Origin of the sequence: Cupriavidus pauculus (assembly GCF_002858765.1) — a bacterium.
GTDB lineage: Bacteria > Pseudomonadota > Gammaproteobacteria > Burkholderiales > Burkholderiaceae > Cupriavidus > Cupriavidus pauculus_B.
In genome coordinates, this window is sequence record NZ_PJRP01000009.1 from 114,091 (window position 1) to 227,326 (window position 113,236).

Genomic DNA, 113,236 nt, shown 5'->3' on the forward strand with positions numbered 1-113,236 from the left:
ATGACGTCGCAAACCGTTCGACCAGAGCGATCAGCGATACGCGGTAAGGCGACCGCTCCATACTGACCGGGTGGCGCCCGGTCACCGGCGGCAGCACCCGCTCATCGTTCCACGCGGGTATCGGCACGACATTCATGAATTGACCCCCAGTTTCTGCGGCGCCTGCCCTCAGGATGAGACCCAGGCGGCGCCGTGTTATCGATCGGGCGATCTTCACACGTAACCGGGTAAACTTCTGTGCCCAAACGGAACATTCCTGATGCAGTTGGGCATGGCCGCCTGCATTGCGCAAGGGCCTTGCGTCAGCGCAATGCGAACTGGCTCAGGCCACCTCAAAGAAATGCGTGCCGTCGCGATCGAGTTGCGCGATCAGGCCGAATTCCCAGTCCAGGTAGGCCTGCATGGCAGCCGCCGCGTTGTCGGTGCCCTCGTACGGACGGCGATAGCGGTCCATACGCGGCACGGCCAGGCGGGTTTCGCCCTGCTCGGCCGGCAGACCGGCGTCGAACCACCCCGCGTTGCCACCTTCCAGCACAAACACCTCCGCCTTCGTCAGCGCCTGCAGGTCCACTGCCGCGAACCGCGCCAGCAGGCTGGACCCGCACGTCAGCACGTAGCGGCGGGCCGGTGGAATCTCTCGCAGCGCCTGGGCCAGTTGCGCACGGATCGCGTACCACGCGCCCGGGATGTGGCGCTTGACGTAGTTGGCGCTGGCCGTCACGTCGATGACCGCGACGTCCCCCGCTTCCAGCCAGTCGGCCAGCGTTGTCGGCGTCACCGTGGGCGCCTCCGGCGTGGCGGGACGATTCGCCGCCGGGTTGCCCCGCTCGCTGCGCAGGGCATCGCCGACCGGCCCCACCACGTAGACGTCCCATCCCATCTGGGCCAGCCAAGACGCACTCATGTTCGCGCGTACATCGTCATCGTCCGTCAGCACGATGCGCGCGCCACGCACAGGCGCGTTGTGATCGGTTTCCTGCACCAGCTGGCCGCCCGGCGCACTGGCAAAGCCCGGCAGATGGCCGTCGGCGTATTCCTCGGGCGTGCGCACGTCGAAGCGGTACACGGTGCGGCCCGGGGCCTCCAGCGACGCCAGCGCGTCGAAGGCGATGCGCTTCACGCCGGCCCTGTCCGCGATGGCACGAGCGCCCGCGCGGGCCTGTTCCAGATTGGCCGCATCTACCTGCGGCGGTGCGCGGCGGCTGGCGCCGTGCGACAGGGTCTGCCCGGCCAGCGTCCAGCCAATCGTGCCATTGCGCAGCGCCGCCACGCGGTTCGGAATGCCGGCGTTGATCAACGACTGCGTGCCGATGATGCTGCGCGTACGGCCCGCGCAGTTGACGATGACCTGCGTGGCGGGATCGGGCGCCAGCTCACGCACACGCAGCACCAGTTCCGCGCCGGGCACGCTGGTCGACGTGGGAATGTTCATGGTCTGGTACTCGTCGAAGCGGCGTGCGTCGACGATCACCACATCGGCCTGGCGATCGATCAGCGCCTGCACCTCCGTGGCGCTCAGCGAGGGCGTGTGCCGCTTCGCCTCCACCACTTCGCCGAACGACTTGCTCGGCACGTTGACATCCCGGAACACTTCGCCGCCGGCCGCGATCCATGCGTCCAGGCCACCGTCGAGCAGCGACACATCGGTATAGCCCAGCGTACGCAGCACGGTTGCGGCGCGCGGCGCCAGGTCTTCGCCGTCATGCTGGCCATAGACCACGATGCGGATATCGCGCCGCGGCATGCGCGTCCACGCTTCCAGCTCGAGCTTCGACAACGGGAAGTTGGCCGCCCACAGCGGATGCTGCTGCGCGAACGGGTCTTCCTCGCGCACATCCACCAGCGCAATCTCGGCGCGGTCCAGCAACGCCTGGCGCACTGCCTGGCTGGTCGTGACGGGAAACGGTTGGCTGGCTGCAGTCATGGTGCGACGGATTCCTTCGAGCGGTCCCAGGGATTGGGCAGGGTGTGATTGGAGTAGCCGGAGATGAACGTCTTGCTGCCGCCGGCCTCCGGATAGACATGGCGGCTTACCGCGCCGATATTGGCGCCGTAGACATGGATGCTGATCGATACGCGGTCGTCGAAGGCATTGTGTACGCGGTGGATATCGCCAACCGTGGGCGACACCGCCTCCACCTGGCCCGGCTCCAGTCGCACCGCCTTGCCTTCCGGCCGGGGCACGCCGTCGGCGGCAATCGCGTACGGCTGCGCATACTCGGCGCCGCGCAGCATGCCGATCAGGCCCCACACCGTGTGGTCGTGGATTGGCGTGCGTTGTCCCGGCCCCCAGACGAAGCTGACGATCGAGAACCGCTCGGCGGAATCGCAGTGCAGCAGCATCTGCTGGTAGTACTCGGGATGGGGCTGCGCATAGGTGTCGGGCAGCCAGTCGTCACGCGCCACCAGCTTCGCAAGCAGCCTGCCGCCCTCTTCCAGGATGCGCGGCTCGGCCGGCTGCTGGTCCAGCAAGGCGGAAAAGGCGGTGATGAAGTCGCGTAGCGGCGCCAGCGCGCCAGATGGCGTCTCGGCCATGGCTTGTCTCCGGATGACGTGTGCCGTCCAGGCTGCGGCACATCGCGCACAACCATAGCACGGCGGAAAGTTGTCGGCACGCCGGCTCAGACACCAAGCGCCACGCGTCCGGCGGCGGTCAGGATGGCGTCGTTCTGCGGCGTGTGGATGCGGCTGCAGAGCACGTCGCGATAGTGGCGTTGCAGCGGGTTGTGCCGGCTCAGCCCGTGGTTGCCCGACAGTTGCAGCGCCAGTTCCACGGCACGAATTGCGTTCGATGTGACGGTGTACTTGAGCAGCCCGCTGTCGGCCGGCAACGGCGGCGCGCCGGCGTCGGAGCGCGCGGCGATGTCGTCCAGCAACACCTGGTTCACGCGCAGCAGCGCGGCGATCTCGCCGATCGACTCCTGCACGCGCGGCAGGGTGGCCAGCGGCTTGCCGAGGCTGCCCGGCGCGCGCTCGCGCACGAACTCGCGGATCCAGTCGAAGCCGGCACGCGCCACAGCGTCGTAAAGACTGCCCAGCAGGGCCACCATCCACGCCTGCTGGTCGGCATTGGCGTCGATGTCCGCCTGGCTGCCGCCCGCCGGCGCCCAGGCCGCGGGCGGGCGGATGTCCACCGCGTTTTCCAGCGGGATCCAGACATCCTCGAAGACGGTCTCGTGGCTGCCCGATGCGCGCAGCCCCAGATGGTCCCAGCTTTCGATCACGCGGATGCCGGGCGTTTCGGCGTCGGGCTTCGGCACCAGGAAGATGCCGACGCGCGGCTCGGGCTCATGCGTGCGCGCCCATACGGCCAGCCATCGCAGGGCCGGGATGCCCGTGGTGTAGAGCTTGTGGCCGCACAGCCGCCAGCGGTCTCCCACGCGCGTGGCCACCGTGCCCGGCAGGCCCCCGCGCGCCGGCGAGCCAAGGTCCGGCTCCACGCGCAGCGAGTTGATCAGGCCGCCCTGCTCCACGGCGCTGCGGAATACCTGCTGACGCACCGCGTCGGGCCAGCGCGAATCGGCGCGGCCGATTGCCCGATGCTGCAGGTAGGTCATCGTCAGCACCAGCGCGGTGGCGGCGTCGCTCCCTGCCACAGCCGCAATGATGCGCCGCGCTTCGGCCAGCCCCACGCCCGCGCCACCATGAGCGGCCGGCACCACCTGCGCGATCAGTCCGTAGCGATGCAGCAGCGCGAAATTGTCGTGCGGGAACGTGCCGTCGGCGTCGTGGGCGACAGCAGTGGAGGCAAAGCGCGCGGCCAGTTCGGACAGCACGTCGTCCAGCCGTGCCGCCGGGGTCGGCAGGCGATGCAGGGATGACGGAGACATGGATTTCCTTCGGGGGATGGGATCAGGCATCACATAGCGTACCGCCGCCTGCCGGGCGTTGATAACGACGCATATCGCATATCAAGCGGCGGTTTTTGCTGCATATGGACCGGCGTTTTTATTCGTTGGGTCTGCCGGCGCGCGGGCGTACGGTTCTCGTCCATACCCGTACCCTATTCAGGCAAACCAGGAGCGCCACGCATGAGCGTCAATTTCATCGGCATGATCCAGAGCCAGAAGCAATCGGAAATCCATCCGCCCGTCGGTCCCGTGATCGATCGCGACTACGTGCGCGCGTTTGCGCAGGCCCACGAGCAGGCCGGCTTCGACCGCATCCTGGTGCCGCACCACTCCACCGGCCCGTCCGCCACACTGACCATCTCGTACGCGGCCGCCGTCACCGAGCGCATTCACTTCATGCTGGCCCATCGCCCGGGCTTCACCTCGCCCACGCTGGCCGCGCGCCAGATTGCCACGCTGGACCAGTTCAGCGGCGGCCGGCTCGGCGTGCACTTCATCTCGGGCGGGTCGGACGACGAACAGCAGCGCGATGGCGACTATCTAGACCACGACCAGCGCTACGCCCGCACCGACGAATACCTGGGCATCCTGCGGCGCATCTGGACGGAGCCACAGCCGTTTGACCACGCGGGCGAGTTCTATCGCTTCCAGCGCGGCTTCTCAGAGGTCAAGCCGGTGCAGCAGCCGCATGTGCCGATCTACTTCGGCGGCGCGTCCGAGGCAGCCATTGCCGTCGCCGGCAAGCACGCCGACGTCTACGCGCTGTGGGGCGAGTCGCTCGACCAGGTGCGCGAACTCACCACGCGCGTGCGTGCCGAAGCGGCCAAGCATGGCCGCGAGGTCAACTTCTCGGTGTCGTTCCGGCCGGTGCTGGCCGATACCGAAGCAAAGGCCTGGCAGCGTGCCGACGACATCCTCGAACGCACCCGCGCGCTGCGCGTGCAGGCCGGCTACAGCCGAGGGGGGCCGCAACAGAGCGAAGGCGCGCGCCGGCTGCTGGCGGCGGCCGGGCAAGGCGATCGCGTCGACCAGCGCCTGTGGACGGCCATCGCGCGAGAAACGGGCGGCCGCTCGAATTCCACCGGGCTGGTCGGCACGCCGGAACAGGTGGCCGATGCCCTGCTGACCTACTACGACCTGGGCGTCACCACCTTCCTGATCCGCGGCTTCGATCCGCTCGAAGACGCCGTCGACTATGGCCGCGAGCTGATTCCGCGCGTGCGCGAACAGGTGGCGCAGCGCGATGCCGAACAGCGCCGCCGCGCCGCCTGACCCACCCACACCCACACCAACAACAACGGGGAGCCGGGAAAAACATGAGCCAGAACACCTTCCAACCTGATGCACGCCGCCGCAGCGTCCTGCGGCTGGCCGGCACGGCAGCCATTGCCGCGCCGGCCCTGATCCTGGGCCGGCAGGCCTGGTCGGCACCGCGCAAGCTGACGTTTGCGTGGAACCAGAACTCGTTCTGCCTGACGCCGATCGTGGTGGCTCAGGAAAAGGGCTTCTTCGAGAAAAACGGGTTGCAGGTGGACCTGATCAACTACAGCGGGTCCACCGACCAGCTGCTGGAATCGATCGCCACCGGCAAGGCCGATGCGGCCGTGGGCATGATCCACCGCTGGCTCAAGCCGCTCGAAGCCGGGTTCGACGTCAAGATCATCGGCAGCTCGCATGGCGGCTGCGTACGGCTGGTGGGCGCCAAGGCCGCCGGCGTGACGAACCTGCAGGCGCTCAAGGGCAAGACCGTGGGCGTCAGTGACCTGGCCGCGCCGGGCAAGCACTTCTTCACGATCCTGCTGGCCAAGAACGGCATCGATCCGGACCGCGACATCACGTGGCGCCAGTACCCGGCCGATCTGCTCGGCGTGGCCGTGGACAAGGGCGAGATCCAGGCGATTGCCGACGGCGATCCCAACCTCTACCTGCTGGAGAAACGCACCAACGGCGCCTATGTGGAACTGGCCACCAACCTGACCGGCGAGTACGCGCGCAAGGTCTGCTGCGTGATCGGCGCCCGTGGTGAACTCGTCCGCAACGACCGCCCCGCCGCGTCCGCGCTGGCGCGCGCGATCGTGCAGGCCACCGACTACGTCAACGAGAACCCGAACGAGGCGGCCAAGGTCTTTGCCAAGTATTCGCCCAAGATCAGCACCGAAGACCTGCGCAAGCTCTATGCGTCGCTGACCTACAACCATCACCCGACTGGCGTGGATCTGCAGGAGGAAATCGCGTTCTATGCCGGCGATTTCCAGCGCATCGGCGTGCTCAAGAAATCCACCGATACGAAGAAGCTGGCGCAGCACGTCTACGCCAACGTACTCGGCTAACCCGGGAGAGCCGACATGGCAACGTCGCATCAAACGCTTGACGCCCCGCTACCGCTGGATGGGTCAGTCGCATCGGCTACATCGGCGACATCGCCCAAACCCGCCGGCGCGCCGGCCACCGCCTGGCCCACGGGCTTCGTCGCCGCGCTGGCATGGGGCGCCTTCGGCGCGCTCACCTGGCGCTGGCCGAACAAGGTGGCGGGCTTTTCGGACTGGGCCTATACCGAGGAACTGGGCATCGCGGTGCTCGTGGCGGCCGCCGCGCTGCTGGTGGTGGCGCTGACGGGTGGCTATGCGGGCCCGCTGCGCGGCGTGCGCCAGTCGCTGCGCCATGCCGGCCCGTGGCTGGTGGCCCTGCCGCTGGTCTTCGCGGCCTGGGAAATCCTGACCGCGAAGACCGCGCTGCTGCCCACGCCCTTTTTTGCGCCACCGCAGGCGCTGATCGAGGTCTACGTCGACGACTGGCGCCGCCTGGGCGACAGCGCGCTGAACACGCTGAAGCTGCTGGGCTTCGGCGTGGCCTATGGCGGCGTGGCGGGCTTCCTGATCGGCGTGTCGATCGGATGGTCGCGCCGCATCGGCTACTGGGTGCATCCGGTGCTGCGCGTGCTGGGGCCGCTGCCCTCCACCGCGCTGCTGCCGCTGACGTTCTACTTCTTCCCGTCGAGCTATTCGGCAGCCGTATTCCTGATCGCGCTGGCCACCGCCTTTCCGGTGGCGGTGCTGACATGGTCGGGCGTGGCCAGCGTCAACAAGAGCTACTACGACGTGGCGCGCACGATGGGCGCATCCGAGGCATTCCTGGTGTTGCGCGTGGCCATTCCGGCAGCGCTGCCCCAGGTGTTCGTGGGGCTCTTCATGGGGCTCGGGGCGTCGTTCTCGGTGCTGGTCACGGCCGAGATGATGGGCGTGAAGTCCGGGCTGGGCTGGTATCTGACCTGGGCGCAGGGCTGGGCCTCGTACGTGAACATGTACGCGGCGCTGATCGTCATGGCCCTGCTGTTCTCGGGCGTCATCACATTGCTGTTTGCCGTGCGCGACCGCGCGCTGTCGTGGCAGAAAGGAACCGTCAAATGGTAGTGGCCGCATCGGAACAGACACGAGGCGCCCGGATCGATATCCGTGCCGTCAGCCATGCCTTTGGCGATGGCGACAAGCAGCTGCCGGTGCTCGACAGCGTCAACCTGAAGGTGGCACCGGGCGAATTCGTCGCGCTGCTGGGCCCCAGCGGCTGCGGCAAGTCCACGCTGCTGCGGCTGGTGGCCGGGCTCGACAGCCCGTCGCAGGGGCAGATCCTGCAGGACGACGCATTGATCGACCGCCCCGACCCATCGCGTATCGTCGTTTTCCAGGACCCTACGCTCTACCCCTGGCGCCGCGTACGCGACAACGTGGCGCTGGGCCTGCAGGCACGGGGGCTACTGCGCCGAGAAGGCCATCGCGTGGATGCGGCGCTCAAGCGCGTGGGGCTGGAAGCGTTCGCACGCGCATTTCCGCACCAGTTGTCGGGCGGCATGGCCCAGCGCGTGGCGCTGGCCCGCGCGCTGGTCAACGATCCCCGGCTGCTAGTGCTCGACGAACCGCTCGGCAAGCTCGATTCGCTGACGCGCCTGGCCATGCAGAGCGATCTGGTGGAACTGTGGCAACGCGCCGGCTTCTCGGCGCTGCTGGTCACGCACGACGTGGAAGAGGCGCTGTTCCTGGCCCAGCGCGTGATCGTCTTCAGCCAGCGGCCGGCGCGCATCACGGCCGAGATTCAGGTCGACCTGCCCTACCCTCGCCATCGCGGCGATCCGCGGCTGACCGAACTGCGACACGAAGCACTGCGGCACCTGGGTCTCGATGCCAGCTGGTAAGACCCTCCGCCGGCGCGCCGCATGAGCGCGCCGCCGCCGCAGGCATGGCTCAATGCGTTGCTGCGCCTGGTGCAGGAGGCCCAGCTTGCGCTGCTGCAGCTCTGGCATACGCTGGGCTGGTCCGGCGACCTGCACGGTCAGCCTGCATGGCCGTGGTCGCAACGCATTGCCGGAGAGACGCTGCTGATCGACCTGGGACTGGCGCGCCAGTTGGGCTTGACCTTGCTGGCCGTCGCGCTGGCGCTGGCCTGCGTGGCCGTGGCGCTGTGCTGGCGCAAGCGCCGCATGGCGTGGCTGGGCATCGGCGCCCTGGCGCTAGTGGTGGCGCCCTGGCCATCGCCAGCGCTGCTGGTCACCCCGGCAGCCCCGACCAGCTTTCACCAGAGCCCGACGCGATTCGCCGTCGACGCCATCGCCACTGGCGCGCAGGTCTACGCGCGGCACTGCGTGGCCTGCCATGGCGACGACGGCCGCGGCGAAGGCCCGCGGGCGGCCACGCTGTCACGCTGGCCGCCAACGTTCCTGAGCCCGCTGCTGGGCCGCCGTGCCGAAGGCGAACTGTTCTGGCTCATCATGGCCGGCATGCGCGACCGCGACGGGCATCCGACAATGCCGGCCTTTGGCACGCAGCTTGACGATGCGCAGGCCTGGGCCGTGATCGATTACCTGAAGGCGCTGTCCGCCGGCACCGGCGGTGCCACGCAGGGCAACTGGCCGGTGCCGCTGCGTCTGCCCGATGTCACGGTGCGCTGCGGCGGGGCTGCGCCGCGCACTCTGGACGACTGGCGCGGACATCAGCGCGTACGCGTCGTGGCCTTCGATGGTGCGCCGGCCGCGTTGCCGTTCGAGGATCCACGCTTTCTCACGCTGCTGGTCACGCCCGACGGCCGCCCGCCCGCCACGGTTCCGGATTTTCGCGCTGGATGCGTGGCCGCATCCTTACAAGCCTGGCCGGTGTTTGCGCGGATCGCGGGTACTGACCCTGCACGGCTGCCCGGCACAACATGGCTGGCCGATCGGGACGGCTGGCTGCGTGCGCAGGCAGCCCCGGGGGACAACGGCTGGAGCGACGCCAGTCTGGTTTGCACGGCAGGACAGCCGACGCTGGCCCGCCCAGATGCCCGCCTGCCGCTCGATGGCCTGACCGCCCTGCTGCTTCGCATCGACGCGGAGCCCGTGCGGTTTGTGCAAGGCGGATTCATCCACTGATTGACCGATACCGGGGCGGGGGAACGCGATGGACTTGCGTTGCGTCAACCTCGCCACCAAGACGAGAAATTTCCGCACCAACAATTAGAAATGTCCTAACGACGTCGAATAGCACGGCGCGTAGCGTTGGAGGCTCTCCCCCAACGCTAGGCCCTGAATACGATGTCGCTGGAACTGTCACCCGCAAGTGCCGATGGCTTCGCGGAAACCCACGCTGCCGCGCTGAAAACCTGGACGGGACACTATGCCGTGTCGGCCGGTCTGTTCGAGATCAGGCCGCCCTACCTGCCGCGCGATGCGCGCCCCGTCCTGGACGAGGACCTCGATTGCATCATCGGCTACCACCGCCGTTTTGGCCTCCGAAGCCATCTCTACGATCTCAACGGCGACATGTTTTCCGTTTCGGAAGACCTGTCGAGCCTGCCACCACCGGAGAAGCGCGACCCGCTGATGGTGGTGGGCGGGCTCTGGCGTGCCAACGTGCGTGGCCTGACGGGCGTGGGCCTGACCGGAACCGGCGCAACAATGCCGGCGGCCACGCTGGCCCAACTACGCACCCGTTTTGCCCACCTGGCGCAGTCGTCGCTGCTCTACCGGGATGCGGCCCTGACGCGCATGGACGATCCGCAGCGCTTCGTGCCCGTGCATATCCTGCGGCTGGCGATGCGCCACGGGGAAACCGTGTCCCCGCCGCCGGGACTACCCCGTGCGTCACGCTGACGTCCATGCTGATCCGGCGTCAGCCGTTCATGCTCGACCTGGTGACCCTGAACGGCAATACGACGATCGTCGATTTCGAGTACTGGCGTTACGTGGACAGACTGCCCGCCGACGCTGCCGTGCCGGCTGCCGGACGCGCCGTCAACGCATCCACGGCCTGAACGACGTCCGCCACTTCGGGAATCACGCCCTTGTCCCCCACCGAGATCGAGACGCCGGGGGTCATCACGCCAATATGGCTCGGGTCTACATCGATGAACACCATGACGGTCGGCCGGCGCAGGCTGTCGGCCAGATGCACGAAGCCGGTGTTGGCACCGACGACCAGGTCTGATTCATTCACGCGCTGGGCCAGTTCGGTGATCGACATGGCCGGCAGGATATCGGCGTTGGGAATTTCAGCCGCCAGCGACTTCGCCGTGGCCAGCTCCACCTCGGAGCCCCATGCCAGCTGTACGCGGAAGCCGCGTGCGGACAGGGCCTGACCGACACCGAGCCAACGGTCCATCGGCCATTTCATCTCGTTCTGCCGACGCGCCTTCGTGTCACGCGAGGTAGCGGGGAACAGAAACGCCCGACGCACGCCATCGGTGTGGAACGGTGCCGGCGGCTTGGGCAGATTCAGTTCGTACTTTTCTTCGCCCTCGACCTTGTAGCCAAGCGCATCGGCCACGACGAGGCGCATCTTGTGACGGCCCGTTGCGTCGCCGTGCGGCCCAAAAATCTCGTTGTACGCGAAGACCGCACCCGGCTCGCCCAGAAATTCGGCGGCATAGCCAAGCTTGCGCGGCGAACGTGCCAGATATGCCGTAATGGCGCTCTTGTACACGCCGTGCACGTCGATCACCACGTCGTACTTGCGCCTGCGAATCGCCCAGATGGCCTTGGCGATCTGTTTGAAGTCGCCCCAGCTGCGGCTGCGCTTGAAGCGCCGCAAAGGCGCATCGATCACGCGATCGACGCCAATCGTCCAGCGGGGGATGTCTGCGCAGTACGAGTCCACGACCCAGTCGATCTTGGCGTCTGGGTACTGGCGGCGAAGATCGGCAACCAACGGCAGGGTCTGGGCCATATCGCCAAGCGACGTCAACTTGAGCAGAAGGATATGTTTCATTCCGGGAGCGCGATTTGTGGCAATCAAGGTGGACAATCCGCGCAGACTTGCACGAACTGACGAGCGAACCAGCATTTCCGACGAACGCAGCTGGTGGAGTCGGGGCTGGGATAGCCCGCTAGTATAGCGGCATCCCTTTCCCGCTCTGTAACTGTTTGTCGCCTTGGCGGCTCACCAGCCACCGGCCCCGGATGCCGCCTCAGGACCAGGCGGAAGTGTCCGCCACCACCGTCGCAAAGCGGTCGTTCAGCGCGGCCAGCGTGACCCGGTGCAGTTCGGCGGCGCTGAGCGGGTCGCCGCCCAGTGGGTCCGGCAAATCACGTGTGGCGCAGGCCGCGGCGACCAGCGTCACCCGATACCCATGATCCAGCGCCGACCGCACGGTGGCGCTGATGCACATGTGGGTCTGGAAGCCGGCCACGATCAGTTCCTTGCGGCCCAGCGCGCCAAGCCGCTCCGCCAGATCGGTGCCCGCAAAGCTGTTGGGCAGGTTCTTGATGACCGTCTGCTCACCATCGACCGGGGTCACGCCTTCGATAATCGCCGCAAACGGCCCGGACGGGTCAAACGCGCCACCGGGCTTGCCGTGGTGTACCACGTGAATCACGGGCGTGCCGTGCTGGCGCGCCAGCGACAGCAGCGCGGCGCACTCGGCCACGGCCTCCGGCATGCCAGTCAAGGGCAGCTTGCCATCCACGTACTCGCGCTGGTGATCCACCAGCACCAGTACGGCATCTGACCAGGCCGACGGCTGGCGGCTGGCGCCAGCGGCGTCGAGCAGGGTGAAAGGCTTGGCGGCAGGCGTTGCGGGCATAGGGATCTCCGTACGATGAAAAGTGGCTATGCAGGCATCGTAGAGGTCGGTAAGCTGTACGCCAATTAGCCACCAGATCACAATTACTGTGCAAAAAAGCACAATCACCTGGGACGACCTGCTGACACTGTCCACGCTGATGCGGGTCGGCAGCTACTCGGCCTGCGCCCGCGAACTCGATATCACCCACGCCACCGCCATCCGGCGCATCCGACGGCTGGAAACCGCGCTGGGCAAACCCGTGGCCACGCGCACGGACGGAACCTTTGTGCTGACCGCCGCCGGGCGCAATGCATTGGCCGCCGCGCGCGAGATGGAACAATCCGCCGACCGGCTGCTGCGAGAGATAGAAGGCGCCAGCCCGGGCGTGTCTGGCGTGGTACGGGTCGCCGCAACGGCCTCGCTGGGCAGCCATTTCCTGACACCACGACTGCCCGCCTTCTACGCGCGCAATCCCGATGTGGAAGTGCGGCTCGAAGTGGATAACCGCGTCACCAGCCTGGCGCGCCGCCGGGCGCATATCGCCGTACGTCTGGCTCGGCCGCAGGAAGATTCACTGGTCGCGCAGCGCGCCGGCACGATCCGCTTCGGGCTCTATGCCCCCACCGCCATGTCCGCCGCCATGGCGGAGTCACGCGACACGCCGCTGTGCGGACTGCTCGACGAAGGCTTCTCCCTGCCGGAAGTCGAGTGGCCACAGGCCCTGGGGCGGCGCTTCTCGTTCCAGTCCAACAGCTTCGTGGCCGTACGCGAAGGCGTGCGCGCCGGGCTTGGCGTGGCGCTGCTGCCCCACTACCTGGCTGCCGCCGAACCCGGCGTGACGCTGGTCCGCAATGTTCCCGAGGTCATGCGCGAAATCTGGCTTGCCTACCCGCCCGAGTTTCGCGGCGCCTCGCGTTTCAGGCCGGTCATCGAATGGCTGGCGCAAGCACTGACAGACTGCCCCTGAGCCGCACAAGGCACTCACGGTGTCGCGTCGCCACCACGACGCGCCGCATACGCCACCCCATGTGGGAAGCCGCACGTGTTTCCGCCGCTACTCTCGACGAAAGAAATAGCAGTTCTGCTACGCTTTGAACCGGCTGCCGACGTTGCATCGTCAAGGTGTCTCCAGGAAATGGGCAGGGTCGTTGCATTGAAGCCCAGGCAACCGGAAAACGGGTCAGTGCGCAGAACAAAAAGAGATTCATGCGGCACTCATTGAAGTATCGAATGGCAATCGCGGCCGCGACGGTGGTCACGCTGGTATTCGTGGTGCGGGTCGGGTTCTCCCAGGTCTACGCATACACACGCCTGAAGGAAGTCGTTCAGGCCCAGCAGGACACTCTCGTCAAGCTGGTTGCCGATCAACTCGACGAAAAGCTCGAGTCGCGCGCCGTCGTATTGCGCCGGCTCGCGCGCACGCTCGCGCCTGTGCTCGACCATCCGCCTGGGCAACTGCGCCAGGTGGCCATCGACACGGTGGACATGCCCGAACACTTCAATGCCACCTTCCTGGCCTCGACCGATGGCACCGTTGTCTTCAGCACCGCGGTGCCCGACGGCGTGAAGATGAACGTAGGTGATCGCGACTACTTCAGGGCCATCGTCAACGGCGCGGACTTTGCCGTCTCCGATCTGCTCCAGGGCAAGCACTCGAGCGCCCCCGGCGTGATCCTGGCCGTGCCGCTGCATGACAGCCATGGGCAACTGCGCGGTGTGGTGGGAGGCGTGCTGAACCTGTCGGCTGAGAATTTCCTGCGCGAACTGGCGCAACACCGCGTGGGCGTCACCGGCTTCTACTGCCTGGTGTCGGCGGGCCCGAATCCACGCTACGCGATGCACCCCGACGCGGCAAAGGTGCTCACCCCCGCCCAGGCCGTCGGAGAATCCTGCGGCGCCGAAGCCCCCGAGTCGGAACTGGAATCGTTGTGGCCACAACAGCCTGTGGTGGCGCGCTTCCTGCTGGAGTCCAATGGATGGGAAGTGATTACCGTCCTGCCGGCCGCCGAAGCCTACTCGCCGCTGGTCGAAGTCCGGCACCGGGCCGTTATCCTGGGCTTCGTGACGCTGCTGGCCGCCGCGATACTGATGTGGGCCGTCATCCGGCACCTCCTGGCGCCGCTGGAACACCTGCACCGCACTGTGCGTCGCCTTTGCGAGCAGCCAGCCGCCATGGCGGACCTGCCGGTACGCCGCGATGACGAAATCGGCGAACTGGCCGGCGCATTCTCGGAAGTCATGACCCAGCTGATCGAGCGGGAAGCCGCGCTGAAGGCCGCCAACGGCAACGCAGCCGCCAGCGAGAAGCGCCTGGAAGCGATCGCCAACCACGTCCCCGACCTGGTGGCCTTTGTCGATGCCAGCGAGCGCTTCGTGTTCGTCAACCACGCCTACGCACGCCATTTCGGCTTGCCGGCCGACCAGATCACCGGGCTCTCGCTGCGAGAACTGTGGGGCACCCCCGAGTACGTGGCCAACAAGCCATACCTGGAACAGGCATGCGCCGGAGAATCCGTCACCTTCAGCCGCGAAAACGCCGAGGGCCGGGCCTGGGAGATGACCTTCCAGCCCGCCTGGAACGATGCGAAGGACGCCGTCACCGGGCTGCACATGTTCGCGCGTGACATTACTGGCGAACGCCAGAAGCTGCGCTCGCTGGAAGCCCAGACCCTGTCCGATCACCTGACCGGCCTGCTCAACCGCAAGGGCTTCGACCGCCGCCTGCAGGAAACCATGGCCCGCGCCGATGCCGGTGGCTATCGCACCGCGCTGCTGCTGGTGGATCTCGACGACTTCAAGGCCGTCAACGACACCTACGGGCACCCGATCGGCGACCAGCTGCTGATCGCCTTCGCAGAGCGCCTGCGCGCCTGCGTGCGAACCGGCGACGCCGTGGCACGGATCGGCGGCGACGAATTCGCCATCGTGCTCGACAACGTCGGCAACCCCAATACGGTCGAACGCATCGCCCATACGGTCGTCCATGCCGCCATGCGGCCATTCGACATCGACGGACACCGGCTGGTATCCACGGCCAGCGTGGGCAGCGCCATGCATCGGCCGGACCAGCACACGTCGGTCAGCGAGATATTCATGCGCGCCGACATGGCGCTCTACGATGCCAAGCGGAACGGCAAGGCCTGCTATGCGTCGACGGGGGCCCATCGAGCCGTCGACACTGAGACGAACGCCTGACGGCATGTACCGACCCAGAGCGGAAACGTTTCGTCATCGCCGAAATCGACCGAATCCTCTTCGTATGGGCTGATTCCCGGAATAGGCGGCACGATGTCCAGTAGGCCGGCCCATCGCATGGCCGCTGCCACAACGGGGTCTTCGAGCATGTAGACGCCCACTGTCGATTTCCACACCAGGCGCTTGTCCGCAAGCACCGTTAGCGCCTGCTCCACGCGATCGACATCGATCTGGCCGTCCCATCCAGGATCAATGCGGCGAACCACGTCCGAGTAGGCGGACATGGTCGCAGGATCGAAGCCGGCCCGGGTCTTGTCGATGGTCGCCATAACCCGAGCCACGGCAGACTCCACTACGGGCAAACGCCCGATGACTTCAAGCAGGTCCATATGCATCTCATTGGACTGCCGGTCGATCGCCCGACGGAGAGTCCTCGTCGCATCGCCATACTGAAAGCTGCCGCCCGCAATGGCCTCGAGGGTAGCGTCCGCCAATACTTCAGGACGATATCCGGCTCTCCGGAAGAGCAACGCGCAAGCATCCGGGCCGAGCGACGCCGGCAGTCCGTGATGCTGGTGGAACCAGTCCAGAAATTCACCATCGAGGGGTGGCAGCGAGATCCGCTTGGAACAGAAAAACACCTTGCTCCTGCCCAGCAGTGTCATCAGCTTGGCCCGATGCGAGCCGGTTGCCATGATCCGCATTCCATCGTGGGAAATATTCAGGGAATCGCGAGCTGCCTTGAGGACCGTCAGCAAACTGGTGCCACGCTGGGTCGTCAAACATTGCTGGGCTTCGTCCAGAATCAGCACGATGGCCCGCCGCGTCCTGTCGGACAGGGCCTCGAGTGCCTCCGATAGCCACATCCCATCGGACGTTGGGTGCGACACCAGGAACGACACGCCACCAAAGCCGATGCGTTCGAGACCGACTCGCCTTGCCAGTTGGGCGATCGCCCCTTCATGCGCCTTGAGCGTTTCGAGCACTGCCTTGGCAATCAGGTCTGCCGGATCGGCATCGGCATTCTTGGCCAGGTCGGCAACGATGACCACGGCACCCCGCCGCCTCAACGCAGACGCCAGATCATTGTTGAGAAACACCGACTTGCCTGTGCCCCGCGGCGCCGTCCGCACCACGCCAGAGCGCGCCGTTCTTTTGCCTTCGCTGTCGACAAGCAGCGCCGCAAGCTCGCAAGCCAACGCATGGCGTCTGAAAAAGGGTGGATTCATGATGTGCACCGGTTACCGACGAATTGCCCTCCGCCGATTCTATGGACCCCACCCCCACAGTCCACCCCTCACCCCCGACTGCAACAGCAATGTTCCAATCCTTAACAGATCCACAAAAAAATGAAGCGGTGACGCAACACGCGCCACCGCTTCACACTGCAGGCTGAACACCCCGTTCAGGGAGGGATCAGCGAACTCGCCCTTCCTTCCACGCCTGCAGCAGCTTGTCGTAGGCGATGGTCTCGCCCTTCGGCTTTTCGTTGTCGAGCTTCTTCCACGGCGCGTGTTCCGACGACAGCCACTTCGACGGATCGCTCTTCGGATTCAGCTTCGGTGCGCACTGGGCCATGCCCGCGCGCTGCAGCCGGCCCATCACCTGGTCCATTTCCTCGGCCAGGTTGTCCATCGCGGCCTGCGGCGTCTTCTCGCCCGTCACCGCCGTGGCCACGTTTTTCCACCAGAGCTGCGCCAGCTTCGGATAGTCGGGCACGTTGTTGCCGGTCGGCGTCCAGGCCACGCGGGCCGGGCTGCGATAGAACTCGATCAGGCCACCGTACTTGGCCGCGTTCTTGGTCAGGTACTCGTGATGGATGTCGCTGTCGCGGATAAAGGTCAGGCCGGTCAGCGACTTCTTCAGCGACACCGTCTTCGACGTCACGAACTGCGCGTAGAGCCACGCGGCGGCCAGGCGGTTCGGGTCGGTGTTCTTGAAGAACGTCCACGAACCCACGTCCTGGTAGCCGTTCTGCATGCCCTGCTTCCAGTACGGGCCGTACGGCGACGGCGCCATGCGCCACTTCGGCGATCCGTCGGCATTGACCACCGGCAGGCCCTTCTTGGTCATGTCGGCCGTGAAGGCCGTGTACCAGAAGATCTGCTGGGCAACCTGGCCTTGCGCGGGCACCGGACCGGCCTCGGAGAACGTCATGCCCATGGCCTGCGGCGGGGCGTACTTCTTCATCCAATCGATGTACTTGGTCAGTGCGTAGACGGCAGCCGGGCTGTTGGTGGCGCCGCCGCGCGACACCGAGGCACCCACCGGCGTGCACTTGTCCTCGGCCACGCGGATGCCCCACTCGTCCACGGGCATGCCGTTGGGCAGGCCCTTGTCGGCCGAGCCGGCCATCGACAGCCAGGCATCGGTAAAACGCCAGCCCAGCGACGGGTCCTTCTTGCCGTAGTCCATGTGGCCGAAGACCTTCTTGCCGTCCAGTTCCTTCACGTCGTTGGTGAAGAAGTTGGCGATGTCCTCGTAGGCCGACCAGTTGGTCGGCACGCCCAGGTCATAGCCATACTTGGCCTTGAACTTGTCCTGCAGGTCCTTGCGCGCGAACCAGTCGGCGCGGAACCAGTACAGGTTGGCAAACTGCTGGTCGGGCAGCTGGTACAGCTTGCCATCCGGCGCCGTGGTGAACTTGGTGCCGATGAAGTCCTTGACGTCGATGCCGGGGTTGGTGAACTCCTTGCCCGCGCCGTTCATATAGTCGGACAACGGCAGGATGGCGCCGTAGCGGTAGTGCGTGCCGATCAGGTCGGAGTCCGAAATCCAGCCGTCGTAGATCGACTTGCCGGACTGCATCGACGTCTGCAGCTTCTCGACCACGTCCCCTTCCTGGATCAGGTCATGATTGACCTTGATGCCGGTGATTTCCTCGAAGGCCTTGGCCAGTGTCTTCGATTCGTACTCGTGCGTGGTGATGGTTTCCGACACCACATTGATCTGGGTCACGCCCTTGGACTTGAGCTTGGCGGCGGCGTCGATGAACCACTTCATCTCGGCCTGCTGCTTGTCCTTGGCCAGCGACGACGGCTGGAATTCGCTGTCGATCCACTTTTTTGCCGCGGCCTCGTCGGCCCACGCGGCATGTCCGCATGTCAGTGCGGCCGCAAAGGCCAGGGCCGACATCCCCAACTTCATGCGCTCTTTCATTCGTTGTCTCCTCAGGTACCCTTCCCCGGTTCTGTCACAGGGTTGCGGCCCCGGGGAAGGGACAAGATCTCGCAGCCCATGCACAGCAACACCAGTTGAAACCCCTGCGGCCTGCTTGCCGGCGCCTTCCAGGCGCCTCAGCCCCGGCGCATGACGACCAGCAGCACCACGGCAGAAATGGCCGCGCTGATCCATACCGACGGCGCCTCCGCCAGCTGGAACCAGCCTTGCATCTTTTCGCCCAGGCCCACCCAGGCCAGGTTGATCCACGCCGCACACATCAGCCCGATGAACAGGCGGTCGCCCCGCGTGGTGGCGATCGGCAGGAAGCCCTTGCGCTCCACGGTGGGCGCGCGCACTTCCCAGATCGTCATGCCAATCAGCATCACCACCACCAGGGTAAAAAATACCGCCACCGGGGTGGTCCATACCATCCAGTTCAGCATCGCGACTCCTTACACGCGGCCCATCGCGAAACCCTTCGCGATGTAGTGCCGGACGAACCAGATCACGATCGCGCCTGGCACGATGGTCAGCACGCCGGCCGCGGCCAGCACACCCCAGTCCATGCCCGACGCCGATACCGTGCGCGTCATCGTCGCCACGATCGGCTTGGCGTTGACCGATGTCAGCGTGCGCGCCAGCAGCAGCTCTACCCAGCTGAACATGAAGCAGAAGAACGCGGCCACGCCCACGCCGGCCTTGATCAGCGGCAGGAAGATCGTCAGGAAGAAGCGCGGGAACGAATAGCCATCCACGTAGGCGGTCTCGTCGATCTCGCGCGGCACGCCGGACATGAAGCCTTCCAGGATCCACACGGCCAGCGGCACGTTGAACACCAGGTGGGCCAGCGCCACGCCAAGGTGGGTATCCATCAGCCCCAACGTCGTATAAAGCTGAAAAAAAGGCAGCAGGAACACGGCCGGCGGGGTCATGCGGTTGGTCAGCAGCCAGAAGAACACGTGCTTGTCGCCAATGAACTGGTAGCGCGAGAACGCGTAGGCTGCCGGCAGCGCCACGGAGATGGAAATCACCGTGTTGAGCACGACGTAGATCAGCGAATTGATATAGCCGGAGTACCACGACGCATCGGTGAAGATCGTCACATAGTGTTCCAGCGTGACCGTCGCGGGCCACAGCGACAGCGAGGACACGATCTCCTCGTTGGTCTTGAACGACATGTTCACCATCCAGTAGATCGGGACGATGGCGAACAGCAGGTACAACGTCAGGAAGACCGGACGCCACCGGCCTGGACGGTGGCCTGGGAGCTTTCGATCAGCCATTGGGCACCTCCTCGGTGCCGGCGGTGCCGGCGCGCTGCATCCAGTTATAGAGCACGAAACAGGTCAGCAGGATGATCAGGAAGTAGACGATCGAGAACGCCGCCGCGGGCCCCAGGTCGAACTGCCCCACGGCCTTCTGCGTCAGGTACTGCGACAGGAACGTGGTGGCGTTGCCGGGCCCGCCGCCGGTCAGCACGAACGGTTCGGTGTAGATCATGAAGCTGTCCATGAAGCGCAGCAGCACCGCAATCATCAGCACGCCGCGCAGCTTGGGCAACTGGATGAAGCGGAACACCGCGAAACGCGACGCGCCGTCGATCTGCGCCGCCTGGTAGTAGGCATCGGGAATCGCACGCAGGCCCGCGTAGCACAGCAGCGCCACCAGCGGCGTCCAGTGCCAGACATCCATCACCAGCACGGTCACCCAGGCATCCACGGCGCTGCCGGTGTAGTTATAGTCGAATCCCATGCCATCGAGCGCCGCCCCGAGCAGGCCGATGTCGGTCCGGCCGAAGATCTGCCAGATCGTGCCCACCACGTTCCACGGAATCAGCAGCGACAGCGCGATGATGACCAGCACGGCCGACGCCTGCCAGCCCTTGGCCGGCATGGCCAGCGCCAGCAGGATGCCCAGCGGAATCTCCACGCACAGCACCGCCAGCGAAAAACCAAGCTGGCGCAGCAGCGCATCGTGCAGTTCCGCGTCGCGCAGCACGGTGGCAAACCATTCGGTGCCCACGAACACGCGACGTTCGGGCGAGATGATGTCCTGTACCGAGTAGTTGACGATGGTCATCAGCGGCAGGATGGCCGAGAACGCCACGCAGATCACCACGGGCAACACCAGCAGCCAGGCTTTCTGGTTGACGGGCTTCATGGAACCAGTTCCTCGTTGATGTAGAAGCAGGTGTGACGGTTGAAGACCGACAGCCACGCGGTATCGCCGGGCCGCAATGCGGCGGCCTCGGTGCCCAGCCGGGCCCGGATCGTGGCGTCTTCGCCATGATTGACCGTCGACGTCATCAGCCAGTAGGTGCCGATGTCCTGCGCGCGCGCCACGCGCACCGGCATGGCTTGCGGGTCGCCTTCCGACGCCAGTTGCAGGTACTCGGGCCGCACGCCGATCTTGAAGCTGCCGGCGCCCTGCAGCGCCGACAGCGTCTGCGGCGGCAGTTCGGGCAGGTAGCGGCGCCCCGCCACTTCCACCGCGCCGTCGCGCCACTGACCCGGCAGGAAGTTCATGCCCGGCGAGCCGATGAAGTGCCCCACGAACGTGTGCGCGGGCCGCTCGAACAGCGCATCGGCCGACCCCACCTGCACGGCCTTGCCACGCGACATCACCACCACCTGGTCGGCAAAGGTCAGCGCCTCGGTCTGGTCGTGCGTCACGTAGATCAGCGTCAGCCGGAATTCGTGATGGATTTCCTTGAGCTTGCGCCGCAACTGCCATTTCAGGTGCGGATCGATCACGGTCAGCGGCTCGTCGAACAGGATGGCCGACACGTCCTGGCGCACCAGCCCGCGCCCCAGCGAGATCTTCTGCTTGGCATCGGCGGCCAGCCCGCTGGCGCGGCGGTCAAGCGAGGCCGACAGGTCTAGCATTTCGGCCACTTTGCCGACCCGCTCCTTGACCTGCGCGGCACTGACACCCCGGTTGCGCAACGGGAAGGCCAGGTTCTCGCCGACCGTCATCGTGTCGTAGATCACCGGGAACTGGAACACCTGCGCGATATTCCGGGCCTGCGGCGACGCGTCGGTCACGTCGTCGCCGTCGAAGCGGATGGTGCCCTGCGACGGTCGCAGCAGCCCCGAAATGCAGTTCAGCAGCGTGGTCTTGCCGCAACCGGACGGGCCCAGCAGCGCATAGGCGCCGCCGTCCTCGAACGTGAAGTTCAGCGGCAGCAGCGCGTAGTCTTCGTCCTTCTGCGGATCGGCCACATAGGAATGGGCGAGGTCGAGATCGATGCGCGCCATGTCAGGCTCCCGACTCGGTGACGGGCGTGCTGACCACATCGGCCAGGGCGCCCGGGCGGCGCGGCGCATGGATGCGGTCGCCGGCGGCGTTGAACAGATAAAGCTGACCCAGCTCGATATGGAGCGACAACGGCGCCCCCAGCTGCAGGTCGAGCACCCCGGCGAACTGCGCCACGAGGTTGCCGGCCGCCGTGTCGATGTGCACGAACGTATCGGACCCCGACAGTTCCGCCAGGGCTACCTTGCCCGGCACTTCCACCGCCCCCGGCACGGCTTTCAAACGCAGCGCGGCGGCGCGTACGCCCACCGTCACCGGACCGGCGGGCGCATTCACATCGGGTAGCGGAATGACGATCCCGCCCGGCAGCGTCACGCGGCCGCCCTCCAGCATGCCTTCCAGCAGGTTCATCGGCGGGTCGCTGAAGGCGCGTGCCACCCGCAGCGAGGCCGGATAGTGGAAGACTTCGGGGGTCGGGCCGTATTGCAGCAGTTCGCCGGCGTCCAGCACGGCAGTGTGGCCGCCCAGCAACAGAGCCTCGGCGGGCTCCGTGGTGGCGTAGATCACCGTGGCGTCGCCCTGCGCGAACAGGTGGGTCAGCTCTTCGCGCAATTCCTCGCGGAGCTTGTAGTCCAGGTTGACCAGCGGCTCGTCCAGCAGCATCAACGGCGCATTTTTGGCCAGGGCACGCGCCAGGGCCACGCGCTGCTGCTGGCCGCCGGACAGTTCCGACGGGTAGCGTTCCAGCAGATGTTCGATATGCAGGCGGCCCGCCAGGCTGCGCACGCGGGCGTCGATATCCGCGCGGCTGTCGCGCCGCAGCCGCAGCGGCGATGCGATGTTGTCGAAGACGGTCAGCGACGGGTAGTTGATGAACTGCTGGTACACCATCGACACGTTGCGGTCGCGCACCGGCACGCCGGTCACGTCCACGCCGTCGACCCGCACGCGGCCGGCCGTGGGCTTGTCGAGCCCGGCCATGACCCGCATCAGCGATGTCTTGCCGGCCTGGGTGGTCCCCAGCAGGATGGTGACGGCGCCTGGCACGGGCGCCAGCGTCATCGGGTAAAGATAGGCTTGCGACCCCACTTGCTGCGCAATGCCTTCCAGGCTCAGCTGCATCCAGTCTCCAATGTTCCTGTGCTTGCTCAGCCACTCCGAAAACCGCGGCCAAGGCGCACTTTTCAAGTCAACCCGCTCGTTTTAGCTCAAAAACGAACATAAAACAATACTGCAGCGCGTCATTTGTTTTCGTTTCTGTTTGAACTAGAATGCCGGACATGACGCTTAATCCCCGCCAGACCGCCCTGCTCGAGGAAGTCCGCACCCAGGGCTTTGCCTCCATCGACGAACTCGCGCGCAAGTTCGGCGTGACGTTGCAGACCGTGCGGCGCGACGTGAACCTGCTGGCCGAGAACGGCATGCTGGCCCGGTTTCATGGCGGGGTACGCATGGAGGGGTCGACCACCGAGAACATTGCCTACCGGCAGCGGCAGGCGCTCAACGCCGACGGCAAGGTGCGCATCGCGCGCGCCGTAGCGGCGGCGGTACCCGAAGGCTGTTCACTGATCCTGAACATCGGCACGACGGTGGAAGAAGTGGCCCGCGCGCTGATCCATCATCGCGGCCTGCGCGTCATCACCAACAACCTGCACGTGGCCAATATCCTGGCCGACAACCCGGACTGCGAGGTCATCGTGGCGGGTGGGGTGCTGCGCTCGCGCGACCGCGGCATCATCGGCGAGGCCACGGTGGAATTCATCCGCCAGTTCAAGGTGGATATCGGCCTGATCGGCATCTCGGGCATCGAGACCGACGGCACGCTGCGCGACTACGATTTTCGGGAAGTGAAGGTGGCGCGCACGATCATGGAACATTCGCGCGAGATATGGCTGGCGGCGGATGCCAGCAAATTCAACCGCCGTGCCATGGTGGAGCTGGCGCCCCTGACCAGTATCGACCGGCTGTTTACGGACGAACCGCTACACGCGCCGTTCGACACGATGCTGGCGGAAAGCGGAGTGAAATGTGTGGTCGCGGATGGGGAGTGAGCGACGCTCGCGCGTCACGCGCCCCTCTCCCGCTTGCGGGAGAGGGGCGCGTGACGCGCGCTTACTTGAAGACGACCGTCTTGTGGCCGTTAAGCAAAATACGATGCTCGGCGTGCCACTTGACCGCACGGGCCAGTGCCACGCATTCGACGTCGCGGCCCACGGCGGTCAGCTGCTCGGGGTCCATGCTGTGATCCACGCGCTCGATTTCCTGCTCGATGATCGGGCCTTCGTCCAGGTCGGCCGTCACGTAGTGAGCGGTCGCGCCGATCAGCTTCACGCCGCGATCGTGCGCCTGGTAGTAAGGCTTGGCGCCCTTGAAGCTGGGCAGGAACGAGTGGTGGATGTTGATCGCCCGGCCTTGCAGCTTGCGGCACAGGTCGTCGGACAACACCTGCATGTAGCGCGCCAGCACCACGAGGTCGATGTTCTGGTCGCGCACCACTTCAAAGACGCGCGCTTCCTGCGCGGCCTTCTGCTCGCCCGACGCGTTCATCAGCGGCAGGTGGAAGAACGGCACGTCGTACGACGCAGCCAGCTGGTAGAAATCGCGATGGTTCGACACGATCGCGGCAATCTCGACCGGCAGGCCGCCGATCTTGGCGCGGAACAGCAGGTCGTTCAGGCAGTGGCCGATCTTCGACACCATGATCATCACGCGCGGCTTCACGGTGGCGTCGAACACTTCCCACTGCATGCCGAACTGGTCGCCCACGGGCGCGAACGCAGCGCGCAGTTCGGCCAGTTCCGGGCCGCCGGCGGCCGTGCTGAAATGCACGCGCATGAAGAAGCGGCCGGTGAACGCATCGCCGTACTGGTCAGAATCGACAATATTGCAGCCGTGCTGGAACAGCAGGCCGGAAACGGCGTGCACGATGCCCGGCTGGTCCGGGCAGGAAAGCGTCAGGATAAATCCGGTGGTGCTCATCTTGGGCAAATCGGGGTTAGGCAAGCCTGTGCCGCGATGCGTGGTGTTCAGGTCTGGACGGCAGCCCAGCCGCGTCTGCGGAGGGCATCCAGCGTCACCAGCGTGGCATCGACGGTCATGGCACGGCCCGCCATGATAGCAAGCAATGCCTCCGGGTCGATATGGCGATGCTCGGCCACTTCGCCATCGCGGTTATGCGGCACGAAGTCCGGCGGCAGCGCCAGGTCATATACATACACGCGTTCCCACTGCACGCCTTCGGGGATTTCGCGCAGCACATCGATCACACCATGGGCCTCGGCCTGGCCGGCCAGCGCGGGCGGAATGCCCGATTCCTCATCGCATTCGCGCACCAGCGTTTCCAGCGGATCGCTGCCCGCAGGCATGCCGCCGGCCACCAGGTTGTCCCACATGCCGGGGTCCACCGCCTTGGCCGGGCTGCGCCGCGAGATCCACAGCGTCCGCTGCCCGGCCACGATGCCGTTCATGTGCGACGCAAAGGTCAACAGCCCCAGAAAGCGGGCCGCGGCCCGCTCGATCACCGCGAACGGCGCCGCATCCAGCGCCGGCGTGACGGCAAACAGCTCGTTGCGCCAGCCACGCACATGGCCCGCATCGGCCAGTTGCCGGGCCAGCGCGGCCAGTGCCGCGCTGCGCGCCGCCACCGTGGCGCAGCCGGGCAGCAGCGTCACGGCGCCCTGCCCGGACGCCTGCCCTGATTGCTCCCAACGCTCCGGCCCCAGCACGTCGCCCATGGCACGCAGGATGTCGGCATGGCGCCGCGGCAACCAGCCCACCTGCACGCCATCCACCTGCAGCCGCAGGTGCGCGGCGGGATCGAAGGGGCTGCGCGCGGCAACGCCGGCAATGACTACGCTAACGATATCGGACATGGGCAGACACATTCACCGTTACGGATGGACCGCATGACACCCACGCATTCCACGCAAACGCCGCAGTACGTCCTGGCCCTGGACCAGGGCACCAGCAGTTCGCGCGCCATCCTGTTCGATCACGCCGGCAATGTGGTTCGGATCGCCCAGCGCGAATTCCGGCAATATTATCCGCATCCCGCGCACGTCGAACATGACCCCTACGAAATCTGGCAGTCGCAGTTGGCCGTGGCCCACGAGGTGCTGGGCGATGCCAATGTCAGCGGCTCGCAGCTGCGCGCCATCGGCATCACCAACCAGCGCGAAACCACGGTGCTGTGGGACCGCAAGACCGGCGAGCCTGTGGGACGCGCGCTGGTCTGGCAGGACCGCCGTACCGCGCCGATGTGCGAAGACCTGCAGGCGGCCGGCCATGGCGACACCTTCCAGCAGAAGACCGGCCTGATCATCGACGCCTACTTCTCGGGCACCAAGCTGCGCTGGATGCTGGACAACTACGACGGTGCACGCGAACGCGCCGAGCGTGGCGAACTGGCGTTCGGCACCGTGGACAGCTGGCTGATCTGGCAACTGACCGACGGCAAGCGGCATGTGACCGATGTGTCCAACGCGTCGCGCACGCTGCTGTTCAACATCCACGATTTCCGCTGGGACGACGAGCTGCTGGGCATCCTGAACATCCCGCGCAGCCTGCTGCCGGAAGTGGCGCCGTCCAGCGGCGAGGTGGCGCGCACGTCGGCGCGCCTGTTCGGCGTGGAAGTCCCCATTGCCGGCATCGCCGGCGACCAGCAGGCGGCCACGTTCGGCCAGGCCTGCCTGCGCCCCGGCATGGCCAAGAACACCTACGGCACCGGCTGCTTCATCCTGATGAATACCGGCGACAAGCCCGTGACGTCGCGCAACCGCCTGATTACCACCATCGGCTGGCAGATCGGCCAGAACACCCAATACTGCCTGGAAGGCGGCGTGTTCATGGGTGGCGCCACGATCCAGTGGCTGCGCGACGGGCTCAAGCTGATCCACAGCGCCCCCGAAGTGGACCCGCTCGCGCGCCAGTGCGAACACACCGGCGGCGTGGTGCTGGTGCCGGCGTTCGCCGGCCTGGGCGCGCCGCACTGGGACCCCTTCGCGCGCGGCACGATGGTGGGCATCACGCGCGGCACCGGCGGCCCGCATATCGCCCGCGCGGCACTGGAATCGATTGCCCTGCAGAGCGTGGACGTACTCGATGCCATGCAGAAGGACGCCGGCATCTCGCTGGCCGAACTGCGCGTCGACGGTGGCGCATCGCGCAGCGACCTGCTGATGCAGATGCAGGCCGACCTGCTGGGCACGCCGGTCGTGCGGCCCCGCGTGACCGAGACCACCGCGCTGGGCGCCGCCTACCTGGCCGGGCTGGCCACCGGCTACTGGACCGATCCCGAGGAAATCACCCGCCAGTGGCAGGTGGAGCAGCGTTTCGAGCCGAAGCTGTCGGCCGACGAGCGCGCCCACCGTATCGCCCGCTGGCACCGCGCCGTGGACCGCGCCCGCGACTGGGCCCGTGACGACACTGCCGCCGCACACTGAATCCGACTGTTCAAGAAGCCATGCCAATTTCCGTACCTGCGGTCCAGCCGCCCACCCGCCCCGAACTGCTTGATAGGCTGTCGCGCACGGCCCGCTGGGACGTCATCGTCATCGGCGGCGGCGCCACGGGCCTGGGCACCGCGCTCGACGCCGCCGCCCGGGGCTACCGCACGCTGCTGCTCGAAGCCGCCGACTTTGCCAAGGGCACGTCGAGCAAGGCCACCAAGCTCGTACACGGCGGCGTGCGCTATCTGGCCCAGGGCAATATCAGCCTGGTGCGCGAGGCGCTGCACGAACGCGGCCTGCTGGCCCGCAATGCGCCGCACGTGGTGTGGCCGCTCGGCTTCGTGGTGCCGGCCTACCAGATGTTCGACCAGCCGTTCTACGGCATCGGCCTGAAGGTTTACGACATGCTGGCCGGCGGGCTGAACCTGTCGGGCAGCCGCTGGCTCAGCCATCGTGAAACGCTGGAAGCCGCGCCCACCCTGGCCGAACACGTGGGCGGCCGCCCATTGCGCGGCGGCAACCTGTATTTCGATGGCCAGTTCGACGATGCGCGCCTGGCCATGGCGCTGATGCGCACGCTGTTCGACGTGGGCGGCACGGCGGTGAACTACATGCGCGTCACGGGCCTGACGCAGCGCAACGGCGTGATCACCGGCCTTACCGCCGAAGACGCGCTTGGCACCGGCACCTTCCACCTGTGCGCGGACTGCGTGATCAACGCCACCGGCGTGTGGGTCGACGCGGTCCGGCAGATGGAAGACGGCCAGGCCCGCACGATGGTGGCGCCCAGCCAGGGGGTCCACCTGACCCTCCCGCGCAGCTTCCTGCCCGGCGACCGTGCCATCCTGATTCCGAAGACCGACGATGGTCGCGTGCTGTTCCTGGTGCCCTGGAACGGGCACGTGATCGTCGGCACCACCGACACCCCGCGCAAGGACCTGCCGCTGGAGCCGCGCGCCACCGGCGACGATATCGACTTCATCCTGGAAACCGCCGCGCGCTACCTGGCGCGCGATCCGTCGCGGGCCGATGTCACCAGCGTCTGGGCCGGGCTGCGGCCGCTGGTCAAGGCCACCGGGGAATCGTCCACGGCGTCGCTGTCGCGCGAGCATACGATCGTGGTGTCGAAGGCCGGCCTGATCACGGTCACCGGCGGCAAGTGGACCACCTATCGCAAGATGGCCGAGGACGTGATCGAGACCGCGATCCAGCGCCAGATGCTGCGCGCCGCGCCCTGCCGCACCGCCGACCTGCCGCTGCATGGCGCGGTGGGCATGCCGGACGACCTGCCCCCCGCCAACACCGGCGCGCCCGACCGCTACTACGGCGCGGACCTGTCGCTGGTGCGGGCGCTGCCGGGCGCTGACACCATGGTCGTGGCCGCATCGGGCCTGACCGAGGCCCACGTCCGCTTCGCGGCCCGCCACGAACTGGCGCGCCGGGTGGAAGACGTGCTGGGCCGGCGCAATCGCGCGCTGTTCCTGGATGCCAAGGCCGCGCTGGCCGGGGCGCCGCGCGTGGCGCAGATTCTGGCCGAGGAACTGGGCCACGACGCCGCCTGGCAGGCCAGGGAACTGGAGGACTTCGCCGTGCTGGCCCGCGGCTACATGCTCGACTGAATCGCCGTGAATGCCCCGGGGCGGCAGCAATTGCGCTGCCTTGGCGCGAGACTTGGGCGATAATGCCGGCTATTGCATCAGGGAGAACACCATGGACGACATGGATGAGATGGACGAGATTGATGATCTGTCCGATCTGCCGATGCCCCGGTTCATCTGGGGCTTCGCCATCACCGCCAGCAAGGGCGGTGAAGTCACGCACGACGAATTCGAGTACCTGACCCACACCCACAACCCGCGCTTCTCGTGCCGCGTCGTGGAGCTGGAGGACGTGCCTGCCCAAGACAACGAGGCAGACATCGACGGACGCCTGGTTCACTACGACGAACCGGAGCGCCTGTTCTATATCACCGATCTGGGCATGGCGCTGGTCAACTTCCAGATGTTCGACAAGCTGCCCGACAAGAGCCGGCTCAAGAAGGTCTGCGACGAAGCCATCAAGAACTGGATGCTGCGGCGCGAATTCCTCGACGACGAGGAAGACGAAGACTGAAGCAAAAAAGCACCCCTCGGGGTGCTTTTTTCTTGCCTGGCCTGCCTAGATGCCCTTTGCCTCGTCGGTGACCTCGATCAGGCCCGACGCCACGCGCTCGATCTCGCAATACACGGGCAACGCCTCCAGCGGGCCCGTGCACCCCACGCCGGACGCCTGGTTGGCATGGGCGCCCGGGGGCAGGAACACGAATGCCATGCCGGGCTGGAAACCCGGATGCCGGCGCAGACTGTCATTCAGGATGTCGAGGTACTGCGAACGCGAAAAGACCTGCTTGGCCATGTCGAGTCTCCGGGTGGTCGGCTGAGCCCGGAAATCCTAGCATGGCCTGGCCACGGCCCGGCACCGCATCGTGAGATTGACGGTATCGGACGCGGCCCTCGGCGCCTTAGCACTCGCCCTTCTTGGCGTGGCCCGGCGGACAGTGGTAGCCGCGCGGGCCGCCACGATGACGGTCGCCGTCGTAGTCACCGCGATCGTGGTCGTGACCGTGATAGCGGTCGTAATCGGGGCCACGGTTCCAGCGCTCGGGCTGCATCACCCAGCCGTTGCTGGCGCGCACCCAGCGCGGTTGCTCATAGACATAGCCCCGACGCTCGGTCACCCAATGGCCCTGCTTCCACGCATGCTTGCGATAGTGGTCGTCCCAGACCCAGTAGCCGGGCGCCCAGACATAGCCAGGGCGTGCCACCGGCACGGCCTCGTAGATCGGCGCAGGCGGCGGCGTGCCAATGCCGATATTGATATTGACCTGGGCCAGCGCGGCGGGCGCGAAGGCCGTGGCGGACCAGAGCAGCGCGGCGCCAGCGGCGGCGCGCAGGAAAGCATGGCGATTCAAGGTGACCCCCTCTTCTTTTAGGAAAACTACCGTAGACGGATGGGCAGCAGTGTACCCACCGTCCGCACGGTGTGATGTAAGAAAGCGTGTCTGGGCGTTACCGCCCGGGGGGATCGGGGTTGCCGCCGGACTCAGTGGTCGGCGGCCATGGCTTTCAGTTCGGCCTCGCCGGCCACCCGGGCGGCGTCGGACGTGGTGAAGGTGTCGTCAGACACCATGGTGCGCCGGATCTGCTGCGCGCCGAAGTCCACCAGCGCGATGACCCACACGTAGCGCCCGGCCTGGGGCGCGGTTTGCACAAAAGCCTTCAGCTGCGGTCTGGATTCACTCGTCATGATGTATCTCCGTTCAAACACGACAGGACAAGACGCTGGCAAGGGCGCGTTGCCAAAAACTCTAGCACATCCATTCCGCCGGCCGGCCTAGGGCATCTGGCCCGGATGCAGACGCAGGCATTTGTGGCTACAGTTTTTGCAGATCCTGCCGAAACCTCAATGGAGTCTCTCACCCGCCAGTTTTGCCGGTCCGACCGTGCCTTCGCCCGCCGCCCAATTGCCGCGCTCCGCGTTACGCCCATCTCCCCGTTCCCGCGCCGTGCGCCGCCGTGTACGCCTGGTCCTGCCGGCGTTCCTGGCGCTGCTGGCGTTGCTGGGTGTATTGCACCCGGCGTCCGCCCAGGCGTCGGCGCCCGCAAGCGCCGCATCCGCCCCCATGACCGCCCTGGCGCCGCCCGCGCCATCGAGCCCGACCGCGCCGGCAGCGCCCATTTCGCGCCCCGATGCCGTCGCCCGCGTGGTCATGAGCCTGCTCAGCTACGCGCGCTGGCCGGGCGAGCGCGAAACGGTACGGCTGTGCGTCGACGGTTCGGCACGCTATGCGGGCAAGCTGATGGAAGGCGGCACGCTGTCCACCGGGCGGCTCGTGGAAGCGCGGCGGGTCGACGCATTGCCTGAATCGCTGGCATCCGAATGCGACGCCCTGTACCTGGGCGCGATGAACGACACCCGCCGCCGGGCGCTGACCGCCTTCTTTGTCGGCAAACCCGTGCTGGTGATGACCGAAGAAGACTTCGAGTGTGAGGGTGGGAGCATGTTCTGCCTGAGCATCCGCGAGCACCAGGTGTCGTTCCGCATCAATCTCGATGCCATCGCGCGTAGCGGCATCCATGTTCACCCGGGCGTCCTGCAACTGGGACGCCGCAAGGCGCCGGCATCATGAACCTGCCCGGCCGCCGCTCCGCCGTTCGACCCGCCCAGCCGGGCCAGACCGCCCGGCCAGCCCCGGACGCCCCCGCGCGGCCGACGCTCTATGGCGCGCTGCGCCGCATCCACATGGGCGTGGCGCTGATCGCCGTGCTCACGGCCGGTATTTCGCTGACGTTCCTGGGCCTGACGGCGCTGCGCGCCTACGCCGACCACAACCTGCGGCTGGTGGCGCGGTCCATCGCCTACACGGTCGAGGCCCCGGTGGTGTTCCGCGACGAAGCGGCCGCCGCCGACACGCTGTCGGCCATCGCCGGCGCCGAGGACCTGGCCGCCGTGGCGGTCTTCGATCGCGACGATCAGCCGCTGGCGTCGTGGCAGCGCCCCGGCCAGGACCGCTTTCCGGCGCTGCGCGCGCTGGCGGGCGACCTGCTGACATCGGGGCCGGTGGACCAGCCGGTCATCCACGAATCGCAGCAGGTAGGCAGCGTGCGCGTGACCGGCGACCCGATCGCCCTGCTCCACTTCCTGCTGCAGGGGGCGCTGGGGCTGGTGGCCTGCCTGCTGCTGACGGCCGTGGGCGCGCACTACATGTCCAGCCGGATGCTGGCCAATATCGTCGACCCGCTGCGCAACCTGATGCGCGTGGCCCACGCGGTGCGGTCCGAGCGCGTGTTCGGCCAGCGCATGCCGCCGGCCCGCATCGAGGAACTCAACGCGCTGTCCGAGGACTTCAATGTGCTGCTGGACGAACTGGAAGCGTGGCAGAAGCAGCTGCAGCACGAGAACCGTTCGCTGGCGCACCGCGCGACACATGACAGCCTGACAGGATTGCTCAACCGCGCCGCATTTACCGAGGCGCTTGACCTGGCCGTGCGCGCAGCGGCGGCCCGCAACCAATACGCCGCCGTGCTCTATCTGGACAGTGACGACTTCAAGGGCATCAACGACCGCCATGGCCACGCCGCCGGGGACGCCGTGCTGATCGGCATCGCCCAGCGCATCCGCGCCTGCCTGCGCGACAGCGACTGCGTGGCCCGCCTGGGCGGCGACGAATTCGCGGTGCTGGTTGACGGGCTGCGCCAGCCCGACGATGCCGTGCATATCGCCGAAGGCATCCTGCACGCCATGACCAGCCCGATGGGGCTGCCAGACGGCGATTCGATCGTCGCGCCGCTCAGTATCGGCGTGGCCGTGTATCCGCTCCATGCGCGCAACGGCACGGCCCTGCTGCACGCCGCCGACGCCGCGATGTACGGCGCCAAGCGGCAGTCGGGCGCCACCTGGCGCAGCGCCGAGGTTGCCCCACCGGAATCCCGCGTCTAGCTGCCCCGGTATGCCGGACTTCGACGCCGCCCGCCGCCTGCACCTGCGCCACGCCGCAGCGGCGACGCTGGCGGCGGCCATGGCGTGTCTGGTCCTTGCCGGCTGCGCCAGCGCGCCCGCAGCCAGCAAGCTCTCCCCCGCCCAGGTGGCCGTCCTGAAAAGCCAGGGATTCGCGCTGACCGACAGCGGGTGGGAACTGGGGCTGCCGCACAAGGTGCTGTTCGGCTTCGACGAAGACGTGATCGCGCCGGATCGCCAGACCGACCTGATGCGCATGGGCCACATGCTGCATGAAGCCGGCATCGAATCGCTGCGCATCGACGGACACACCGACGACGCCGGCACCGTCGAATACAACCTGCTGCTGTCCAGGCGCCGCGCGGAAGCCGTGGCCCGCGTGCTGTCGGCCTGCGGCTTTCCGCGCGAACACTTGGAAGTGCGCGGCATGGGCAAGGGGCATCCGGTCGCCGACAATCGCACCGCCGCCGGGCGCGCCGAAAACCGGCGGGTCGCCATCATCGTGTCGGTGGACTAGCGCGGCTGCGGATACCGAAGAAATCCTCTAATTCGAATTTCCGCGCCCGCCGGCCAAGGCGCCGGCCATCGCGCCCATCACCGCCCCCATCAACGCACCGACCCTCCCGCCAGCCACAGGGCGCCACACAAGCGGGGCCGATGCCGTTGCAATATCTACAAAAAGCCGGGCAAACCCTGCCCTTCGGCAGTAGGGATTCGGCCTTACACTCCCGGGGTGCGCGCGGACGGACGGCAATCGAGGGAGCTTGCCGGTAGCGCGCCACGAATTCCCAAAGATAACGAGAAAGTCAGACAGCATGCGTACCCAGGCGCTGGAACAGGCGATCGATGCCGTGGTCGCGGTCAACGCACGCAACCAGGTCACCCTGTTCAATGCCGCCGCCGAAGCGTTGTGGGGCATCCCGCGATCGGCCGTGCTCGGACAGTGCGCCAGCACCTTGTCGCTCGGCACGCTGAGCGCGCCGGGCCATGGCAGGACGGAGGCCGCGCGCCAGATCGCCATCGTCCGGCCCGACGACACCAGGCGTCATGTGTGGATCCATACAGCGGCCTTCGCCCCGCTGGACGGCGATGCCGGGTCGGCCGTGCAGTTTGCCGCCTTCCTGTGCGATCACCAGGACGAACGCGGCGAAACGCTGAGCCCGGCCGGGCTGCGCATGTTGTCGCTGTGCCTGGATCACGCCGAAAACCCGGTCATGATCACCGATGGGCGCGGCATCATCTGCCACGTCAATGGCGGCTTCGCGCGGCTGCTGGGCTATGCCCGGCATCAGGCGGTGGGCCGGCTCTGGCATGAACTGCTGAAACCGCTCAACGCGCGTGCCGACGTGATCGACGCCCTGCTTGCCCCGCTGGCACAGGGCAAGCCGCTCCAGCATGAATCGCTGGTGGCCGACAAGGCCGGCCAGCCGCGCTGGCTGTCGGTGGCCGTCAGCCCGATCATGGCCCCGGCGCCGTCCGGCGGCATGACGAATACCGTCAGCGTGCTGACCGACATCACCGCCACCAAGGTTCGCGAATCGATCCAGCACCGCACGCTGGAGGCGCTGGCGCGCGACCTGCCCACCGCCGACATCATGGCCGACCTGTGCCGCCGCGTGGAACGCATGGCGCCGGGCGCCATCGCCGCCGTGATGCGCGTGGCAGACGGACGCCTGCGGCACGTGGCGATGCCTTCCGCCGACGCCGCCGCCGTGGCCGCCTTCGACAACATGCCGATCGGCCTGCAATCGGGCTCCTGCGGCGCGGCCGCGTTCCTGGGCCGACCCGTGGCCGTGGGCGATATCTCGCAGGATCCGCGCTGGGAAACGTTGCGCGACGCGGCGCAGGCCGCCGGCCTGGCCGCAAGCTGGTCAACGCCGGTACGTGCCGCCGATGGCCGGGTGCTGGGCACCTTCGGCCTGTGCTTCACGGCGCCGCGGCTGCCCGACGCCTTCCACGAGAACCTGGTCGCCGTGGCCGCCGACCTGTGCGCGCTGGCGCTGTCGCGCGACCTGGCGCAGGAGCGCATCCACCGGCTGGCCTACTACGACGCCCTGACCGGCCTGCCCAACCGCCAGTTGCTGCTGTCGCGCACCGACGACGCCGTGGCCCGCGCCAATGCCGACGGCACGCCGCTGGCGCTGCTGTTCGTCGATCTCAACGATTTCAAGCGCGTCAACGACATCCAGGGCCATGTGGCCGGAGACCGCTTCCTGATCGAAGTGGCCACGCGGCTACAGCATGTGGCGCAGGATCAACATCCTGACGCGATGGTGGGCCGGCTCTCCGGCGACGAATTCGCCGTGCTGCTGCCGGGCCACGCGCGCGACGCCGCCCTGGCCGCCGCGCAGGATCTGCTGCTGGCGCTGGGCGCCCCGGTGGGCATCGGCCACGGGCTCAGCCTGTCGCCATCGGCCAGCATCGGCATCAGCCTGCTGGCCGAGCAGGCCCATGACCGCGAAACCTTGCTGCACCACGCCGATCTGGCCGTCTACCAGGCCAAGCGCCAGCGGCTGCGCGACCCCGGCAACCAGGTTTGCCTGTACGACGCCGCACTGGCCCGCCGCTTGGGCGACCGGCGCACGCTGGAAGTGGAGTTGCGCGAAGCCATCGCCGATGGCCGGCTGCGCATGCATTACCAGCCGCAGGTTCACCTGGGCACCGGCAATCTCTGGGCCGTGGAGGCGCTGGCCCGCTGGCCGCATCCGCGCCGCGGCGATGTGTCGCCGTCGGTCTTCATCCCGCTGGCGGAGGAATCAGGGCTGATCGTGGCGCTCGGCTACTGGGCCGTGCGCGAGGCCTGCGCCCAGCTGGCGCTGTGGCGCAACGCCGGCGCAGCCGTGCCGGCGGTGTCGGTCAACCTGTCGCCGATCTGCATCCGGGACCCCGGCCTGACTGACGTGGTGGCCCAGGCGCTGGACGCAAACGGGCTGGCGCCCGGCTCGCTGACCATCGAAATTACGGAAGGGGTCTTTCTGGAACAGACGCCCGAGGCGGAAACCACCATCGGCGCCCTGCGCAAGTTGGGCGTGCGGCTGTCGATCGACGATTTTGGAACGGGGTTTTCGAGCCTGAGCCAGCTCACACGCCTGCCGGTGGAGGAAATCAAGCTGGATCGCAGCTTCCTGCTGGATCTGGAAACCAGCGAGGCCACGCGCACGCTGGTGGAGGCCGTGATCCGCATCGGCCGTGCGCGGCAGCTGAATGTGGTGGCCGAAGGGGTGACCAGCGCGTATCAGCGCCAGTTCCTGCTGGACCAGGGCTGCCACGTCGGGCAGGGATTCCTGTTTGCCCAGCCCTTGCCCGCCAAGGCCATCGAGGGGTGGCAGCCCCAGCCGGCGACAACGGGGCTGCCGTCCTGAAAAAGGTTGGCCGGGGCTTCAGTCGCCGAACGGGTTCGGCACGGAACTGGCCGGATCGTCGACGAGATCGAATTCCTCGCGCACGTCGTCAACCACCGCGCGGATCGACGCCTCGTAGCCACGCGCATTGCCAAAGCGGGCCATGTCCCAGTTGCGCCCACGGGCATCGCGCTCGTGCGGCACGGGGTCCGGCACCCGAACCGTTGCGCCGTCGTCCGCGATCTCGTCGATGTCCTGAATCCGCCGGCTCACCTCTTCCTTGATGACACGCCGGCTGCGCTCGAGCTTGGCCATGAGCAGCCTCCTTTTCGGGGGTCTCCCGCAGCGGCCATCCTAGCACGCACCCATCGCACCGGCGCGGATGTGATTACAGCGCCGCCTTGGCTGCCTGATACGCCGCGTACAGGCGCTGGAAGACCGGGCCCGGCTTGCCGTTGCCAATGGTCTTGCCGTCGATCGTCACCACCGGCAGCAGTTCCTTGCTGGCCGACGAGATCATCACTTCATCGGCGCCGAACACCTCGTCGCGCGTGATGCGCCGGGCTTCAAACGCGATGTCCATCGCGGCGCACAATTCCTCCATCAGGCCGTAACGGATGCCTTCCAGGATCAGGTTGTCCTTGGGCGGCGCGGCCATGCGGCCCTGCTTCACCACCCAGACGTTGGACGCCGACGCCTCGGTCAGCATGTCGTCGCGGAACTGGATGGCCTCGGTCACGCCGGCTTCGGCGGCCACCTGGGCGGCCAGCACATTGCCCAGCAGCGACGTGGACTTGATCTGGCAGTTCAGCCAGCGGCGGTCGTCCATCGTCACGCACGCCACGCCCTGCTCCACCGACGCCGCCGGCGGCAGCGCCATCGGGTTGGTCATGATGAGCACGGTCGGGGTGACGTCCTTCGGGAAGGCATGCGCCCGCTTGGCCACGCCGCGCGAGACCTGGATGTAGATCATCTGGTCGGACATGCCATTGGCCTGCACCACGCGATCGATCTGCGCCAGCCATTCCGATTCGGCATAGGGATTCGGAATGCCGATGGCGGCCAGGCTGCGCGCCAGGCGCGCCAGATGCTGCGCCCCCCGGAACGACTTTCCGTTGTACATCGGAATCACTTCGTAGATGCCGTCGCCAAAGATGAACCCCCGGTCCAGTACGGGAATGCGGGCTTCGGACAGCGGGAGCAGATCCCCGTTCAGCAAGACGACGGCTTCGGACATGATGATTCTCTTTAAAGAAAAGGAGGAGTGACGCCATTTTTTCACATGGCCGACGCTGCCTTTATGCAATTTCGGCATGTCCTACAAGCGCTTCACAAGGCGCTCGCCAGAAGCAATTGAAAGTTTTTGGATACTGTCAGGCGTATGAATTGAATCTTTCTTAATTCACCGGCCACTTCCCGCAAACCCTTGCTGCAGGCCGAAAGTGGCGTGCTATATTCGCCACGCAGTATTCCCCGAAAGCAGTGTTTTGCTGAACGACATTCACAGGGCGCCCCGATATGACGGAACTCGTGTCAGGCCTGCTACGTGGCTGCATGCGGAAGGCCGTGGTGCCAATGGCCTTCGTGCTGGCCTTCCTCACGGCCGCGCTTCCCCAGGAAGCCGCCGCCCAGGCCGCCGCCCCGGCGGCTTCCGCGGCATCGGATGCCGCAGCGGCGCCGCCCGGGAAAACGCAAACCCTGACCTTCGCCCAGATGGGCGCCAACTACACGATCCCGCTACGCGGTGTCGATCCCGACCGCACGGTCAACGTCGGCGTCAGGCTGGACGAGGTGGTGACGGCAGCCAAACTGAAGCTCGTCTTCACGTATTCGCCGTCGCTGGTCTATCCGCTCTCGCACCTGAAGATCCGGCTCAATGACGAAGTAGTAGCCACGCTGCCGCTCGACCAGCAGCATGCCGGCCAGCAGGTTTCGCGCGAAATCGATCTCGATCCGCGCTTCTTCACCGACTTCAACCGCATCAACGTGCAGATGATCGCGCACTACACGCTCGATCATTGCGAAGACCCGTACCACTCCAGCCTGTGGACCGACATCAGCCCCACCAGCTCGCTGACGCTGACCAAGTCCACCGTCACCCTGCCCGACAACCTGGCGCTGCTGCCCGCGCCATTCTTCGACCGCCGCGACAACCGTCGCGTGACCGTGCCGTTCGTGCTGCCGGCCAATGCCGACCCGGTGACGCTGCGCGCGGCCGGGGTGGTCGCATCGTGGCTGGGCGCGCTGGCGAGCTATCGCGAGTTGCGCTTTCCGGTGACGCGCGCCGTGCCGGCCGATGCCCACGCCATCGCGCTGGTGCTGCCCAACGCGCAGCCTGACGGCATCCGCATCGACAAGATCGAAGGCCCCACCGTCAGCGTGCTGCCCAACCCCGCCAACCCGGCGCGCAAGCTGCTGGTGCTGGCCGGCCGCACGCCGCAGGAACTGGAGGTGGCCGCCAACGCGGTGGTGCTGGGCAAGGCGGGCATGGCCGGCGCCAGCGCCATGGTGAAGACCGTGGACCTGGGCAAGCCGCGCCGACCCTATGACGCTCCGGCCTGGGCACCGGTCGATCGTCCGGTCATGTTCCGGGAACTCGTGACCGACCCGCAGCAGCTGCAGGTGTCGGGCGCCAGCCCCGATGCGATCCGCGTGAACCTGAAGGTGCCCGCCGACCTGTTTGGCTGGAACGATCGCGCCGTGCCGATGAACATGAAGTACCGCTACACGGCGCCCTCCACCTACAACGACTCGGTACTCAGCATCGACGTGAACGACCAGCTCGTGCGGTCGTACCGGCTCAAGCCGCTGACCGTGCAGACCGACGAGAACCTGGTCAGCGTGCCGCTGCTGTCGGGCGGCAGCGCCAGCGTCAGCAACGAGATCCTGATCCCGGCGTTCCGCGTGGGCAGCAACAACCAGATGCAGTTCCGATTCCACATCGATTCGCAGAAGACCGGGCTGTGCTCGTCCAGCGCCGTCAACGTGGCGCGCGCCGCAGTAGACCCCGATTCATCGATCGACTTCAGCGGTTTCCTGCACTACGCGCAGCTGCCGAACCTGGCGTTCTTCGCCAACAGCGGCTACCCGTTCACGCGCATGGCCGACCTGGCCGATACCGCCGTGGTGATTCCCGACGCGCCTAGCGCCATCGACCAGGAAGCCCTGCTGACCGTGCTGGGCCATATGGGCAAATGGACAGGGCTGCCGTCGCTGCGCGTGACCGTGACACCAGCCAAGGCCATCGATTCGGTCAAGCATCGCGACCTGGTCATCATCGGCACTGGCAGCGCCGCGCAGGTGCTGCAGCAGTGGGGCAAGTCGCTGCCGCTGCTGATCGAGCGCGGCAAGACCGAGATTGCGTTGCGCGACCAGCGCGCGCACGCGTGGTCCAACTGGCTGAGCGGCGTGGACACCGACAGCATCTCGCCGGCCGGGCGCGCAATCCTGACCGCCGACGGGCCACTGGCGGCGCTGATCGGCTTTGAGTCGCCCTATGCCGAACGCCGCAGCGTGGTGGCGCTGACCGCCTCCGCCGACGATCGCGTGCGCGATGTGCTCGATGTGCTGGAAGACCCGGGCAAGGTGGCGCAGATCCGTGGCGACCTGACCGTGATCCGCCAGCGCGACCTGGAAGGCCTGCGGCTGGGCGATACCTACTACGTCGGCAACCTGCCCTGGTACGCGCGCCTGTGGATGCAGATGTCGGCGCACCCCGCCCTGCTGGCGATTGCCGGCATCCTGGCCGGTTTGCTCGTGGCGCTGACCCTGTTCTGGGCGCTGAGCCGTCTGGCGGCACGCCGCAACGGAGGCTGACATGCGGCGGGCACGGGCCTGGCTGCGGCGCGCATCCCTACGCTGCGCCATCGCGTTCGCGATGGGCGGCGTGGCCCTGTCCGCCATGGCGGCCCAATGCCAGTGGACCGATTGGGACGCCTTCCGCCGCGACACGATCAGTCAGGACGGCCGCGTGATCGATGCCAGCACCAACGAGCAGGCCACGGTGTCCGAAGGGCAATCCTATGCGCTGTTCTTCGCGCTGGTGGCCAACGACCGCGCCACCTTCGACAAGCTGCTGGCCTGGACCGAGAACAACCTCGCCCAGGGCGATCTGACGGCCCATCTGCCCGCGTGGATCTGGGGCAAGCGCACCAAGGGCGAGCAGGCCGGCACGTGGGGCGTGATCGACCCGAACCCCGCATCCGATGCCGACCTGTGGATCGCGTACGCGCTGCTGGAAGCCGGCCGGCTCTGGAACGAGCGGCGCTACACGGCGCTGGGCACACTGGTGGCGCGGCGCGTATTGCGCGAGGAGACGGCCGTGCTGCCAGGCCTGGGCCGCACGCTGCTGCCCGGCCCGGCTGGCTTTCATCCCGCCCCCGACACCTGGCGGCTCAACCCCAGCTATGTGCCGCTGCCCGTGATGCGCCGGCTGGCGGCCGTGCTGGGCGCCGAAGACGGCGGCTGGAAGACACTGGTCGATACCTCGGCGCGGCTGATCGTCGATACGGCGCCGAAGGGCTTTTCGCCGGACTGGGTCCTCTATCGCAAGGGCCACGGCTTCCAGCCCGATACGGAGACCAAGGCCGACGGCGCGTACAACGCGATCCGCGTCTACCTGTGGGCCGGCATGACCGCGCCACGCGATCCGTCGCGGACGTCGGTCCTGCACGCCTTCCGCCCGATGGCTGACTATGTGGTGGCCCACGGTTATCCGCCCGAGCACGTTGACACGCAGGCCGGCACCTTCGGCCCGAACGCCGGCAACGCGGGCTTCTCGGCCGCCGTGGCGCCCTACCTGGCCGCGCTGGGCTTGGGCGATGCCGCCCGCGCCCAGGCCGGCCGTGCCCGCACGCTGGCCACGCAGCCCTCATTCGGCTACTACAGCCAGGTACTGGCGCTGTTCGGCCTGGGCCATCTCGACGGACACTTCCGCTTCGACGCGGACGGCACGCTGGTGCCGGCCTGGAAAACCACATGCCCCGCAACGCGCTAGCCTCCACGCTGGCGCTGTTGCTGGCCAGTTCCGCCATGCCTGCCTTTGCCGCAGATCCCGCCCCCGCCACGCGCGCCGCGCCCTCGCCCCAGATGGCGCAACTGCTGGCGTCCGCGCGGATGTGGGAAGCCAGGAACCGGGCGGACATGGCACGCGGCATCCTGGACAAGGCCCTGCTGATCGACCCGAACCAGCCCGAGGCACTGAAGCTGCTGGGCCTGATCGAAATCCGCTCGAACCGGCCGGCAGAGGCCGAGAAACAACTCAAGAAGCTGCGTACCGTGGCGCCCGACAGCCCTGAGACGCAAGAGCTTGACGACGCGTACCGCATCGCCACGCGCGACAAGCGCGAAATGGCCAATGTCCGGCTGCTGTCGCGCAGCGGTCAGGACGACGAGGCAGTGCAGCGGCTGCAGAAGCTGTTCCCGCGCGGCGCACCGGCCGGCAGCCTGGCGCGCGACTACTATCGCATCCTGGCCGGCACGCCGGCCGGACGCACGCGGGCCATCGCCGAACTGCGCCAGCGCTCGCGCGCCAACCCGAACGACATGCAGCTCAAGCTCGCGCTGGGCGACCTGCTGACCGATCGCGAAGGCACGCGCCAGGAAGGCATCGCGCTGCTCTACGAGGTGACGCAGCGCCCCGAAGGCGACCGCGCCACGGCGCTCGACGTCTGGCGGCGCACGCTGTACCGCGTCAACGAGGATCCCGCCTATTACGTCTGGTTCGAGCGCTACCTGAAGGAAGCGCCCGACGACAAGGCCGCGCAGGACACGCTGGCCGCACTGGGCAAGAAGGTGGCGGCGCAGAAACAGCTTGAAGCCGATCCGGCCTACCAGGCGCGGCAGCGCGGACTGGCGCAACTGGAGCGTGGCCAACTCAAGGATGCCGACATCGCGCTGCAACAGGCCTACCAGAAACGCCGCAACGACGCCGAAGTGGTGGGCGGCCTGGGGCTGGTGCGGCTGCGCGAGGGCCGGCACGACGAGGCCCGCGAACTGTTCACGCGCGCCAACCAGATCGATCCCGGCAACAAATGGCGCAGCCTGATCGCCACGGCCACGTTCTGGGGCACGGTGGCCAAGGCGCGCGAGGCGAACAAGCAGGGCAAGCCCGCCGAGGCCGAGCAACTGGCGCGCCAGGCGCTGGCCCAGCAACCGAACAACGAGGACGCGCAGAACATCCTGGCCGAAGCACTGGTGGCCCAGAACAAGAACCGCGAAGCGGAGACACTGCTGCGGCAGATGCTGGCGCGGCCCAAGCCCGATGTCGGCGCGCTGCGCGCGCTGGTGGGCATCCTGCAGAAGGAAGGCCGCGATGCCGAAGTGGAGCCGCTGATCGCCAGCCAGGCATCGCGCATGAAGGGCTCGGAGGCCGAGCTGCGCACCATGCGGGCAGACCTGCTGTCGGTACGCGCGGATCAGGCGCTGGCCCAGCAGAAGCGCAGCCCGGCCATCCGCGACCTGGAAGATGCCATTCGCCTGCGGCCCGACGACCCATGGATGCGGTTCACGCTGGCGCGCGTTTATCGCGACCTGAGCCTGCCCGCGCTGGGCCGCAGCGTCATGGACGATGGCATGCGCGCCGCTCCCGGCAACGAGATGCGCTATGCCAGCGCGCTCTATCTGAACAGCGTGGACGATATCGACGCCGCCGCCACGACACTGGCCGCCGTGCCGCAAGCCAGCCGCTCCGAAGGCATGCACAACCTGGCGCACAACCTGGCCGCCCAGCACATGCTGCGCGATGCGCGCCAACGCGTGGCCGAGGGCCGTGACGACGAGGCACGCCGGCTGCTGGACCAGGCGGCCGTGGAAGCGAAGGATGATCCGCATATGCTGGCCTCGATCGGCCGCGAATGGATCGCGCTGGGCGAAGCCGACAAGGGTCTGCGCCTGGTCAGCGACTGGCTGGCCGACCATCCGCAAGCGCCCAATCTCGATGTCCGCCTGCGCTACGGCGAACTGCTGGCGGCCGCCGATCGCGACGACGCCCTGCGTCAATGGATCGCCGACTCGACCGCCCTGCCCGGCATCACCGCCGAACAGCGTGCGGACTTTGCCGACCAGTCGCTGCGGCTGGCGCTGCGCGAGACCGATCGCCAGATCGAAGCCGGCGACCTGCGGCGCGCGCAACAGGTGCTGTACGCCGTGCCCGCCGGGCAGCAAACGGACCGGCGCTGGCTGCTGGAACTGGCGGACCTGCGCCAGGCCGCAGGCGACTACAAGGGCGCGGCCGACGCTGCGCGCCAGGTGCTGGCCACGCAGCCACACGACGCCGGCGCCCAGCTCACGCTGGCGCGTCAGTACGAAGGGATGGGCCAGACGGGCCAGGCGCTCGACATCGTGCGCACGGTGCTGGCCGAAACGCCGGAAGACGACATCGACACGCGGCTGTCGGTGGCGCGCCGCTTCACCGCGATGCGGCATGAGGACGAAGCGGCGCAGGTCGGGGACGACCTGGACGCGCGCTTTCCGAACCGTGCGGACATCACCGTGCAGCGCGGCCGCATCGCCCAGTCGCGCGGCGACTTCGACGAGGCCGCCGGCATCTATCGCGCCGCCCTGCCGCTGGAACAGCACGAAAGCGTGCTGCCCGGCCCCGAAGGCACGCCCGCCCAACGCGCGCTGGCCGGGCTGGACGCGCGACGCCAAGGCGAAGTGGCCACGGCCGTCATGCAGTCGAACAAGTCGGGCGACGCCGGCATCTCGCGGCTGCATGCCACAGAGATTCCGCTCTATGTGCGCATTCCGCACGGCTACACCGGCCATGCGTTCTTTCATGCCGACACCGTGCTGCTCGATGCCGGCACGCTGCGCGGCGGCGCGCCGGTCGGCAACCTGGAGTTCGGCAAGATTCCCGCGCTCGGCAATGCCGGGCTGGGCAATATCGGGCAGACCGACAAGGGCCTGGCGCTGGCGGCCGGCTACGAATACGACGGCGCCTACAACAAGTGGCGCGCCGATATTGGCACCACGCCGCTCGGCTTCCTGGAAAGCACGGTGGTGGGTGGGCTGCGGTATCGGGCCGACCTGGGCGTGCAGTCGGTGACCGTGGACGTCTCGCGGCGCGCGCAGACCAGTTCGCTCATCTCGTACGCCGGCGCGCGCGATCCGGTCACGGGCGAGCACTGGGGCGGCATCGTGCGCAATGGGGTGCACCTGCGCTACGCGCGCGATGTGGGCCGCCTGGGCCTGTTTGCCGACGTCGGTGCCGGCCTCTACACTGGTGACAACGTCAAGACCAACCGCGAAGTGACGCTGCGGACAGGCCTGGATGTGCCGGTCTACGCGAAGCGGGACCAGCGCGTGACCAGCGGCCTGGTCTTCAACTGGTGGCACTACTCGGAAAACCAGCGCTTCTACACATTTGGCCACGGCGGCTACTACAGTCCGCAGCGCTATGTTTCGGTCAGCGTGCCGCTGGACTGGACGGGCCGCTACGCCAAGTGGTCGTGGCGCCTGCTGGGCTCCGCCGGGTGGTCGTGGACCTTCGAGGACGCCGCGCCGTTCTTTCCGACGCGGCCCGACCTTCAGGCGCTGAGCGGTAACGCCACCTATGGCGGCGGATCGGGCGGCGGCTTCAGCTACACGCTGGGCGCGACAGTGGAATACACGTTTGCGCCGCACTGGGTGGTGGGCGCCGGCTTCTCGATCGATCGCTCGCGCGACTATGCGCCGAATCGCGCCATGGCCTGGCTGCGCTACCTGTTCGACAAGCGACAGCTGCCGGTGCCATTCCCGCCAACGCCGGTGCGGCCATATTCGGCCTATTGAGCGGCACCATGAGCCAGGGACCCGCGATGAACGACGCCGTACGCACCTCCGCCCCACCCCGCACTGCACCGCAGCGCGCGCCGCTGACCGCGCGGCTGCACGCGCGAGCAATGCTGGCCATCGAAGGGCTGGCCCCTGCCTTGGCCACGCTGGCGCCGGGCCGCGCGCACGTGGTCTACGCACAGCCGTCCCCGGCACGCGATGCGCTGTTCTGGCAGACCGCCGCCAGCGTGCTGCGCGCCCCGGCCTGCGTGCTGTCCACCCGTGACGCCGACAACATTGCCAGTGCGCTGCGCGAGCATGGTCTCGACATCGAGGTGAACCGGGCGCTCCATGCGCGGGCCAACCTGTGCGCGCTGCGCCCAGCCGCCGGGCGCAGCGGCATCGACGTACTGATCGAAGCGCTGGACGCGCTCGTCGAGCAGTGCGGTGCGCGCGGCACGACCTTTCTTCTGGAAGGCGCGGAAGCGTTCTTCAACTGGCACGATGCCACGGCGCTGGCTCATGAGGGCGTGCGGCTCAGCGAATGGTGCGCGGGGGAACGCTGCGCGCTGCTGCTGGTGATGGCACCGCCGGCCGCGGAAGACGGCCAGCCCGCACCGGACCTGCACGGCTTTCACGGCCGCTTTGCCGGCGCGGTGCAACTGTCGCAGCAGCAGGGCCAGTACACGTGGGAGGTGGCCTTCTGGCGCGACAACCAGGCCGTGGTGGCTGGCGAGGTACTGCGCCTGCGCTTTGCCCCGAACGAGCATCGCCTGATGGTGGCATCGGACACCTATAGCGACGCCATCGAGGAAGCCGGCATGCTGGCGCCCGACGAGCAACGGGTGATCGTCAGCCGCGAGACGGTACTGCGCGAGCGCCATATCCCCGAAGACTGGCGCGTGGTGGACAGCAACGAGGCCGCCGTGGCCACCGCCAGCAAATCGGTGGCCGCCACGGTGATCCTGCACTACGCCGGCACGCGCGACCTGGAGAAGCTGGCCGGCCAGGTGCACCGGCTGCGCCGCAGTGCCGGGCGCGCCCTCAAGATCGTGATCCGCGAAGACCGCGAAGCCATGCGCCAACACTACGAACTGCTGATGCTCAACCTGGGCGCCAACGCCGTGGTGGCGCAGCGCACCCCGTTCGCGCGCATGCAGGCGATGATCGACGGGCTGCAAGGACAGGTGTTCTCGCGGCCGATCCTGGCGGACTACCGCAACGCCCTGTCCGCCGTGCTGACCACCACGGCCAGAGGCTATGTCACCGCGTCGACCTTCATCGCGCTGGTGCGCGACGCGGTCGAGCGCAGCCGCATGATCCGCCTGCCGCACGTGCTGCTGCAACTGCCGCTACTGCCCGAGGTAGCCCATATCGACGTGCTGCGCGCCTGCCATATGAGCCGCGCGGGCGACCTGTGCACGGCCGGCAGCGACAGCCTCTATGCGTTCTTCTTTGCCTGCCGCATGGACGATGTGGATGCGGTCTGCCAGCGCGTGTTCAAGCGCCCGATGGCCGATCTGTTCCAGGGCGACCTGCGCAGCGGCGACAACGAGTCGATTGCCGCCGAGCTGTCCCGGTTCGAGGCCGAGATCGCGGAATCGCCACCGCCCGACTACAGCACGTGGCTGCCGGTGCAGCCGACGCCGCCGGCGCAAGCGGAAGACGGACAACCCGTCCAAGCCGACACTGCGCCGGCGGACGCCACTGCCGCCGCCATCGCGCCCACCCCGGAGGCGGCATCCGTCACGCTGCCCTTGATGGCACCGAGGCGCGCGAGCCCGAGCGCGGCGCCGCGCGCGCTGCCGGCGCACCATCCGGTGCCCCTCAAACGTCAGGACTGACCCATGGCAACGTTTCTTGGCTATTTCATCTGGGGACTGATCCTGGCCGCGCCGCTGGCCTGGCTGACCTGGCGTTTCGACCTGCTGCGCTGGCTGCCGCGCTGGACTGCGCCGCGCCCGCGCCGCGCCGTACGGCTGCCGCCGCAACTCGATGCGCTGGTAATCCGCGGCAAGCGCCAGTCTGGCGGGGGACGCCGATGAGTACGCCGATGAACGCGCCAGTAAACGCGGCAATCGACGCACCGGCAACCTCGCCGGCGTGGGCCGAGGCGGCCACCATCGCCATCGTCTCCACCACTGGCGGCGCGGGTCGCAGCACGCTGACTGCCGAACTGGCGTCGCTGCTGACGTGGCGCAAGCATGCCGTGCTGGCCGTGGAGTGCGACCCGCGCAACGTGCTGGGCTTCCACTTCGGCATGCGCGATGTCCCGGCCGATGGCATCGGCGCGCACTTGCACGATGCCTCGCCATCGGCGTGGGCGGCCAGCGGACAACGCAGCGACGACGGCGTGCTGTTCGTGCCGTGGGGCGACAGCGCCGAACTGGGCGCAATCGAACGGCTGGCCGCCAACTGGCTGGCGCGCCAGATCGAACAGGTGGACCTGCCGCCGCGCAGCGCCGTGCTGATCGACACCGCGCCCTGGCCGTCGGCCTATGCCAACCAGGCCATCGACGCCGCCGATCTGGTGCTGGTGCTGGTGCCGGCCCAGCCGGAAACCTGCCTGACGCTGCGGCGCCTGACGGACAGCCTGGCGGCGCGCGGCAAGGCCGTGCGCTACCTGGCCACGCGGCTCCAGCCGGCGCGGCAGCTGCACGTCGATATCGTGGCCATGCTGCAGGCGACGCTGGGCAACGCCATGCTGCCTTATCACGTGCATGAAGACAGCAGCGTGCCCGAAGCGCTGGCGCGCAGCGAGTGCTTCAGCCGCAGCACACCCCATTCGCAGGCTGCGCACGACCTGAACGGGCTGGCGTCGTGGCTGTCGGCGTGGCTCGAATCGAACGCGCTGGCCGGGAGCACGGCATGAGTACGCGCCTGCCACGACTGCGACAGTGGATGGTGTCGGCCCGCCAGCGGGTGGCACGCGAACTGGGCGTAGGCACCAGCACCGGCACCGGCACCGGCACCGTTCCCCATGCTGGCGACTGGCTGCTGCGCCTGTTCTTCCGGCCGCCTCGTCCGGGCAAGCCCGATGTTCCTGCGGAATGGGCCTCGCTGATCTACCGGCGTTCGGTGGCACGCCTGGGCATCGGCAAGCGTCCTTCTGCCGGCACCTGGGTCTGGCGTCTGTTCGTCCGTCCGCCCAAGCCACGCGTGCGCCTTGCCGCCGACCCGCGCAAGCAGCGCGCCGCCGTGGAGCCCGAACGCACGGGCTGGCTGCGCCGATGGATGGATCGCGTGCTGGAACCGCTCTGGCATGCCGCGTCGCGGCTGCGGCACAAGGCTCTGACGCACCTGCCCCGCCCCGACTGGAATCGCGTGGCCTATGTCACGGAGGCCGTGTCGGCGCGCGTGGGCCGCATTCCGTTCGTGCTGCCGGTGTCGCTGGTGCTGGCCGCCATTGCCGTCCTGGCCGTCAGCACCACGCCGCTGCGGTTCGAGGACCAGGTCGTGCTGTTCGCGGTGGTCTGGCTCGTGCTGAGCGTGGTGCGGCGCGTGCCGGGGCACCTGGCGACGATCACGATGATCGCCATCTCCACACTGATGGCGGGCCGCTATATCTGGTGGCGATCGACGCAGACGCTGCAGTTCGCCAGCGCCATCGAAGCCGCGGTCGGCTACGTGCTGTACGCGGCCGAAATCTACACGTGGATCGTGCTGGCGCTGGGCTATCTGCAGACGGCATGGCCGCTGCACCGCAAGCCAAAACCGCTGCCGGTCGACCCCGCGCAATGGCCAACCGTGGATGTCTTCATCCCGACCTACAACGAGTCACTGAGCGTGATCCAGCCCACCGTCTACGCCGCGCGCAGCATGGACTGGCCGGCGGACAAGCTGCGCGTCTTCATCCTGGACGATGGCCGCCGCCCGCACATCCACGAGTTCGCCGAGGCCGCCGGCGTGGGCTACCTGACGCGCACCGACAATCGGCACGCCAAGGCCGGCAACATCAACGCGGCGCTGCCGAAGACCGACGGCGACTACATCGCCATCTTCGACTGCGATCACATCCCTACCCGCTCGTTCCTGCAAATGACCATGGGCGAGTTCCTGGCCGATCCCAACTGCGCGCTGGTGCAGACGCCCCATCACTTCTTCTCGCCCGATCCGTTCGAGCGCAACTTCGACACGTTCCGCCGCGTACCCAACGAAGGCAGCCTGTTCTATGGCCTGATCCAGGACGGCAACGATTTCTGGAACGCCACGTTTTTCTGCGGATCGTGCGCGGTGATCAAGCGCGCCCCGCTACTGGAAATCGGCGGCATCGCCGTGGAGACGGTGACCGAGGATGCGCACACGGCGCTGAAACTGCACCGGCTTGGCTACAACAGCGCCTACCTGCGCACCGTGCAGGCTGCGGGGCTGGCCACGGAAAGCCTGTCGGGCCATATCGGCCAGCGCATCCGCTGGGCGCGCGGCATGGCGCAGATCTTCCGGCTCGACAACCCGATGCTGGGCCGTGGCCTGAAATTCTTCCAGCGGCTGTGCTACAGCAACGCGATGCTGCATTTCTTCTACGGCATCCCCCGGCTGATCTTCCTGACGATGCCGATTGCCTACCTGTACTTCGGCCTGCACGTGATCAATACGTCGGCGATGCTGATCATGGCCTACGTGCTGCCGTACCTGCTGATCGCCAACATCACCAACTCGCGCCTGCAGGGGCGCTTCCGCCATTCGTTCTGGGCCGAGGTCTACGAGTCGGTGCTGGCCTGGTACATCGTGCTGCCCACCACGGTGGCCTTCATCAACCCGCGCGCAGGCAAGTTCAACGTAACGGCCAAGGGCGGCCAGATTGCCGACGACTACCTGGACTGGACGATCTCCAAGCCCTACCTGTTCCTGCTGGCGCTGAACGTGATCGGGCTTGGCGCCGGTATTGCGCGGCTGCTGTTCTGGGGCACCGAAGAACCCGCCACGGTGCTGATGAACATGGCGTGGGCCCTGTTCAACCTGATGATGCTGGGCGCGGCCGTTGGCGTGGCACGCGAGGCGCGGCAGGTGCGGGTATCGCATCGCATTCCGATGCGCGTGCCCGCCACGTTGCTGCTGCCCGATGGCCGCACGCTGGCCTGCAAGACCGAGAACTATTCGATTGGCGGGCTGGGCGTGGTGCTGCCGATCGACGTGCAGCTGCAGGAAGGCGCGCGGGTGGGCGTGTGCCTGTCGCGCGGCCCGCGCACCTATCACTTTCCTGCCGTGGTCACACGCAACGTGAACCGGCATCTGGGCGTGCGGATGGAAGACCTGACGATGGCGCGCGAGACCCAGCTGATCCAGTGTACGTTCGGCCGTGCCGATGCTTGGGTCGACTGGCTGGACGACGAGCGCGTGGACGCGCCGCTGCGCAGCCTCAAGGAAGTCATGGAGATGGGCTACCAGGGCCTGCTGCGGCTCTACGACGCCCTGATGGACGCAGTGGACCTGGTCATGGCGCGACGCCGCTCGCGCCAGCCCTGATCGAGACAACATGGGACTCTGGAACCTCTACCTCCTCGCCAAGCTCTACCTGTTCCACACCGGGCAGATGAAGCCGATATGGCTCCTGAACATCCTGTTTGCGCTGCTGCTGGTGGCGCCCATGGAATCGCGCCCGTTGCGGGTAATCCGCCAGGTGCTGGCGATCGGCCTGGGTGCGGCGCTGGCATGGCACGAATCCATGCTGCCGCCGTTCGAGCGCGTGATCTCGCAGTTCTCGAACATCCGCGCGTTCACGCCTGCCTACCTGATGGAGCTGCTGCAGCGCCTGGTGACGATCCAGATGGTGGTGGCCGTGCTGCTGGTGCTGGTGATCTTCCTGCTGGTCAACCGCTGGCTGCGTACCACCACGTTCGTGCTGCTCGCGCTGTTCGCGATGCCGTTCTGGTACGGCCTGGGCGTGACGCTGCCGGGCCGCGGCGCCGCCGTGGCGCAGGCGGCCGACAGCCCGCGCGCGGACATCAACGCCACCAACAACTACGACGCCATCCTGACCGCGTTCCGCGAGCAGGAAGCCCAGCGCACGGCCACGGTGGCACCGCTGACCGCCAGCCCCGACGCGCAGTTCGATGTCATCGTGCTGCATATCTGTTCGCTGTCGTGGGATGACCTGGATGCGGCAAAGAGCCTGAACCACCCGCTGCTGTCGCGCTTCGACTACCTGTTCAAGAACTTCAGCTCGGCCGCCAGCTACAGTGGCCCCGCCGCCATCCGTGTGCTGCGCGGAGCGTGCGGGCAGGAGCCGCACAAGAACCTGTACGATCCGGCCCCGGCCGAATGCCACATCTTCGCCGATCTGGCCCAGGCCGGCTTCACGCCGCATGTGCTGATGAACCACGACGGCCGTTTCGACAACTTCCGTGGCTACGTGGACAAGGAGATCGGCGTGCAGGGCGTGCAGCCGGAGGCCACCGACGGCGTGCCGGTGGCGATGCGCGCGTTCGACGATTCGCCGGTGCTGGGCGACTTCGACACGTTCGATCACTGGTACAGGCAGCGCCTGTCGCAGGACAAGAAGCCGGTGGCGCTGTACTACAACACCGTGACGCTGCACGACGGCAACCGCCTGCCGGGCAAGCGGCTGACCAGCCTGGAGTCGTATCCGCTGCGGCTCAAGGCGCTGCTGGACGACGTCGACCGGATCATCGACACCATCGCCAAATCCGGCCGCAAGGCCGTGGTGGTATTCGTGCCCGAGCACGGCGCGGCGCTGCGCGGCGACAAGAACCAGATTTCGGGGCTGCGCGAGATTCCCACGCCCAACATCATCCACGTGCCGGTCGGCGTCAAGCTGGTGGGCCTGCCCGGCACCGAAACGCCGCAACCCGTGACCATCGACGCGCCGATGAGCTTCCTGGGATTGTCGCAACTGGTGTTCAACCTCGTGGCCGACAGCCCGTTCCGCCAAGGCGCGCCGGGGCTCTCGCACTATTCCGACGACTTGCCGCAGACCCAGATGGTGGGCGAGAACGAGGGCACGGTCACGATGAAGCGTACCGAGGGCTACGTGGTGCACACGCCCGACGGCGTCTGGGTGGAGCAGAAATGAGCGCGCGTGCTGTCGTCAAACCCATTACCAAACCGATTACGTCGCGCAAGGCGGCCATTGCCTACAACGACATCGACGCCCTGGCCCAGAAGGTCGACGGCTTCGACGGCAGCCACTACTTCGACCAGCAGGGGGAGGTGGAAACGGCCGAAGCCGCGCAACGCTGGCCACTGCTGGCGCGGGTGATGGGGCTGCCATCGACGCCCCGCCACGCCGCTGCCCCCTCGCTGCGCGCATCGCAAGACGACGGCGCTTGACACCAAATTTCGCGCCGGCTGATCCACTACGACCGCCACCCCTCGCGAGTAGGGCTGCATGCCTTGATTCGCAACGCTTTTCGTCACGGATTCGACATAAAGGCCGCCTAGACTCTGGGCCATTTTCCAATTCCGTGCTCGCACCGTCATGTCTGGCTTCCTGGTGGATTCTCCTGCTGCACGACCGCGCTTCCGGCAGCCATGCGCGGAGGATCTGGCCGTCTCCACGCCGTCGGTCAACACTGACCATACGAACCAGGACGTGCTGGAAGTCTTTGCGATGCACCGGGAGCTGGCCTGCCTGCCCGTCACCGAGCAAGGCCGGCCCATCGGCCTGATCAACCGGTCGATCTTCCTGTCGCAGATGAGCAAGCCGTACCACCGCGAGCTCTACAACCGCAAGAGCTGCATCGCGTTCATGGACAAGGAGCCGCTTGTCGTCGACGCCGAAATGAGTATCGACGCGCTGACGTTCCGCACGGTGGAGTACGGCGAGAAGGCGCTGGCCGATGGCTTCATCGTGGCGCGTGCCGGCCAGTACATCGGCCTGGGCCACGGCCTGCAGCTGATGCGCGTGGTGGCCGACATGCAGGCCGAGCGCAACCGCCAGATCATGCACAGCATCGACTACGCCAGCACGATCCAGCGGGCCATGCTGCGCACGTCACGCGAAACGCTCGCCGCCACGTTGGCCGATGCCGCGCTGGTCTGGGAGCCGCGCGACGTGGTGGGCGGCGACTTCTACCACTTCGCCGCCTTCCAGGACGGCTGGTTTGCCGCGCTGGCCGACTGCACGGGCCACGGCGTGCCGGGCGCCTTCATGACGCTGATCGCGTCGTCGCTGCTGAGCCAGGCCCTGGAGCAACTGGGGCCCCGCGACCCTGGCGCGCTGCTGATGGCCGTGAACCGCGGCATCAAGCAGATGCTGGCCCAGACCGATCGCGAACCGCGGCAGACGCCCGACGCGTCGGAATCGGACGATGGCCTCGACGCCGCGTTCTTCTGGTTCGACAACACCACGCGGCAACTGACATTTTCCGGCGCGAAGTCGTCGCTGTTCGTGCTGCAGCCCGGCGACGCCGAAGGCGAGATGATCAACGGCGCGCGCATGGGCGTGGGCTACGTGGACACGGCCATGGACTACGTCTGGCACAACAGCACCATGCAGACGCAGGCGGGTACGCTGGTCTTCGTGACCACCGATGGGCTGATCGACCAGATCGGCGGTCCCAAGGAAATTGCGTTCGGCAAGCGTCGCATGCGCGAGGCGATCTGCACGCAGCGCGAGGCATCGGCCACCCAGATCAGCGACGCCGTGCTGGACGTGCATCGCGCGTGGCAAGGCGAGCAACGCCGCCGCGACGACCTGACATTCTTCTGTTTCCGTGCGCAATGACACCCTACCTGCGCACCCAACCGCTTGCCCATGACCGCCGCACATTCGATTGACAAGGAATATGAGCCGTTCTTCCAGATGGCTCGGGAACGCAACGTGATTTTCTACTACGTCGGCTACTTTTCGCAGAACATCATCGCCGCCATGTCCGATGCGGTGCGACTGCAGCTTACCGTGAGCGGCGTGGATGGCACCACGCGGCGCAAGCTGTTCTCGTCGTTCGTGGAGATGGCGCAGAACATCGTTCACTATTCGTCCGATTCGCTGACGTCGCCGTCGCAGCCGGACGGGCAACTGCGCCACGGCTCGGTCTGCATCAGCATGGTGGACGAGCACTACCGCCTGATGTGCTCGAATCCGGTATCCTCGGCCCGCGTCGAGCAGTTGCGCGGCACGCTGGAGCAAGTGCGGACCATGACCCTGGAAGAAATCAAGCGTGCCTACAAGGAAACCCTGCGCGCCGACGCCCCCGAAGGCAGCAAGGGCGCCGGGCTTGGCATCCTGACGATGGCGCGCGATGCGAGCGCGCCCCTGGAGTACAACTTTCAGCCGATCGACACGGACCCGGTCTCGACGATGTTCCAGCTCGTCGCCACCATCTGACCCCGACCGATCGCACCGAACCGCCATGGAAAACCTGTTCATCGCCGCCACGCCAAGCTCGCCCGAAGTGAGCTTCGACTTCGCGCGGCACACGCTCTCGCTCAAGGGCGAGTCCTACCCCGAGAATGCCGCCGTGTTCTACGGCGAGGCGATCAGCCGCCTGCGCAAGTACCTTGCGGAATGCGACGACACGGACGTCACCGTGAACGTGGCCCTGACGTACTTCAACAGCTCGAGCACCAAGATGCTGTTCAGCATGTTCGACGCGCTCAGCGAGGCAGCCGAGCGCGGCAACCACGTCACCCTGCACTGGTTTCACGATGAAGACGACGACACCATCCTGGAATTTGGCCAGGAACTGCACGACGACTTCCCCGCCATCGACTTCATCGACGAAGTGACCACCAGCAGTTGAACGCGCCGCGCGACATGCTCCCCGCCGCCGCCATGTCGGAACCCGACCTGTTTGAATCGGAGAACAGCGCCCTGGCCCACGCCAAGGCGGTGTTCTGCGACGTGGACGCCGGGGAGGAAGCCTATCGCCATACGCTCGGCCAACTGATCAGCTATTACGAACGGCTGATGCGCGAGACGCGCCGCCTGATCCGCCGCAGCGACCGCGAAGAGCTGGAGATGAATCGGCTGAACCACCGGCTGCAGGAACTGGCCCAGGAACTGGAGTATCGCGCCACGCACGATACGCTGACCGGTGCGCTGAACCGTGGCGCCGTGATCGACCGCGCCACCGCCGCGCTGGCTCGCGGCAGCCTGGCGCTGATCGTGCTCGACATCGACTACTTCAAGCGGCTCAACGACGATTTCGGCCATCCGGCCGGCGACACCGTGATCTGCGGCGTCACGGCCTGCCTGAAGGACACGGTTCGTGCCGAAGGCGCGATCGGCCGCGTGGGCGGCGAGGAATTCGCCGCGCTGCTGCCTGATTTCTCGCTAGACGAGGCGCTGGACCTGGCCGAACGGATGCGCTGCGCCATCGCCGGCCACGATTTCCCATCGCCCGTGAACCGCCAGGTGACGGCCAGCTTCGGTGTGAGCTGGTCGGCCCAGGGCCGCTCGTTCGAGCACGCCTATGGCCGCGCCGACGAGGCCCTGTACGAAGCCAAGCGCAGCGGCCGCAACCGCGTGACCCGCGCCCTCGTCGCGTGAGCCCTCCGCTGCCCTGGCACCGGCGGGCCACCGCCTGATTTTTCTATTGTCTGATGCGCTCCGGGTGCGTGGCGTAATACGCCAGCACCAGCGATGCGGTGAACGCCATGCCGGCCACGGCAAAGGCAATCAGCGTCGGCATGGCAAAACCCCGATTTTCCTTCGACATGCGAACCTCCTTGAATGGATGTCCTTGCATGGTAGGCGGCACCGCCGCACTTTGCGAACTGTCTTATAGCGATCAGCGACGCGATGGCTGACAGTCGAGGTTGAACATTTTTCAACTAGGGGCCTCAGGCATGGCGCCAAGACAGCAAAGACATCGGTCACGCTCCAAAAGACACCGCAACGTTCGCGACGGCGGAATCCTGCGGGGCGAGTTCGACGCCAACATTCGCCGCCTCGATGACCGAATGAACCGGATGTTCGCCAAAAGCGACGCACGGATGGAGCAGCGCAGCAAGGAGTACGAGGAACAGGCGGCACAGCGCAGGAAGGAGCACGAGGAACGGCTCGAGCGGCAAAGGCAGGAATACGAGCAACGTAACGAGCAACGCAGAAAGGAGCACGAGCAACGCGACGAGCAACACAGGAAAGAGCGCGAGAAGCGGGACGAGCAATACAGGAAGGAATGCAAAGAACAACGCGGGCAGCAGGAGAAGGAGTACGAGCGACGGCTCGAAGAATCCAACCGGCGGGCCGACGCCCTGTTGAAGGGTATGGACCAGCGAATCGCCATCGAACTCAATGGCTTCCGCGAAATGATGGACGTCAATATGCGCAGCATGGACCAGCGCGTCGACGGCATGAAGCATGCATTTCACGGCAATACGCGAAGAGATCGTGGAAATCCGCAAGGAATGGAAACTGCTGCGATGGAATATCTGGATCGCGGCCTGCACGACGGTCCTGGGCGTGGCGGGCGCCATGTCGGCGATGAACTCGGTCATCATCAGCGCGTTCGAGTCGGGGCGGAATGCGACGGTGACGGCGACCGCCCGGCACGCCAAGCCGTCCGCAACACAGACCGGCCCCGCGCCGATGACGAAGCTGTCACCAGAAGGCGTCGGCAATCCCGATGCGCCGGCGGACGTTAGTGCTCACACGCCCCACCACCGTAGGGAAGACGCCGAAGATACATTAGAAGACAATCAGTCCCAGTCATGATTGACCCCATGACATTTAACCCGGCCCGCTCGCCCCCGCGCAGCGGGCATTTTTTTGACCGGTCGACCACCAGGACCACCGTCCCGACGCTGCCCGCAGCATCGCTGCTGGACACCTCCAACGGCTCTGCTATAATCGCGGACTTCCCGGAGAGATGGATGAGCGGTTTAAGTCGCACGCCTGGAAAGCGTGTATAGGTTAATAGCCTATCAGGGGTTCGAATCCCCTTCTCTCCGCCAGAATTTGATGCCCGCGCCAGCGGGCATCGTCGTTTCTGGAGCAAGGCAAGCCAATTGCCTGGCTTGCGCGGGCGCGTCAATTCGGCGCGTAAGCCCTGTCCTTCTCTGACCATCGGTAGCTCCTGCGCCATGGCCCGTTCCGCTCGCGCAACTGGATGTCCTTGAAGCCGGCGGTGGCCCGCCCGGAAATCACCAGCACATTGCTGCCATCGTAGACATCGTGGTTGCGGGTGCCGTCCTTGTTCCAATCGCCGGCGATCATCTTCATGTACATCATCGGCGCGGCAAACACGACGCGCAGCGTCTCCCCGTCTTGCATGAACAGGTACAGCGCCTCGAACGAAGCCCCTCCACCTGCGTAGCCTTCGCTCCAGCCAGCGCGGACGCCGAACGTAGCGTGGCTGTCATTGAGACGGTAGGACGCGGGATCGAAACGTAGCCAGGTGCCTGGCGATCCCGCATCGCCCAGGTCTTGCGGCGCATCGAGATTGGAATCGCTCCAGTTCGTCGGTGCGGTAACTGGTTCCGCCGTCCGTGCCAGCAGCCTGGCTTCGCCGCCAGCATGGCGCTCGAATACACCAAACCACGCAGCCCCTGACTCCGTCCGACATTCGCCCGCCCAGTATTTGCGCGCGCTGGTCGCCTGTTCCGGTGAGTCCGCCATGCACACCAAGGCCACATATTTGTCTGGATTGCCTGGCCATGGCTTTGCGCCCGCCAGGATCAATGCCCCCGGATCCGCTTCCGGCACGAGCTGGTGTACGAGCATTGCTGCCGTGAAGCCTTCGGGCAATTGTGTACCGAAGCCATCGGGCAGTGGCGTGCCTCGGATTTCGCGATCAAACACTGCGCGGCCTTCTGGAGTGCTCAGCTTGCCGGGCACCTTGTCGATGGACCTGGCAGTGCCCGCCGCCCAGGCGAAATTGGCGATCATTGCGAGGGATGTTGCCAGAGCGAAGAGGCGTACTTGCATGGATGACTTGGATGAGGGTTCGCGTGGCTGACGTGCCGCCGGCGATGCCAGCCTTCACTGACACATGTGGCGCGACACGCCGGGGCAGCATTTTTCCCGATGCGATAGCCGGATAGCAATCGTTGGCTCCTTAATTGCAAAGGAGATCACGCCCCTACCCCTTCCGCAAGTAATTCACCAGCCGATCAATCACCGGTGCATTCCTTGGTGTGATCAGGCTGACCAGAATGGCAGCCGCGAAGCCTGCAGGCACGCCGAATGCCCCGGAAGCAATGGGGTCCACGCCAAACCATCGGTTGCCGAAGATTCCGGTCATGCGGGTGAAGAACGGGTAGTTCACGAAGATGTAGTACACCGCCACGGCGAGGCCGGTGGCCATGCCGGCGACCGCGCCCGCGGCCGTGGTGCGGCGCCAGAAGATGGCCAGCACCAGTACCGGGAAGAAGCTCGACGCCGCCAGCGAAAATGCTGCGCCCACCAGGAACAGGATATTGCCGGGCCGCAGCGATGTGACGTACGACGCAAACAGCGCCACGCCCAGCAGCACCACCTTGGCCGTGGTCACGCGGCGCTGGTGGGTCGCCTGGCGGTCGATCATGTGGTAGTACACGTCGTGCGACAGCGCGTTGGCGATGGTCAGCAGCAGTCCGTCGGCCGTCGACAGCGCGGCGGCCAGTGCGCCGGCGGCTACCAGCCCCGAAATCACATAGGGTAGTCCGGCAATTTCTGGCGCGGCGAGCACGATCATGTCGGGCTGGATCAGGATCTCGGCCCATTGCACGATGCCATCCCCGTTCATGTCGCGGATGCCGAACACTGGCGGATCGACCTTGCGCCATTGCACCACCCACTGCGGTAGTTCCGCGAAGGGTGTGCCCACCAGGTGCTGAAAGAACTCGACCTTGACCAGCGCCGCCAGCGTCGGCGCCGACACATAGAGCAGCGCGATACAGAACACGGCCCACGCCACGGAATTGCGGCTTTCCTTGACCGATGGCGTCGTGTACAGCCGCGTCAGGATGTGCGGCAGGCTGGCCGTGCCGACCATCAGACAGAACACCAGCAGCACAAAATTGAGCCGCCGCGTCTTGCGTTCCTGCTCCGATGCAGCGGGATACGGCTCGGTCGACGGCGTCAAGGGCTGGCTGCGCGCCAGGGCTTCCTCGCGCTGCTGCGTCCACTGCTGCAACGCCGCCGTGGCATCGGCCGGAAATGCCTGCCGTTCGCGCTCCACCGTCTTGATCTCGCGCAGCGGCGCATTGCGGGCGCGCAGTTCCAGCAGGCGCGCATCAAGTAGCTGCTGTTCCTCGTTGAACGACATCGGCAGCCGCGCAATACGGGACTGCAGGTCGATCGCCTGCTGGCGGAATATCTCCCGCACCTGCTGTTCCGCCGGGTCGCGGTCCAGTTGTTTTTCTGCGGCGTCGATCTGCTGGAGCAGCCGGCCGTAGCTGATCTGCGGCAGCACCTGGTGGTGATGCTTCCAGGCAATCAGCGAGACCGCCAGCAGAAAGGCCACGATCAGCATGATGTACTGGGCCACCTGCGTCCACGTCACCGCGCGCATGCCGCCCAGAAACGAGCACACAAGAATCCCGGCCAACCCGAAGAACACGCCCACGGCGAATTCCACGCCGATGAAGCGCGTGACGATCAACCCCACGCCCTGAATCTGGGCTACCAGGTAGACGAACGAACATAGCGACGCCGCCAGTACGGCAATGGCGCGCACGGGGATATTGCCGCCTGGCTTGCCGTTGCCATAGCGTGCCGCCAGGAAATCGGGAATCGTATATCCGCCATATTTGCGGAGGTACGGCGCCAGCAGGAACGCCACCAGGCAGTAGCCGCCCGTCCAGCCCATCACATAGGCCAGCCCCTCGTAGCCCGACGCGAAAATGATGCCGGCCAGGCCGATGAACGACGCGGCGCTCATCCAGTCCGCCGCGATGGCCATGCCGTTGAACATGGCCGGCACGCGTCGGCCGGCCACGTAGTACTCGTTGAGATCCGACGTGCGGCAGATCAGGCCGATGCACGCATAGATCGCGATCGTGACGAACAGGAAGACGTAGCCCAGCCAGAGCGCATCGGCGTTGGAATGCTCGAGCAGGCCCATCATCCCGACGAAGCCGAACAGCCCGAGCGTAAACAGGCCGTAGTACAGCATCAGCCGACGGCGAAAGCGCGACTGGTTGTCCGGCATCAGTGCAACGAGGAGTGGAATGCGATGTGGAAGAAAGCATTGTGCCCGCCCCGGGCGGCGCCGGGGCGGGCACAACGTGGGTCACGCAGCCGGATAGGGCGCATGAACCGGTGGCGTTACTGCGTCTGCTTCAGTTGATCCAGGATGGCCGGGTTCTCCAGCGTCGAGGTGTCCTGCGTGATTTCCTCGCCCTTGGCAAGCGACCGCAGCAGGCGTCGCATGATCTTGCCCGAGCGCGTCTTGGGCAGGTTGTCGCCAAAGCGGATGTCCTTCGGCTTGGCGATCGGACCGATCTCCTTGCCCACCCAGTTGCGCAGCTCGGCGGCAATCTTCGTGGCTTCGTCGCCGGTCGGACGCGACCGCTTGAGCACCACGAATGCGCAGATGGCCTCGCCCGTCGTATCGTCCGGGCGCCCCACCACGGCAGCCTCGGCCACGATCGGGTTCGACACCAGCGCCGATTCGATCTCCATCGTGCCCATGCGGTGGCCCGACACGTTCAGCACGTCGTCGATCCGGCCCATGATCGTGAAGTAGCCCGTTTCCTTGTCGCGGATCGAGCCATCGCCGGCCAGGTACAGCGTGCCGCCCAGTTCCTCGGGGAAGTAACTCTTCTTGAAGCGTTCCGGGTCGCCCCAGATCGTGCGGATCATCGACGGCCACGGACGCTTGATCACCAGGATGCCGCCACTGCCGTTCGGCACGTCCTGGCCCGTTTCATCGACGATGGCCGCCGTGATGCCCGGCAGCGGCAGCGTGCACGAACCCGGCACCAGCGGTGTGGCGCCCGGTAGCGGCGTGATCACGTGGCCGCCGGTTTCGGTCTGCCAGAACGTGTCGACGATCGGGCAGCGCTCCTGGCCGATGTTCTTGTAGTACCACATCCACGCCTCGGGGTTGATCGGCTCGCCCACGGTGCCCAGCAGGCGCAGGCTCGACAGGTCGTACTGCTTCGGGTGGATCTTCTCGTCGGCCTCGGCCGCCTTGATCAGCGAGCGGATCGCGGTAGGCGCCGTGTAGAAGATGCTGACCTTGTGGCGCTGGATCATCTCCCAGAAGCGGCCCGCGTTCGGGAACGTCGGCACGCCTTCAAACACGATCTGCGTGGCGCCAGCGACCAGCGGGCCGTAGGCGATGTAGGTATGGCCGGTGACCCAGCCGATATCGGCGGTACACCAGAACATGTCTTCGGGCTTGACGTCGAAGGTCCAGCGCATCGTCATCAGCGCCCACAGCAGGTAGCCGCCGGTGCTGTGCTGCACGCCCTTCGGCTTGCCGGTGGATCCGGAGGTATAGAGCACGAACAGCGGATGTTCGGCGCTCACCGGCTCGGCCTCGCAGTGATCGGGCTGGCCGGCCGACACGTCTTCCATGTAACGGTCGCGGCCCTCGGTCCAGGCCACCTTGCCGCCGGTGCGGCGATACACCACCACGTGCTTGACCGCTTCGCAGCCGCCCAGTGCCAGCGCCTCGTCGGCAATGGCCTTGAGCGGCAGCGCCTTGCCGCCGCGCATCTGTTCGTCGGCCGTGATCAGTGCCACGGCGCCCACGTCCACCAGGCGTTCCTGCAGCGACTTGGCCGAGAAACCGCCGAACACCACCGAGTGCGTGGCGCCGATGCGCGCGCAGGCCTGCATGGCCACGACGCCTTCGACCGACATCGGCATGTAGATGACCACGCGGTCACCCTTCTTGATGCCCAGCGCCTTCATGCCGTTGGCAAAGCGGCTGACCTTCGCCAGCAGTTCCTTGTAGCTGACGCGCGAGACGGCGCCGTCGTCGGCTTCAAAGACGATGGCGGTCTTGTCGCCATTGCCCTTCTCGATATTGCGCTCGAGGCAGTTGTACGACGCGTTGAGTTGGCCGTCCTCGAACCACTTGTAGAACGGCGCATTGCTTTCGTCCAGCACCTTGGTGAACGGCTTGTGCCAGTGCAGCAGTTCGCGGGCATGGCGCGCCCAGAAGCCTTCGTAGTCGCGCTCGGCTTCGGCGCACAGGGCGTTGTACGCCTCCATGCTGGGGATCGCGGCGTTCTTGGCGAACGACTCCGGTGGATTGAAAACGCGATGCTCCTGCATCACCGACTCGATGGCGGACATGGGTTGTCTCCTGGTTTGGCTTTGACTGCTTTGGGTGCAAGGTACGCCCGGCGCCTTACTTAAACCTGACGGTCCGCACTGGGGCGATGCTGCAATGCAGCAGGTCTGGCAAGGCACGGCTCGGGAGACTTGGGGCACAAGTGCAGTCGGCTCTACTAAGTTAGCACAGCTATAATGCGCCGGACCCAAATACCTGAACGCGGCGCACGCCCTTTCAAATGGCTTGCATTGGCTGGGTGGCGGCTTCCGGCCCATGGCATGCGAAGGCCTCCGCCCGGATGGCCGCACGTGATGCTCTCCATCAGACGAACTTGCCTATCTACGCCCTTTTCCTGATCGCCGCCATGGCCCTCGTCGGCAGCAATGTCGGGCTAGGAAAATCGATCATTGCCCATGTGCCCGTGCTGCTGTTCGCGCTGATGCGATTCCTGATCGCCATCGCATGCCTGGCGCCGTGGTACCGGCCGGCGCGCATGCGCATGGTGTCGCGCGGCGAATGGCTGAACCTGTTCCTGATGGCGTTCTTCGGTACGTTCATGTTCACGCTGCTGATGCTCGGCGGCGTGCGGCTGACCAGCGCGATGGCAGCGGGCGTGATTACCAGCACCATCCCCGCCACGGTGGCCATCCTGTCGTGGCTATGGCTGCGCGAGCGATTGTCACGCCGCACGGTGTTCTCGGTGTTGCTGGCCGTGGCCGGCATCGCCGTGCTCAATATCGCGCGCGGCGGCGGCCATGACGGCCCCGGTCTGGGCAGCGGCAACGCACTGCTTGGCAACGTGATGATCCTGGGCGCCGTGGTCTGCGAATCGATCTACGTGATTCTGTCGCGGCGCCTCTCGCAAACACTGGCCGCCATCGAGATCTGCGCCTACACCCACCTGATCGGTGGCGCACTGATGCTGCCGCTGGGCATCGTGCCACTGCTGACCTTCGATTTCGGCAGCGTGGACGGCACCACCTGGGCCATGCTGGTCTGGTACGCGCTGTCGGCCAGCGTGTTCTCGTTCTGGCTATGGATGAAGGGCATCCGCCATGTGCCCGCGCATCTGGCCGGGGTCTTTACCTCGGTGCTGCCGGTGGCGGCGGCGGTCTACGGCATCGTGGTGCTGGGCGAGCGCCCCGGTTGGGCGCACGCGATGGCGCTGGGCTGCGTGCTGGGCGGCATCGCGATTGCCAGCTGGCCGGGGCCCATGGCACGGCGAGCGCTGAACGGCCGGCCACGCTAACCAAACGTTACCCGGCCGCGCTGTCAGGTGTCATGGGGCGCACGGTACAATCGACGCCCACTTCGATTGTCTGCTGACATTGACATCTTCTTCCGGCATCGCCCATGGCCCAACACACCCCGCTACGCCCCCTTCGTCCCATTCCCCGCATCATTTTTGCCTCGCGCTGGCTGCAATTGCCGCTGTACCTGGGCCTGATCGTCGCGCAGGGCGTCTATGTCTATCACTTCCTGGCCGAGGTCTGGCACCTAGTGTCGCACGTCACCACCTATGACGAAACCAAGATCATGCTGGTGGTGCTGGGCCTGATCGACGTGGTGATGATTTCGAACCTGCTGATCATGGTGATCGTGGGCGGCTACGAGACCTTCGTGTCGCGCCTGGGCATCGACAACCACCCCGACGAGCCCGAGTGGCTGGACCACGTGAACGCCGGCGTGCTGAAGGTCAAGCTGTCGATGGCGCTGATCGGCATCTCGTCGATCCACCTGCTGAAGACCTTCATCGACGCCGAGCAACGCAGCACGCACACGATCATGTGGCAGGTGATCATCCACGTGGCGTTCCTGGCATCGGCGCTGGCCATGGCCTGGGTGGACCGGATGGTGTCGCATCCGCACCCCGCCGCCGGCCACGGCACCGATGGTGCGGCGCAACAGGCACACTAGGCACCCTTCCCCGCCTAGGTGACTCATTCGCCTCGCAGCAATACCCGACCAAAGGTGTCGACGGCTGTATGCATCCCGTACAGCCGTCGCCGCCACGGTGTATCATCCCGGGCTGTGTTTCACCGCTGCCCTCCCCCACAAAATGACAGTCATCAAGCAAGAAGACCTCATCCAGAGCGTCGCCGACTCGCTGCAGTACATCAGCTATTACCACCCGATGGACTACATCACCAGCCTGGGCCGTGCCTATGAGCTGGAACAGAGTCCGGCCGCCAAGGACGCGATTGCCCAGATCCTGACCAACAGCCGCATGTGCGCCGAAGGCAAGCGCCCGCTGTGCCAGGACACCGGCATTGTCACGATCTTCGTCAAGGTGGGGATGGACGTGCGCTGGGATGGCGCCACGATGGGCCTGACCGAGATGATCAACGAAGGCGTGCGCCGCGGTTACACGCACCCGGACAACGTGCTGCGCGCGTCGATCGTCAGCCCGCCCGAAGGCGCCCGCAAGAACACCAAGGACAACACCCCGGCCGTGATCCACTATGAAGTGGTGCCGGGCAACACCGTCGACATCCAGGTCGCCGCCAAGGGCGGTGGCTCGGAAAACAAGTCGAAGTTCGTGATGCTGAACCCGTCCGACTCGATCGTCGACTGGGTGCTGAAGACCGTGCCGACGATGGGCGCCGGCTGGTGCCCGCCGGGCATGCTCGGCATCGGCATCGGCGGCACCGCCGAAAAGGCGATGGTGATGGCCAAGGAATCGCTGATGGAATCCATCGACATCCAGGACATCATCGCCCGCGGTCCGAAGGACTGGATCGAGGAAATGCGCGTCGAGCTGTACGAGAAGGTCAACGCGCTGGGTATTGGCGCGCAAGGCCTGGGCGGCCTGGCCACCGTGCTGGACATCAAGATCATGGCATCGCCGACGCACGCGGCATCGAAGCCCGTGGCGATGATCCCGAACTGCGCGGCCACCCGCCACGTGCATTTCACGCTGGACGGCAGCGGCCCGGCCAAGCTGGAAGCCCCTGACCTGTCGGCCTGGCCGCAGGTGGAGTGGGCTCCGAACACCGAAACGTCGAAGCGCGTGGATCTGAACACGCTGACGCCGGAGGAAGTGGCTTCGTGGAAGCCGGGCCAGACGCTGCTGCTGAACGGCAAGATGCTGACCGGCCGCGACGCCGCGCACAAGCGTATCGCCGACATGCTCGCCAACGGCGAGAAGCTGCCCCTGGACTTCACGAACCGCGTGATCTACTACGTGGGCCCCGTGGACCCGGTGCGCGACGAAGTGGTTGGCCCGGCCGGCCCGACGACGGCCACCCGCATGGACAAGTTCACCGAGACGATGCTGTCGCAGACCGGCCTGATCGCGATGATCGGCAAGGCCGAGCGCGGCCCGGTGGCGATCGAATCGATCCAGAAGCACAAGTCGGCCTACCTGATGGCCGTGGGCGGCGCCGCCTACCTGGTGTCGAAGGCAATCCGCGGCGCGAAGGTGCTGGCCTTTGAAGACCTGGGCATGGAAGCCATCTACGAGTTCGACGTCAAGGACATGCCGGTGACGGTGGCCGTGGACAGCTCGGGCACGTCGGTTCACAAGACCGGCCCCGCCGAGTGGCAGGCCAAGATCGGCAAGATTCCGGTCGCAGCAGCCTGATCGCCAAGCTGGTCAATTGCAGTGCAAAGCCGGACAAATGTTGTCCGGCTTTTTTCATTCCCGAGTCCTGGCGTGAACCCCTCCCCCATCGGCATCTTCGATTCAGGCCTTGGCGGCCTGTCGGTCCTGCGCGAAGTGCGCGCCATGCTGCCGCACGAGTCGCTGATCTACTTCGCCGATTCCCGCTACGCGCCATACGGCGACAAGCCCGAGCGTTTTGTCGAAGCCCGCACGCTGCAGGTCTGCGAATGGCTGGTGGCCCAGGGCTGCAAGGCACTGGTGATCGCCTGCAACACGGCGACCATGCATGCCGTGCAGACGCTGCGCGAGCGCCTGCACGTGCCGATCATCGGCGTGGAACCGGGGCTCAAACCCGCGGCATTGTCAAGCCAGAGCAAGGTGGTGGGCGTACTGGCCACCGCCAATACGCTGAAGAGTGCCAAGTTCAACCGCCTGCTGACGTCGCTGGCGGATGAAAGCCAGTACCTGTGCGCGGCTGGCCATGGGCTGGTCTCGCTGATCGAACAGGGCGACGTATCGGGCCCGGCGATCCGCGAGAAACTCGACCTCTATCTGCGGCCCATGCTGGACGCGGGCGCCGATACCCTGGTGCTGGGCTGCACCCACTATCCTTTCCTATCGGAGACGATTCGCGACATGGTCGGCAACCGACTGACGCTGATCGACACCGGTACGGCCATCGCTCGCCAGCTCGCCCGCAAGCTGGCCGAATTCGGACTGGCAGCCAGCCCCGACGCGACGCCGGCCATCCGTTACCTGTCGACCAAGGACGCCTCGCACCTGCGCGAGATGGCCTGGGCGCTGCTCAACGTGGAAGCCGGCGCCGAGACGGTGGCCATCGAGCCTGCGCCTGCCATCGGGGCTACTGAATAAAGCCTACCGGCTTGTGATGCCGCACCTCGGGCTTCACGGAATGTTCCTGGCGCAGTTGGGCCAGGAATTCGTCAGCGGTCAGCGCCTCGCCCAGCACCACTGACTGACGCTTCACCGTGGCGAAATCGCCCGGCGTCAGGCAATCCATGCTGTCGAGATCGCGCCGGATGGCATCGGTCATGCGCCCGGCATCGCCGTCGAGTGCCTCGTCGACAAACATCGCCTCGCGCTGCGTGGGCTTGAGCGGCAGGAAGCGGATCTTGAACGAGAAACGCCGCAGCGCCGCCTCGTCGATGCGCTCGAACAGGTTGGTAGTGCAGACGAAAATGCCGTTGAAGCGCTCCATGCCTTGCAGCATTTCGTTGACCTCGGACACCTCGTAGTTGCGCACCGCCTGCTGGCGGCTCTGCATGAAGCTGTCCGCCTCGTCGAGCAGCAGCACCGCACCGTCTTCCTCGGCCCGCGCGAACATGGCAGCGATCTGCTGCTCGGTCTCGCCCACGTACTTGCTCATCAGGTCGGAGGCCCGCCGGATCATCAACGGCAGGTCCAGCGCCGCCGCGATGTGCTCGGCCAGCGCCGTCTTGCCGGTGCCGGGCGGCCCATAGAAGCACAGTGTGCCGCGCTGGCGCGCACCCAGCGCCTGCACGATCTTTTCCACGGCGTAGCGCGTTTCCAGATTCAGGTTGTCCAGCCGGTAGTGGGTCACCACCGGGCGAGCTTCGGCCTCGGGGCGCAGACCCATGGCACGGTCGGCATGTTCAAGCTGGCGCAGGATCAGCGCCTCGACAGGTTCATCGACATCGGGCCGTGCCAGTTCCACAAAGCGCGCGGCCGACTGCACCTGCGCGGGCGTCAGCGTCTTGCGCGCCGCCAGCGTTGCCACGAAGGCATCGCTGACCGCCAGGCTGCCAAGGTGCTTGCGGATAATGTTCTCGCGCACCAGAGGTGGTGGAATCTTCAATTCGAGATGAAACTGGAAGCGCCGCAGATAGGCCGGGTCGATCTGCCGGATCGAATTGGAAATCCAGATCACAGGCACGGGGTTCTGCTCCAGCGTCTGGTTGACCCACGCCTTGCCGTTGACGGACGCGCGCGTGTCTTCCTGGCCGAACAGGCTCATCAGTTCGCGCGCGCTGCCCGGAAACACGTCCTCGACCTCGTCGAACAGCAGCGCCGTGCGCGGACGGCCGCGCAGAAACGCCTGCGACACCTGCAACGACCGGTAGCGGTCCTTGCCCGAGAGGCTGTTGCCATCGCGGTCGAAGCAGTCCACCTCATAGAGTTCGCAACCGGCTTCGCGCGCCACCAGCCGGGCGAATTCGGTCTTGCCCGTGCCGGGCGGCCCATAGATCAGCACGTTCACGCCGCTGGCGTTCTGGCGCGTGGCGTTGCCGAGCAAGGCGGTCAGATAGCGGGCATCGGTTTCGACATGTGGATAGTCGGTGGTGCCCAGCGTGGGGGGCGCCGCGGGCCGCGTGAAGACCGCCATCATCTCGGCCTCGCTCGCGTAGTTGCCCAGCAGTACGTGCAGCAGGCGGTCGGACAGGCGCATCAGGTCGCCCAGGTCCGTGACACTGTTTTCCGGCAGCGGCTGCTCGATCAGGTTCAGCGTCTCCAGGCGCGACCCCGGCCGCAGCGACGCCGCGATATCGGCCGGACTGGCCGCGGTCAGGCCGCCCAGGATCTGGAACGCTTCCTGGCTATGCGCAACCTTGCAGTCGACCATCACCGCCCGCAGGTCGCGCTTGTACTTGGCCAGCGCCGCGTAGAGCAGCAACTTGCGCTCGTGGTCGGGCAGGTTCAGCACGTGGCTGAGCATGTCGATATTGCGCACCAGCAGCACGCGCTCGCCGTCGAGCCGCGACGCAATCGCGGCCGACGATGCGGCAAATACCGCGAACATGTCCTTGGCGTGGTGCTTGACGTATTCGTCCAGATAGTAAAACAGCGCGCTTTCGTCGAAGGCGCTGTTCCACTGGCCGTGGCGCTCTAGGAATTCCTCCGGCGACAGGCGCGAGGCGCCCTTCCACGCAGGCATGTCGGCACAACGCGCGGACAGGAAGCGCTGCACGCGCAGCACCACGCCGTACGGCCACACCATTTCCTGCGCGCTGACGGTCAGCACGTCATTGATATTGCTACGCAGATTGAAACGCGGTCCAAGCGCGCAGACCACGCGCAGCGCAAACTGGGCGCACATCCAGTCGAGGGCCGAAGTGCCCACCGTGCCGGACGACGCGCGCAACAGTGTGCTGCGGTCGTCCATCATGCGGTCGTCTTCAGCAAAACGGGTGAAATCCATGGCTGGTTCCCTTCGCACGGGGCACGGGGCGTCCGGACCGCAGGGACCGCCTGGCCTGTGCCGTGTCTGCCGCTAACTGGGGATTCCTGTTAATCGTAGCGCGGATTTCCGCGGGTGGGGCATTGGCGGCATGCTGCGGCGCGTGCTGCCCCACGTAGCGCCAGACCGACATCCTGCCCGCATTGCTGCGGCATGCGCAATGAAGCGTCCGCAGAATATCGTCATGCATTGCACAATGTGCAACAAATAAGAATCATTATCGTTTATACTATCCCGCTGATACGCTGCCCAAGAGTGGCGCTCCCCCTGTAACCGGTTACTAGTCAGCTGTGTTTCTTTGGAGCGTTATCATCATGGAATTGCTATTGAGCCTGCTGGTCGGATGTGGCATCTCGCTGATCCTGTTCTACCGCAAGTGATTGTGCCGCCAGGCGGACACCTGTCGTTCCTCTCATGTTCGATCAACGATTTTTAAAGATCACCGTTGCAGTCCTGCTGTTCCATGTCGGACTGCTGTATTTGATCCAGAGCGGGCTGGCCCGCAAGATGACGGAGGCCATCATCGCCCCGGAAATCATCGCCCGCATCATCCCGATGGAGCCGCCGCGACAAGCGCCGGCGCCAGAGCCGCCCAAGCAGCAAACCCCGCCCAAGCAGGTCAAGGTCGTGACACCACGCCCGGCGCCACCGAAGCCGCAACCCACGCCCACGCCTGTGGCATCGCTGCCGCCGTCGCCCACGGCGATCGAAGCGCCGCCCGCTCCGCCTGCGCCACCCGCGCCGGCACCGGAGCCCGCTGCGCCGGCCGCACCGGCGAATGCCGCGCCGCGTGCCGTGGGTATCGATGAGATCGAATGTTCACGCGCCCAGCCAGTCTATCCCCGTCAGTCGCAGCGACTGGGCGAATCTGGCACAACCATTGTGAATCTGACCATCGACGAGAAAGGTAAGATCATCAAGGCAGTGGTCAAGAAATCGAGCGGATCCAGCCGGCTGGACGATGCCGCAGTGGAAGCCGTGAAGGCGATGCGCTGCAAGCCATTCATGCTGAACGGCCGGGCGGTGCAAGTAACTCCGGATCAGCCGATCAACTGGCAAATTGCCAACTGATCGACCAGATCCACCAGAATTTTCCTAACACTGACACTTTCAGGAACCACCATGCAGGACCTCGGACTCTCCCACCTCTGGTCGCAAGGCGATTTCGTCATGCGCGCGACCGCCATCATTCTGCTGATCATGTCGCTGCTGTCGTGGATCGTGATTCTCACCAAGGCGTGGGATCTGGTTCGCCTCAAGAAGATGGCGCACGGCGCGGAAAAGCGCTTCTGGCACTCGGACGATTTCGACCACGCGCTCGATACGCTGGGCGCCAGCGACGCCAACCCGTTCCGTACGCTGGCCGTGACCGGCAAGGAAGCCGCCCAGCACCATCGCGCCAGCCAGCCGCAGTTGCATGACGCGCTGGACATTTCCGACTGGCTGACCCGCTCGCTGAAGAGCTCGATCGACGAAGCGGTTGCCCGCATGCAATCGGGCCTGGCCGTGCTGGCTTCGGTCGGTTCCACCGCACCGTTCGTGGGTCTGTTCGGTACCGTGTGGGGCATCTATCACGCCCTGATCGGCATCGGCGCCTCGGGCGTGCCGACCATCGACAAGGTAGCCGGCCCCGTGGGCGAGGCCCTGATCATGACGGCTTTCGGCCTGGCCGTGGCCATCCCCGCCGTGCTGGGCTACAACGCCCTGAGCCGTGGCAACAAGGGCGTGATCAGCAAGCTGAACCGCTTCGCGCACGACCTGCACGCCTACTTCGTGACCGGCGCACGCGTGCGTCCGACCTCCGCCAATCGCGCTGCCGACGATGCGTCGATGCGCCTGGCCGTCAAGAACTGAGCGCTGATTCGTAGCGCCTGAAGGAAAGCATCATGGCATTCGGCACCCTCGACGGCGACGATGACGAGGTGATGAGCGAGATCAACATGACACCGCTAGTGGACGTCATGCTGGTGCTGCTGATCATCTTCATCATTACGATTCCCGTCATCAACCACGCGGTCAAGATCGATCTGCCGCGTGCGACCAACCAGCCCAACAACGCCAAGCCAGAGAGCATCAATGTTTCTGTCGATGCGCAAGGCAAGGTCTACTGGAACCAGGAAGAAGTAGACGAGACGCAGCTGGAGCAGCGCATTGCGAACGCAGCGCAACTGCAGCCGCAGCCGGAACTGCATCTGCGCGCCGACCGCGACGTCCGCTACGAGCGCGTGGCCGAAGTCATGGCCGCCGCACAGCACGGCGGCCTAGGCAAGATCGGCTTCATCACCGAACCGAAGCACTGATCCTCGCAACCGTTCGGTTTAGCGACAAAAAGGGCACCCTAGGGTGCCCTTTTTGCATCTGTAGACAAGCCGATTCGCCGGTTGGAGCCGCATCGCATTCGCCCATCCTCGCAACGATTGCGTCCCAGATGTAACTTCATGACAGGAGGCTTGTAATGATAACGGTTCTCATTTATGATCATTTTCATCGTGATTCGCACCCCGCGAATCGAGCAGTCATCCACCGTCTGTCCTCAGACAGAACACCGGAACGTCGAACGGAGAAGACCATGAGCACCCTGAGCCTGCCGCTGTCGCAACCGCGTGAAGTCACGCGTCGCCGCCTGTCCCTGCGCCGCGTGGAGGTTGCCCCGCAGGCGCGCCGCGACACCGCTGCGTCGTCAGGCGCTTCGTCGACGGCCTCGTCCGCACTGGAATCGGTCAAGTCGGCGGTCGCCGGCCTGCCCGCTCGCCTGGAAGCGCTGATGCGCCAGACGCCGACCAACAACACCGACACTCCTGCCGTGCCCCTCGAGGCGATCATGCAAGGGGCCACGACGCTGCCCATCCTGCATAACGGCGACGTTTATACGCTGCGCGTCACGCGCTACGGCAAGTTGATCCTGACCAAGTAACGGCAGAAGCAGGCAAGCAGCCTGCGGCAGCGCCGGATTCATCTGTAACGACTTTTGTGGGGACCACCCGTCCAACGGGTGTTCGGCAGTAGTCAGACGATCGGAGTCTCCTGTCAGGCAAACATTCCAGACCCTTTGCCCGACCGGCCGATGCCAGCCATGCCATTTTTTATACCGCCCCGCAGGCGTTGCGCCTGCGGGGCTTTTTGCTTCCTGTCAGCGCTTCAGCGCCCGGGAGCAACGACGGCTCAGATGCCCAGGGCAGCGATGCCGGCGCGCGCAATCTGCGCGTCTTCAGTCGACTTCACGCCCGACACGCCCACGGCACCCACCACCTGGTTGTTCACCACGATGGGCACGCCGCCTTCCAGCATGCCTTGCAGCACAGGCGCGGTCATGAACGAGTAGCGGCCATTGTTGATCATGTCTTCGTAGATCTTGGATTCGCGACGGCCCAGCGAAGCCGTACGCGCCTTTTCCGTGGCGATGTAGGCCGAGATCGGGGCCACGCCATCCAGGCGAATCGAGCCGAGCGGATGACCACCGTCGTCGACAACCACAATCGTGACAGCCCAGTTGTTTGCCGTGGCTTCGGCCTCGGCGGCGACCAGCACCTTCTTCACGTCGTCAGTCGTCAGTACGGTCTTTTGCTGCATACCTCTCTCCATCGTTCAGGGTTGAGGCTGCAGTATATCGCGGCCCTTCCCCGCGAAATGACGTAATCCGCGCCTTACGGAGGTGAAACTGCTTCACCTTCCCAAAGCTTGACGATCATGTTGCGCCCGGTCCGTTCGGACATCCGAAACGAAAAGGCCCGCGGCATCTGGCGATGCCGCGGGCCTTGCTTATCTGTCGGATTGTCTGCGCCGAGGGTCAGGCCCCGTCGCTGAATGCGTCGCGGCGGTCGGTGACCCGCGCTCCGTCCGAATACACATCGCGCGAGCCAGTCACGCGTGCTCCATCGGTGTACACATCCCGGTTGCTGATGCGGGCGCCGTCGGTGTAGACATCGCGCGTATCCACAGCCCGTTGGCCGCCGCTGTAGATGTCGTACTTGACCGGTGCGGCGAAAACCGAAGTCGAGAGCGCGGCGAGCGCGCCGATTGCGGCGACAGCCGCCAGACGTTGTTTGAGAGCCATGTGAATCCCCTTGTTCTGTTTGTCGACGGGCGCCGCGCCATCAGCATGTGATGGCTGGGAGCGTTGCTGTGGGAGCGGCGTCACGTGAGGCAGTTTAGGGGGAAACCCCTAGCCGAATGTCCAGATGACTTGAGCGTTCACATCAAAAACTTTGAGCGACGAAATCGCGCGGGAACCAACATGCGCAATCTTCCGCCAAGTCTTTTGGGAAAAGACGGCCAAGAAGATCGCAATAGGGCGCCCGGCAAAAGAAAAAGCCCCATTCCGGGGCTCTTTCTAACAAATACCTTTCAATGACTTCCGAAAGGCACTCGGATCAGTGGTGGTGTCCGTGGCCATGACCGCCACCATAGTAACCGCGGCCATGCCAGCCCGGGCCGTAATAATAACGAGGACCACCGTAACCGTAGTAGCGCGGGGCACCGTAATAGACCGGGGCCGGGCGAACCACTACCGGCGGCGGGCCGTAATAGACAGGCGCCGGGGCCACAACCACCGGCGGCGGCGGGGCGTAGTAGGCAGGTGCCGGCGGATAGTACGCGGGGCCACCCACGACAACGCCCGGAACACCGATCGCCACGTCGACGTTCACCCGCGCCATTGCAGCGCCCGACGCCAGCGCGGCGGCTACACCGAATGCTGCGAACAACCAACGTTTCATGATCGTGCTCTCTGTGAGTTAGGAAGAATCCTGATACTCGCTATTGTACGAGGTCACGAACTTGCAGGTGCAACGGTGGTATCGACATTGTTACCGCCCGTAACAGCCGGATCACATATCGCAGGTGACGTGTCCAGCTTGCTTCCTGCGGGCGAAGCCACCACAATACCGGGCTTGCCGTGCGGCCGTGGAGAAATTGGTAGACTCAGCAGACTTAAAATCTGCCGCCTTTCCGGGCTTACGGGTTCGAGTCCCGTCGGCCGCACCAGCTTCTCCGCTTATCTCAGCCCTACCAGGCCCCCTTTGCCGTTCAAACCAGAACCGCGCAAAGGCCGGCGCCCACCACCATCAGGAAGACAAACAGCAGGCCAGCCAGTGCCAGCGGCTTGCGGCCAGCGCGCAGCAGGTCGCCGATCCGCGTATGCAGGCCGATGGCGAGCATCGCGCAGGCCAGCAGCCAGTTGTCCAGCGCCGTCAGCGCGGGCTTCCAGGCACCGGGCACAAGCGCTGCGGAATTCAGTGCCATCACCGCGACAAACCCAACCGCAAACCAGGGCACCGAGCGCAGCAGGCCCTTCAGGTTGCGCGAGGCACCCGATTCCTGCGACCAGCTCGTGCGCGGCCACAGGGCCATCACCAGCAGCAGCGGCCCCAGCGCCAGCACACGGACCATCTTCGCCACCACGGCGGCGTCGGCCGTGGCGTCGCTCACCATCTTGCCCGACGCGATCACCTGCGCCACTTCGTGCAGCGTGGCGCCGGTGAAGATGCCGAAGGCGCGCTCGCTCACCGCGAGGTGCCAGTGCTGCGTGGCCAGTTCGTACATCCACGGGTACAGCAGCATGCCGGCCGTGCCAAACAGCACGACGGTGGCCACTGCAACGGCGGTCTGGCGATCGTCCGTCCGCACCACCGAAGACACGGCGATGGCAGCCGCGGCACCACAGACGGCGCTGCCGGCACTCACCAGAATTGCTTCGCGGCGGCTCAGGCCGAAGAACGAGGAGCCCACCCAGGTGCCGAACAGCAGCGTCGCCACCAGCATCAGCAAGGGCACCACAATGCCACCCACACCCAATGCAGCGATGGCGCCAAACGTCAGGCGCAAGCCATACAGCGCCACGCCCAGACGCAGCATGTGATGGCGCGCGAACTGCATGCCCGGGGCCAGCGGCGTCAGCCAGTGCTTGGGCATGGTGTTGGCCGCGATCATGCCGGCAAACATCGCCAGCGTCAGGGCCGACAAGCCATATTGCGAGATGGCCGGATGGTCGGCCAGCACTTGGGCAATCCAGGCAATTCCGCCCAGCGGCAGGAGCGTCAGGATGCGCTTGCGCCACAACGTCAGCGTGGACGGGGCGATGGCAACGGAAATCGAATGCGGGGCGGGAGCCGTGGACATGACAGGAGCTGGTTCTTTTGCGATGCCTTGAAGCGTACGCACCCGCTGCTAACCCGTAAAACGGGTAATATCGTTATGCCTAATCAGATATATCGATAAGACATGGAACAGCGCCCGCTCCGTCTGACCCTGCGCCAACTGCAGGTGTTCGTCGCCGTAGCCCAGCATGGCAGCACGATTGCGGCCTCAGAGTCGCTGGCGATGTCTCAGTCGGCCGTGAGCGCGTCGCTGGCGGAATTGGAACGCGCGTTGAACAGCGCACTTTTTGACCGCATCGCACGGCGATTGGCGATCAACGAAGCGGGACGCCAGTTTTTCCCGCGCGCACTCTCGCTGCTGGACCAGGCCCATGAACTGGAGCGCTTCGCCTCAGAGGGCGGCGTGCAACTGCGCATCGCCGCCAGCAATACCATCGGCAGCTATATCCTGCCCGCACTGCTGGCCGGTTTCCGCCACGCCCAGACCGGCCCCTGCGCGCTGGACCTGCGCATTGGCAATACCCACGACGTGCTGCAAGCCCTGCTGAAGTTCGAGGCCGACATCGGGTTGATCGAGGGCACCAGCCACGAGCGCGACCTGCGCGGCATGCATTGGTGCGACGACGAAATGGTAGTGGTCGTCGGCCCGTCGCACCCACTGGCCGCGGCCGCCGACCGCCCCGAGATACTGCACGACCTGCTGCGCGAAGCGGACTGGATCGTTCGGGAACCCGGTTCGGGCACGCGCGAGATCATCGAGGCGCGCCTGGTGCCGGAACTCGGCGCGTTGCGTTACGCGCTGGAGCTTGGTAATGCCGAGGCTATCAAGCGCGCCGTCATGAGCGGCTTCGGCGTCAGTTGCCTGTCGCTCCACGTCGTGCGCGACGAAATCGAGCGGGGCCTGCTGGTCGCGTTGCGCAGCGGCCTGCCGCGCGTGATCCGGCCGCTGCAACTGGTCATTCACCAGGACAAGTTTCCCACGCAGGGCCTGCTCGCCTTCACGGAATACTTGCGTGGCGCCGTGCCCGTGGCAACGCCAGGGACCGATCCGCTTCAAGCGGGCTGAGGATCGCGCTGGCCTTCGCCATCCACACGCGCCGTGTAGCGATCGAGCAGATGGAACATGATGGGATTCAGCAGAATCGACAGCAGCGCGCCAGCAAGAATGAGCGCCTGTCCGCGCTCCGGCAGGATGTGCAGGTAGACGCCGAGGCTGGCAAGGATGAACGAGAACTCACCGATCTGCGCCAGGCTTACGGCAATCGTCAGGCCTATGCGATTGTCATGACCGAATGCGCGCACGATGCCAAGCGCGGCCAGTGACTTGCCCACCAGGATAATCAGCAGCGTCGCCAGCACGCCCCAAGGGTCGTTCACCAGCACCATCGGATCGAACAGCATGCCCACCGAGACAAAGAAGAGCACGGCGAAAGCATCGCGTAGCGGCAGCGACTCTTCCGCGGCCCGATGGCTGAATTCCGATTCGGCCATCACCATGCCGGCGAAAAATGCACCCAGCGCAAACGACACGCCGAACAGCGAATAGGCGCCAAACGCCACGCCCAGCGCCACGGCCAGCACGCCCAGGCGGAACAGTTCCCGACTACCGGTCCATACGATGCGTTCGAGCATCCACGGGATGAAGCGCCTGCCGATCACCATCATCACGGCCACGAAAGCCGCCACCTTGCCCAGGGTCCAGAAGATCTCGATCAGTACATCCATCGTCGTTGGCGCCGATGCCCCGGCGGCCCCGCCTTCCGCGCCGCCACCAAGCAGACCGGCCATGGCGGGCAGCAGCACCAGCGTCAGGACCATCGCCAGGTCCTCGACGATCAACCATCCCACGGCGATACGCCCCTGCTGAGATTCGATCAGATCGCGCTCCTGCAGTGCGCGCAGCAGCACCACGGTACTGGCCACCGACAGCGCCAGGCCATAGACAAGGCCCTGCCCCCAGTGCCAGTCGAAGCCCCAGGCCACCAACATGCCCAGTGCCGTGGCGATGCCGATCTGGACGATCGCACCCGGAATCGCAATCTTCTTCACGGCCATCAGGTCCTTGACCGAGAAATGCAGGCCCACGCCAAACATCAGCAGGATCACACCCAGTTCCGCCAGTTCCGGTGCCAGCGCCTGGTCAGCCGTGTAGCCAGGCGTATGCGGGCCCACGACGATGCCGGCGCAGAGGTAGCCAATCAGCGGCGGCAGCCTGAACCGGTTGGCGATCGCTCCCAGGATGAAAGCCAGCACGATACCGCCGACGATGGTGCTGATAAGCGGGGTGGCGTGATGCATGCGTCTGGGATTCCTTTCCGGTTGTCTCGATGATCTGGATGAACCGCGGGCGCGCCCACGCGCCGTCCCGCCGTCGCATCATGCGCATTGGCATGTCACGGACAGGGGAAGCACCTGGATCGTTGCTGGCAGTACGGGAAGCGCGGCCGCAGACCGCGGGTGCATAACAACATCGCCATGCGCCGCGGCAAGAGGGAATGCATCGGAATACGACTACGCGAGGTGGCTTGCCACGCCAGGCGCCGTCCCGGATGCGTACGGCATGACGTAATGTAGCACGCGCGTCACCCCATTCAGGATGAGAACAATCGCAAAAAACTGGGGAAGTTCGGCGAATGCCGGCACTGGAAAACACAACGGCGCCACATGGGCGCCGTCGGCTTGCAACTGGAGGCGGAGGTCGGAATCGAACCGGCGTACACGGCTTTGCAGGCCGCTGCATAACCACTCTGCCACCCCGCCAGGTGACGATGCTGGATTGTATCCGCAATCGCCGCGAGCGTCGTGACTGCCGACACTGCGACGGGATGCAACCCCGCTAAAGAAAAAGGGAAGCGCTGCTTCCCTTTGGGATTGGAGCGGGAGACGAGTCTCGAACTCGCGACCTCAACCTTGGCAAGGTTGCGCTCTACCAACTGAGCTACTCCCGCGTACAACTTTTGCTGCTGTGACAGCTTGCGCTGCCGTTCCGCCGACCTGACCGAACATCATCATGTCACCGGATGCCATTAACCTGGAGCGGGAGACGAGTCTCGAACTCGCGACCTCAACCTTGGCAAGGTTGCGCTCTACCAACTGAGCTACTCCCGCAGGGCCCTGCATCATACCGAAAAGCAGACTATCGCGCAACTTCTTTTAACTACGCAGCTTTATGCTGGCAATTCGCGCTAAGTACCGCTTATCTTGCTGCTTTCGTTTGCGTCGCCAGCAGCGAGAACGAGATTATTGCAAAGAGAGAACCGGCTCGTCAACAACTTTTTGCAGGTAATTTCATTTTTGTGTGCGTGCCCCGTTCAGGGCATCACTACGCTCACGAATCTGGGGCCATGCGAGCTTCATGTAATAGATCATCGACCACAGCGTCAGCACGGCTGCGACGTAAATCATCAGCGTCCCGAGCAACGACGCATCCACACCGAATAGCGGATCATTGAACAGCAGCAGCGGGATGGCGACCATCTGCACGGTCGTCTTCAGCTTGCCCAGGAAGTTCACCGCCACGCTCTTCGACGCCCCGATCTGCGCCATCCATTCGCGCAGGGCCGAAATCGTGATCTCGCGGCCGATGATGACCAGCGCGATCAGGTCGGCCACTCGCCCCAGCGCCAGCAGCGACAGCAGCGCCGCGGTGACCATCAGCTTGTCGGCCACCGGGTCCAGGAAGGCCCCGAACGCCGAAGTCTGGTTCCAGCGCCGCGCCAGGAAACCGTCCAGCCAGTCCGTGGCTGCCGCGATGATGAAGAACGATGCCGCCGTCACGTTCTTGGTATGCATCGGCAACCAGGCCTCGGGCAGGTAGTAGACCCCGACGACTAGCGGGATCATGGCCACGCGAAGCCAGGTCAGCAGGATGGGAATGTTCAGTGGCATGGGCGGTGCGTTCGTGCGCCAGAAACTGGCTGGTCTGCGATGTGGCCGCCAAGGCGGATTGCGCGATTGTCGCCTATTTCGGCCCGGGCCCGTTAATTTCAGGCCGAAAGCCGCCCAATACCTCCCAGGAGCGGGCTTCAGTGCAACTGCCGGTAGATTTCCTCGGCCAGCGTGCGCGAAATGCCCTCCACGCTGGCCAGCTCGTCGATACTGGCGGCCATCACGCCGCGCAACCCGCCAAATCGCGTCAGAAGCTTCTGGCGCCGCCGCGCGCCCACCCCTTCGATTTCCTCCAGCCGCGACGTGGTGCGCGCCTTGGCCCGCTTGGCGCGCATGCCGGTGATCGCGAACCGGTGGGCCTCATCGCGGACCTGCGCCACCAGCATCAATGCGGCGCTGCCCTGCCCTAGTTCGAGCGACGGACGCCCGTCGGCAAACACCAGCGTCTCCAGGCCCACCTTGCGCCCCTCGCCCTTGGCCACGCCAACCAGCAGGCCAATATCGAGACCAAGCTCCTCGAATACCTGGCGCGCCACCTCGACCTGCCCCTTGCCGCCATCGATCAGCACCACGCGCGGCATGCGGGGCACGCCTTCGGCACCTGCGGCGTTCGGGTCGCCGCCATCTTCCTGGATCTGCTCGACCAGCTTCTGGTAGCGGCGCGTCAGCACCTGGCGCATGGCCGCGTAGTCGTCGCCGGGCGTGATATCGGTGATATTGAAGCGCCGGTACTCGCTGTTCTGCATCTCGTGGTGATGAAACACCACGCACGACGCCTGCGTGGCCTCGCCTGCCGTGTGGCTGATGTCGAAGCACTCGATACGCAGCATGGCCAGGTCTTCCATGTCGAGGCCGATGGTCTCCGCCAGCGCGCGCGTGCGGGCTTCCTGGCTACCCTGTTCGGCCAGGCGCCTGGCCAGTGCCAGGCCGGCACCTTGCGCGGCCATCTCCAGCCACACCTTGCGCTGCCCCTGGGGTTGGCGCACCAGGGCCACCTTGCGACCGGCCTGCATCGACAGCGCCTCGACCACCGCACCGTCGGCCGGCAGATGGCTGACCACGACGATCGGCGGCGGCGCCTGATCCAGATAGTGCTGGATCATGAACGCGGACAGCACGCGCGCGGCGATACGGTCCACCGACAGCGGCCCCGTATCGGCCGTGGCGGGAGGTTCGGCTGCCGCCTGACCGTCCGGCACCTCGGATATTTCGGATGCCTCCGCAGTATCGTCGCTCTCCTCGACGATCATCGCCGCCTCATCGGCATGGGCCGGAAAGTAGGCCTTGTCGCCCAGATGCCGCCCGCCCCGGACCATCGCCAGGTTCACACAGGCCCGACCGCCCTGCACGGCCACAGCCAGCACGTCGATATCGCGCGCCTGGCCCACTTCCTCCACGGCCTGCCGCTTGAGCACCGTCGACAGCGCCCCAATCTGGTCGCGCACGGCGGCGGCCTGCTCGAACTGCAACTGCATCGCGTGCGATTCCATCTTCTGCTGCAGGCCTTCGAGCACCTCGGTCTCGCGGCCCTGCAGGAAGCTGGCGGCGTTGCCCACGTCACGGGCATAGTCTTCCTGCGAAATCGCGCTCACGCAGGGCGCCGTGCAACGATGGATCTGATGCAGCAGGCACGGCCGCGTGCGGTTGTTGAACACCGTGTCCTCGCAGGTGCGCAGTTGGAACACCTTCTGCAGGATCTGCATGCTCTCGCGCACCGCATGCGCACTCGGGAACGGGCCGAAGTACTGGTGCTTGCGGTCGGTCGCCCCCCGGTAATACGCCATGCGCGGGAACTTGTGACCCGTCAGCTTCAGGAACGGATACGACTTGTCGTCACGGAACAGGATGTTATAGCGCGGCGCCAGTGCTTTGATGAGATTGTTCTCAAGCAGCAGCGCCTCGGCTTCGGTCCGCACGACGGTCGTTTCGATCCGCGCGATCTTGCCCACCATCATGGCGATGCGCGGCGACAACTGCGTCTTGTTGAAGTAGCTCGATACCCGCTTCTTCAGGTCGCGCGCCTTGCCCACGTAGAGCACGTTGCCATCGGCGTCGAAATACCGATAGACACCGGGCAGCCCAGGCATCCGCGCCAGGATCGGACGCGGATCGAAGTCCGGCACTTGGGGGGGCTCCAGCGCCTGCGCTTCGGTCGAGGCGGCTTCGGATTCGGACATCACGGGGTCGGTCTGGGGGACGGGTTCCTGCTCGGGCATCGCGGGCGGATTGAACGAATTAGGTGCGCCATATGTGCGTCCGCGTGGGACGCTGGCCTAGAATCGCAAGTTTAGAGCAATTCGCCCGCGAGACTGCGGCGGCACGGGCGCGCCGCCGCGCGCCTTCGTCGTGTTGTCGTCGTATCTTCGCCATTTCCTTCGCACCATGCCAATCCGTTCCTGGGACATTTTCTGTACCGTCATCGACAACTTCGGGGACATTGGCGTGTGCTGGCGGCTGGCCCGCCAGCTGGCACAGGAGCACGGACACGCGGTGCGTCTGTGGGTGGATGACCTGACCAGCTTTGCCCGGCTTGCGCCGGAAATCGACCCCGCCGCCACGCATCAGCGCTTGTCCGGTGTAGATGTCCGCCGCTGGGATCCACGGCCCGACGCGCCTTTCGACGCCCCAGCGCCGCACGACGTGGTGATCGAGGCGTTTGCCTGCCACCTGCCCGAATCGTTCCTGGCGGCCATGGCCGCCGCGCCGCGCAAACCGGTCTGGATCAACCTGGAGTATCTGAGCGCAGAGGACTGGGTCAGCGACCACCACGCCATGGCGTCGCCCCATCCGCGCCTGCCACTGACCAAGTTCTTCTTCTTCCCGGGCTTTGCACGTGGGACGGGCGGCCTGTTGCGCGAATCGATGATCGGCGCATCGCGCGACGCCTTCCGCACCAGCCCCGCCGCGCAGGCCACGCTGTGGCACCGGCTCGGCGTCCAGCCGACCCCGGGCGCGCTCAAGGCCAGCCTTTTCGCCTATGAAAATCCGGCCACCCCCGCCCTGCTCGACCAATGGCGCGATGGCACCACGCCCGTCGAGTGCTTCATCCCGCAGGGGCTGGCCGCGACGCAGGTCGGCCAGTGGCTGAACGCGGCGCCCACGCCAGGCACCACGCACCATCGCGGCAACCTGATCGTCCATGGCATTCCGTTTGTCCGCCAGGAACACTACGACGAACTGCTCTGGGCCTGCGACGTCAATTTTGTACGGGGCGAGGATTCCTGCGTGCGCGCCCACTGGGCCGCGCGGCCAATGATCTGGCACATCTACCCGCAGGACGACCAGGCGCACCACATCAAGCTCGATGCCTGGCTGACCCGCTTTGCACGGGCCGGCGTGGCGCCCGAGGCATCCGACGCCCTGATCGCGTTTTCGCATGCGTGGAACGGCTACGGCACGGCACCCAACTGGGCGGCGTTGCACGCACAGCTGCCCGCCCTGACCGCCGGCATGGACCGCTGGCAGCGGCAGTTGCAGCACTTGGGCGACCTCGCAGCGAATCTCGTGGCTTTTAGCGAAAATCAGGTAAAATAGCCGGTTGATTTTGATGGCGAGCCAAGTTTCAAGGCCCAAGAACAAACTGCCGGCTGCGCGCCTTCGCCATACCGATTTCCGGGTGCTATCCCCTACCTTGTGCCCGGACCATTTTTTTCAGGAAGACAGTTCAGATGAAAATCGCACAGGAACTCCGCGTCGGCAACGTGTTCATGATCGGTTCCGACCCGATGGTGGTTCAGAAGGCCGAGTACAACAAGTCGGGCCGTAACGCCGCCGTCGTCAAGATGAAGTACAAGAACCTGCTGACGGAAGCCCCGGGCGAGTCGGTCTTCAAGGCCGACGACAAGTTTGAAGTCGTGGTGCTGGACCGTCGCGAATGCACGTTCTCGTACTTCGCCGACCCGATGTACGTGTTCATGGACACCGAGTTCAACCAGTACGAAGTCGAGAAGGACAGCATGGGTGACGCGCTGAACTACCTCGAAGACGGCATGGCTGTTGAAGTGGTGTTCTACAACGACAAGGCCATCTCGGTGGATATGCCGACCACGCTGGTCCGCGAGATCATCTACACGGAACCGGCCGTCAAGGGCGACACCTCGTCGGGCAAGGTGCTCAAGGGCGCCAAGATCAACACCGGTTTCGAACTGCAAGTGCCGCTGTTCTGCAACATCGGCGACAAGATCGAAATCGACACGCGTACCGGCGAATACCGCAGCCGCGCCAACTAAGCTTCACGGCGCCACGCGATAAAAAAGGGCAGCTTCGGCTGCCCTTTTTGTCGTCTGCGGTTTGCCCGCCCCCGCCTGATCCTTACTTGATCAGATCCAGGTCCTTCAGCAGGCGCAGCGCGGCACGGTATTCGCCTTCTTGCTCGAGCTTGTTCCAGTCCAGCGGCTTCCGGCGGCCAAACAGCTTGCGGATACGGCGCTGCGACGTCTTCGAAATCGACGTATCGAGTTCCGAAAGCAGTTGGTCGGCCTTGTCCGGGTTGTTGCAGATCAAGACCATGTCGCAACCGGCATCGAGCGCGGCCTTGGCGCCCTGCGTGACGGTGCCGGCTACGCTGGCGCCTTCCATGCTGAGGTCGTCGCTAAAAATCACGCCTTCAAAACCCAGCTGCGCGCGCAGGACGTCCTGGAGCCAGAAGCGCGAAAAGCCCGCTGGAGCCGGGTCCACCTTGGGGTAGATCACGTGCGCCGGCATCACCGAGGCCAGCGCCGGGCCCATCCAGTCATAGGGACGGGCGTCGTGCGCCAGGATCTCGTCGAGCTCGCGCTCGTCGACGGGCACCGCCACGTGGGAATCGGCTTCCACGTAGCCATGACCCGGAAAATGCTTGCCGCAATTGGCCATGCCGGCCAGCAGCAGGCCGTGCGTCAGATGGTTGGCCAGCATCGTGACCACGCGCGGATCGGCGTGGAAGGCACGGTCGCCGATCACGCCGCTGCGGCCGAAGTCCAGGTCGAGCACCGGCGTGAAGCTCAGGTCGATATCGCAGGCGCGCAGTTCGGCCGCCAGCACATAGCCGCAGGCGATGGCCGCCTTGGTGGCCATCAGCACGTCGCGGTCCCACAGCTGGCCCAGTTTGGCCATGGCGGGAAGGTGCGTGAAGCCGTCGGTCTTGGCGCGCTGAACGCGGCCGCCTTCGTGATCGATACAGATCAGCACGTCGTCGCGCACATTGCGAATCGCACGCGTCAGCGTCACCAGCTGGGCGCGCGACTCGAAATTGCGCGCAAACAGGATCACGCCGCCCGTCAGGGGATGCGCGATGCGGCGCTCGTCTTCGGCATTGAGCTGCTTGCCCACCACGTCGAGCACCACGGGACCCGGACGCTTGCCGGAAACTTTATTGTTCATATCGGTTCAGTTCGAGGCTGGTTCAGGCAGCGGACCGGGCTGGGCCGTCCGCTCCGCGATCGCGAAGGCGACCGCATACTCATGTTCATCGCTGACACTGACCCGAATGGTCAGGCCGCGTTCCCGAACCCAATCGGCCAGCTCACCCGTGCATTGCGGGGTGGGCTCGCCGGAGGGCAGGTTCAGCAATTCCATCGCGCGCCAGGTCATCGGCCAGCGCATGCCCAGCCCGATCGCCTTCGAGAAGGCCTCCTTGGCGGCAAAGCGTGTGGCCAGAAACGCCAGCCCACGCTTTTCGGAGCGCGCCTTGCGCGCGTGATAGATCTTGAGTTCGCGCGGGCCGAGCACCTTTTCGGCAAAACGGCCGCGCGTGCGATCCATCACGCCTTGCACGCGATCAATCTGGATGATGTCGGTGCCGACGCCGTAGATCACGCCGCTTGCCCCGGCACGGAATAGCGGGTGCCCAGCCGCGCCGCCACCATGATGGCCTTCATCTCGCGCACGGCATTCTGCCAGCCGACGAACACCGCGTGCGCCACGATGGCGTGGCCGATGTTCAGTTCCTTGATGCCCGGCAGCGCGGCGATGCGCTGCACGTTCGTGTAATGCAGGCCATGGCCGGCGTTGACGATCAGGCCATGCTTCTGGCCAGCCATCACGCCCTCGGCCACGCGCTGAAACTCCGCTTCCTGCGCGTCGGCCGTGTGCGCATCGGCATAGGCACCGGTATGGATCTCGATCACCGGGGCCTTGCACGCCGCGGCGGCGGCAATCTGGTCAGGATCCGCGTCAATGAACAGCGACACGCGGATGCCGGCGTCGGCCAGTTGGCGGCACGCCGCGCTGACCTGCTCGAAATGGCCCGCCACGTCCAGGCCACCCTCGGTAGTGACTTCCTCGCGCTTTTCGGGCACCAGGCACACGTCCTGCGGCTTGATCTCGCACGCGATATCGAGCATTTCGGCAGTGATCGCGCATTCGAGATTCATGCGCGTGGCCAGCTTCGGCCGCAGCGCGCGCACGTCGGCATCGCGAATATGGCGGCGGTCTTCGCGCAGGTGCAGCGTAATCAGGTCGGCGCCGGCTTCCTCGGCCTGCAGCGCGGCCTGGATCGGGTCGGGATAGACGGTGCCGCGCGCATTGCGCAGCGTGGCTACGTGATCGATATTGACGCCAAGGTCAATGACCCCGGGATTCGCGTGGAAGATCATGCCGGCTTGCTCAGAGGGATTTGGGAATCAAAGGTACTGCAGATCGATCAGGATCTGGCGCGTTTTCAGCGGCTCGCCCTGTAGATAATAATGCAGCAGGAACCGCATCAGCGCGCGGCTTTGCGTAACCGTTTGTGCGCGCCCGTAGTCGTCCTGCGCCATGTCCAGCAGCGTCTGCCCCGACACCACGGGCCAACTCGACGGATCGCTGGCATGCGCTCGCCGCACGCCGCGCTCCGGCTGGTAAACGTAATCGAGGCCGGGCTGCACCCGCTCGCCCGTCTTGATGCATTGATCGAACGCTACCGCGAAACCGGTTTCCTGCAGCAGCACGCGCTCGAAGCCGCGCAGCACCAGACTGGCCGGCTCACCATGCGCCAGCCGCGTCAGCGTGATCATGTAGTGCTTGAACAGCGCAGGATGTGCGTCCTCGCGCGGGCAGAATCGCAATAGCAATTCATTCAAGTAGAAGCCCGACAGCAGCGCATCGCCGGACAGCGGCAGCATGCCGCCCATGTACTCGGCTTTCGTGAGCGTCTTGACTTCGCCGCGCCCGGTCCACGACAACGAGATGGGATGAAAATGCTGCAGCACGGCGCGCAACGCCGAATGCGGGCGCTTGGCGCCCTTGGCGACCATCGCCATGCGTCCATGATCGCGCGTGAAGACGTCGAGGATCAGGCTGGTTTCGCGATAAGGGTAGGCGTGCAGCACGAAACCCGCCTCGTTGGTGACGCGCAATTCCGAGCGCGCCGGCACGATGCGCATCGCGCGGTCCATCATTTCGCGCCCGGCGGCCACGGCCGGACTCAGAGCAGGAATGGCGCCCGACTCCAGCACCTCGGCGGCCTCGTCGGCAATCGGATCGGCACTGCGCGCACGCGGCGCGCCGCGGCGCACGTCAGGCATCTTGCTCACTCGTAGCCGTAGGCGCGCAATCCGGCTTCGTTGTCGGCCCAGCCGCTCTTGACCTTGATCCACATTTCCAGGTAGACCTTGCCATCGAACAGCTTTTCCATGTCGAGGCGCGCCTCGGTGGAGATCTGCTTGAGCTTGCTGCCCTTGTTGCCGATGATCATGGCCTTGTGCGCGTCGCGCTCTACCAGGATCGTGGCGAAAATGCGGCGCAGCCGGCCTTCCGTCTCGAACTTGTCGATGACGACCGTGCTCGTGTACGGCAGCTCGTCGCCGGTCCAGCGGAACACCTTCTCGCGGATGATCTCCGATGCCAGGAAGCGCTCGCTGCGATCGGTCATCGCATCGACGTCGTACATCGGCTCGCCTTCCGGCAGGTAGGGCCGGATGATGGCCAGCAGGCGGTCGATGTGGTCGCGCGTCTTGGCCGACATCGGCACCACTTCCGTGAACGGGAAGCGCTGCCCCATCTGTTCCAGGAACGGCATCATCACTTCCGAACGGCCTTCGCCGATGCGGTCGAGCTTGTTGCAGACCAGCAGCACTGGCACGTTCTTGGGCAGCAGCGTCAACACCTTTTCGTCATCGGGGCCGAAGTAGCCAGCCTCCACGACGAACAGCACCACATCCACCGACGACAGCGTCGACGTGACCGCCCGGTTCAACGAGCGGTTCAAGGCGCTGGCATGGCGCGTCTGGAAGCCCGGTGTATCGGCGAACACGTACTGCGCGTCGTCGGTGGTCTGAATACCGACGATTCGATGGCGCGTGGTCTGGGCCTTGCGCGACGTAATACTGACCTTCTGGCCGACCAGCGCGTTCATCAGCGTGGACTTGCCCACGTTCGGGCGGCCAACGATGGCCACGGTGCCGCAGCGAAATGCCGGGGCGCCAGATGGGTCCGCCGCATCCTGCTGCGGAGGGAGAGATTCGGTCATTCCTTCAACCTGAGAGACAACTGGGGATCCGGTGGTACCGGCTGCTTGCGTGTTTTGCCCGTTCGCTCGGCACGGCTGCGCTTGAGCAACTGGGGGACGAGCTTCTGGACTTCGTCCAGCGCGAGCTTGGCCGCCGCCTGCTCGGCCGCGCGGCGCGACGCGCCGGTGCCGAACACGCGCACCTCCAGTTTAGGCACGATGCACTCGACTTCAAATTGCTGGCTGTGCGCCGCACCATGCGTGGCAATGACGTTGTACTGCGGCAGGGCAATCTTGTGACCCTGCAGGTACTCCTGGAGCAGCGTTTTGGCATCCTTGCCCAGCGTGCGCGGGTCCACCTGCTCCAGAATCGGGATATACAACTTACGGATCAACGCCCGGGCGGCGTCGAACCCGGCGTCGAGAAACACTGCGCCGACAATCGCCTCGAGCGCATCGGCAAGAATCGACGGGCGGCGGAAACCGCCACTCTTGAGTTCGCCCTCGCCCAGGCGCAGCGCATCGGACAGCTGCAGCATCTGGGCGATCTCGTACAGGGCCTGCTGTTTGACCAGGTTGGCACGTACGCGAGACAGATCACCCTCATCCAGCTTGCCGAACATGCCATACAGCATGTCCGCCACCGCACAGTTCAGCACCGAATCGCCCAGGAATTCCAGGCGTTCGTTGTGCTGCGCGCTATGACTGCGATGCGTGAGCGCCTGCTGCAGCAATTCGGGCTTGCTGAATCGGTAGCCGAGACGTTGCTGCAAGGCGTCGAGGGTCATGTCTTTACTGCGTTCCCGAATAGGTAATCAAAAAACTCAACGGACCGTAGATCTTGACTTCGGTCCGGTACTCGAAGCCGATCGAGCGAATACGCCCGGCTTCGTCTTCATTCACGTCCAGATCTTCGCCCCGGATCGAACTGATATTGTCGATCTGGGCCTGTTTGTCGAAATTGGCCGTAACGTCCTTGCGATTGCTCGACCGGTCCTTGGCGTAGGTAGTCGCGCGTTTGACCGACATATATTCCAGCATGCTGGGAATCGACTTCAGCGCCGGCAAGGCCACCGCCAACACCAGCGCAACCACCACCAGCATCGATCCCATCGAAAATCCGTGTGATTTATGAATCATAAATGAACGGACTTTCCCCCTCGTACCCAAAAACTTCTGACCCATCGCGCTGCCCTCTATATTGAGTGTTTTGCGCTGCGTAGTGCCGTGAACGGCTTATTTGAACGACCCTACGCGCCCGAAATTGCCCAGATTCATCCAGATCATGAAGGCCTTGCCGACGATATTCTTGTCGGGTACGAAACCCCAATACCGGGAATCCAGACTGTTGTCACGGTTATCCCCCATGACGAAATAGTGACCTTCCGGCACTTTACACGTCAGCCCTTGCTGATTGTAAGTGCAGTTCTCGCGGAACGGAAAATCCGGATCGGCGCCAGCGACGAAGGCCGGACGATCCGTGTCGTTCAGAATGCCATGTTCGGGGCCGCCCGGCAGCTTTTCGGTGAAATGCTTTGAATAGGCCAGACGTTCTTCATCCAGGTAGTCGGGCAGCGCGCTGTAATCGGCCGGCTTGCCGTTAATGGTCAGCTTCTTGTTTTCGTAGCGCACCACGTCGCCCGGCACACCGATCACACGCTTGATGTAGTCAAGCGATTCGTCCTTCGGGTAGCGGAACACCATGACATCGCCGCGTTGCGGTTCACCCACGTCGATGATCTTCTTGTTCACCACCGGCAGGCGAATGCCGTAGTCGTACTTGTTCACCAGGATGAAGTCGCCAATCAGCAGTGTGGGGATCATCGAGCCCGACGGGATCTTGAACGGCTCCACGACAAACGACCGCAGCACGAAAACCGCCAGGATGACCGGGAAGAAACTCGCCGAATACTCAAGCCACCACGGCTGGCGCATTTTCTCTTCCGCCAGCTTCGAGCGAGAGTGGTCCAGTTCCGTGCTGACCTGAACGGCCTGCATGTGCTGGCGCTGGGCATCGAATTCAGCCAGCGCCAGTTGCGTCACGCTGCGGCGTTGACGCTCGAATACGAGCTTGTCCGCAACCCAGGCAATGCCCGTAATGACCACCAGCACAAAAAGGATCAGTGCGAAATTCATGACGGCTTGGAGTGATGTCGATTTGTTGGTATTGCCGGCTTGTTATCGCCAGAGCGCACGCGCTTACTTTTCGTCCACCTGCAGAATCGCCAGGAATGCCTCCTGGGGGATTTCCACGGTGCCCACCTGCTTCATGCGCTTCTTGCCCGCCTTCTGCTTTTCCAGCAGTTTCTTCTTTCGCGAAATATCGCCGCCGTAGCACTTGGCCAGCACGTTCTTGCGCAGCGCCTTGACGTTTTCACGCGCGATGATATTCGCGCCGATGGCGGCCTGGATGGCCACGTCGTACATCTGGCGCGGAATGATCTCGCGCATCTTGGCGGCCACCTCACGCCCACGGTATTGCGAATTCGAGCGGTGAACGATCACGGACAGCGCATCCACCTTGTCGCCGTTGATCAGGATATCCACCTTGACCACATCCGACGGGCGGTATTCCTTGAACTCGTAATCCATCGACGCGTAACCGCGCGACACCGATTTCAGGCGGTCGAAGAAATCCATGACGATTTCCGCCATCGGGATTTCATACGTGAGCTGCACCTGCTTGCCGTGATAGCTCATATTGATCTGCGAGCCACGTTTCTGCGTGCACAGCGTGATCACCGAGCCCACATAATCCTGGGGCATATACAGGTTCACCGTGACGATCGGCTCCAGAATGGCGTCGATCTTGCTCGGATCGGGCATCTTGGCCGGGTTCTCGACGGTGACCATCGTGCCGTCGCGCTGCTGCACCTGATAGACCACGGTCGGCGCGGTCGTGATCAGGTCCATGTCGAATTCGCGCTCCAGGCGCTCCTGCACGATTTCCATGTGCAGCAGCCCCAGGAAGCCGCAGCGGAAGCCGAAGCCCAGCGCCTGCGAAACTTCCGGCTCGAATTGCAGCGATGCGTCGTTCAGGCGCAGTTTTTCCAGCGATTCACGCAGTGCTTCGTACTGGTTCGCTTCCACCGGATACAGGCCGGCGAACACCTGCGGCTTGACTTCCTTGAAGCCAGGCAGCGGCTCGGGAGCACGCTTGACGACGGTGGTGATCGTGTCACCCACCTTGGCGGCCTTCAGTTCCTTGATACCGGCGATCACGAAGCCCACCTCACCTGCGGTCAGCGCGTCACGCTGGACCGACTTCGGCGAGAACACGCCCACCTGTTCCACCAGATGCTGCGAGCCCGTGGCCATCAGCAGCACCTTGTCCTTGGGGCGCAGCGTGCCGTTGACCACACGCACCAGCATCACGACGCCAACGTAGTTGTCGAACCACGAATCGATGATCAGGGCCTGCAGCGGTGCGTCGACATCACCCTTCGGCGCCGGCACCTTGGCGATCAGGGCCTCGATCACGTCTTCCACGCCCTGCCCGGTCTTGGCCGAACACGGGGTGGCGTCGCTCGCATCGATGCCGATGACTTCCTCGATTTCCTGCTTGGCGTTGTCCGGATCGGCCTGCGGCAGGTCGATCTTGTTGAGCACGGGCACCACTTCCACGCCGAGTTCGATCGCCGTATAGCAGTTAGCCACGGTCTGCGCTTCCACGCCCTGCGACGCATCCACCACCAGCAGCGCGCCTTCGCAGGCCGACAGCGACCGGCTGACTTCATAGCTGAAGTCCACGTGTCCCGGGGTGTCGATCAGATTCAGGTTGTAGACCTTGCCGTCACGCGCCGTGTAGCTCAGCGCCGCCGTCTGGGCCTTGATGGTGATGCCGCGCTCTTTCTCGATGTCCATCGAATCGAGCACCTGCGCTTCCATTTCCCGATCCGACAGCCCGCCGCAGCGCTGAATGATCCGGTCGGCCAGGGTGGATTTGCCGTGGTCGATGTGGGCAATGATCGAGAAATTACGAATATGGTCCATCTAGTGATCTGGAAAACGCCAGCGCAGCCCGGCGAGCCAGGATGGCGCGGGCGCGGCAAAAATTGGGGCGCACGATTTTGCGCCAATCCGCGATTTTACCGGATTTTCAAGGACTTCCGTCGCGCGAAATGCCTGTGTGCGCCGTGAATCCGGGTACTTTGGCATGGCGCTTTCCGCACCTTGCCAAAAAACGATCGCGCCGGAGGGCATCCGGCGCGATCGGTCAACCTTCAGACGGCCGGGCCGGCCGCGCAATCCCTTAGCGACTCTGGCTGGGACGCAGGGTCAGTACCTGGGTGGCATCGCCACGCCGCACGAACACCGCGGCCATCCGGTTCTTGTCCAGGGACTTGACCAGTTCGTTGAACTGACGCGCCCCCATCACATCCGTATCGCCCACGCGCAGGATGATGTCGCCCGGGCGGATACCGGCGCGTGCCGCCGGACCATCCGCCGTATCCACTTCCACACCGGACTTGACCTTGAGTTCCCGCAGGCGAGCCTCGGGAATGTCATTGACGACCAGGCCCAGCGCATTGGGCTTGGCTGCCGGCTGCTCCTCCCCGCCGCTATTGCCCTTCCGATCGCCCTTGCGCGCCGCAACCTTGGCATTGTCAGGCTCCAGCTCGGTCACGGTGATCTGCACCTCGCGCGTCTGGCCCTTGCGCCACACTTGCAACGGCACGCGCGTACCCGGCTTGGTGTCGCCCACCATGCGCGGCAGGTCGGAGGCCTTTTCGATATCGCGACCGTTGAACTTCAGGATGATGTCGCCGGCCTCGATGCCTGCCTTCTCGGCCGGGCCGCCTGGCTCGACGCTACCCACCAGTGCGCCGCGGGCGCGACCCAGACCCAGCGAATCGGCCGCCTCCTTGGACACGTCGCTGATCGCCACGGCAATGCGGCCGCGCGTAACCTTGCCGTTCGCCTTGAGCTGCTCCGACACGCGCATCGCTTCGTCGATCGGAATCGCGAACGAGATGCCCATGTAGCCACCGCTGCGGCTGTAGATCTGCGAGTTGATGCCAATGACTTCGCCGCGCAAATTGATCAGCGGGCCGCCCGAGTTACCGGGATTCACCGCCACATCGGTCTGGATGAACGGCAGATAGTCACCCGTATCGCGCCCCTTGGCCGATACGATGCCCGCCGTCACGCTGTTGTCCAGGCCGAATGGCGAGCCAATGGCCAGCACCCATTCGCCGGGGCGAATCTTGTCCGAATCGCCAAGCGCCAGGCGCGGCAGGCCCGTCGCCTCGATCTTGAGCAGCGCCACATCAGTGCGCTTGTCGGAGCCGATCAGCTTGGCCTTGAACTCGCGCTTGTCGGGCAGCGTGACATAGATGGTCTCCGCGTCTGCCACCACGTGCGCGTTGGTCATCACGTAGCCATCCTGGCTGATGATGAACCCCGACCCCACGCCACGGCTCTGTTCCTCGCCCTGGGGCGGCGTCTGCGGCTGGCCACGGCGCGGCGGTGTCGGCTGCCCAGGCATCGGCACGCCGAAGAACCGACGGAAAAACTCCGCCATCTCATCGTCTTCGGGCGAATTGCCGCCACGCGCACGAACCCGTTCGGTGGTGCGGATATTGACCACGGCCGGACTGGCCTTTTCAACCAGGTCCGTGAAATCGGGCAGGTTGTAATTCGAGGCCGCCGCCTGGGCGTAGCCCAGTTCGGAAACGGCCGGACCGAGCACGAGCATGGCCACCATGACCATGGCCCGCGCCAGGGCGGGGGATCTGGAAATCATCGACGAACTCCCGGGAGAATCAGCGAGAAACGGGTGCTTCGCGGCAGGCCAGGGCCGGGGCCGGGGCGCCTGCGAAGCGCACTGCCTGGTGGTCCGGCGCGGGATTCGCTGCCCCGTCGCCGCCACGCCAAGATTCGCTCAGTGTACCGCCTTGGGCGGGCGGTACTCCACGCCGGCGGCGAACTGCTTCACGGTTGCGGCAGGCACCTCGCCGACCACCGTGATCCAGTAGTCGGACACCCGTCGCACCACCACCTGGGTGGCGCCCAATGAAGCCACGCCTTCGCGGCGGGAGCGTTGTTCGGACACCGGCTCGATAAACACCGACAGGCCGGTCAGGCCGTCGCTGTAGACGACCTGCAGCACCTCGAAGACGCCGGCGGGCTTGGCACCCTGCGTCGGCGCGCGCAGTTCGCCTAGCGGGCGACGCACTTCGCGAATCTTCTGGAAACCCTTGATTGGGGCGTTGATTGTCCAGCCCTCGTCGGCGATATTGGCCGGCTGATAGCTAACTTCGTAGTGATTCCACGAATTCGCACCCTTGATCGCATTCAGGATGCGCTGCTTGTCGGACGGCACGCCGATGTCGACCTGCGAAAACGCCACCTGTTCGAGCACCTTGCCGCCCTCGCCAATCGTCTGTGCGCGCATCAGCAGGCCGGAATTCTTGTCCGCCCACAGACGCACCGCATAGCGTGCGGCATCATGCGGCTCCAGCGCGAATACCTCGCACTCGACGCCCGCCACACGCTCTGCCGGCAGCTTGCGCATGTCGTACAGATCCAGCACATCGCTCTTGTTCGTCGCGAGCAGCGCCGGGAAGCGATCCTTCGCTTCCTGCTTCTCGATCACGACAAGCTTCGCTTCTGGAATCAGGCTGTGGACCACGTCGTTCTGGCGCAGCACCTCGCGCGGCTTGCCGTCGAGCGTTTCCAGCCGTTCGTACTCGTTGTTGACGAGGTCGCTGTAGTGCTGGATACGCGAGGCATGCATGACGCTGCCGCGCTGGTAGATCAGCGTGCCGACGTAGTTCTCGCGTTGCGCGGCGCGGTGGATCTTGTTGAGCCACGCGGTGGCATCGCGTCGACTCAACGCGCTGTCAGACGGCTGCGCGGTGGCCGCGGCAGCGGTCAGACACAAGGCCAGAAAAAAGGACCTGCGCAGGCCCTTCTTTCCGTGTACGCCCGCGACATCGGCGGGCGACCGTCCTTTATGCATGTCCGGCATTATTCCTGCGAATTATCCTGGGAAAAATTGGCACCATTGGCCACTGTACGCATGGTCGGCACAAAGGCGTCCGTTGCTACAGACGTGCGGTGCGCACGCAGGTACTCGTCGAGTCGCGGATCGCGGATCATCTGCGCGTTATCCGCAGACACGGTCACGATCGCCCCCGCCGCGGGCGCGACCGAGGCACCCGCCTTCATCGCACCGCCCGCCTGCTGTTCCACACGCGCGACGATGGCATCCGGCGCACCGGCATCGTTCGGTCCACGCATCTGCGGCACGACCACCCAGCTGACAGCCGCAACAGCAGCGGCAATCGCGGTTCCGGGCATGACGCGGCGCACCCACGACGGGCGCACCAGCAGGCGCTGCCGGCCAGCGGCGGCCACGGCCGGCACCAGCACGTGCGGCTCGGATTCGAGTTGTGCGGAGAAACGGGTAAGAAAATCGGAGGTCGACCCCGCGTGCGTCAGTTCTTCCGAGCGCAGCGTGTCACCGATCAGTTGATACATCGACCATTCGGCCATCCCGGTATCGCCCTTGGCAATATCGAGTGCCGCGCCGATTTCGTGCGCCTGCAGTTCCCCATCCATCAGGATCGAGATCTGCTCCGCTGCTTCCATTACATGAACCGACTGCTTATGAGCCTGACCCATTTCCAACCCCAAGAAATTCCATTGAACACCGATAAATCCCGTCACTACCGCTTGTCGTTTATCGATGCAGGAATAGGCTGCAACGCTGGCTGCACGACATTCTCACTTACCACCGCTTGCCCTCTGCCGTTCCCAGCAGGGGCCGCAATTTATCTGCGATCGCTTCGCGCGCCCGGAAAATCCGCGAGCGCACCGTCCCGATCGGACACCCCATCGCCTCCGCGATCTCCTCATAGCTGAGGCCTTCGATCTCGCGCAACGTGATGGCGGTGCGTAATTCTTCCGGCAGAGCTTCCATGGCGCGGTTCACCGTATCGGCAACCTGGCGCGTATGAAGCATGGACTCCGGCGTATTGATATCCCTTAGTTGCTCACCGTCCGCAAAAGTTTCAGCCTCTTCAGCATCGATATCACTGGACGCTTCCGGACGGCGCCCCTGGGTTGCCAGGTAGTTCTTGGCGGTGTTCACCGCGATCCGATACAGCCAGGTGTAGAAGGCGGACTCCCCCCGGAACTGGGGCAAGGCGCGATATGCCTTGATAAAGGCATCCTGCGCCACATCCTCCACTTCGGCGGGGTCACGGACAAGGCGCGAGATCAGGCGGATGATCTTGCGGTGGTACTTGACCACCAGCAATTCAAAGGCCTTCTTGTCGCCCTGCTGGACGCGTTCAACTAGAAGCTGATCGGCTTCGCGTTCGCTCACGAATGGTTCACCTGCTGCAGTGTATCTCTTGGTTTTGTCGTCACGACAAGCGTTGTATTTTACCTACGATCCGTGCGCCTTCGGGTGTCGCAAAGCGCATTCTGTGACCGTGGCTACGCAATTTGGTTCCTTCACCGGCATGCTCCGGTTGCACCCGCGTGCAACCTGGCGACACAGCGGCGGGACGATCAAGGGGAATGCAAGATGAAGCCAGGATCCCGTCACTGCTACCGACAGGATCCTGGCGATGCGCCGCGGGCGGGCGCATCACGCGACTCAGATACGGCGGAAAACCAGCGTGCCGTTGGTACCGCCAAAGCCGAAGTTGTTCTTCACGGCCACATCGATCTTCATTTCACGTGCCGTGTTGGCCACGTAGTCCAGGTCACATTCCGGGTCCTGGTTGAAGATATTGATGGTCGGCGGCGAAATCTGGTTGTGGATCGCCAGCACGGTGAAGACCGATTCCAGCCCGCCAGCACCACCCAGCAGGTGGCCGGTCATCGACTTGGTCGAGTTCACGGCAACCTTGTAGGCGGCGTCGCCCAGGGCCAGCTTGATGGCGTCCGACTCGTTCTTGTCGCCGAGCGGCGTCGACGTGCCATGCGCGTTGAGGTAGTTGACCTCGTCCGGGTTCACGGCGGCGTCCTTGAGCGCGGCAACCATGCAGCGGCGCGGGCCATCGGTGCTCGGCGCGGTCATGTGGTACGCGTCGCCACTCATGCCGAAGCCCACCAGCTCGGCATAGATACGCGCGCCGCGCGCCTTGGCCGACTCGTACTCTTCCAGCACCATCACGCCGGCGCCTTCGCCCAGCACGAAACCGTCACGATCCTTGTCCCACGGACGCGAAGCGGCAGCAGGATCATCGTTGCGGGTCGACAGCGCACGAGCCGCGGCAAAACCGCCGATACCCAGCGGCGACACCGTCGATTCCGCACCGCCGGCAACCATCACGTCGGCGTCGCCAGCCTGAATCAGGCGGGCGGCCAGGCCGATGCTGTGCAGGCCGGTCGTGCAGGCCGTCACAGCGGCCAGGTTCGGCCCCTTCAGGCCGTGGATGATCGACAGGTGACCGGAGATCATGTTGATGATCGAGCCCGGCACGAAGAACGGCGAGATGCGGCGCGGGCCACGGTTGGCCAGCGTCATCTGCGTGTCTTCGATCATAGGCAGACCGCCGATGCCGGAACCGACCAGCACGCCTACGCGCTCGGCGTTGGCATCGGTGATTTCCAGGCCGCTGTCCTTCAGCGCCTGGGTACCGGCGGCAATGCCGAAATGGATAAACGTATCCATGTTGCGGGCTTCCTTCGCCGGGATGTAGTCCTCGGCGTTGAAACCCTTCACTTCGCCCGCGAAATGCACGGACAGGGCGGAGTGATCAAATTTGGTAATGGTGGCGATGCCGGACTTGCCAGCAACCAGGTTGGCCCAGCCTTCGGCAACCGTGTTTCCGACCGGAGACACAAGACCAAGCCCAGTGACGACGACGCGACGACGGCTCACTATATTTTCCTACGAGTGCGTGAAGTGGAACCGGAATCCTTCAGGATCCCGCCGCGCCTGCCGACAAACCTTGGCATGGGGCGCATTGCAGGGGATCGATCCGGTTCAGCTTCTTCGTACAGACGAAAGCCACAGAAAACGGCATGACAGGACCGTGACGGCCCCGTCCATGCGCCTTCTGTGGCTCGGAATATGATGACGACGGCTTAGGCCTTGACGTGCGCGGTAGCGTAGTCGATGGCTTGTTGCACGGTCGTGATCTTTTCGGCTTCCTCATCCGGAATTTCCATGCCGAATTCATCTTCCAACGCCATCACGAGTTCAACCGTGTCCAGCGAGTCCGCACCGAGATCATTCACGAACGACGATTCGTTCTTGATGTCTGCCTCGGCCACGCCAAGCTGTTCAGCCACGATTTTCTTGACGCGTTGTTCGATATTGTCCATGTAACCCTCCAGGGAATGTTCGACAAAAAGTGGGCGCATTTTAGCAGGTTTGGACCACAAAACATCCGCCTGCCAACCTTTGCAAGATTCGCGCCCGATTGGTTTCAAAAACTACAGCTTCAACCGGCTTCTTTCAGCTTCTCCCTCGAAACTGAAGCCGGCTCGAATCCTCAGTTCATGTACATGCCGCCGTTCACGTGCAGCGTAGTGCCCGTGACGTAGGAAGCCTGCGGACCAGCCAGGAAAGCCACCGCGTTGGCGATGTCTTCCGGTTGCCCCAGCCGGGCCAGCGGAATGCGCGCCTTCAGGGCAGCATGCTGCTCTTCCGACAGCGCCTTGGTCATGTCCGTATCGATGAAGCCCGGCGCCACGCAGTTCACCGTGACATTGCGGCTGCCGATCTCGGCCGCCAGCGCGCGGGTCATGCCTTCCACACCGGCCTTGGCCGCCGCATAGTTCATCTGGCCCGGGTTGCCCGTCGAGCCCACCACCGACGTGATGTTGATGATGCGACCGCCACGGGCCTTCATCATCGGGCGCAGTACCGCGCGCGCTAGGCGGAACACCGCCGTCAGGTTCGTGTCGATGACGGCCGTCCAGTCGTCGTCCTTCATGCGCATGGCCAGCTGGTCCTGCGTGATGCCGGCATTGTTCACCAGCACCGCCAGGCCACCGTGCGTCTTCACGATCTCGTCGATCACGGCGTCGCAGCGCGCGGCATCGTTCACGTTCAGCACCACGCCGTTACCCTTCAGCCCCTCGGCCGACAGGTATTCGCTGATACCCGCCGCACCCGATTCGCTGGTGGCCGTCCCGATCACGGTAGCGCCCTGGCGTGCGAGTTCCAGCGCGATCGCCCGGCCGATGCCGCGCGAGGCGCCCGTTACCAGCGCGACCTGATTTTCCAGAGTCTTGCTCATGTTGCGTTTGTTCCTAGGTCTTATTTCAGCAGCGCCAGCGTTTCCTGCAGCGATGCCGGATCAAAGATTGCACCACCAACGAGGTTGCCGTCGATGCGCTTGGTCATGCCGGCCAGCACTTTGCCCGGGCCGCATTCGATCACGTGCGTGACGCCTTCGGCAGCCATCTTCTGCACGCACTCCACCCAGCGCACCGGCGCGGCCGCCTGGCGAACCAGCGCATCCTTGATCTGCGCCGGATCGTTGACCACAGCCACGTCGACGTTGTTCACCAGCGGAATCGCCGGGGCCGAGAACGTCAGGCCAGCCATGCGCTCGCGCAGACGGTCCGAAGCAGGCTTGAGCAGCGACGAGTGGAACGGCGCCGATACCGGCAGCGGCAGCGCGCGCTTGGCGCCCTTGGCCTTGGCGATTTCGCAGGCCTTTTCCACGGCACCCTTGTTGCCGGCGATCACCACCTGCGACGGGGCATTGAAGTTCACCGCCTCGACCACGCCGACGCCGGCTGCCGCGGCTTCCGCACATGCGGCGCGCACGTCGTCATCGGACAGGCCCAGGATGGCGGCCATGCCGCCCTCGCCCACCGGCACGGCTTCCTGCATGGCCTGGGCGCGGAATCGCACCAGCGGCACGGCGTCCGCGAACGGGATCACGCCCGCCGCCACCAGCGCCGAATACTCGCCGAGGCTGTGTCCAGCCACCAGGGCCGGCACCGGACCACCGGCATCCAGCCATGCACGGTACACGGCAACCGCCGCCGTCAGCATCACCGGCTGCGTATTGGTCGTCAGGTTCAGGTCTTCCGCCGGGCCTTCGGCAATCAGCTTGCCGATGTCCTGACCCAGCGCCGTCGACGCTTCCTCGAGCGTGGCACGCACCACGGGGTTGTCGGCAAACGCGTTCAGCATGCCAACCGACTGCGAACCCTGGCCGGGAAAAACGAATGCGAATTTCATCGGAAATCCAGTCTGGCTATACAACGTTTAAACGTTTCGGAACGGCGCGGCACGCTCGGGCGCATCGCACCGGCCGCATATTACATGCGCAGCAGCACCGCACCCCAGGTGAAGCCGCCGCCAACGCCTTCCATCAGCACGGTCTGGCCGGGCTTGATGCGGCCATCTCGCACGGCGACGTCCAGTGCCAGCGGAATCGATGCGGCCGAGGTATTGCCGTGCTCATGCACCGTGGCCACCATGCGCTCGCTCGGCAGGCCCAGCTTTTTGGCCGTGCCCTGCATGATGCGGATATTGGCCTGGTGCGGAATCAGCCAGTCGATTTCATCGGCCTGCATTTCGGCCGCCGAGATTGCCTCGCGCGCTACCTTGTCCAGCACGGTCACGGCCAGCTTGAACACGGCCTGGCCGTCCATGTGCAGGAAGGCATTGCCGGTGATGGCACCGCCCGACACATTGCCCGGCACGCACAGGATGTCCACGTGGTTGCCATCCGAATGCATGGCCGACGACAGGATGCCCGGCTCGTCCGAGGCGCTCAGCACCACGGCGCCCGCGCCATCGCCAAACAGCACGCAGGTGGTACGGTCGTTGAAGTCGAGGATGCGCGAAAACACCTCGGAACCGATCACGAGCACGTTCTTGTGCGAGCCGCTGCGGATGAACTTGTCAGCCGTCGACATCGCGTAGACAAAACCCGAGCACACAGCCTGAAGGTCGAACGCCGCGCACTGGTTCGTGATGCCGAGCTTCTGCTGCACCAGGCAGGCGGTGCTCGGGAACACGAAATCCGGGGTCGACGTTGCAACGATGATCAGGTCGATGTCCTGGCGGTCGATGCCCGCGGCGGCAATCGCCTGCTCGGCGGCCTTGACGGCCAGGTCGCTCGACGTCACGTCGGGTTCGGCCCAGTGGCGCGCCGAAATACCGCTGCGCGAGACGATCCACTCGTCGCTGGTCTCGATACCCTTCTCGGCAAGCTGCACGGCGAGGTCGTGATTCGTGACGCGTCGCGGGGGCAGGTAGCTCCCCGTGCCGATGATTTTTGCGTACTTGGTCATGAGTATGTCGGATCGTGGTGCTCACCGGCCCGCCCGGGGCCAGGCCGTCGGGCGGAACGCCGGCCACCCGCCCGTTACGGGCGCGCGGCCTCAGGCGGCACGGGTATCGGAATTTGGGTCCGGCGAGTCTGTCTCCGGGCCGCCCGTCGCGGCGCCAGCGGCACCGGACTTGTTGGCAAAGGCCTTGGCAATGCGCTCGATGACGCCATTTCTGGCCGCATCATACCCGCGTTTGATCGCCCACTCAAAAGAATGGGCATCGGCGGAACCGTGGCTCTTGATCACCAGCCCACGCAGCCCCAGCAGCGATGCGCCGTTGTAACGGGCAGGATCGAGCCGCCGCGCCAGGCGCGACAGGACCGGCATCGCCACCGCGGCCAGCAGCTTGGTGAACCACGAGCGCGTGAATTCTTCCTTGATCATGCTGCCGATCATCTTGGCCAGGCCTTCGGTGCTCTTGAGCGCCACGTTGCCGACGAAGCCGTCACAGACGACGATGTCGGTCGTACCCTTGAAGATGTCGTTGCCTTCCACGTTGCCGTAGAAGTTGAGCTCGGAAGCGCGCAGCAGCTCGCCGGCGGCCTTGACCACCTCGTTGCCCTTGATCACTTCCTCGCCAATATTGAGCAGGCCCACCGTCGGGTGGTCCTTGTGATCCACGACCGCAACCATGGCTTCAGCCATGCGCGCGAACTGCAGCAGGTGCTCCGGCTCGCAGTCGGCGTTGGCACCGAGGTCGAGCACCGTGGTGCCCCAGCCCTGTTCGTTGGGAATCGTCGTGGCGATGGCAGGCCGCTCGATGCCTTCGAGCGTCTTCAGCACATAGCGTGAAACCGCCATCAATGCGCCGGTATTGCCAGCGGAAATACAGGCGCCAGCCTTGCCTTCCTTGACTTGCGTCACGGCCACGCGCATCGAAGAGTCTTTCTTCTTGCGCAGCGCCACTTCCACCGGGTCATCCATGGTGATGACTTCGGTCGCGGGCACGATGGTCACGCGCGGATGATCGCTTGCATGCAGCTTTTTCAGCTGCGCGCCGATGGCGTCGGGCAGGCCGACGAGGATCATCTCGGCGTCGTCGTGACGGGAAAGAAAACTGATCGCTGCCGGCACCGTCACGGAGACTCCGTGATCACCGCCCATGCAGTCGATAGCGAGCTTGATCGTCATTGTTTCCTGATACGGAAAGCGCGCCGGCACCCGCCGCATCGATTCGCGGGGACGCAACCAGCCGGACGCGCGGATACGCTGCCGTGCGGGCGCCGAGCGCCCAACAAAAAAGCGGCAACCAGCTTGCCGCTTTCCTGTTTTACACCTGACAACGTGCGCGAGCGAGACACAGGGTCACGCCAGACGACCTGGTCAGTCGTTCTTGGTCTTGATGACCTTGCGACCACGGTAGTAGCCGTTCGGGCTGACATGGTGGCGCAGGTGGGTTTCGCCCGTGGTCGGTTCGACGGCCAGGGGGGCGACCGACAGATGGTCGTGCGAACGGTGCATGCCGCGCTTGGACGGCGACTTCTTGTTCTGTTGAACAGCCATGATGACTCCTTCGAGAATTTTGCGATATTAACACACGCATCCTGCGCAAGGCGTAGCCGGGGCCCGGCCGGATGCTTGACCTCTACCGTGAAGACCTGCCAGGCCGCGCTCCGCGCGGCGTCAATGCTTGGTCTTCAGGCCGGCCAGCGCCGCAAAGGGCGATGGCCGCTTTTCTTCCGCGGGCGGAGCCTCGGGCTCCACCTCGCCGTCTGCGCCGGTCACGAGCGACTCGTGTACCGTCGGACAGACTTCATGCTTCGGTGCCGAAGGCAATGCCAACAGCACTTCATCTTCAATCAGTTCCAGCGCCGAAAACTTCTTCGAGCCCACGATCACGTCGAGCTCGTCGTCATCCATCGGCGCTTCTTCGGCCGCTTCCTCGCTGACCGCTACCTCAAAACGCATTTTCGTTGCGATCGGTTCGGGATAAACCCCCAGGCAGCGCTGGCAATTCAGCCAGACACGACCATTGACCGTCACGTCGACAAACAGGCGCTGCGATACCGCCGCACCGGGCTCCGCCGCCTCTTCGCGCACAAAGCCGATCAGGGTGTACGCGAAAGCCTCGTCCGCGGCGGACGCTGGCGCATCGGCGGCCGTCTCGGCTAAGATGCGCGGCAAATCGCGCACCGGCACCTCTCCCGCCACATTGCCACCTTTGCGGCAGAAGGCGAAGAGATCGGTTTCACGCAGATCGAAGGCCAGGGCGGACGCCGCTGGCTGGGTCGGCTGACTCATCAGACTGAATCGCAGTAAATGCCTTGTTTGCCACACGTTGCAGGCAACGCATGTGCCTGTGCGGCTAAACGCGCGATTATACGTGGAATTTTCCGGAACGGTCAAAGTATACAAGCCGAAAACCGTTCTTCACCGATTTCTGGCGCCCTTCCTATATGTCTTCCGACTCCCGTCCCGCGCTGATCCTCGGATCAAGCTCACCTTATCGCCGCGAACTGCTGGCGCGGCTGCAGATCCCGTTCGAGGTGGCAACGCCCGATATCGACGAAACGCCACTGTCCGGCGAGCGCCCCGACGCCACCGCATTGCGCCTGGCGCGACTGAAGGCCGAAGCCATCGCGGCGCGACACCCTGGTGCGCTGGTTATCGGCTCCGATCAGGTCTGCACGCTCGACGGCATGCAGATTGGCAAACCCGGCAACCATGAAAACGCGCTGGCGCAACTGCAACGCATGCGTGGCCGAACCGTCACCTTTCATTCGGCCCTGTGCCTGCTCGACAGCCGTACCGGCGTTGCGCAGTTGGCCGACGTGCAGACGCTGGTCACGTTCCGCAACCTGACCGATGCAGAGCTGGATGCCTATCTACGCATCGAAACACCCTACGACTGCGCCGGCAGCGCCAAGGCGGAAGGCCTTGGCATCGCCCTGCTGTCGCGCGTGGAATCGGACGACCCCACCGCGCTGATTGGCCTGCCGCTGGTAGCCCTGACCGGCATGCTGCGCCAGGTCGGCTACCCGTTCTTTGGAGCCTGAACCATGGCTGGCACGCTTTTCCTGATTCCCAACACGCTCGGCAAGCGCGACGAGTTCGACCCCGTCATGGATGTGATTCCCGCCGGTGTGCAGCAGATCGCGGCGCGGCTTGACTATCTGGTGGCCGAAAACGCCAAGACGGCGCGCGCCTTCCTGAAGAAGCTGGCGGAGACCGCGCCGCTGACGCACACCATCCAGCAGATCGAAATCCGCGAACTGAACGTCAATACAAAGGCCGCTGCGCTGGATGCCTTGCTCGACCCCATCGCGGACGGGCGCGATGGCGGCCTGCTGTCCGAAGCGGGCGTGCCGGCCGTAGCCGATCCGGGCGCCGATCTGGTGCGGCTGGCCCACACGCGCGGCATCACGGTGCGTCCGCTGGTCGGCCCCAGTTCGATCCTGCTGGCGGTGATGGGCTCGGGCCTGAACGGCCAGAGCTTTGCGTTCAATGGCTACCTGCCCGTGGATGCCAACGAACGCGCGAAGAAGCTGCGTGATCTGGAACAGCGATCGCGCAAGGCGCAGCAAACCCAGGTGTGGATCGAGACGCCCTATCGCAACGGCCCGTTGCTCGACGCGCTGCGCCAGCATTGTTCGGGCACCACGCTGCTGTCGATCGCCGTGGACCTGACGCTGCCGACAGAGACCATCGTCACGCTGCCGATCTCCGCGTGGCGCCCGGACCGCCTTGAACTGCACAAGCGCCCGGCGATCTTTTCGCTGCTCGCGCAGTAGTTGGTACCAGGCCGCTCGCACTTGTTAACTAGTTAGCTAGTTAACAAGCGGGCAGCCAGGACGCGTCAGGCACCAAACCGCCCCCTCCCCATAGGGAAAGGACGGAAAAACGCCAATTTCCATCCTCAGCGCACAGCAGGCGCCGACGCGTTCATCAACATCATCTTCATTGCCGCGGAGCCCATCGCCGCGCCAAACCGCTTGGCCACGCGCTCGGCGATGTTTTCCTTGACCGTGTAGTCGACGATGTCCTCGGCCTTGAACAGGTCGCGCGCCACGTAGTCGGCGCTACCCAGGCCATCGGCGAGGCCCAGTTCCACCGCGCGCTCGCCGGACCAGAACAGGCCCGAGAACAGATCCGGGTCGCTCTTGAGCCGGTCGCCCCGACCTTCCTTCACCACATCGATGAACTGCTGGTGGATCTGCTTGAGCATCGACTCCGCGAACGCCTTCTGGCGCGGCACCTCGGGCGAGAACGGATCGAGCATGCCCTTGTTGGCGCCCGACGTGTACAGGCGACGCTGGACCCCCAGCTTGTCCATCAGGCCGGTAAAGCCGAAACCGTCCATCAGCACCCCGATCGAGCCAACGATACTGGCCTTGTCGACATAGATCTTGTCGGCCGCGGCGGCCACGTAGTAGCCACCCGACGCGCAGATTTCCTCCACCACCACGTAGAACGGCTTGTCCGGATAGGTCTTGCGCAGACGATGGATCTCGTCGTTGATGATGCCGGCCTGCACCGGCGAGCCGCCGGGCGAGTTGATCTTCAGGATCACGCCCGCGGCCGAGGTATCGGCAAACGCCGCCTGCAGCGATGCATTGATCGAGTCGGCGCTGGCTGGCGTGCCCGCGGCGATCTCGCCTTCAAGCGTCACCATGGCCGTATGGCGGCCGCTGGTGCTGGTCAGGCTGTCGCCCTTGAAATCGATCACGGCGAACAGGATCAGCGCCAGGATGCCCAGCCCCACCAGCCGGAAGAATATCTTCCAGCGCCGTGCGGCGCGTTGCTCGCGCAGGCTGGCCATCAGCACCTTTTCCAGCACGTCGCGTTCCCAGCCGCCACCGGCGCCGCCCACTGGCGCGGCAGCGTTGCCGGCCATGCGCGCGCGGCGTTCGTCGGCCTCGCGGCGGGCGGCATCGTCGCCGGCCTTCAGGTCGCGCTCCAGCGGATAGTCCGCCTGCTGCGCCGTTTCCAGCGTCTCGCTGCTGCCGGGAGCGTGCTCGTCAGGACGCTGCTCTGGTTGACCCGGTTGTTCGGATGATGGCGGTTTTTGCTGTTCTGTCATGCAGATGGACTCAGGCGTCAAACGAAGACCCGGCTCCGCTCAGTTGGCGTCGGGCGCAAAAAAAGGGGCTTCGGGCTGCCAGAAGACAGCACCTTCACGTTCCTCGATGTGGAGCTTGGCAAGCGCGGCGCCCCGACAAGGGCCGCCCACGCACAGACCGGTGTCTGGCGCGTAGGTCGCGCCATGTGTCGCGCACATCAAGTATAGGCCTGCACTATCGAAAAACTGCCCTTCCTGCCAGTCGAGCTCCATGGGCACATGGGCGCACTGGTTCAGGTAGCCATAGGCCACGCCGTCGTAGCGGATCGCAAACGCGCCGATGTCGCGCGAAGCCATGCGGACGGTAAAACGCACCCCCGCCCCGCCATCGACCAGATCGACGGCTGCGCAGAGGCGGCGTGGTGCCAGGCTGTCGTCAGGCATGGTCAAGCAGCCATTGCTGCAGATCGGCGATCGACGTGGCGCAATGCACGGGCGACATCGCGCGGAGCGAATCGGCCGGATGTGCGCCATAGCACACGCCCAGGCCCTGCGCGCCGGCGTTGATGGCCATCTGCAGATCGTGCGTGGTGTCGCCAACCATGACCGTGCGGCCGATGTCCTGGCCCAGCTCGCGCGTGAGCTCATGCAGCATGGCCGGGTGCGGCTTCGAGAATGTCTCGTCCGCGCAACGCGTGGCATCGAACAGCTTGCCCAGACCGGTGCTGGCCAGCGCACGCTCAAGCCCCACGCGGGTCTTGCCGGTGGCCACGCCCAGGAAATAGTGCTCGGCGTGCAGCGCCTCGAGCATCTCGCGCACACCCGGGAACAACACCAGATCCGCGTCGCGGGTCAGGAAGTGATAGCGATAGCGCTCGGCCAGACGCGGGTAATCGGCCGGATCGAGCGTCGGTACGGCATAGGACAGCGCGTCCTTGAGGCCCAGCCCGATCACGTGGCTGGCGGCGCTGTCGTTGGGCACGGGCAAGCCCAGGTCGCGGCTGGCCAGTTGAATGCACTTGGCGATGGTAGGCGTGGAATCCATCAGGGTTCCATCCCAGTCGAAAACGATCAGGTCAAAGCGCTGCCTGGCCATTGCGGTCCTTGGTCGATACGGAAAGTGTTGCAGATATGGATTGCGGCGCGTGCGCCAGTCCTCACGAGGCGTCGCCGATCTGGGTCAATTGTTGCAAAAAATCGACACATTCGGGAGGCAGCGGCGCAGACACAGTGATTGGCTCGCCGGTATTCGGATGGATGAACGTCAGTTTGTGGGCGTGCAGGAACATCCGTTTGATGCCGGGCTTCGCGCCACTGCGGGAAAGCGCCTTATTGAGCGCAAAGTCGCCGTACTTCTCGTCGCCGATGATCGGGAAACCCGTCGACTGCAGATGTACGCGGATCTGGTGCGTACGCCCGGTCTTCAGTTCGGCTTCCAGCAGCGTGAACCCCTCGAACGCCTTCACGCGGTTGAAGACCGTGTGCGACGCCAGACCGCCCTCGGCTTGCACGCGCACGCGCCGCTCGCCATCCGGCGTGCTGTACTTATATAGAGGCAGCTTCACGTGCTGGCGCGCATTCGGAAATTCACCCACCACGCAGGCGAAGTAGCGCTTGTCCATGTCGCTTCCGCGAATCTGCTCATGTAGGTGCACCAGCGCCGACCGCTTCTTGGCCAGCACCAGGATGCCGGAGGTTTCGCGGTCCAGCCGATGCACCAGCTCCAGAAACTTGGCCTCGGGCCGCGCGCGGCGCAATTGTTCGATCACGCCAAACGCCACCCCTGACCCGCCATGCACGGCCACGCCGGCCGGCTTGTCGATCACCAGCAGGTGGGTGTCCTCGAACAAAACCGGAAATTCGCCGGCCGGCACGAAAGTGCCCTCCGATGCCTTTTCAGCCACGCGCATCGGCGGGATTCGCACGACATCGCCCAGCTTCAGCCGGTAAGTTGCATCGATCCGCCCTTTGTTGACGCGCACCTCACCCGAGCGCAGAACCCGGTAGATGTGGCTCTTGGGCACCCCCTTGGCGACCTTCAACAGGTAGTTGTCGATGCGCTGACCTTCGGCGCTCTCGTCAATCGTGACATACGCCACCTGGAGGCCGCTGGTGCGGGAGCGCGGCTCCGTTTCAATTTGATGGCGTAACTCATTCATTTTCAATATAATTTCCCGGCCGTACCCGGCCAAATGCCGGGAATGTGCGACCTGTGTAAGCGATGTTTGGCGCGAACTCCAACCGGAATGCCTGCCATTTGCGGCAAACCGGAACGGAACATGCAGGGCATCCAGGCAGTTGTCTTGGGTAGTCCCACCAGTATCCGCGCGAGATCTCGCATTTTACACTTCGGGTTGCCGCCAGCCCGGCCCGTCTCCCGCATGTTGCGTACCCCGCAGGCGCCAGACAGGCAAATGGTGGCAATCAGCAGCACGCACGCGCCGCGCCGGCGCGCAGGAAGTCGCCCAGAGGCGGCTTCGGCAATCAGCCGGCCGACACGTGGAAACAGAGTGTTCAGGTAGAAAAGAATTCAATGTGGATGCCAGTGAAGGGCATCCGCATCGGTGAGAGAAGACCGCCCGCACCGGGAACCGGTGCCGGCCCGGCAGGTGACACCCTGCCAACCGACCTGCAGTACCCGCCGCGACTTGCCGATGGTCGTCGTAGTTCGACGATCCGGCAGCGGCGCCCGAGCGCAGAACGCGAAGAACCAGCGGCGCGCCCGCCAGCGGACAGGTCGGTTTGGCAATGGCATGCAACTGCTGCGTCCGGATGACTTGCTCTTTGACGCGTCCTGGCCATCCCGGCCCGGCTGCGATGGGCAGCGTTGCCCGTGCCGATGGCACGGCCGACATGCCGCCCTCGCCCCCGGCCCGCCGGCATCCGCCAGATATCGCTGCACCAGGAGCAAGGCCCATTTGCCCTCTCCCGACCCAGCAGCGGATCGCCCGCAGACTTTTTGCGGATGACGGGACGCCGACACCCTCTCCTTTCACCCGCGCCCAGCCGGCCGCATAGCAACGCGTCGGCAACTCCGGCAATTCTCCCGCCCTCGCTCTCTTTCCTCGCGTGCTCCCTGGACCGTCGCGGGCATGACCCACTCATGACCCATTGGGCTCCCGCGACACTGGAGTGAGGTATTGCGATGAAACGCATGCTGTTTAACGCGACGCAACAGGAGGAGTTGCGCGTCGCGATCGTCGATGGCCAGAAACTGATCGACATCGACATCGAAACTGCCGGGCGCGAACAGCGCAAGGGCAACATCTACAAGGGTGTCATTACCCGTATCGAGCCGTCGCTGGAGGCCTGCTTCGTCAACTACGGCGAAGAGCGCCACGGCTTCCTGCCGTTCAAGGAAGTGGCCCGAGCCTTCTTCAAGGACGGCGTGGACGTGCGCAACGCGCGCATCCAGGACGCCCTGCATGAAGGCCAGGAACTGATCGTCCAGGTCGAAAAGGAAGAGCGCGGCAACAAGGGCGCCGCCCTGACCACGTTCATCTCGCTGGCCGGCCGCTACCTGGTTCTGATGCCGAACAACCCGCGCGGCGGCGGCGTGTCGCGCCGCATCGAGGGCGAGGACCGCCAGGAACTGCGCGAGACGATGGGGCAGCTGCAGGTGCCGGAAGGCATGAGCATCATCGCCCGCACCGCCGGCATCGGCCGTGCCGCCGAGGAACTGCAGTGGGACCTGAACTACCTGCTGCAACTGTGGAAGGCCATCGACGGCGCCGCCGGCGACAACAAGGCCCCGCTGCTGATCTATCTGGAATCGAGCCTGGTGATCCGCGCCATCCGCGATTACTTCCAGCCCGATATCGGCGAGATCCTGATCGATACCGACGAGATCTACGAGCAGGCCCGCGCCTTCATGAGCGTGGTCATGCCCGACAACATGAGTCGCGTGAAGAAGTACCGCGACGACGTGCCGCTCTTCTCGCGTTTCCAGATCGAGCACCAGATCGAATCGGCGTACTCGCGCATGGTGATGCTGCCGTCGGGCGGTGCCATCGTGATCGACCATACCGAAGCCCTCGTGTCGGTTGACGTGAACTCGGCCCGCGCCACCAAGGGTGCGGACATCGAGGAAACCGCGCTGCGCACGAACCTGGAAGCCGCCGACGAAATCGCCCGCCAGCTGCGCCTGCGCGACCTGGGCGGCCTGATCGTGATCGACTTCATCGACATGGAGTCCGGCAAGGCCCAGAAGGACGTGGAAACGCGCCTCAAGGACGCGCTGCGCCACGACCGTGCCCGCGTGCAGATGGGCAAGATCAGCCGTTTCGGCCTGATGGAGCTGTCGCGCCAGCGCCTGCGTCCGTCGCTGTCGGAAGGCTCGCACATCACCTGCCCGCGCTGCAATGGAACAGGTCATATCCGCGATACCGAATCGTCCGCCCTGCAGGTGCTGCGCATCATTCAGGAAGAGGCGATGAAGGAAAACACGGCCGCCATCCACTGCCAAGTACCGGTGGAAGTGGCCGCTTTCCTGTTGAACGAAAAGCGTCAGGACATCAACTTGATCGAACTGCGCTTCAAGGTCAATGTGCTGCTGATTCCGAACAAGCATCTGGAAACGCCGCACTACAAGCTGGAGCGTCTGCGTCACGACGACCCGCGCCTGGAAGAATCGACCGCCAGCTACCGCATGGCCGAGGCCGCCGCGAAGGAACTGGAAGCCGACACCAGCTACAGCAGCCGCAAGAAGGAAGACGCGCGCCCGCGCCAGGAAGCGGCCGTCAAGGGCATCACGCCCGACGCGCCCGCACCGGTATCGGTGCCGCGCGCCGAGCGCGCGCCCAAGCCGGACGCCACTTCGGCCGCACGTCCCACGCCGGCTACCCAGCCGGTGGCCAGCGGCGGTTTCGTTGCCTGGCTGAAGGGCCTGTTCGGCGCCAAGCCGGCACCGGCGCCCGTGGCCGAGCCGGCCAAGCCGGCCGCCGAAGCCCGCGGCGAAGGCCGCCAGGGTCGTGGCCAACGTGGTGAACGCGGCGAGCGCGGTGACCGTGGCGAGCGTGGCGAGCGTGGCGAAGGCCGCCAGGGTCGCGGCGAACAGCGCGGTGAGCGTGGCGAACGTGGCGAACGCGGTGACCGTCAGGGTCGTGGCCAGCGCGGCGAGCGCACGGAACGCGCCGAGACACAACGTGGCGAGGCACGCGAACAACGCGAACCGCGTGAACAACGCGAGCCGCGCGGCGAACGCCAGCCCCGTGGCGACCGTCAGCCGCGCGAAGCCCAGCAAGCCACGCCGGCGATTGCCCAGGGCGAGCGTACCGAAGCGCGTCGTGAACGCAACCAGGAACGCCGCGAGCGTCAACGCGAACGCCAGCGCGAGCGCGCCGATTCGCGCGAGACCGAGGACACCCTGAACGTCGAAGGCACGGCACCGCAATCGGCATTCGAGGCAGCCCAGGCTGCACCGGCGGTTTTGGCCGCCGTGGATGTGCCGGAAGATGCCCTGGGCGCCGAAGCCGCGACGGAAGCCGGTGACGGCGAAGAACGCCGCCGCCGCAATCGTCGTGGCCGCAACCGCTACCGCCGCGAGCGCGAGGACGGCACCAGCCTCGAAGTCAATGAAGGCAACCTGGCCGAAGTCAGCGCCGGCGTGACCGAATCCGAAGAGGAATCGGCATCGGTGACGACCCAGTCGACCCAGCCTGTCGCCGAACCGGCCGCCCCGGCGCCGGTGGTGCAAGCCGCCGCGCCGGTGGAAGCCGCGCCAGTGGTCCGCGAACCGGCCGCTCCGATGGCGCCGGTGGCACCGGTGCAGTACGCCGAGCCCGTCAAGCCGGCCCCGGCCGCTGAACCGGTGTTCGCCGCCGTAGCCGAGCCGCAACCGGCACCCGTCGTGACGCCCGCCCCGGCTTATCAGGCTATCGAAACCGCGGCTGTTGAAGCCCCGGCCCCGATCGCCACCGCCCCGGTGGTGCCCGAGCCCGTCGCCGCGACCCCGGAAGTGACCCCGGCACCGGTTCCCGCCGCGGAAGCCCCGGCCCCGGTCGCCGTCGCGCCCGCCGTGACCGCCCCGGCTCCGGCAAGCACGAGCGCCCCGGCCCTGGAGTCGATGCTGGCTACCGCTGGTCTGGAATGGGTACGCACCGACAGCGCCAAGCTCGCCGCAGCGCAGGAAGCCGCCGCGCACATCGCGCCGACGGCACGCGTACCGCGCGAGCGCAAGCCGCTGCCGCCGCTGCCGGAAGGCCCGATGGTCCTCGTTGAAACGGGCGGCCAGCAACACGACGCGGCACAGCAGCAGCAATAAGGCGGCATCAGGCCGCTGCAGGCTGAAGCAACAGGAAGGGACGGCAACCGCCGTCCCTTTTTTCATTTGGGCGCCTGTGTCGTCAACGTGACTTGGCACAAACCCGCCAGCTGTACTGCCGTTCGCCGCCATAAACTGTGCTTCTGTCACGACAGTGTTGCGCGCGGCGGGAAGCCGCCCTCGGCTAGAATGGCAGGCAGAACGGCCACCCGGGCGCCCTCCGCACCGGTCAGCCGCGGCCCCACTCTGCCATGACCGATACTGTCATTCCGATTCTTGACCTGCGCGACCATCGATACCGATCGATGGTGCCGAGCATTCCGTCGCGCCTGCTGGCGCCGACCGGGCTCGTGGCCGACACCCGGGGCCGGCCCCTGCACGACCTGCGCATCTCCGTCACCGATCGCTGCAACTTCCGCTGCGTCTACTGCATGCCGAAGGAAGTGTTCGACAAGGACTACACGTTCCTGCCCCATTCCGAGCTGCTGAGTTTCGAGGAAATCGAGCGGGTGGCGCGCCTGTTCGTGGCCCAGGGTGTCGAGAAGATCCGGCTGACGGGGGGCGAGCCGCTGCTGCGCAAGAACATCGAGCGCCTGGTGGAAATGCTGGCGCGCATCGAAACGGCATCCGGCAAGCCGCTGGACCTGACGCTGACCACCAATGCATCGCTGCTGGCCCGCAAGGCGCAATCGCTGCGCGACGCCGGCCTGACGCGCGTGACGGTCAGCCTGGACGCCATCGACGATGTCACGTTCCGCAAGATGAACGACGTGGATTTTGCCGTGCGCGATGTGCTGCACGGCATCGAAGTCGCGCAGGCCATCGGCCTGGCGCCAATCAAGGTCAACATGGTGGTGAAGCGCGGCACCAACGACCAGGAAATCGTGCCGATGGCACGTCACTTCCGCAACAGCGGCATCATTGTCCGTTTCATCGAGTTCATGGATGTCGGCGCCAGCAACCACTGGCAGATGGACGAGGTGCTGTCGTCGGCAGATGTCGTGCGCCGTATCGACGAGGCGTTCCCGCTGGAAGCCGTGCAGGCCAACTACTCCGGCGAAACCGCCGAGCGCTGGCGCTACCGCGACGGCGGCGGCGAAATCGGCGTGATTTCCAGCGTGACGCACGCCTTCTGCGGCGATTGCAGCCGCGTCCGCCTGTCGACGGAAGGGCGGCTCTACCTGTGCCTGTTTGCCACGGAAGGGTACGACCTGCGCGCGCTGCTGCGCGGCGGGCACAGCGACCTGGAGGTCGGCAACGCCATCGCCCAGGTATGGCAGGCGCGCACCGACAACTATTCCGAGCAGCGCAGTGATCCTGCCGTACGCGCCGCGCGCGCCGAGAGCAAGATCGAAATGTCGTATATCGGCGGCTGATGATTGCGCGCGACGACATCACGGGCCTGATCCTGGCCGGCGGCCGCGGCAGCCGGATGGGCGGCACCGACAAAGGCCTGCAGCCGTTCCATGGCACGCCGATGGTGCAGCACACGCTGCAGCGCCTAGCCCCGCAGACCGGGCCGCTGCTGATCAACGCCAACCGCAACGCTGACCGGTACGCCAGCTTCGGTGTGCCGGTGATCGCCGACACCATCGCGGATTTCGCTGGACCGCTGGCGGGCATGCTGGCCGGACTGGCGCAGTGCCAGACACCGTGGCTGGTCACCGCCCCCTGCGATACCCCCTTCCTGCCGACCGATCTGGTGGCCCGCCTGGCCCAAGGTATCGAGGACGAACGCGCCGACATCGCCGTGCCGGTGACTGTGGACGCCGACGGCCGCCGACGCTTGCAGCCCGTGTTCTGCCTGATGCCGGTCACGGCCGCTGCCGGGCTGCGCGCTTACATGGACGCCGGC

At 65.5% G+C, this 113,236-nt stretch carries 103 protein-coding genes and 5 tRNA genes (2 of these 108 running past the window's edge); 47 read left to right on the forward strand and 61 right to left on the reverse strand.

Annotation, left to right across the window (positions count from 1 at the left end):
• The 4 genes from CYJ10_RS19155 to CYJ10_RS19170 form a co-directional block, all read right to left on the reverse strand.
• A protein-coding gene (locus tag CYJ10_RS19155; protein WP_101683054.1) for a DUF6932 family protein crosses the window boundary here: on the reverse strand, window positions 1-136 show its 5' end (the start). 164 nt of this gene lie to the left of the window's left edge; only the first 136 of its 300 coding nucleotides appear in the window; the start codon lies at window positions 134-136; its stop codon lies off the left edge, out of view.
• Window positions 137-322: 186 nt separating this feature from the next.
• Window positions 323-1,924, reverse strand: coding sequence for a rhodanese-related sulfurtransferase (locus tag CYJ10_RS19160; protein WP_101683055.1), 1,602 nt, complete (start codon window positions 1,922-1,924; stop codon window positions 323-325).
• Window positions 1,921-2,535, reverse strand: a complete 615-nt coding sequence (locus CYJ10_RS19165) for a cysteine dioxygenase family protein (protein WP_101683056.1) — start codon at window positions 2,533-2,535, stop codon at window positions 1,921-1,923. Before CYJ10_RS19165 ends, CYJ10_RS19160 begins: the two co-directional genes overlap by 4 nt.
• Before the next feature lie 86 nt (window positions 2,536-2,621).
• Window positions 2,622-3,830 (reverse strand): acyl-CoA dehydrogenase family protein, encoded by a 1,209-nt coding sequence (locus CYJ10_RS19170; RefSeq protein ID WP_101683057.1) that lies wholly within the window; start codon window positions 3,828-3,830, stop codon window positions 2,622-2,624.
• A 201-nt stretch (window positions 3,831-4,031) separates the two neighbouring features.
• On the opposite strand from CYJ10_RS19170, the gene CYJ10_RS19175 reads away from it, so the two are divergent.
• From CYJ10_RS19175 to CYJ10_RS19200, 6 genes are all read left to right on the forward strand, one after another.
• Entirely contained in the window at window positions 4,032-5,123 is a 1,092-nt protein-coding gene (locus CYJ10_RS19175) for an LLM class flavin-dependent oxidoreductase (protein WP_101683058.1), read from the forward strand.
• Between the two features lie 44 nt (window positions 5,124-5,167).
• Window positions 5,168-6,181 carry an ABC transporter substrate-binding protein gene (locus CYJ10_RS19180; protein WP_101683059.1) on the forward strand — a complete coding sequence of 338 codons (1,014 nt, stop codon included), beginning with the start codon at window positions 5,168-5,170 and terminating at the stop codon, window positions 6,179-6,181.
• A gap of 15 nt (window positions 6,182-6,196) precedes the next feature.
• A complete protein-coding gene (locus tag CYJ10_RS19185; RefSeq protein ID WP_101683060.1) occupies window positions 6,197-7,261 on the forward strand; it encodes an ABC transporter permease in 1,065 nt (354 codons plus the stop codon).
• Complete coding sequence (locus tag CYJ10_RS19190; protein WP_101683061.1) at window positions 7,255-8,037, forward strand: ABC transporter ATP-binding protein; 783 nt, start codon at window positions 7,255-7,257, stop codon at window positions 8,035-8,037. Before CYJ10_RS19185 ends, CYJ10_RS19190 begins: the two co-directional genes overlap by 7 nt.
• 21 nt (window positions 8,038-8,058) lie before the next feature.
• Complete coding sequence (locus CYJ10_RS19195) at window positions 8,059-9,246, forward strand: c-type cytochrome (RefSeq protein ID WP_101683062.1); 1,188 nt, start codon at window positions 8,059-8,061, stop codon at window positions 9,244-9,246.
• Window positions 9,247-9,408: 162 nt separating this feature from the next.
• Entirely contained in the window at window positions 9,409-9,966 is a 558-nt protein-coding gene (locus CYJ10_RS19200) for a hypothetical protein (protein WP_257993422.1), read from the forward strand.
• 88 nt (window positions 9,967-10,054) lie between these two features.
• On the opposite strand, the gene waaC is transcribed toward CYJ10_RS19200, so the two are convergent.
• On the reverse strand, window positions 10,055-11,080 hold the full coding sequence (gene waaC / locus CYJ10_RS19205) for a lipopolysaccharide heptosyltransferase I (protein ID WP_101683063.1): 1,026 nt from the start codon (window positions 11,078-11,080) through the stop codon (window positions 10,055-10,057).
• 199 nt (window positions 11,081-11,279) lie between these two features.
• The gene (locus tag CYJ10_RS19210; RefSeq protein ID WP_101683064.1) at window positions 11,280-11,894 is read right to left on the reverse strand and encodes a cysteine hydrolase family protein; all 615 of its coding nucleotides are present in this window, start codon (window positions 11,892-11,894) and stop codon (window positions 11,280-11,282) included.
• A gap of 88 nt (window positions 11,895-11,982) precedes the next feature.
• On the opposite strand from CYJ10_RS19210, the gene CYJ10_RS19215 reads away from it, so the two are divergent.
• On the forward strand, window positions 11,983-12,843 hold the full coding sequence (locus tag CYJ10_RS19215) for a LysR family transcriptional regulator (RefSeq protein ID WP_101683065.1): 861 nt from the start codon (window positions 11,983-11,985) through the stop codon (window positions 12,841-12,843).
• A 263-nt stretch (window positions 12,844-13,106) separates the two neighbouring features.
• A complete protein-coding gene (locus CYJ10_RS19220; protein ID WP_101683066.1) occupies window positions 13,107-15,071 on the forward strand; it encodes a sensor domain-containing diguanylate cyclase in 1,965 nt (654 codons plus the stop codon).
• Here CYJ10_RS19220 and CYJ10_RS19225 read toward each other — a convergent pair.
• The 7 genes from CYJ10_RS19225 to CYJ10_RS19255 form a co-directional block, all read right to left on the reverse strand.
• A complete protein-coding gene (locus CYJ10_RS19225; protein WP_146002079.1) occupies window positions 15,020-16,300 on the reverse strand; it encodes an ATP-binding protein in 1,281 nt (426 codons plus the stop codon). The genes CYJ10_RS19220 and CYJ10_RS19225 overlap by 52 nt on opposite strands.
• Before the next feature lie 187 nt (window positions 16,301-16,487).
• A complete protein-coding gene (locus CYJ10_RS19230; protein WP_101683191.1) occupies window positions 16,488-18,218 on the reverse strand; it encodes an ABC transporter substrate-binding protein in 1,731 nt (576 codons plus the stop codon).
• 149 nt (window positions 18,219-18,367) lie between these two features.
• The gene (locus CYJ10_RS19235) at window positions 18,368-18,676 is read right to left on the reverse strand and encodes a DUF2160 domain-containing protein (RefSeq protein WP_101683068.1); all 309 of its coding nucleotides are present in this window, start codon (window positions 18,674-18,676) and stop codon (window positions 18,368-18,370) included.
• A gap of 9 nt (window positions 18,677-18,685) precedes the next feature.
• The gene (locus CYJ10_RS19240; protein ID WP_101683069.1) at window positions 18,686-19,516 is read right to left on the reverse strand and encodes a carbohydrate ABC transporter permease; all 831 of its coding nucleotides are present in this window, start codon (window positions 19,514-19,516) and stop codon (window positions 18,686-18,688) included.
• Window positions 19,509-20,393, reverse strand: a complete 885-nt coding sequence (locus tag CYJ10_RS19245) for a carbohydrate ABC transporter permease (protein WP_101683070.1) — start codon at window positions 20,391-20,393, stop codon at window positions 19,509-19,511. Before CYJ10_RS19245 ends, CYJ10_RS19240 begins: the two co-directional genes overlap by 8 nt.
• Complete coding sequence (locus tag CYJ10_RS19250) at window positions 20,390-21,490, reverse strand: ABC transporter ATP-binding protein (protein ID WP_101683071.1); 1,101 nt, start codon at window positions 21,488-21,490, stop codon at window positions 20,390-20,392. Before CYJ10_RS19250 ends, CYJ10_RS19245 begins: the two co-directional genes overlap by 4 nt.
• Window position 21,491: 1 nt before the next feature.
• Window positions 21,492-22,610: an ABC transporter ATP-binding protein gene (locus CYJ10_RS19255; protein WP_101683072.1), complete on the reverse strand. Its 1,119-nt coding sequence runs from the start codon at window positions 22,608-22,610 to the stop codon at window positions 21,492-21,494.
• A 158-nt stretch (window positions 22,611-22,768) separates the two neighbouring features.
• Between CYJ10_RS19255 and CYJ10_RS19260 the strand changes: the two genes are divergently transcribed.
• Window positions 22,769-23,539, forward strand: coding sequence for a DeoR/GlpR family DNA-binding transcription regulator (locus CYJ10_RS19260; RefSeq protein WP_180862992.1), 771 nt, complete (start codon window positions 22,769-22,771; stop codon window positions 23,537-23,539).
• Window positions 23,540-23,600: 61 nt separating this feature from the next.
• Here the strand turns inward: CYJ10_RS19260 and purU are convergent, their stop codons facing one another.
• The gene (gene purU / locus CYJ10_RS19265) at window positions 23,601-24,467 is read right to left on the reverse strand and encodes a formyltetrahydrofolate deformylase (protein ID WP_101683074.1); all 867 of its coding nucleotides are present in this window, start codon (window positions 24,465-24,467) and stop codon (window positions 23,601-23,603) included.
• 47 nt (window positions 24,468-24,514) lie between these two features.
• Entirely contained in the window at window positions 24,515-25,360 is an 846-nt protein-coding gene (locus CYJ10_RS19270; RefSeq protein WP_101683192.1) for an NUDIX hydrolase, read from the reverse strand.
• A 33-nt stretch (window positions 25,361-25,393) separates the two neighbouring features.
• On the opposite strand from CYJ10_RS19270, the gene glpK reads away from it, so the two are divergent.
• The 3 genes from glpK (at window position 25,394) to CYJ10_RS19285 (ending at window position 29,047) form a co-directional block, all read left to right on the forward strand.
• On the forward strand, window positions 25,394-26,929 hold the full coding sequence (glpK, locus tag CYJ10_RS19275; protein WP_257993423.1) for a glycerol kinase GlpK: 1,536 nt from the start codon (window positions 25,394-25,396) through the stop codon (window positions 26,927-26,929).
• Between the two features lie 20 nt (window positions 26,930-26,949).
• The gene (locus tag CYJ10_RS19280) at window positions 26,950-28,554 is read left to right on the forward strand and encodes a glycerol-3-phosphate dehydrogenase/oxidase (RefSeq protein ID WP_101683076.1); all 1,605 of its coding nucleotides are present in this window, start codon (window positions 26,950-26,952) and stop codon (window positions 28,552-28,554) included.
• A 109-nt stretch (window positions 28,555-28,663) separates the two neighbouring features.
• The gene (locus CYJ10_RS19285) at window positions 28,664-29,047 is read left to right on the forward strand and encodes a hypothetical protein (protein ID WP_101683193.1); all 384 of its coding nucleotides are present in this window, start codon (window positions 28,664-28,666) and stop codon (window positions 29,045-29,047) included.
• A 45-nt stretch (window positions 29,048-29,092) separates the two neighbouring features.
• On the opposite strand, the gene CYJ10_RS19290 is transcribed toward CYJ10_RS19285, so the two are convergent.
• The 3 genes from CYJ10_RS19290 to CYJ10_RS19300 form a co-directional block, all read right to left on the reverse strand.
• A complete protein-coding gene (locus CYJ10_RS19290) occupies window positions 29,093-29,329 on the reverse strand; it encodes a hypothetical protein (RefSeq protein ID WP_101683077.1) in 237 nt (78 codons plus the stop codon).
• 106 nt (window positions 29,330-29,435) lie between these two features.
• Entirely contained in the window at window positions 29,436-29,885 is a 450-nt protein-coding gene (locus CYJ10_RS19295; protein ID WP_101683078.1) for a YXWGXW repeat-containing protein, read from the reverse strand.
• A 131-nt stretch (window positions 29,886-30,016) separates the two neighbouring features.
• Window positions 30,017-30,220, reverse strand: coding sequence for a hypothetical protein (locus CYJ10_RS19300; protein WP_101683079.1), 204 nt, complete (start codon window positions 30,218-30,220; stop codon window positions 30,017-30,019).
• A gap of 259 nt (window positions 30,221-30,479) precedes the next feature.
• Between CYJ10_RS19300 and CYJ10_RS19305 the strand changes: the two genes are divergently transcribed.
• The 4 genes from CYJ10_RS19305 to CYJ10_RS19320 all read left to right on the forward strand — a co-directional run bounded on the left by CYJ10_RS19305 (window position 30,480) and on the right by CYJ10_RS19320 (window position 35,793).
• Window positions 30,480-31,103 carry a YfiR family protein gene (locus CYJ10_RS19305; RefSeq protein ID WP_374703280.1) on the forward strand — a complete coding sequence of 208 codons (624 nt, stop codon included), beginning with the start codon at window positions 30,480-30,482 and terminating at the stop codon, window positions 31,101-31,103.
• Window positions 31,100-32,413 (forward strand): diguanylate cyclase domain-containing protein, encoded by a 1,314-nt coding sequence (locus CYJ10_RS19310; RefSeq protein ID WP_101683080.1) that lies wholly within the window; start codon window positions 31,100-31,102, stop codon window positions 32,411-32,413. Before CYJ10_RS19305 ends, CYJ10_RS19310 begins: the two co-directional genes overlap by 4 nt.
• A 10-nt stretch (window positions 32,414-32,423) precedes the next feature.
• Window positions 32,424-32,948, forward strand: coding sequence for an OmpA family protein (locus CYJ10_RS19315; RefSeq protein WP_180862993.1), 525 nt, complete (start codon window positions 32,424-32,426; stop codon window positions 32,946-32,948).
• Between the two features lie 298 nt (window positions 32,949-33,246).
• Window positions 33,247-35,793 carry a sensor domain-containing protein gene (locus CYJ10_RS19320; protein WP_101683081.1) on the forward strand — a complete coding sequence of 849 codons (2,547 nt, stop codon included), beginning with the start codon at window positions 33,247-33,249 and terminating at the stop codon, window positions 35,791-35,793.
• Between the two features lie 18 nt (window positions 35,794-35,811).
• On the opposite strand, the gene CYJ10_RS19325 is transcribed toward CYJ10_RS19320, so the two are convergent.
• Window positions 35,812-36,087: a hypothetical protein gene (locus CYJ10_RS19325; RefSeq protein WP_101683082.1), complete on the reverse strand. Its 276-nt coding sequence runs from the start codon at window positions 36,085-36,087 to the stop codon at window positions 35,812-35,814.
• A gap of 73 nt (window positions 36,088-36,160) precedes the next feature.
• A complete protein-coding gene (locus tag CYJ10_RS19330) occupies window positions 36,161-37,009 on the reverse strand; it encodes a D-amino acid aminotransferase (protein ID WP_101683083.1) in 849 nt (282 codons plus the stop codon).
• A gap of 338 nt (window positions 37,010-37,347) precedes the next feature.
• On the opposite strand from CYJ10_RS19330, the gene bcsB reads away from it, so the two are divergent.
• The 13 genes from bcsB (at window position 37,348) to CYJ10_RS19395 (ending at window position 54,979) form a co-directional block, all read left to right on the forward strand.
• Window positions 37,348-39,588: a cellulose biosynthesis cyclic di-GMP-binding regulatory protein BcsB gene (gene bcsB, locus CYJ10_RS19335; protein WP_101683196.1), complete on the forward strand. Its 2,241-nt coding sequence runs from the start codon at window positions 37,348-37,350 to the stop codon at window positions 39,586-39,588.
• A 1-nt stretch (window position 39,589) separates the two neighbouring features.
• Window positions 39,590-40,768 carry a cellulose synthase complex periplasmic endoglucanase BcsZ gene (bcsZ, locus tag CYJ10_RS19340; protein WP_101683084.1) on the forward strand — a complete coding sequence of 393 codons (1,179 nt, stop codon included), beginning with the start codon at window positions 39,590-39,592 and terminating at the stop codon, window positions 40,766-40,768.
• Window positions 40,750-44,544 (forward strand): cellulose synthase subunit BcsC-related outer membrane protein, encoded by a 3,795-nt coding sequence (locus tag CYJ10_RS19345; protein ID WP_101683085.1) that lies wholly within the window; start codon window positions 40,750-40,752, stop codon window positions 44,542-44,544. Before bcsZ ends, CYJ10_RS19345 begins: the two co-directional genes overlap by 19 nt.
• A gap of 8 nt (window positions 44,545-44,552) precedes the next feature.
• The gene (bcsE, locus tag CYJ10_RS19350) at window positions 44,553-46,370 is read left to right on the forward strand and encodes a cellulose biosynthesis protein BcsE (protein ID WP_257993424.1); all 1,818 of its coding nucleotides are present in this window, start codon (window positions 44,553-44,555) and stop codon (window positions 46,368-46,370) included.
• Window positions 46,371-46,373: 3 nt separating this feature from the next.
• Complete coding sequence (locus CYJ10_RS19355) at window positions 46,374-46,571, forward strand: hypothetical protein (protein WP_101683087.1); 198 nt, start codon at window positions 46,374-46,376, stop codon at window positions 46,569-46,571.
• Between the two features lie 8 nt (window positions 46,572-46,579).
• Window positions 46,580-47,398, forward strand: coding sequence for a cellulose biosynthesis protein BcsQ (bcsQ, locus tag CYJ10_RS19360; RefSeq protein ID WP_101683088.1), 819 nt, complete (start codon window positions 46,580-46,582; stop codon window positions 47,396-47,398).
• A complete protein-coding gene (bcsA, locus tag CYJ10_RS19365) occupies window positions 47,395-49,992 on the forward strand; it encodes a UDP-forming cellulose synthase catalytic subunit (RefSeq protein WP_101683089.1) in 2,598 nt (865 codons plus the stop codon). The genes bcsQ and bcsA overlap by 4 nt, the downstream gene beginning before the upstream one ends.
• A gap of 10 nt (window positions 49,993-50,002) precedes the next feature.
• On the forward strand, window positions 50,003-51,559 hold the full coding sequence (bcsG, locus tag CYJ10_RS19370) for a cellulose biosynthesis protein BcsG (protein ID WP_101683090.1): 1,557 nt from the start codon (window positions 50,003-50,005) through the stop codon (window positions 51,557-51,559).
• Complete coding sequence (locus CYJ10_RS19375) at window positions 51,556-51,816, forward strand: YhjR family protein (RefSeq protein ID WP_257993425.1); 261 nt, start codon at window positions 51,556-51,558, stop codon at window positions 51,814-51,816. Before bcsG ends, CYJ10_RS19375 begins: the two co-directional genes overlap by 4 nt.
• A gap of 148 nt (window positions 51,817-51,964) precedes the next feature.
• The gene (locus CYJ10_RS19380; RefSeq protein ID WP_101683091.1) at window positions 51,965-53,212 is read left to right on the forward strand and encodes a SpoIIE family protein phosphatase; all 1,248 of its coding nucleotides are present in this window, start codon (window positions 51,965-51,967) and stop codon (window positions 53,210-53,212) included.
• Between the two features lie 30 nt (window positions 53,213-53,242).
• Window positions 53,243-53,815, forward strand: a complete 573-nt coding sequence (locus tag CYJ10_RS19385) for a SiaB family protein kinase (RefSeq protein ID WP_101683092.1) — start codon at window positions 53,243-53,245, stop codon at window positions 53,813-53,815.
• A 25-nt stretch (window positions 53,816-53,840) separates the two neighbouring features.
• Complete coding sequence (locus tag CYJ10_RS19390; protein WP_101683093.1) at window positions 53,841-54,230, forward strand: DUF1987 domain-containing protein; 390 nt, start codon at window positions 53,841-53,843, stop codon at window positions 54,228-54,230.
• Between the two features lie 32 nt (window positions 54,231-54,262).
• Window positions 54,263-54,979 (forward strand): GGDEF domain-containing protein, encoded by a 717-nt coding sequence (locus CYJ10_RS19395; protein WP_101683198.1) that lies wholly within the window; start codon window positions 54,263-54,265, stop codon window positions 54,977-54,979.
• 43 nt (window positions 54,980-55,022) lie between these two features.
• On the opposite strand, the gene CYJ10_RS34865 is transcribed toward CYJ10_RS19395, so the two are convergent.
• The gene (locus CYJ10_RS34865) at window positions 55,023-55,148 is read right to left on the reverse strand and encodes a hypothetical protein (RefSeq protein ID WP_255640106.1); all 126 of its coding nucleotides are present in this window, start codon (window positions 55,146-55,148) and stop codon (window positions 55,023-55,025) included.
• A 157-nt stretch (window positions 55,149-55,305) separates the two neighbouring features.
• Entirely contained in the window at window positions 55,306-56,052 is a 747-nt protein-coding gene (locus CYJ10_RS19400; protein ID WP_101683094.1) for a hypothetical protein, read from the reverse strand.
• A 242-nt stretch (window positions 56,053-56,294) separates the two neighbouring features.
• On the opposite strand from CYJ10_RS19400, the gene CYJ10_RS19405 reads away from it, so the two are divergent.
• Window positions 56,295-56,385 (forward strand) — tRNA-Ser (locus tag CYJ10_RS19405).
• A 76-nt stretch (window positions 56,386-56,461) separates the two neighbouring features.
• On the opposite strand, the gene CYJ10_RS19410 is transcribed toward CYJ10_RS19405, so the two are convergent.
• The 3 genes from CYJ10_RS19410 to acs all read right to left on the reverse strand — a co-directional run bounded on the left by CYJ10_RS19410 (window position 56,462) and on the right by acs (window position 61,663).
• Window positions 56,462-57,358: a hypothetical protein gene (locus CYJ10_RS19410; RefSeq protein ID WP_101683095.1), complete on the reverse strand. Its 897-nt coding sequence runs from the start codon at window positions 57,356-57,358 to the stop codon at window positions 56,462-56,464.
• A gap of 154 nt (window positions 57,359-57,512) precedes the next feature.
• Window positions 57,513-59,564 (reverse strand): sodium:solute symporter family protein, encoded by a 2,052-nt coding sequence (locus CYJ10_RS19415; protein WP_101683096.1) that lies wholly within the window; start codon window positions 59,562-59,564, stop codon window positions 57,513-57,515.
• Between the two features lie 116 nt (window positions 59,565-59,680).
• On the reverse strand, window positions 59,681-61,663 hold the full coding sequence (gene acs, locus CYJ10_RS19420) for an acetate--CoA ligase (protein WP_101683097.1): 1,983 nt from the start codon (window positions 61,661-61,663) through the stop codon (window positions 59,681-59,683).
• A gap of 311 nt (window positions 61,664-61,974) precedes the next feature.
• Here acs and CYJ10_RS19425 point away from each other — a divergent pair, with 311 nt between their 5' ends.
• From CYJ10_RS19425 to murI, 4 genes are all read left to right on the forward strand, one after another.
• The gene (locus tag CYJ10_RS19425) at window positions 61,975-62,892 is read left to right on the forward strand and encodes a DMT family transporter (RefSeq protein WP_180862995.1); all 918 of its coding nucleotides are present in this window, start codon (window positions 61,975-61,977) and stop codon (window positions 62,890-62,892) included.
• Between the two features lie 104 nt (window positions 62,893-62,996).
• Window positions 62,997-63,560, forward strand: coding sequence for a TIGR00645 family protein (locus CYJ10_RS19430; RefSeq protein WP_101683099.1), 564 nt, complete (start codon window positions 62,997-62,999; stop codon window positions 63,558-63,560).
• A 142-nt stretch (window positions 63,561-63,702) separates the two neighbouring features.
• Entirely contained in the window at window positions 63,703-65,226 is a 1,524-nt protein-coding gene (locus CYJ10_RS19435; RefSeq protein ID WP_101683100.1) for a fumarate hydratase, read from the forward strand.
• A 72-nt stretch (window positions 65,227-65,298) separates the two neighbouring features.
• Entirely contained in the window at window positions 65,299-66,120 is an 822-nt protein-coding gene (gene murI / locus CYJ10_RS19440) for a glutamate racemase (RefSeq protein ID WP_101683101.1), read from the forward strand.
• On the opposite strand, the gene CYJ10_RS19445 is transcribed toward murI, so the two are convergent.
• A complete protein-coding gene (locus tag CYJ10_RS19445) occupies window positions 66,110-68,425 on the reverse strand; it encodes an AAA family ATPase (protein WP_101683102.1) in 2,316 nt (771 codons plus the stop codon). The two genes, murI and CYJ10_RS19445, sit on opposite strands and share 11 nt — an antisense overlap.
• A gap of 453 nt (window positions 68,426-68,878) precedes the next feature.
• Here CYJ10_RS19445 and CYJ10_RS19450 point away from each other — a divergent pair, with 453 nt between their 5' ends.
• The 4 genes from CYJ10_RS19450 (at window position 68,879) to CYJ10_RS19465 (ending at window position 71,378) form a co-directional block, all read left to right on the forward strand.
• Window positions 68,879-69,535, forward strand: coding sequence for an energy transducer TonB (locus tag CYJ10_RS19450; RefSeq protein WP_101683103.1), 657 nt, complete (start codon window positions 68,879-68,881; stop codon window positions 69,533-69,535).
• Window positions 69,536-69,586: 51 nt separating this feature from the next.
• Window positions 69,587-70,318 (forward strand): MotA/TolQ/ExbB proton channel family protein, encoded by a 732-nt coding sequence (locus CYJ10_RS19455; RefSeq protein ID WP_101683104.1) that lies wholly within the window; start codon window positions 69,587-69,589, stop codon window positions 70,316-70,318.
• Window positions 70,319-70,350: 32 nt separating this feature from the next.
• The gene (locus tag CYJ10_RS19460) at window positions 70,351-70,764 is read left to right on the forward strand and encodes an ExbD/TolR family protein (RefSeq protein WP_101683105.1); all 414 of its coding nucleotides are present in this window, start codon (window positions 70,351-70,353) and stop codon (window positions 70,762-70,764) included.
• A 269-nt stretch (window positions 70,765-71,033) separates the two neighbouring features.
• A complete protein-coding gene (locus tag CYJ10_RS19465) occupies window positions 71,034-71,378 on the forward strand; it encodes a hemin uptake protein HemP (RefSeq protein WP_101683106.1) in 345 nt (114 codons plus the stop codon).
• 248 nt (window positions 71,379-71,626) lie between these two features.
• Here the strand turns inward: CYJ10_RS19465 and CYJ10_RS19470 are convergent, their stop codons facing one another.
• The 3 genes from CYJ10_RS19470 to CYJ10_RS19480 form a co-directional block, all read right to left on the reverse strand.
• Window positions 71,627-72,034 carry a heme-binding protein gene (locus CYJ10_RS19470; protein ID WP_101683107.1) on the reverse strand — a complete coding sequence of 136 codons (408 nt, stop codon included), beginning with the start codon at window positions 72,032-72,034 and terminating at the stop codon, window positions 71,627-71,629.
• Window positions 72,035-72,251: 217 nt separating this feature from the next.
• The gene (locus tag CYJ10_RS19475; protein ID WP_101683108.1) at window positions 72,252-72,518 is read right to left on the reverse strand and encodes a hypothetical protein; all 267 of its coding nucleotides are present in this window, start codon (window positions 72,516-72,518) and stop codon (window positions 72,252-72,254) included.
• Between the two features lie 316 nt (window positions 72,519-72,834).
• Window positions 72,835-73,179, reverse strand: coding sequence for a hypothetical protein (locus tag CYJ10_RS19480; RefSeq protein ID WP_101683109.1), 345 nt, complete (start codon window positions 73,177-73,179; stop codon window positions 72,835-72,837).
• 181 nt (window positions 73,180-73,360) lie between these two features.
• Between CYJ10_RS19480 and CYJ10_RS19485 the strand changes: the two genes are divergently transcribed.
• A tRNA-Leu gene (locus CYJ10_RS19485) sits at window positions 73,361-73,447 on the forward strand.
• Between the two features lie 42 nt (window positions 73,448-73,489).
• Here the strand turns inward: CYJ10_RS19485 and CYJ10_RS19490 are convergent.
• Window positions 73,490-74,581 carry a YeiH family protein gene (locus CYJ10_RS19490; RefSeq protein WP_101683110.1) on the reverse strand — a complete coding sequence of 364 codons (1,092 nt, stop codon included), beginning with the start codon at window positions 74,579-74,581 and terminating at the stop codon, window positions 73,490-73,492.
• 102 nt (window positions 74,582-74,683) lie between these two features.
• On the opposite strand from CYJ10_RS19490, the gene CYJ10_RS19495 reads away from it, so the two are divergent.
• Window positions 74,684-75,625: a LysR family transcriptional regulator gene (locus CYJ10_RS19495; RefSeq protein ID WP_101683111.1), complete on the forward strand. Its 942-nt coding sequence runs from the start codon at window positions 74,684-74,686 to the stop codon at window positions 75,623-75,625.
• On the opposite strand, the gene ybaL is transcribed toward CYJ10_RS19495, so the two are convergent.
• The 6 genes from ybaL to uvrC all read right to left on the reverse strand — a co-directional run bounded on the left by ybaL (window position 75,613) and on the right by uvrC (window position 80,624).
• Window positions 75,613-76,857: a YbaL family putative K(+) efflux transporter gene (gene ybaL / locus CYJ10_RS19500; RefSeq protein ID WP_101683112.1), complete on the reverse strand. Its 1,245-nt coding sequence runs from the start codon at window positions 76,855-76,857 to the stop codon at window positions 75,613-75,615. The genes CYJ10_RS19495 and ybaL overlap by 13 nt on opposite strands.
• Before the next feature lie 388 nt (window positions 76,858-77,245).
• Window positions 77,246-77,319 (reverse strand) — tRNA-Cys (locus CYJ10_RS19505).
• 112 nt (window positions 77,320-77,431) lie between these two features.
• Window positions 77,432-77,507, reverse strand: a tRNA-Gly gene (locus CYJ10_RS19510).
• 84 nt (window positions 77,508-77,591) lie between these two features.
• Window positions 77,592-77,667, reverse strand: a tRNA-Gly gene (locus tag CYJ10_RS19515).
• Window positions 77,668-77,847: 180 nt separating this feature from the next.
• A complete protein-coding gene (gene pgsA / locus CYJ10_RS19520; protein ID WP_101683113.1) occupies window positions 77,848-78,447 on the reverse strand; it encodes a CDP-diacylglycerol--glycerol-3-phosphate 3-phosphatidyltransferase in 600 nt (199 codons plus the stop codon).
• A gap of 137 nt (window positions 78,448-78,584) precedes the next feature.
• Window positions 78,585-80,624: an excinuclease ABC subunit UvrC gene (gene uvrC / locus CYJ10_RS19525; protein WP_257993426.1), complete on the reverse strand. Its 2,040-nt coding sequence runs from the start codon at window positions 80,622-80,624 to the stop codon at window positions 78,585-78,587.
• 205 nt (window positions 80,625-80,829) lie between these two features.
• On the opposite strand from uvrC, the gene earP reads away from it, so the two are divergent.
• Complete coding sequence (earP, locus tag CYJ10_RS19530; RefSeq protein WP_101683199.1) at window positions 80,830-81,981, forward strand: elongation factor P maturation arginine rhamnosyltransferase EarP; 1,152 nt, start codon at window positions 80,830-80,832, stop codon at window positions 81,979-81,981.
• Between the two features lie 134 nt (window positions 81,982-82,115).
• Complete coding sequence (efp, locus tag CYJ10_RS19535; protein WP_101683115.1) at window positions 82,116-82,676, forward strand: elongation factor P; 561 nt, start codon at window positions 82,116-82,118, stop codon at window positions 82,674-82,676.
• A gap of 82 nt (window positions 82,677-82,758) precedes the next feature.
• On the opposite strand, the gene nagZ is transcribed toward efp, so the two are convergent.
• From nagZ to CYJ10_RS19640, 21 genes are all read right to left on the reverse strand, one after another.
• Entirely contained in the window at window positions 82,759-83,808 is a 1,050-nt protein-coding gene (gene nagZ, locus CYJ10_RS19540; protein ID WP_101683116.1) for a beta-N-acetylhexosaminidase, read from the reverse strand.
• A 6-nt stretch (window positions 83,809-83,814) separates the two neighbouring features.
• Window positions 83,815-84,243, reverse strand: coding sequence for a holo-ACP synthase (gene acpS / locus CYJ10_RS19545; protein ID WP_101683117.1), 429 nt, complete (start codon window positions 84,241-84,243; stop codon window positions 83,815-83,817).
• Window positions 84,240-85,022, reverse strand: coding sequence for a pyridoxine 5'-phosphate synthase (pdxJ, locus tag CYJ10_RS19550; RefSeq protein ID WP_101683118.1), 783 nt, complete (start codon window positions 85,020-85,022; stop codon window positions 84,240-84,242). Before pdxJ ends, acpS begins: the two co-directional genes overlap by 4 nt.
• 27 nt (window positions 85,023-85,049) lie before the next feature.
• Window positions 85,050-85,931 (reverse strand): DNA repair protein RecO, encoded by an 882-nt coding sequence (recO, locus tag CYJ10_RS19555; protein WP_101683200.1) that lies wholly within the window; start codon window positions 85,929-85,931, stop codon window positions 85,050-85,052.
• A gap of 5 nt (window positions 85,932-85,936) precedes the next feature.
• Window positions 85,937-86,875, reverse strand: coding sequence for a GTPase Era (gene era / locus CYJ10_RS19560; protein ID WP_101683119.1), 939 nt, complete (start codon window positions 86,873-86,875; stop codon window positions 85,937-85,939).
• Window positions 86,872-87,642 (reverse strand): ribonuclease III, encoded by a 771-nt coding sequence (gene rnc, locus CYJ10_RS19565; RefSeq protein WP_101683120.1) that lies wholly within the window; start codon window positions 87,640-87,642, stop codon window positions 86,872-86,874. Before rnc ends, era begins: the two co-directional genes overlap by 4 nt.
• A gap of 4 nt (window positions 87,643-87,646) precedes the next feature.
• A complete protein-coding gene (locus CYJ10_RS19570; protein ID WP_101683121.1) occupies window positions 87,647-87,967 on the reverse strand; it encodes a DUF4845 domain-containing protein in 321 nt (106 codons plus the stop codon).
• Window positions 87,968-88,090: 123 nt separating this feature from the next.
• Window positions 88,091-88,990, reverse strand: coding sequence for a signal peptidase I (lepB, locus tag CYJ10_RS19575; protein ID WP_101683122.1), 900 nt, complete (start codon window positions 88,988-88,990; stop codon window positions 88,091-88,093).
• 63 nt (window positions 88,991-89,053) lie between these two features.
• Window positions 89,054-90,847 carry a translation elongation factor 4 gene (gene lepA, locus CYJ10_RS19580; RefSeq protein WP_101683123.1) on the reverse strand — a complete coding sequence of 598 codons (1,794 nt, stop codon included), beginning with the start codon at window positions 90,845-90,847 and terminating at the stop codon, window positions 89,054-89,056.
• A gap of 259 nt (window positions 90,848-91,106) precedes the next feature.
• Window positions 91,107-92,600: a DegQ family serine endoprotease gene (locus CYJ10_RS19585; protein WP_101683124.1), complete on the reverse strand. Its 1,494-nt coding sequence runs from the start codon at window positions 92,598-92,600 to the stop codon at window positions 91,107-91,109.
• Window positions 92,601-92,738: 138 nt separating this feature from the next.
• A complete protein-coding gene (locus CYJ10_RS19590) occupies window positions 92,739-93,818 on the reverse strand; it encodes a MucB/RseB C-terminal domain-containing protein (RefSeq protein ID WP_101683201.1) in 1,080 nt (359 codons plus the stop codon).
• 8 nt (window positions 93,819-93,826) lie between these two features.
• Complete coding sequence (locus CYJ10_RS19595; RefSeq protein WP_101683125.1) at window positions 93,827-94,483, reverse strand: sigma-E factor negative regulatory protein; 657 nt, start codon at window positions 94,481-94,483, stop codon at window positions 93,827-93,829.
• Window positions 94,484-94,589: 106 nt separating this feature from the next.
• Complete coding sequence (gene rpoE, locus CYJ10_RS19600; RefSeq protein WP_101683126.1) at window positions 94,590-95,189, reverse strand: RNA polymerase sigma factor RpoE; 600 nt, start codon at window positions 95,187-95,189, stop codon at window positions 94,590-94,592.
• Between the two features lie 276 nt (window positions 95,190-95,465).
• Entirely contained in the window at window positions 95,466-96,698 is a 1,233-nt protein-coding gene (fabF, locus tag CYJ10_RS19605; RefSeq protein ID WP_101683127.1) for a beta-ketoacyl-ACP synthase II, read from the reverse strand.
• A gap of 206 nt (window positions 96,699-96,904) precedes the next feature.
• On the reverse strand, window positions 96,905-97,144 hold the full coding sequence (gene acpP / locus CYJ10_RS19610) for an acyl carrier protein (protein ID WP_008644813.1): 240 nt from the start codon (window positions 97,142-97,144) through the stop codon (window positions 96,905-96,907).
• A 170-nt stretch (window positions 97,145-97,314) separates the two neighbouring features.
• Window positions 97,315-98,064: a 3-oxoacyl-ACP reductase FabG gene (gene fabG / locus CYJ10_RS19615; protein WP_101683128.1), complete on the reverse strand. Its 750-nt coding sequence runs from the start codon at window positions 98,062-98,064 to the stop codon at window positions 97,315-97,317.
• Window positions 98,065-98,084: 20 nt separating this feature from the next.
• Window positions 98,085-99,020 (reverse strand): ACP S-malonyltransferase, encoded by a 936-nt coding sequence (gene fabD / locus CYJ10_RS19620; RefSeq protein WP_101683129.1) that lies wholly within the window; start codon window positions 99,018-99,020, stop codon window positions 98,085-98,087.
• A gap of 80 nt (window positions 99,021-99,100) precedes the next feature.
• Window positions 99,101-100,081, reverse strand: a complete 981-nt coding sequence (locus tag CYJ10_RS19625) for a beta-ketoacyl-ACP synthase III (RefSeq protein ID WP_101683130.1) — start codon at window positions 100,079-100,081, stop codon at window positions 99,101-99,103.
• Between the two features lie 90 nt (window positions 100,082-100,171).
• Window positions 100,172-101,251 (reverse strand): phosphate acyltransferase PlsX, encoded by a 1,080-nt coding sequence (gene plsX / locus CYJ10_RS19630; RefSeq protein ID WP_101683131.1) that lies wholly within the window; start codon window positions 101,249-101,251, stop codon window positions 100,172-100,174.
• A 192-nt stretch (window positions 101,252-101,443) separates the two neighbouring features.
• A complete protein-coding gene (gene rpmF / locus CYJ10_RS19635) occupies window positions 101,444-101,623 on the reverse strand; it encodes a 50S ribosomal protein L32 (protein WP_008644820.1) in 180 nt (59 codons plus the stop codon).
• Window positions 101,624-101,743: 120 nt separating this feature from the next.
• Window positions 101,744-102,361, reverse strand: a complete 618-nt coding sequence (locus tag CYJ10_RS19640) for a DUF177 domain-containing protein (protein WP_101683132.1) — start codon at window positions 102,359-102,361, stop codon at window positions 101,744-101,746.
• A 155-nt stretch (window positions 102,362-102,516) separates the two neighbouring features.
• Here CYJ10_RS19640 and CYJ10_RS19645 point away from each other — a divergent pair, with 155 nt between their 5' ends.
• A complete protein-coding gene (locus tag CYJ10_RS19645) occupies window positions 102,517-103,116 on the forward strand; it encodes a Maf-like protein (protein WP_101683133.1) in 600 nt (199 codons plus the stop codon).
• A gap of 3 nt (window positions 103,117-103,119) precedes the next feature.
• On the forward strand, window positions 103,120-103,851 hold the full coding sequence (locus CYJ10_RS19650; protein WP_101683134.1) for an SAM-dependent methyltransferase: 732 nt from the start codon (window positions 103,120-103,122) through the stop codon (window positions 103,849-103,851).
• Between the two features lie 125 nt (window positions 103,852-103,976).
• Here CYJ10_RS19650 and CYJ10_RS19655 read toward each other — a convergent pair whose 3' ends face one another.
• The 4 genes from CYJ10_RS19655 to CYJ10_RS19670 all read right to left on the reverse strand — a co-directional run bounded on the left by CYJ10_RS19655 (window position 103,977) and on the right by CYJ10_RS19670 (window position 107,278).
• Window positions 103,977-105,140 carry a S49 family peptidase gene (locus CYJ10_RS19655; protein WP_101683135.1) on the reverse strand — a complete coding sequence of 388 codons (1,164 nt, stop codon included), beginning with the start codon at window positions 105,138-105,140 and terminating at the stop codon, window positions 103,977-103,979.
• Between the two features lie 39 nt (window positions 105,141-105,179).
• Window positions 105,180-105,563, reverse strand: a complete 384-nt coding sequence (locus CYJ10_RS19660; RefSeq protein WP_101683136.1) for a Rieske (2Fe-2S) protein — start codon at window positions 105,561-105,563, stop codon at window positions 105,180-105,182.
• On the reverse strand, window positions 105,556-106,215 hold the full coding sequence (locus CYJ10_RS19665; RefSeq protein WP_101683137.1) for an HAD-IA family hydrolase: 660 nt from the start codon (window positions 106,213-106,215) through the stop codon (window positions 105,556-105,558). Before CYJ10_RS19665 ends, CYJ10_RS19660 begins: the two co-directional genes overlap by 8 nt.
• 61 nt (window positions 106,216-106,276) lie before the next feature.
• Window positions 106,277-107,278: an RluA family pseudouridine synthase gene (locus CYJ10_RS19670; RefSeq protein WP_101683138.1), complete on the reverse strand. Its 1,002-nt coding sequence runs from the start codon at window positions 107,276-107,278 to the stop codon at window positions 106,277-106,279.
• A gap of 986 nt (window positions 107,279-108,264) precedes the next feature.
• Here CYJ10_RS19670 and CYJ10_RS19675 point away from each other — a divergent pair.
• From CYJ10_RS19675 to mobA, 3 genes are all read left to right on the forward strand, one after another.
• Window positions 108,265-111,381 carry an Rne/Rng family ribonuclease gene (locus CYJ10_RS19675; protein WP_101683139.1) on the forward strand — a complete coding sequence of 1,039 codons (3,117 nt, stop codon included), beginning with the start codon at window positions 108,265-108,267 and terminating at the stop codon, window positions 111,379-111,381.
• A 251-nt stretch (window positions 111,382-111,632) separates the two neighbouring features.
• On the forward strand, window positions 111,633-112,757 hold the full coding sequence (gene moaA / locus CYJ10_RS19680) for a GTP 3',8-cyclase MoaA (RefSeq protein WP_101683140.1): 1,125 nt from the start codon (window positions 111,633-111,635) through the stop codon (window positions 112,755-112,757).
• Window positions 112,757-113,236, forward strand: partial view of a molybdenum cofactor guanylyltransferase MobA gene (gene mobA / locus CYJ10_RS19685; protein ID WP_101683141.1) — the 5' portion only. Its footprint extends 132 nt past the window's final position; only the first 480 of its 612 coding nucleotides appear in the window; its start codon is at window positions 112,757-112,759; its stop codon lies off the right edge, out of view. Before moaA ends, mobA begins: the two co-directional genes overlap by 1 nt.

What these genes read in the sequence shown, in the direction of transcription:
- CYJ10_RS19235 (WP_101683068.1), bottom strand. Translation starts at nt 18,676, where the DNA reads ATGCTGAACTGGATGGTATGGACCACCCCGGTGGCGGTATTTTTTACC.
- CYJ10_RS19480 (WP_101683109.1), bottom strand. Translation starts at nt 73,179, where the DNA reads ATGAAACGTTGGTTGTTCGCAGCATTCGGTGTAGCCGCCGCGCTGGCG.
- CYJ10_RS19460 (WP_101683105.1), top strand. Translation starts at nt 70,351, where the DNA reads ATGGCATTCGGCACCCTCGACGGCGACGATGACGAGGTGATGAGCGAG.
- CYJ10_RS19320 (WP_101683081.1), top strand. Translation starts at nt 33,247, where the DNA reads ATGCGTACCCAGGCGCTGGAACAGGCGATCGATGCCGTGGTCGCGGTC.
- bcsE (WP_257993424.1), top strand. Translation starts at nt 44,553, where the DNA reads ATGAGCCAGGGACCCGCGATGAACGACGCCGTACGCACCTCCGCCCCA.
- CYJ10_RS19375 (WP_257993425.1), top strand. Translation starts at nt 51,556, where the DNA reads ATGAGCGCGCGTGCTGTCGTCAAACCCATTACCAAACCGATTACGTCG.
- era (WP_101683119.1), bottom strand. Translation starts at nt 86,875, where the DNA reads ATGACCGAATCTCTCCCTCCGCAGCAGGATGCGGCGGACCCATCTGGC.
- waaC (WP_101683063.1), bottom strand. Translation starts at nt 11,080, where the DNA reads ATGAAACATATCCTTCTGCTCAAGTTGACGTCGCTTGGCGATATGGCC.
- CYJ10_RS19470 (WP_101683107.1), bottom strand. Translation starts at nt 72,034, where the DNA reads ATGCAGCAAAAGACCGTACTGACGACTGACGACGTGAAGAAGGTGCTG.
- CYJ10_RS19250 (WP_101683071.1), bottom strand. Translation starts at nt 21,490, where the DNA reads ATGGCGCGCATCGATCTCGACCTCGCCCATTCCTATGTGGCCGATCCG.
- CYJ10_RS19315 (WP_180862993.1), top strand. Translation starts at nt 32,424, where the DNA reads ATGCCGGACTTCGACGCCGCCCGCCGCCTGCACCTGCGCCACGCCGCA.
- fabD (WP_101683129.1), bottom strand. Translation starts at nt 99,020, where the DNA reads ATGAAATTCGCATTCGTTTTTCCCGGCCAGGGTTCGCAGTCGGTTGGC.
- acs (WP_101683097.1), bottom strand. Translation starts at nt 61,663, where the DNA reads ATGTCCGCCATCGAGTCGGTGATGCAGGAGCATCGCGTTTTCAATCCA.
- CYJ10_RS19455 (WP_101683104.1), top strand. Translation starts at nt 69,587, where the DNA reads ATGCAGGACCTCGGACTCTCCCACCTCTGGTCGCAAGGCGATTTCGTC.
- CYJ10_RS19195 (WP_101683062.1), top strand. Translation starts at nt 8,059, where the DNA reads ATGAGCGCGCCGCCGCCGCAGGCATGGCTCAATGCGTTGCTGCGCCTG.
- CYJ10_RS19450 (WP_101683103.1), top strand. Translation starts at nt 68,879, where the DNA reads ATGTTCGATCAACGATTTTTAAAGATCACCGTTGCAGTCCTGCTGTTC.
- CYJ10_RS19230 (WP_101683191.1), bottom strand. Translation starts at nt 18,218, where the DNA reads ATGAAGTTGGGGATGTCGGCCCTGGCCTTTGCGGCCGCACTGACATGC.
- CYJ10_RS34865 (WP_255640106.1), bottom strand. Translation starts at nt 55,148, where the DNA reads ATGTCGAAGGAAAATCGGGGTTTTGCCATGCCGACGCTGATTGCCTTT.
- bcsZ (WP_101683084.1), top strand. Translation starts at nt 39,590, where the DNA reads ATGCGGCGGGCACGGGCCTGGCTGCGGCGCGCATCCCTACGCTGCGCC.
- lepA (WP_101683123.1), bottom strand. Translation starts at nt 90,847, where the DNA reads ATGGACCATATTCGTAATTTCTCGATCATTGCCCACATCGACCACGGC.
- purU (WP_101683074.1), bottom strand. Translation starts at nt 24,467, where the DNA reads ATGAGCACCACCGGATTTATCCTGACGCTTTCCTGCCCGGACCAGCCG.
- glpK (WP_257993423.1), top strand. Translation starts at nt 25,394, where the DNA reads ATGACACCCACGCATTCCACGCAAACGCCGCAGTACGTCCTGGCCCTG.
- rpmF (WP_008644820.1), bottom strand. Translation starts at nt 101,623, where the DNA reads ATGGCTGTTCAACAGAACAAGAAGTCGCCGTCCAAGCGCGGCATGCAC.
- CYJ10_RS19220 (WP_101683066.1), top strand. Translation starts at nt 13,107, where the DNA reads ATGGCAATCGCGGCCGCGACGGTGGTCACGCTGGTATTCGTGGTGCGG.
- CYJ10_RS19160 (WP_101683055.1), bottom strand. Translation starts at nt 1,924, where the DNA reads ATGACTGCAGCCAGCCAACCGTTTCCCGTCACGACCAGCCAGGCAGTG.
- CYJ10_RS19175 (WP_101683058.1), top strand. Translation starts at nt 4,032, where the DNA reads ATGAGCGTCAATTTCATCGGCATGATCCAGAGCCAGAAGCAATCGGAA.
- CYJ10_RS19330 (WP_101683083.1), bottom strand. Translation starts at nt 37,009, where the DNA reads ATGTCCGAAGCCGTCGTCTTGCTGAACGGGGATCTGCTCCCGCTGTCC.
- CYJ10_RS19395 (WP_101683198.1), top strand. Translation starts at nt 54,263, where the DNA reads ATGTCGGAACCCGACCTGTTTGAATCGGAGAACAGCGCCCTGGCCCAC.
- CYJ10_RS19650 (WP_101683134.1), top strand. Translation starts at nt 103,120, where the DNA reads ATGGCTGGCACGCTTTTCCTGATTCCCAACACGCTCGGCAAGCGCGAC.
- CYJ10_RS19210 (WP_101683064.1), bottom strand. Translation starts at nt 11,894, where the DNA reads ATGCCCGCAACGCCTGCCGCCAAGCCTTTCACCCTGCTCGACGCCGCT.
- efp (WP_101683115.1), top strand. Translation starts at nt 82,116, where the DNA reads ATGAAAATCGCACAGGAACTCCGCGTCGGCAACGTGTTCATGATCGGT.
- CYJ10_RS19190 (WP_101683061.1), top strand. Translation starts at nt 7,255, where the DNA reads ATGGTAGTGGCCGCATCGGAACAGACACGAGGCGCCCGGATCGATATC.
- CYJ10_RS19430 (WP_101683099.1), top strand. Translation starts at nt 62,997, where the DNA reads ATGGCCCAACACACCCCGCTACGCCCCCTTCGTCCCATTCCCCGCATC.
- CYJ10_RS19590 (WP_101683201.1), bottom strand. Translation starts at nt 93,818, where the DNA reads ATGCATAAAGGACGGTCGCCCGCCGATGTCGCGGGCGTACACGGAAAG.
- CYJ10_RS19170 (WP_101683057.1), bottom strand. Translation starts at nt 3,830, where the DNA reads ATGTCTCCGTCATCCCTGCATCGCCTGCCGACCCCGGCGGCACGGCTG.
- CYJ10_RS19595 (WP_101683125.1), bottom strand. Translation starts at nt 94,483, where the DNA reads ATGGGTCAGGCTCATAAGCAGTCGGTTCATGTAATGGAAGCAGCGGAG.
- CYJ10_RS19625 (WP_101683130.1), bottom strand. Translation starts at nt 100,081, where the DNA reads ATGACCAAGTACGCAAAAATCATCGGCACGGGGAGCTACCTGCCCCCG.
- CYJ10_RS19245 (WP_101683070.1), bottom strand. Translation starts at nt 20,393, where the DNA reads ATGAAGCCCGTCAACCAGAAAGCCTGGCTGCTGGTGTTGCCCGTGGTG.
- CYJ10_RS19670 (WP_101683138.1), bottom strand. Translation starts at nt 107,278, where the DNA reads ATGAATGAGTTACGCCATCAAATTGAAACGGAGCCGCGCTCCCGCACC.
- bcsQ (WP_101683088.1), top strand. Translation starts at nt 46,580, where the DNA reads ATGAACGCGCCAGTAAACGCGGCAATCGACGCACCGGCAACCTCGCCG.
- fabG (WP_101683128.1), bottom strand. Translation starts at nt 98,064, where the DNA reads ATGAGCAAGACTCTGGAAAATCAGGTCGCGCTGGTAACGGGCGCCTCG.
- CYJ10_RS19435 (WP_101683100.1), top strand. Translation starts at nt 63,703, where the DNA reads ATGACAGTCATCAAGCAAGAAGACCTCATCCAGAGCGTCGCCGACTCG.
- CYJ10_RS19475 (WP_101683108.1), bottom strand. Translation starts at nt 72,518, where the DNA reads ATGGCTCTCAAACAACGTCTGGCGGCTGTCGCCGCAATCGGCGCGCTC.
- CYJ10_RS19180 (WP_101683059.1), top strand. Translation starts at nt 5,168, where the DNA reads ATGAGCCAGAACACCTTCCAACCTGATGCACGCCGCCGCAGCGTCCTG.
- CYJ10_RS19240 (WP_101683069.1), bottom strand. Translation starts at nt 19,516, where the DNA reads ATGGCTGATCGAAAGCTCCCAGGCCACCGTCCAGGCCGGTGGCGTCCG.
- CYJ10_RS19310 (WP_101683080.1), top strand. Translation starts at nt 31,100, where the DNA reads ATGAACCTGCCCGGCCGCCGCTCCGCCGTTCGACCCGCCCAGCCGGGC.
- CYJ10_RS19355 (WP_101683087.1), top strand. Translation starts at nt 46,374, where the DNA reads ATGGCAACGTTTCTTGGCTATTTCATCTGGGGACTGATCCTGGCCGCG.
- CYJ10_RS19185 (WP_101683060.1), top strand. Translation starts at nt 6,197, where the DNA reads ATGGCAACGTCGCATCAAACGCTTGACGCCCCGCTACCGCTGGATGGG.
- CYJ10_RS19675 (WP_101683139.1), top strand. Translation starts at nt 108,265, where the DNA reads ATGAAACGCATGCTGTTTAACGCGACGCAACAGGAGGAGTTGCGCGTC.
- lepB (WP_101683122.1), bottom strand. Translation starts at nt 88,990, where the DNA reads ATGAATTTCGCACTGATCCTTTTTGTGCTGGTGGTCATTACGGGCATT.
- CYJ10_RS19410 (WP_101683095.1), bottom strand. Translation starts at nt 57,358, where the DNA reads ATGCAAGTACGCCTCTTCGCTCTGGCAACATCCCTCGCAATGATCGCC.
- CYJ10_RS19585 (WP_101683124.1), bottom strand. Translation starts at nt 92,600, where the DNA reads ATGATTTCCAGATCCCCCGCCCTGGCGCGGGCCATGGTCATGGTGGCC.
- bcsA (WP_101683089.1), top strand. Translation starts at nt 47,395, where the DNA reads ATGAGTACGCGCCTGCCACGACTGCGACAGTGGATGGTGTCGGCCCGC.
- CYJ10_RS19570 (WP_101683121.1), bottom strand. Translation starts at nt 87,967, where the DNA reads ATGGGATCGATGCTGGTGGTGGTTGCGCTGGTGTTGGCGGTGGCCTTG.
- CYJ10_RS19640 (WP_101683132.1), bottom strand. Translation starts at nt 102,361, where the DNA reads ATGAGTCAGCCGACCCAGCCAGCGGCGTCCGCCCTGGCCTTCGATCTG.
- CYJ10_RS19385 (WP_101683092.1), top strand. Translation starts at nt 53,243, where the DNA reads ATGACCGCCGCACATTCGATTGACAAGGAATATGAGCCGTTCTTCCAG.
- pgsA (WP_101683113.1), bottom strand. Translation starts at nt 78,447, where the DNA reads ATGCCACTGAACATTCCCATCCTGCTGACCTGGCTTCGCGTGGCCATG.
- CYJ10_RS19445 (WP_101683102.1), bottom strand. Translation starts at nt 68,425, where the DNA reads ATGGATTTCACCCGTTTTGCTGAAGACGACCGCATGATGGACGACCGC.
- uvrC (WP_257993426.1), bottom strand. Translation starts at nt 80,624, where the DNA reads ATGTCCGAATCCGAAGCCGCCTCGACCGAAGCGCAGGCGCTGGAGCCC.
- CYJ10_RS19260 (WP_180862992.1), top strand. Translation starts at nt 22,769, where the DNA reads ATGACGCTTAATCCCCGCCAGACCGCCCTGCTCGAGGAAGTCCGCACC.
- CYJ10_RS19300 (WP_101683079.1), bottom strand. Translation starts at nt 30,220, where the DNA reads ATGACGAGTGAATCCAGACCGCAGCTGAAGGCTTTTGTGCAAACCGCG.
- bcsG (WP_101683090.1), top strand. Translation starts at nt 50,003, where the DNA reads ATGGGACTCTGGAACCTCTACCTCCTCGCCAAGCTCTACCTGTTCCAC.
- ybaL (WP_101683112.1), bottom strand. Translation starts at nt 76,857, where the DNA reads ATGCATCACGCCACCCCGCTTATCAGCACCATCGTCGGCGGTATCGTG.
- rnc (WP_101683120.1), bottom strand. Translation starts at nt 87,642, where the DNA reads ATGACCCTCGACGCCTTGCAGCAACGTCTCGGCTACCGATTCAGCAAG.
- acpP (WP_008644813.1), bottom strand. Translation starts at nt 97,144, where the DNA reads ATGGACAATATCGAACAACGCGTCAAGAAAATCGTGGCTGAACAGCTT.
- CYJ10_RS19415 (WP_101683096.1), bottom strand. Translation starts at nt 59,564, where the DNA reads ATGCCGGACAACCAGTCGCGCTTTCGCCGTCGGCTGATGCTGTACTAC.
- CYJ10_RS19660 (WP_101683136.1), bottom strand. Translation starts at nt 105,563, where the DNA reads ATGCCTGACGACAGCCTGGCACCACGCCGCCTCTGCGCAGCCGTCGAT.
- moaA (WP_101683140.1), top strand. Translation starts at nt 111,633, where the DNA reads ATGACCGATACTGTCATTCCGATTCTTGACCTGCGCGACCATCGATAC.
- CYJ10_RS19490 (WP_101683110.1), bottom strand. Translation starts at nt 74,581, where the DNA reads ATGTCCACGGCTCCCGCCCCGCATTCGATTTCCGTTGCCATCGCCCCG.
- plsX (WP_101683131.1), bottom strand. Translation starts at nt 101,251, where the DNA reads ATGACGATCAAGCTCGCTATCGACTGCATGGGCGGTGATCACGGAGTC.
- CYJ10_RS19225 (WP_146002079.1), bottom strand. Translation starts at nt 16,300, where the DNA reads ATGAATCCACCCTTTTTCAGACGCCATGCGTTGGCTTGCGAGCTTGCG.
- CYJ10_RS19280 (WP_101683076.1), top strand. Translation starts at nt 26,950, where the DNA reads ATGCCAATTTCCGTACCTGCGGTCCAGCCGCCCACCCGCCCCGAACTG.
- nagZ (WP_101683116.1), bottom strand. Translation starts at nt 83,808, where the DNA reads ATGAACAATAAAGTTTCCGGCAAGCGTCCGGGTCCCGTGGTGCTCGAC.
- CYJ10_RS19255 (WP_101683072.1), bottom strand. Translation starts at nt 22,610, where the DNA reads ATGCAGCTGAGCCTGGAAGGCATTGCGCAGCAAGTGGGGTCGCAAGCC.
- CYJ10_RS19285 (WP_101683193.1), top strand. Translation starts at nt 28,664, where the DNA reads ATGGACGAGATTGATGATCTGTCCGATCTGCCGATGCCCCGGTTCATC.
- CYJ10_RS19380 (WP_101683091.1), top strand. Translation starts at nt 51,965, where the DNA reads ATGTCTGGCTTCCTGGTGGATTCTCCTGCTGCACGACCGCGCTTCCGG.
- CYJ10_RS19665 (WP_101683137.1), bottom strand. Translation starts at nt 106,215, where the DNA reads ATGGCCAGGCAGCGCTTTGACCTGATCGTTTTCGACTGGGATGGAACC.
- CYJ10_RS19655 (WP_101683135.1), bottom strand. Translation starts at nt 105,140, where the DNA reads ATGACAGAACAGCAAAAACCGCCATCATCCGAACAACCGGGTCAACCA.
- bcsB (WP_101683196.1), top strand. Translation starts at nt 37,348, where the DNA reads ATGGCCTTCGTGCTGGCCTTCCTCACGGCCGCGCTTCCCCAGGAAGCC.
- recO (WP_101683200.1), bottom strand. Translation starts at nt 85,931, where the DNA reads ATGCCTGACGTGCGCCGCGGCGCGCCGCGTGCGCGCAGTGCCGATCCG.
- CYJ10_RS19465 (WP_101683106.1), top strand. Translation starts at nt 71,034, where the DNA reads ATGAGCACCCTGAGCCTGCCGCTGTCGCAACCGCGTGAAGTCACGCGT.
- CYJ10_RS19270 (WP_101683192.1), bottom strand. Translation starts at nt 25,360, where the DNA reads ATGTCCGATATCGTTAGCGTAGTCATTGCCGGCGTTGCCGCGCGCAGC.
- CYJ10_RS19325 (WP_101683082.1), bottom strand. Translation starts at nt 36,087, where the DNA reads ATGGCCAAGCTCGAGCGCAGCCGGCGTGTCATCAAGGAAGAGGTGAGC.
- CYJ10_RS19645 (WP_101683133.1), top strand. Translation starts at nt 102,517, where the DNA reads ATGTCTTCCGACTCCCGTCCCGCGCTGATCCTCGGATCAAGCTCACCT.
- pdxJ (WP_101683118.1), bottom strand. Translation starts at nt 85,022, where the DNA reads ATGATCTTCCACGCGAATCCCGGGGTCATTGACCTTGGCGTCAATATC.
- CYJ10_RS19390 (WP_101683093.1), top strand. Translation starts at nt 53,841, where the DNA reads ATGGAAAACCTGTTCATCGCCGCCACGCCAAGCTCGCCCGAAGTGAGC.
- earP (WP_101683199.1), top strand. Translation starts at nt 80,830, where the DNA reads ATGCCAATCCGTTCCTGGGACATTTTCTGTACCGTCATCGACAACTTC.
- CYJ10_RS19165 (WP_101683056.1), bottom strand. Translation starts at nt 2,535, where the DNA reads ATGGCCGAGACGCCATCTGGCGCGCTGGCGCCGCTACGCGACTTCATC.
- CYJ10_RS19290 (WP_101683077.1), bottom strand. Translation starts at nt 29,329, where the DNA reads ATGGCCAAGCAGGTCTTTTCGCGTTCGCAGTACCTCGACATCCTGAAT.
- CYJ10_RS19495 (WP_101683111.1), top strand. Translation starts at nt 74,684, where the DNA reads ATGGAACAGCGCCCGCTCCGTCTGACCCTGCGCCAACTGCAGGTGTTC.
- CYJ10_RS19200 (WP_257993422.1), top strand. Translation starts at nt 9,409, where the DNA reads ATGTCGCTGGAACTGTCACCCGCAAGTGCCGATGGCTTCGCGGAAACC.
- CYJ10_RS19345 (WP_101683085.1), top strand. Translation starts at nt 40,750, where the DNA reads ATGCCCCGCAACGCGCTAGCCTCCACGCTGGCGCTGTTGCTGGCCAGT.